88 protein-coding genes and 2 pseudogenes (2 of these 90 running past the window's edge) are annotated in these 115,343 nt (G+C 72.4%); 45 read left to right on the top strand and 45 right to left on the bottom strand.

Features of this window, described 5'->3' with window-relative positions:
- Positions 1 to 271, bottom strand: partial view of an AAA family ATPase gene (locus tag ACRRSS_RS17205; protein ID WP_435972018.1) — the 5' portion only. It extends 266 nt beyond the left edge of the window; only the first 271 of its 537 coding nucleotides appear in the window; its start codon is at positions 269 to 271; the stop codon falls past the left edge of the window.
- Between the two features lie 387 nt (positions 272 to 658).
- Between ACRRSS_RS17205 and ACRRSS_RS17200 the strand changes: the two genes are divergently transcribed.
- The gene (locus ACRRSS_RS17200) at positions 659 to 982 is read left to right on the top strand and encodes a YkvA family protein (RefSeq protein WP_435972017.1); all 324 of its coding nucleotides are present in this window, start codon (positions 659 to 661) and stop codon (positions 980 to 982) included.
- 234 nt (positions 983 to 1,216) lie between these two features.
- On the opposite strand, the pseudogene ACRRSS_RS17195 reads toward ACRRSS_RS17200, so the two are convergent.
- Positions 1,217 to 1,561: pseudogene (locus ACRRSS_RS17195) on the bottom strand (LysR family transcriptional regulator); the annotation flags it as partial.
- Positions 1,562 to 1,778: 217 nt separating this feature from the next.
- On the opposite strand from ACRRSS_RS17195, the gene lanL reads away from it, so the two are divergent.
- From lanL to ACRRSS_RS17170, 5 genes are all read left to right on the top strand, one after another.
- Entirely contained in the window at positions 1,779 to 4,661 is a 2,883-nt protein-coding gene (lanL, locus tag ACRRSS_RS17190; RefSeq protein WP_435972016.1) for a class IV lanthionine synthetase LanL, read from the top strand.
- A gap of 45 nt (positions 4,662 to 4,706) precedes the next feature.
- Complete coding sequence (locus ACRRSS_RS17185; protein ID WP_351896134.1) at positions 4,707 to 4,862, top strand: VenA family class IV lanthipeptide; 156 nt, start codon at positions 4,707 to 4,709, stop codon at positions 4,860 to 4,862.
- Between the two features lie 314 nt (positions 4,863 to 5,176).
- Complete coding sequence (locus ACRRSS_RS17180) at positions 5,177 to 6,367, top strand: ATP-binding cassette domain-containing protein (protein WP_435972015.1); 1,191 nt, start codon at positions 5,177 to 5,179, stop codon at positions 6,365 to 6,367.
- Positions 6,364 to 7,311 (top strand): ABC transporter permease, encoded by a 948-nt coding sequence (locus ACRRSS_RS17175; RefSeq protein ID WP_435972014.1) that lies wholly within the window; start codon positions 6,364 to 6,366, stop codon positions 7,309 to 7,311. The genes ACRRSS_RS17180 and ACRRSS_RS17175 overlap by 4 nt, the downstream gene beginning before the upstream one ends.
- A 168-nt stretch (positions 7,312 to 7,479) precedes the next feature.
- Positions 7,480 to 7,968: a carboxymuconolactone decarboxylase family protein gene (locus ACRRSS_RS17170; RefSeq protein WP_435972013.1), complete on the top strand. Its 489-nt coding sequence runs from the start codon at positions 7,480 to 7,482 to the stop codon at positions 7,966 to 7,968.
- A gap of 101 nt (positions 7,969 to 8,069) precedes the next feature.
- Here the strand turns inward: ACRRSS_RS17170 and ACRRSS_RS17165 are convergent, their stop codons facing one another.
- Positions 8,070 to 8,924 (bottom strand): DMT family transporter, encoded by an 855-nt coding sequence (locus ACRRSS_RS17165; RefSeq protein WP_435972012.1) that lies wholly within the window; start codon positions 8,922 to 8,924, stop codon positions 8,070 to 8,072.
- 726 nt (positions 8,925 to 9,650) lie between these two features.
- Between ACRRSS_RS17165 and ACRRSS_RS17160 the strand changes: the two genes are divergently transcribed.
- Positions 9,651 to 10,640: a transposase gene (locus ACRRSS_RS17160; protein WP_435972011.1), complete on the top strand. Its 990-nt coding sequence runs from the start codon at positions 9,651 to 9,653 to the stop codon at positions 10,638 to 10,640.
- Between the two features lie 61 nt (positions 10,641 to 10,701).
- The gene (locus ACRRSS_RS17155) at positions 10,702 to 11,316 is read left to right on the top strand and encodes a hypothetical protein (RefSeq protein WP_435972010.1); all 615 of its coding nucleotides are present in this window, start codon (positions 10,702 to 10,704) and stop codon (positions 11,314 to 11,316) included.
- A gap of 337 nt (positions 11,317 to 11,653) precedes the next feature.
- On the opposite strand, the pseudogene ACRRSS_RS17150 reads toward ACRRSS_RS17155, so the two are convergent.
- A pseudogene (locus ACRRSS_RS17150) lies at positions 11,654 to 12,144 on the bottom strand (transposase); the annotation flags it as partial.
- 1,062 nt (positions 12,145 to 13,206) lie between these two features.
- Between ACRRSS_RS17150 and ACRRSS_RS17145 the strand changes: the two are divergent.
- Both ACRRSS_RS17145 and ACRRSS_RS17140 read left to right on the top strand, forming a co-directional pair.
- Positions 13,207 to 13,734 carry an NUDIX hydrolase family protein gene (locus ACRRSS_RS17145; protein ID WP_435975355.1) on the top strand — a complete coding sequence of 176 codons (528 nt, stop codon included), beginning with the start codon at positions 13,207 to 13,209 and terminating at the stop codon, positions 13,732 to 13,734.
- Positions 13,735 to 13,963: 229 nt separating this feature from the next.
- A complete protein-coding gene (locus ACRRSS_RS17140) occupies positions 13,964 to 14,566 on the top strand; it encodes a GNAT family N-acetyltransferase (RefSeq protein WP_435972009.1) in 603 nt (200 codons plus the stop codon).
- 571 nt (positions 14,567 to 15,137) lie between these two features.
- Here the strand turns inward: ACRRSS_RS17140 and ACRRSS_RS17135 are convergent.
- The gene (locus tag ACRRSS_RS17135; RefSeq protein WP_435972008.1) at positions 15,138 to 15,764 is read right to left on the bottom strand and encodes a hypothetical protein; all 627 of its coding nucleotides are present in this window, start codon (positions 15,762 to 15,764) and stop codon (positions 15,138 to 15,140) included.
- A gap of 699 nt (positions 15,765 to 16,463) precedes the next feature.
- Here ACRRSS_RS17135 and ACRRSS_RS17130 point away from each other — a divergent pair.
- Both ACRRSS_RS17130 and ACRRSS_RS17125 read left to right on the top strand, forming a co-directional pair.
- Entirely contained in the window at positions 16,464 to 17,363 is a 900-nt protein-coding gene (locus ACRRSS_RS17130; RefSeq protein WP_435972007.1) for an NAD-dependent protein deacetylase, read from the top strand.
- A 313-nt stretch (positions 17,364 to 17,676) separates the two neighbouring features.
- Positions 17,677 to 18,783, top strand: coding sequence for a polyprenyl synthetase family protein (locus ACRRSS_RS17125; RefSeq protein WP_435975354.1), 1,107 nt, complete (start codon positions 17,677 to 17,679; stop codon positions 18,781 to 18,783).
- Here ACRRSS_RS17125 and ACRRSS_RS17120 read toward each other — a convergent pair.
- Together ACRRSS_RS17120 and ACRRSS_RS17115 are read right to left on the bottom strand one after the other, a co-directional pair.
- Positions 18,713 to 20,464, bottom strand: a complete 1,752-nt coding sequence (locus ACRRSS_RS17120; protein ID WP_435972006.1) for a hydroxysqualene dehydroxylase — start codon at positions 20,462 to 20,464, stop codon at positions 18,713 to 18,715. The genes ACRRSS_RS17125 and ACRRSS_RS17120 overlap by 71 nt on opposite strands.
- 313 nt (positions 20,465 to 20,777) lie before the next feature.
- Complete coding sequence (locus ACRRSS_RS17115; RefSeq protein WP_435972005.1) at positions 20,778 to 21,332, bottom strand: EF-hand domain-containing protein; 555 nt, start codon at positions 21,330 to 21,332, stop codon at positions 20,778 to 20,780.
- 415 nt (positions 21,333 to 21,747) lie between these two features.
- Here ACRRSS_RS17115 and ACRRSS_RS17110 point away from each other — a divergent pair, with 415 nt between their 5' ends.
- The 5 genes from ACRRSS_RS17110 (at position 21,748) to ACRRSS_RS17090 (ending at position 28,026) form a co-directional block, all read left to right on the top strand.
- Positions 21,748 to 23,184, top strand: coding sequence for an MBL fold metallo-hydrolase (locus ACRRSS_RS17110; protein ID WP_435975353.1), 1,437 nt, complete (start codon positions 21,748 to 21,750; stop codon positions 23,182 to 23,184).
- Positions 23,185 to 23,327: 143 nt separating this feature from the next.
- Entirely contained in the window at positions 23,328 to 23,912 is a 585-nt protein-coding gene (locus ACRRSS_RS17105; RefSeq protein WP_435972004.1) for a rhodanese-like domain-containing protein, read from the top strand.
- Positions 23,909 to 24,817 (top strand): sulfite exporter TauE/SafE family protein, encoded by a 909-nt coding sequence (locus ACRRSS_RS17100; protein WP_435972003.1) that lies wholly within the window; start codon positions 23,909 to 23,911, stop codon positions 24,815 to 24,817. Before ACRRSS_RS17105 ends, ACRRSS_RS17100 begins: the two co-directional genes overlap by 4 nt.
- A gap of 466 nt (positions 24,818 to 25,283) precedes the next feature.
- Positions 25,284 to 27,173 (top strand): ATP-binding cassette domain-containing protein, encoded by a 1,890-nt coding sequence (locus ACRRSS_RS17095; protein WP_435972002.1) that lies wholly within the window; start codon positions 25,284 to 25,286, stop codon positions 27,171 to 27,173.
- A gap of 151 nt (positions 27,174 to 27,324) precedes the next feature.
- Positions 27,325 to 28,026, top strand: a complete 702-nt coding sequence (locus ACRRSS_RS17090; protein ID WP_435972001.1) for a hypothetical protein — start codon at positions 27,325 to 27,327, stop codon at positions 28,024 to 28,026.
- Here ACRRSS_RS17090 and ACRRSS_RS17085 read toward each other — a convergent pair.
- From ACRRSS_RS17085 to ACRRSS_RS17010, 16 genes are all read right to left on the bottom strand, one after another.
- On the bottom strand, positions 28,023 to 30,173 hold the full coding sequence (locus ACRRSS_RS17085; protein ID WP_435972000.1) for a beta strand repeat-containing protein: 2,151 nt from the start codon (positions 30,171 to 30,173) through the stop codon (positions 28,023 to 28,025). The genes ACRRSS_RS17090 and ACRRSS_RS17085 overlap by 4 nt on opposite strands.
- A 42-nt stretch (positions 30,174 to 30,215) precedes the next feature.
- On the bottom strand, positions 30,216 to 30,803 hold the full coding sequence (locus ACRRSS_RS17080; RefSeq protein ID WP_435971999.1) for a hypothetical protein: 588 nt from the start codon (positions 30,801 to 30,803) through the stop codon (positions 30,216 to 30,218).
- Positions 30,796 to 35,133 (bottom strand): LamG-like jellyroll fold domain-containing protein, encoded by a 4,338-nt coding sequence (locus tag ACRRSS_RS17075; protein ID WP_435971998.1) that lies wholly within the window; start codon positions 35,131 to 35,133, stop codon positions 30,796 to 30,798. Before ACRRSS_RS17075 ends, ACRRSS_RS17080 begins: the two co-directional genes overlap by 8 nt.
- A complete protein-coding gene (locus tag ACRRSS_RS17070) occupies positions 35,130 to 36,455 on the bottom strand; it encodes a baseplate J/gp47 family protein (RefSeq protein WP_435971997.1) in 1,326 nt (441 codons plus the stop codon). The genes ACRRSS_RS17075 and ACRRSS_RS17070 overlap by 4 nt, the downstream gene beginning before the upstream one ends.
- Positions 36,452 to 37,204, bottom strand: a complete 753-nt coding sequence (locus tag ACRRSS_RS17065; RefSeq protein WP_435971996.1) for a hypothetical protein — start codon at positions 37,202 to 37,204, stop codon at positions 36,452 to 36,454. The genes ACRRSS_RS17070 and ACRRSS_RS17065 overlap by 4 nt, the downstream gene beginning before the upstream one ends.
- Entirely contained in the window at positions 37,204 to 37,578 is a 375-nt protein-coding gene (locus ACRRSS_RS17060; RefSeq protein WP_435971995.1) for a hypothetical protein, read from the bottom strand. Before ACRRSS_RS17060 ends, ACRRSS_RS17065 begins: the two co-directional genes overlap by 1 nt.
- A complete protein-coding gene (locus ACRRSS_RS17055; RefSeq protein WP_435971994.1) occupies positions 37,578 to 39,323 on the bottom strand; it encodes a hypothetical protein in 1,746 nt (581 codons plus the stop codon). Before ACRRSS_RS17055 ends, ACRRSS_RS17060 begins: the two co-directional genes overlap by 1 nt.
- Positions 39,314 to 39,739, bottom strand: a complete 426-nt coding sequence (locus ACRRSS_RS17050) for a hypothetical protein (RefSeq protein ID WP_435971993.1) — start codon at positions 39,737 to 39,739, stop codon at positions 39,314 to 39,316. Before ACRRSS_RS17050 ends, ACRRSS_RS17055 begins: the two co-directional genes overlap by 10 nt.
- Entirely contained in the window at positions 39,736 to 40,245 is a 510-nt protein-coding gene (locus tag ACRRSS_RS17045; RefSeq protein WP_435971992.1) for a hypothetical protein, read from the bottom strand. Before ACRRSS_RS17045 ends, ACRRSS_RS17050 begins: the two co-directional genes overlap by 4 nt.
- Positions 40,246 to 40,267: 22 nt before the next feature.
- Positions 40,268 to 44,725, bottom strand: coding sequence for an AHH domain-containing protein (locus tag ACRRSS_RS17040; protein WP_435971991.1), 4,458 nt, complete (start codon positions 44,723 to 44,725; stop codon positions 40,268 to 40,270).
- The gene (locus tag ACRRSS_RS17035; protein ID WP_435971990.1) at positions 44,722 to 44,925 is read right to left on the bottom strand and encodes a hypothetical protein; all 204 of its coding nucleotides are present in this window, start codon (positions 44,923 to 44,925) and stop codon (positions 44,722 to 44,724) included. Before ACRRSS_RS17035 ends, ACRRSS_RS17040 begins: the two co-directional genes overlap by 4 nt.
- 22 nt (positions 44,926 to 44,947) lie before the next feature.
- Positions 44,948 to 45,145 carry a hypothetical protein gene (locus tag ACRRSS_RS17030; protein ID WP_435971989.1) on the bottom strand — a complete coding sequence of 66 codons (198 nt, stop codon included), beginning with the start codon at positions 45,143 to 45,145 and terminating at the stop codon, positions 44,948 to 44,950.
- A 19-nt stretch (positions 45,146 to 45,164) separates the two neighbouring features.
- Entirely contained in the window at positions 45,165 to 45,560 is a 396-nt protein-coding gene (locus ACRRSS_RS17025) for a hypothetical protein (RefSeq protein WP_351896206.1), read from the bottom strand.
- 11 nt (positions 45,561 to 45,571) lie between these two features.
- Positions 45,572 to 46,888, bottom strand: a complete 1,317-nt coding sequence (locus tag ACRRSS_RS17020; RefSeq protein WP_435971988.1) for a hypothetical protein — start codon at positions 46,886 to 46,888, stop codon at positions 45,572 to 45,574.
- Between the two features lie 66 nt (positions 46,889 to 46,954).
- Positions 46,955 to 47,716 (bottom strand): hypothetical protein, encoded by a 762-nt coding sequence (locus ACRRSS_RS17015; RefSeq protein ID WP_435971987.1) that lies wholly within the window; start codon positions 47,714 to 47,716, stop codon positions 46,955 to 46,957.
- A gap of 77 nt (positions 47,717 to 47,793) precedes the next feature.
- The gene (locus tag ACRRSS_RS17010; RefSeq protein WP_435971986.1) at positions 47,794 to 50,562 is read right to left on the bottom strand and encodes a hypothetical protein; all 2,769 of its coding nucleotides are present in this window, start codon (positions 50,560 to 50,562) and stop codon (positions 47,794 to 47,796) included.
- Positions 50,563 to 51,236: 674 nt separating this feature from the next.
- Between ACRRSS_RS17010 and ACRRSS_RS17005 the strand changes: the two genes are divergently transcribed.
- From ACRRSS_RS17005 to ACRRSS_RS16995, 3 genes are all read left to right on the top strand, one after another.
- Positions 51,237 to 52,349 carry an NUDIX domain-containing protein gene (locus ACRRSS_RS17005; protein WP_435971985.1) on the top strand — a complete coding sequence of 371 codons (1,113 nt, stop codon included), beginning with the start codon at positions 51,237 to 51,239 and terminating at the stop codon, positions 52,347 to 52,349.
- A gap of 180 nt (positions 52,350 to 52,529) precedes the next feature.
- Positions 52,530 to 53,117: a TetR/AcrR family transcriptional regulator gene (locus ACRRSS_RS17000; protein WP_435971984.1), complete on the top strand. Its 588-nt coding sequence runs from the start codon at positions 52,530 to 52,532 to the stop codon at positions 53,115 to 53,117.
- Complete coding sequence (locus ACRRSS_RS16995) at positions 53,114 to 53,494, top strand: hypothetical protein (RefSeq protein ID WP_435971983.1); 381 nt, start codon at positions 53,114 to 53,116, stop codon at positions 53,492 to 53,494. The genes ACRRSS_RS17000 and ACRRSS_RS16995 overlap by 4 nt, the downstream gene beginning before the upstream one ends.
- A 189-nt stretch (positions 53,495 to 53,683) precedes the next feature.
- Here the strand turns inward: ACRRSS_RS16995 and ACRRSS_RS16990 are convergent, their stop codons facing one another.
- Entirely contained in the window at positions 53,684 to 55,558 is a 1,875-nt protein-coding gene (locus ACRRSS_RS16990; RefSeq protein ID WP_435971982.1) for a CAP domain-containing protein, read from the bottom strand.
- 153 nt (positions 55,559 to 55,711) lie between these two features.
- Here ACRRSS_RS16990 and ACRRSS_RS16985 point away from each other — a divergent pair, with 153 nt between their 5' ends.
- Positions 55,712 to 56,773: a serine hydrolase domain-containing protein gene (locus ACRRSS_RS16985; protein WP_435971981.1), complete on the top strand. Its 1,062-nt coding sequence runs from the start codon at positions 55,712 to 55,714 to the stop codon at positions 56,771 to 56,773.
- A gap of 118 nt (positions 56,774 to 56,891) precedes the next feature.
- On the opposite strand, the gene ACRRSS_RS16980 is transcribed toward ACRRSS_RS16985, so the two are convergent.
- The 3 genes from ACRRSS_RS16980 to ACRRSS_RS16970 all read right to left on the bottom strand — a co-directional run bounded on the left by ACRRSS_RS16980 (position 56,892) and on the right by ACRRSS_RS16970 (position 58,798).
- A complete protein-coding gene (locus ACRRSS_RS16980) occupies positions 56,892 to 57,275 on the bottom strand; it encodes a VOC family protein (RefSeq protein ID WP_435971980.1) in 384 nt (127 codons plus the stop codon).
- Positions 57,276 to 57,322: 47 nt separating this feature from the next.
- Positions 57,323 to 58,084, bottom strand: coding sequence for a class I SAM-dependent methyltransferase (locus tag ACRRSS_RS16975; protein ID WP_435971979.1), 762 nt, complete (start codon positions 58,082 to 58,084; stop codon positions 57,323 to 57,325).
- A gap of 111 nt (positions 58,085 to 58,195) precedes the next feature.
- The gene (locus ACRRSS_RS16970) at positions 58,196 to 58,798 is read right to left on the bottom strand and encodes a TIGR03086 family metal-binding protein (protein ID WP_435971978.1); all 603 of its coding nucleotides are present in this window, start codon (positions 58,796 to 58,798) and stop codon (positions 58,196 to 58,198) included.
- A gap of 281 nt (positions 58,799 to 59,079) precedes the next feature.
- On the opposite strand from ACRRSS_RS16970, the gene ACRRSS_RS16965 reads away from it, so the two are divergent.
- On the top strand, positions 59,080 to 59,703 hold the full coding sequence (locus ACRRSS_RS16965; RefSeq protein ID WP_435975352.1) for a maleylpyruvate isomerase family mycothiol-dependent enzyme: 624 nt from the start codon (positions 59,080 to 59,082) through the stop codon (positions 59,701 to 59,703).
- Between the two features lie 70 nt (positions 59,704 to 59,773).
- Entirely contained in the window at positions 59,774 to 60,154 is a 381-nt protein-coding gene (locus ACRRSS_RS16960) for a DoxX family protein (RefSeq protein WP_435971977.1), read from the top strand.
- Positions 60,155 to 60,271: 117 nt separating this feature from the next.
- Here the strand turns inward: ACRRSS_RS16960 and ACRRSS_RS16955 are convergent, their stop codons facing one another.
- From ACRRSS_RS16955 to ACRRSS_RS16945, 3 genes are read right to left on the bottom strand one after another with little or no spacing between them, the layout of a single operon-like run.
- Positions 60,272 to 60,487, bottom strand: coding sequence for a hypothetical protein (locus ACRRSS_RS16955; protein WP_435971976.1), 216 nt, complete (start codon positions 60,485 to 60,487; stop codon positions 60,272 to 60,274).
- A gap of 19 nt (positions 60,488 to 60,506) precedes the next feature.
- A complete protein-coding gene (locus tag ACRRSS_RS16950; protein WP_435971975.1) occupies positions 60,507 to 60,641 on the bottom strand; it encodes a hypothetical protein in 135 nt (44 codons plus the stop codon).
- Between the two features lie 40 nt (positions 60,642 to 60,681).
- Complete coding sequence (locus ACRRSS_RS16945; protein WP_435971974.1) at positions 60,682 to 61,701, bottom strand: metallophosphoesterase family protein; 1,020 nt, start codon at positions 61,699 to 61,701, stop codon at positions 60,682 to 60,684.
- 422 nt (positions 61,702 to 62,123) lie between these two features.
- Between ACRRSS_RS16945 and ACRRSS_RS16940 the strand changes: the two genes are divergently transcribed.
- From ACRRSS_RS16940 to ACRRSS_RS16925, 4 genes are all read left to right on the top strand, one after another.
- Positions 62,124 to 63,101: a hypothetical protein gene (locus ACRRSS_RS16940; protein WP_435971973.1), complete on the top strand. Its 978-nt coding sequence runs from the start codon at positions 62,124 to 62,126 to the stop codon at positions 63,099 to 63,101.
- Positions 63,102 to 63,296: 195 nt separating this feature from the next.
- Positions 63,297 to 65,159, top strand: a complete 1,863-nt coding sequence (locus tag ACRRSS_RS16935) for an HSP90 family protein (protein WP_435971972.1) — start codon at positions 63,297 to 63,299, stop codon at positions 65,157 to 65,159.
- Entirely contained in the window at positions 65,160 to 68,333 is a 3,174-nt protein-coding gene (locus ACRRSS_RS16930; RefSeq protein WP_435971971.1) for a hypothetical protein, read from the top strand.
- 296 nt (positions 68,334 to 68,629) lie between these two features.
- Positions 68,630 to 69,487 carry a maleylpyruvate isomerase N-terminal domain-containing protein gene (locus ACRRSS_RS16925; protein WP_435971970.1) on the top strand — a complete coding sequence of 286 codons (858 nt, stop codon included), beginning with the start codon at positions 68,630 to 68,632 and terminating at the stop codon, positions 69,485 to 69,487.
- A gap of 49 nt (positions 69,488 to 69,536) precedes the next feature.
- On the opposite strand, the gene ACRRSS_RS16920 is transcribed toward ACRRSS_RS16925, so the two are convergent.
- Positions 69,537 to 70,463 (bottom strand): ABC transporter permease, encoded by a 927-nt coding sequence (locus ACRRSS_RS16920; protein WP_435971969.1) that lies wholly within the window; start codon positions 70,461 to 70,463, stop codon positions 69,537 to 69,539.
- Complete coding sequence (locus tag ACRRSS_RS16915) at positions 70,460 to 71,452, bottom strand: ABC transporter ATP-binding protein (protein WP_435971968.1); 993 nt, start codon at positions 71,450 to 71,452, stop codon at positions 70,460 to 70,462. Before ACRRSS_RS16915 ends, ACRRSS_RS16920 begins: the two co-directional genes overlap by 4 nt.
- A 370-nt stretch (positions 71,453 to 71,822) precedes the next feature.
- Between ACRRSS_RS16915 and ACRRSS_RS16910 the strand changes: the two genes are divergently transcribed.
- A complete protein-coding gene (locus ACRRSS_RS16910) occupies positions 71,823 to 72,437 on the top strand; it encodes a histidine phosphatase family protein (protein ID WP_435971967.1) in 615 nt (204 codons plus the stop codon).
- Between the two features lie 184 nt (positions 72,438 to 72,621).
- Here the strand turns inward: ACRRSS_RS16910 and ACRRSS_RS16905 are convergent, their stop codons facing one another.
- The gene (locus ACRRSS_RS16905; protein WP_435971966.1) at positions 72,622 to 72,993 is read right to left on the bottom strand and encodes a fic family toxin-antitoxin system, toxin component; all 372 of its coding nucleotides are present in this window, start codon (positions 72,991 to 72,993) and stop codon (positions 72,622 to 72,624) included.
- A 17-nt stretch (positions 72,994 to 73,010) separates the two neighbouring features.
- A complete protein-coding gene (locus tag ACRRSS_RS16900; protein WP_435971965.1) occupies positions 73,011 to 73,238 on the bottom strand; it encodes a hypothetical protein in 228 nt (75 codons plus the stop codon).
- A gap of 181 nt (positions 73,239 to 73,419) precedes the next feature.
- Between ACRRSS_RS16900 and ACRRSS_RS16895 the strand changes: the two genes are divergently transcribed.
- Entirely contained in the window at positions 73,420 to 73,968 is a 549-nt protein-coding gene (locus tag ACRRSS_RS16895) for a flavoprotein (RefSeq protein ID WP_435971964.1), read from the top strand.
- Positions 73,969 to 74,017: 49 nt separating this feature from the next.
- Here ACRRSS_RS16895 and ACRRSS_RS16890 read toward each other — a convergent pair whose 3' ends face one another.
- A complete protein-coding gene (locus ACRRSS_RS16890) occupies positions 74,018 to 74,389 on the bottom strand; it encodes a hypothetical protein (RefSeq protein ID WP_435975523.1) in 372 nt (123 codons plus the stop codon).
- Here ACRRSS_RS16890 and ACRRSS_RS16885 point away from each other — a divergent pair.
- The 3 genes from ACRRSS_RS16885 (at position 74,324) to ACRRSS_RS16875 (ending at position 89,525) form a co-directional block, all read left to right on the top strand.
- A complete protein-coding gene (locus ACRRSS_RS16885; protein WP_435975351.1) occupies positions 74,324 to 87,205 on the top strand; it encodes an amino acid adenylation domain-containing protein in 12,882 nt (4,293 codons plus the stop codon). The two genes, ACRRSS_RS16890 and ACRRSS_RS16885, sit on opposite strands and share 66 nt — an antisense overlap.
- A gap of 186 nt (positions 87,206 to 87,391) precedes the next feature.
- Positions 87,392 to 88,597: a S8 family peptidase gene (locus tag ACRRSS_RS16880; protein ID WP_435971963.1), complete on the top strand. Its 1,206-nt coding sequence runs from the start codon at positions 87,392 to 87,394 to the stop codon at positions 88,595 to 88,597.
- A 121-nt stretch (positions 88,598 to 88,718) separates the two neighbouring features.
- On the top strand, positions 88,719 to 89,525 hold the full coding sequence (locus tag ACRRSS_RS16875; protein ID WP_435971962.1) for a YqjF family protein: 807 nt from the start codon (positions 88,719 to 88,721) through the stop codon (positions 89,523 to 89,525).
- A gap of 56 nt (positions 89,526 to 89,581) precedes the next feature.
- Here the strand turns inward: ACRRSS_RS16875 and ACRRSS_RS16870 are convergent, their stop codons facing one another.
- Complete coding sequence (locus ACRRSS_RS16870) at positions 89,582 to 90,040, bottom strand: SRPBCC family protein (protein ID WP_435971961.1); 459 nt, start codon at positions 90,038 to 90,040, stop codon at positions 89,582 to 89,584.
- 348 nt (positions 90,041 to 90,388) lie between these two features.
- Here ACRRSS_RS16870 and thpR point away from each other — a divergent pair, with 348 nt between their 5' ends.
- From thpR to ACRRSS_RS16830, 8 genes are all read left to right on the top strand, one after another.
- Positions 90,389 to 91,006 carry an RNA 2',3'-cyclic phosphodiesterase gene (thpR, locus tag ACRRSS_RS16865; protein ID WP_435971960.1) on the top strand — a complete coding sequence of 206 codons (618 nt, stop codon included), beginning with the start codon at positions 90,389 to 90,391 and terminating at the stop codon, positions 91,004 to 91,006.
- A 24-nt stretch (positions 91,007 to 91,030) separates the two neighbouring features.
- Positions 91,031 to 91,549: a VOC family protein gene (locus ACRRSS_RS16860; RefSeq protein ID WP_435971959.1), complete on the top strand. Its 519-nt coding sequence runs from the start codon at positions 91,031 to 91,033 to the stop codon at positions 91,547 to 91,549.
- An 88-nt stretch (positions 91,550 to 91,637) separates the two neighbouring features.
- Positions 91,638 to 92,549: a class A beta-lactamase gene (gene bla, locus ACRRSS_RS16855; protein ID WP_435975350.1), complete on the top strand. Its 912-nt coding sequence runs from the start codon at positions 91,638 to 91,640 to the stop codon at positions 92,547 to 92,549.
- 460 nt (positions 92,550 to 93,009) lie between these two features.
- Positions 93,010 to 93,453, top strand: coding sequence for a DUF3995 domain-containing protein (locus ACRRSS_RS16850; protein WP_435971958.1), 444 nt, complete (start codon positions 93,010 to 93,012; stop codon positions 93,451 to 93,453).
- Complete coding sequence (locus ACRRSS_RS16845; RefSeq protein WP_435971957.1) at positions 93,440 to 93,952, top strand: RNA polymerase sigma factor; 513 nt, start codon at positions 93,440 to 93,442, stop codon at positions 93,950 to 93,952. The genes ACRRSS_RS16850 and ACRRSS_RS16845 overlap by 14 nt, the downstream gene beginning before the upstream one ends.
- Before the next feature lie 245 nt (positions 93,953 to 94,197).
- On the top strand, positions 94,198 to 94,629 hold the full coding sequence (locus tag ACRRSS_RS16840; RefSeq protein WP_435971956.1) for a hypothetical protein: 432 nt from the start codon (positions 94,198 to 94,200) through the stop codon (positions 94,627 to 94,629).
- A 182-nt stretch (positions 94,630 to 94,811) separates the two neighbouring features.
- Complete coding sequence (locus tag ACRRSS_RS16835) at positions 94,812 to 96,122, top strand: hypothetical protein (protein WP_435971955.1); 1,311 nt, start codon at positions 94,812 to 94,814, stop codon at positions 96,120 to 96,122.
- 169 nt (positions 96,123 to 96,291) lie between these two features.
- The gene (locus ACRRSS_RS16830; protein ID WP_435971954.1) at positions 96,292 to 97,602 is read left to right on the top strand and encodes a phytase; all 1,311 of its coding nucleotides are present in this window, start codon (positions 96,292 to 96,294) and stop codon (positions 97,600 to 97,602) included.
- Between the two features lie 227 nt (positions 97,603 to 97,829).
- Here the strand turns inward: ACRRSS_RS16830 and ACRRSS_RS16825 are convergent, their stop codons facing one another.
- Positions 97,830 to 98,537, bottom strand: coding sequence for a GAF and ANTAR domain-containing protein (locus ACRRSS_RS16825; protein WP_435971953.1), 708 nt, complete (start codon positions 98,535 to 98,537; stop codon positions 97,830 to 97,832).
- A 280-nt stretch (positions 98,538 to 98,817) separates the two neighbouring features.
- Here ACRRSS_RS16825 and ACRRSS_RS16820 point away from each other — a divergent pair, with 280 nt between their 5' ends.
- On the top strand, positions 98,818 to 99,141 hold the full coding sequence (locus tag ACRRSS_RS16820; RefSeq protein ID WP_435971952.1) for a hypothetical protein: 324 nt from the start codon (positions 98,818 to 98,820) through the stop codon (positions 99,139 to 99,141).
- 64 nt (positions 99,142 to 99,205) lie between these two features.
- Here ACRRSS_RS16820 and ACRRSS_RS16815 read toward each other — a convergent pair whose 3' ends face one another.
- From ACRRSS_RS16815 to ACRRSS_RS16805, 3 genes are all read right to left on the bottom strand, one after another.
- Positions 99,206 to 100,066, bottom strand: a complete 861-nt coding sequence (locus ACRRSS_RS16815) for an RNA polymerase sigma factor SigF (RefSeq protein ID WP_435975349.1) — start codon at positions 100,064 to 100,066, stop codon at positions 99,206 to 99,208.
- Positions 100,067 to 100,194: 128 nt separating this feature from the next.
- A complete protein-coding gene (locus ACRRSS_RS16810) occupies positions 100,195 to 100,632 on the bottom strand; it encodes an ATP-binding protein (protein ID WP_435971951.1) in 438 nt (145 codons plus the stop codon).
- Positions 100,633 to 100,818: 186 nt separating this feature from the next.
- Entirely contained in the window at positions 100,819 to 102,021 is a 1,203-nt protein-coding gene (locus ACRRSS_RS16805) for a PP2C family protein-serine/threonine phosphatase (RefSeq protein ID WP_435971950.1), read from the bottom strand.
- A 107-nt stretch (positions 102,022 to 102,128) separates the two neighbouring features.
- Here ACRRSS_RS16805 and ACRRSS_RS16800 point away from each other — a divergent pair, with 107 nt between their 5' ends.
- On the top strand, positions 102,129 to 102,641 hold the full coding sequence (locus ACRRSS_RS16800; protein WP_435971949.1) for a MarR family winged helix-turn-helix transcriptional regulator: 513 nt from the start codon (positions 102,129 to 102,131) through the stop codon (positions 102,639 to 102,641).
- A gap of 198 nt (positions 102,642 to 102,839) precedes the next feature.
- Here ACRRSS_RS16800 and ACRRSS_RS16795 read toward each other — a convergent pair whose 3' ends face one another.
- The 4 genes from ACRRSS_RS16795 to ACRRSS_RS16780 form a co-directional block, all read right to left on the bottom strand.
- Positions 102,840 to 104,039, bottom strand: a complete 1,200-nt coding sequence (locus ACRRSS_RS16795) for a PP2C family protein-serine/threonine phosphatase (protein WP_435971948.1) — start codon at positions 104,037 to 104,039, stop codon at positions 102,840 to 102,842.
- A 68-nt stretch (positions 104,040 to 104,107) separates the two neighbouring features.
- Entirely contained in the window at positions 104,108 to 104,476 is a 369-nt protein-coding gene (locus ACRRSS_RS16790; protein WP_351896331.1) for an STAS domain-containing protein, read from the bottom strand.
- 47 nt (positions 104,477 to 104,523) lie between these two features.
- Positions 104,524 to 107,037 carry a SpoIIE family protein phosphatase gene (locus ACRRSS_RS16785; protein ID WP_435971947.1) on the bottom strand — a complete coding sequence of 838 codons (2,514 nt, stop codon included), beginning with the start codon at positions 107,035 to 107,037 and terminating at the stop codon, positions 104,524 to 104,526.
- A 145-nt stretch (positions 107,038 to 107,182) separates the two neighbouring features.
- The gene (locus tag ACRRSS_RS16780) at positions 107,183 to 111,217 is read right to left on the bottom strand and encodes a HAMP domain-containing protein (protein ID WP_435971946.1); all 4,035 of its coding nucleotides are present in this window, start codon (positions 111,215 to 111,217) and stop codon (positions 107,183 to 107,185) included.
- Between the two features lie 272 nt (positions 111,218 to 111,489).
- Here ACRRSS_RS16780 and ACRRSS_RS16775 point away from each other — a divergent pair, with 272 nt between their 5' ends.
- The 3 genes from ACRRSS_RS16775 to ACRRSS_RS16765 all read left to right on the top strand — a co-directional run bounded on the left by ACRRSS_RS16775 (position 111,490) and on the right by ACRRSS_RS16765 (position 114,236).
- Positions 111,490 to 111,717, top strand: a complete 228-nt coding sequence (locus tag ACRRSS_RS16775; RefSeq protein ID WP_435971945.1) for a DUF5133 domain-containing protein — start codon at positions 111,490 to 111,492, stop codon at positions 111,715 to 111,717.
- A 369-nt stretch (positions 111,718 to 112,086) separates the two neighbouring features.
- Positions 112,087 to 113,298: an MFS transporter gene (locus ACRRSS_RS16770; RefSeq protein WP_435971944.1), complete on the top strand. Its 1,212-nt coding sequence runs from the start codon at positions 112,087 to 112,089 to the stop codon at positions 113,296 to 113,298.
- A 104-nt stretch (positions 113,299 to 113,402) separates the two neighbouring features.
- Positions 113,403 to 114,236, top strand: a complete 834-nt coding sequence (locus ACRRSS_RS16765; RefSeq protein ID WP_435971943.1) for an aldo/keto reductase — start codon at positions 113,403 to 113,405, stop codon at positions 114,234 to 114,236.
- 5 nt (positions 114,237 to 114,241) lie between these two features.
- Here ACRRSS_RS16765 and ACRRSS_RS16760 read toward each other — a convergent pair whose 3' ends face one another.
- Positions 114,242 to 115,343, bottom strand: the 3' portion of a protein-coding gene (locus ACRRSS_RS16760; RefSeq protein ID WP_435971942.1) for an alpha-hydroxy-acid oxidizing protein. 71 nt of this gene lie beyond the right edge of the window; the window shows 1,102 of its 1,173 coding nt (coding positions 72-1,173); the start codon falls outside the window, past its right edge — the gene reads right to left on this strand; it ends in the stop codon at positions 114,242 to 114,244.

Genomic DNA, 115,343 nt, shown 5'->3' with positions numbered 1-115,343 from the left:
TCTCCCCATAGTGATCGGCGTAGAGAATGCCTTCGACGACGACGTGATATCCGGCATCCAGCGCGTAGCGCGCGGTCAGGTCGATGAGGCCGATGTTCGCCGCACCGGGCCGGTCCCGTTCGCGAAGCACGATCCGGCGGAGGTTGTCCTGGCCCACCAGGGCCAGGCCACGGCCGAACCTCTCGCGCATACCTGCCGCGACGGACGACTTGCCCGAGGCGCTGTTGCCGCGCAGCACGACCAGCCTCGTGTCTTCGGTACCCACCCTCACCTGGTCGAGGCTACCGGGACACACTCCGCGCTAGCCGCGACTCCCCTCCCCCGACTACGCCCCCCTCCGCCCTTCCCCTGCCCTACGCCCCGTGCGGCCGCGACCTTCCTGAGGTGTCGCGGGTGGCCGGGATGGTCGCGTCGTCGTGTGCGCGGCATCCGTACCTTCGGGGCACCACAGCTGTCCGCCGCCCCTGTCCGCGCGAGCGCCCTCGGCGCGGTGCCGTCCTACGGCCTGTGCGGGATTTACTGTCTTTGACAGTTTTTGGCGACAAAGGGAGACTGCGACGCATTGCCGTGGTCCCTCGTACGGGCGCGAGCCTGTCGTCGGGGGCGCTCGGGGCCCAGCATCCGGTGCGGTTGGCGAAGGTGGGGGTAGGAGAGCGGCATGGACAGCTCCCTCTGGTTCGTGGTGGCCGCCGTAGTCGCGCTGGTGATGGCAGCGTGCGCGGCGGTCCTGCTCGTACGCGTCTTCCGAGCGCGCCGGCTGCTGCTGGACGCCGGTATCCCGTTGCGGTCCAAGGCCCTGTTCTGGGCAGCCGTGGTGTATACGGTGTCGCCGGTCGACTTGATCCCCGACCCCGTCTACCTGGACGACATCGGCGTCCTTCTGGTGGCCTTGCGGGCCCTGCATACGGCGGCCGCGCACATCCGGACCGATGAGCCTGAGCACCGGACGAAGCAGCTTCAGCACGAGCGGGACGGCGGGTAGCGCGACCGCGCCGAACCATCCCCCCGCCGACCGTCGACAGCAGCTGAATCCCGCCCGAGGAGCATGCCGGTCACGTCGCGGCGACCCTTCCCCGAGCGGCTGGTGTCGCACGCTTGAAGCGCGGTCGGGCGCCGACGGAAGGCACGGGGTGGGAGCCGGGCCTCGGAGGCCTCTCGCTCCGCCGCCTGCAGCCCGGGAGGCCCTCGGGGGTGGGAACCGGGTGTTCTGGCGGGGTCATTCGGCGAGGGCCGCGCTCAGCCAGTCCCGGTAGCGGGTGGGAGCCAGACGGGCGCCGGGGCCCGGGGTGAGCACGTCGCCGCGGACGGCGGCGAACATGCCCGCCTCGTCGTCGGTGATGACGCCGCGGTCGTCACCGCGGGCGGCCAGGGTGATCCGGCCGATCTCGTCCAGCGAGAGGACATCGGGCCCGGCGACGTCGAGCGACCCGTCGAGAGGCGCCGCAGTGGCGACGTCGGCGAGAGCGGCCACCACGTCCACGGAGGCGATCGGCCACAGTGGCGCGGCGGGCAGGCGCACGACGCCGTCGGCCGAGGACCAGGACATCACGGCGTCCATGAAGTACGTGTTGACCGGCCCGGCGGACCGTCGTGTCGCAAGTGCGCCGGGGCATCGGTGTCCCGCCTCGGTGCCTGCTTCTGCGCCGGGGCGCAATTGCGGATGGGACGAGAGCGCCGTGCGCTCGCCGGATCAAGTGAATACGGGTGCGTGTTGGTTGGTCCTGCTATGTCATCGGGCACCTTCCGACCAGCGGTCCTCACCGTTGAGAGGGACATGAATGACAAGCCAGGTTAAGGAAGTTGAGCTGGAGGACGTCCTCCGCAAGGCGCTGCGCACCACGGGTGAGAGCGCCCGTTGGACGGCCGATTCGGACGAGATGTGGTGTCGCCTCACGCCCGGGTCCGGGACGCGGCGCGAGCAGGGGTGGAAGCTCCACCTGTCGGCGACGGCCGCCTCCGCGCCGGCGGTCCTCGAGAAGGCCCTGGACGTGCTGCTGCGGGAGGAGTCGGCGTTCAAGTTCGCCCGGTCGCTGGACCAGGTGAGCGCGCTCAACTCCCGTGCCACGCCCCGGGGAAGCTCCGGCAAGTTCGTCACCGTCTACCCCCGCTCCGACGCCGAGGCGGCCCTGCTGGCCCAGGAACTGCACCGGGTCACGGCGGGGATGGCCGGCCCTCGGATCCTGTCCGACCAGCCCTACGCCGTGAACTCTCTGGTGCACTACCGGTACGGCTCCTTCGTCGGCCGACGGCGGTTGTCGGACGACGGTCTCCTGGTGTGGTTCATCGAGGATCCCGACGGCAACCCCGTGGAGGACAAGCGCACCGGCCAGTACGCCCCGCCCGCTTGGGCGGTCAGCCCGTTCCCCGCCACGGTGCCCGTCGTCCCACGCACGGCGGAGCGCACGACCGGTCCGGTGGTGCTCGGCGGTCGCTTCGCGGTACGGGAGGCCATCCGGCACACGAACAAGGGCGGCGTCTACCGGGGTAGCGACGTCCACACGGGCGACCTTGTGGTGATCAAGGAGGCACGGCCGCACGTGGAGGCCGACACCTCCGGCTGCGACGTCCGCGACTGGCTGCGGGCCGAGGCCCGGACGCTGGAGAAGCTCAAGGGCACGGGGCTGGCTCCGGACCCGCTGGCAATGTTCGAACACGGTGGGCACCTGTTCCTGGCCCAGGACGAGGTGCCGGGCCTGACCCTGCGGACCTGGGTCGCCGAGCACTTCCGCGACGTCGGAGGGGTGCGCTACCGCGCCGACGCGCTGGCGCAGGTCGGGCGCCTGGTGGAGCTGGTCGCGGCGGCCCATGCCCGTGGCTGCGTCCTCCGGGACTTCACACCGGGCAACGTCATGGTCCGTCCGGACGGCGAGCTGCGCCTCATCGACCTGGAGCTCGCCGTCCTCGACGACGAGGCCGCGCTGCCGACCCGCGTGGGAACCCCCGGCTTCAGTCCTCCCGAACGCCTGGCCGACGCACCAGTCTCTCCGACGGGCGACTACTACAGCCTCGGCGCCACGGCGTGTTTCGTCCTGGCCGGCAAGGTGCCGAATCTGCTGCCCGAGGAACCCGACGCCAGGGCCACTGAACAGCGTCTCGCCTCGTGGCTGGCCGCCTGTACCGGGCCTCTTCACCTGCCGGGCCACCTGGTGGAGATGGTCCTCGGGCTGATGAGGGACGATCCCGCCGAGCGGTGGGACCCGGCCCGGGCGCGCGAGGCGCTCAGGAGGGCGGACTCGGCGGCGCAGGACAACCAGGTCTCCCCCTCGCCGACGCGGGACCCGGTACGGGACCACCACACCTCGCCGACGCCGGACCCGGCAAAAGACCACCACACCTCACCAACGCCGTACCCCGTACCGGACACGCCGGACCCGGTACGAGACCACCACACCTTCCCGACGCCGGACCCGCTGCGAGCCCCCGAAGCCTTCGAAGCTCTCCGTGCGGCGGATGCGGTTCGGCGGGGGAAGCGTGCCGCACCGCGTGCGGCACGCGACGACGGTCGGCCCGACGCGGTCGCCGGGATCGTGAACCACCTCATCGACTCGATGAATCCTGCGGACGACCGGCGGCTGTGGCCCGTCTCCACCTTGGCCGGGGAGACCGACCCGTGCACCGTGCAGCAGGGCGCGGCCGGTGTCCTGGCCGTACTGACGCGGTACTGGGAACTCACCGGTGACGCCCGCCTGCCGGAGCTGATCTCCACCGCGGGCCACTGGATCGCGGACCGCACCGATGCCCGTTCCCCACGCCCCGGTCTGCACTTCGGCGGACGAGGAACGGCCTGGGCGCTGTACGACGCCGGGCGCGCCGTCGAAGACCGCCGACTCACGGACCACGCGCTGACTCTGGCGCTCGCCCCGCAACAGGTGACGCCCCATCACGACATCACGCACGGCGCCGCGGGCAGCGGCCTGGCCGCCGTCCATCTGTGGCAGCGCACCGGTGATCCGCGCTTCGCCGAGCTGGTCGTAGACGCGGCCGACCGACTGGCCGCCGCCGCACAGCGTGATCCGTCCGGCATCGGTTGGCCGGTACCCGCGGAGGCCGACTCCTCGGAGGGTGGCAAGCGCTACCTCGGCTTCGCCCACGGAACGTCCGGCATCGGTTGCTTCCTCCTCGCCGCCGCCACCGTCTCGCAGCGCGAGGAGCACCTGGAGCTCGCGGTCGAGGCGGGCGAACACCTGCTGGCCGCCGCGGTGGTCACCGGCGAGACGGCCCAGTGGCCCTCCCAGGCCTCGGACGTTCCCACGGCCCCGTACTGGTGCCACGGTTCCGCCGGCATCGGTACGTTCCTCGTACGGCTGTGGCAGGCGACCGGGGACGACAGGTTCGGCGACCTCGCCCGCCGCAGCACCCACGCCGTCACCGAGCGCGCCTCCCGCGCCGCCCTCGCCCAGTGTCACGGGCTGGCGGGCAACGGTGACTTCCTCCTCGACATGGCCGACGCGACGGGTGATCCCGTCTACCGCACCATGGCCGAGGACCTGGCCCGCCTCATCCTCTGCGAGAGGGCCCACCGCCACGACCAGGTGGTCTTCCCCAACGAGTACGGGGACGTCTCGACCAGCTGGAGCGACGGATCCGCCGGAATCCTGGCCTTCCTCCTGCGGATTCGCCACACCGACCCCCGGCACTGGATGGTCCAGTTGCCGGTCTGAGCGGCAGGAAGTCTGCCGCCGGCTCACAGAAAGAAGGAAACACCCATGGAGAACAAGGACATCGAACTGCTGGCCCGGCTCCACGCCCTGCCGGAGACCGACCCCGTCGGCGTCGACGGCGCGCCGTTCGCCGCGACGTGCGAGTGCATCGGGCTGCTGACGGTCCTCAACACCGTGTGTATCGGCATCAGCTGCGCCTAGGACAGGCACCACCATCCGGCCGGCGGCTCACCCGGGACGCCGTCGGCCGGACCCACCCACACCCCCTCTCGTCCGACGATGGGGCCGCCACCCCGCGTTCGCGTGCACGGCCCCGTTCACTCGGACCCGTTCACTCGGACCCAGCGACCGCAGGGTGCAGCGACCGCAGGATGCAGCCGACCGCACGGGGGCCGGTCGGGTGACGTGGACCGCTGAGTGGCCCGGTCGACGCGATACGCCGGCGGTGTGCCCCACCCCATGTCACCCGCCTGGGGCCGCAGAGCGCGAACCCGTAGATGAGGACCCGACACCCCATGCAGCGACACGCCAGTGACGACGACCTCGCCCCAGCGGCCTTCATGAAAGCAGCCGCCGTCACCAGCCAGCACGGCGCACACCACGCTCCCGAGCCCGAGCCCGAGATCACGCCTGAGCCCGAGCTTGAGACCGAGGCCGGAGGAGCCGAGCCCGAGCTCGCGCCCTCGCCCGAGTACGCCATCAGCATGCGCGGCCTGGTCAAGAGCTACCCCGGACCTCAGGGAGCCACCATCCACGCCGTACGCGGCCTGGACCTGGATGTGCTGCAAGGCGAGACCTTCGCCTTCCTCGGGCCCAACGGTGCGGGAAAGTCCACCACCATCGCCGTCCTGTGCGCCCTGGCCCGCCCCACCGCCGGTCACGCCACGGTCGTCGGCGCCGACGTACTCACCCAACCCCACGAGGTACGACGACGCGTCGGCATGCTCTTCCAGCACAGCGCTCTGGATGTGGACCTGACAGCCGAACAGAACCTCCACATCCATGCCCGTCTCTACGGAATCCCTCGTCGCCACGCCCGCCGGCGCGCCTCGGAGGTCCTGGAGACGGCTGGGCTGACCGACCGGCGTCGCGCCCCGGTGCGTACCCTCTCGGGCGGCATGCGGCGCCGTCTGGAGATCGCGCGGGCCCTGCTGCACTCCCCCCGCGTGCTGTTCCTGGACGAGCCGACCACCGGCCTCGACCCGCACGCCCGCGCCCAGGTCTGGGAGCACCTGCGCGCGCTGCGCGACCGGCACGGCAGCACGCTCTTCGTCACCACCCACTACCTGGAGGAGGCGGAGAACTGTGATCGCATCGCCATCATCGACCGCGGCCGCGTGGTGGCGCAGGGCACGCCCCTCGCGCTGAAGGCGGCCATCGGAGACGACCAGGTCGTGCTGCACACGAGTGACGACGCGACGGCACGACACGTCGTGCGCGGCGTCGTCCCGTCGGACCGCGCGATCACCGTGGACACCGACGGAATCTCCCTGCGAGTGCCGGACGGCAGCACCTGGATTCCCCGGCTCTGCGCGGCGCTGGAACGTGACGACATCGCCGTCCACGCCGCCTCCGCCACCCCGCCCACGCTTGACGACGTCTTCTTCCACCACACCGGCCGCAGCCTCGACACCGCGAAAACCAGCCGCACGCCGGACGCGCCGGCCTCGTGCGAAACGACGTCAGAAGCCGGTGACGGCCGATGACCGCAGTCACTCCTCAGACCCCCAAGGCCCCGCACCTCCCGGATACCCAGGACCTCACGGGTACCCCGGGCGCCGCTGGTGCCCCTGGTGGCCCTTGCGCCCCGGAGAGCCGTGGCGCCGTCGGCACGGCGGACCTGACCGCCCGGCTTCGGCGCGAACTGCGCGCCGTCCACGCCTTGGTCTACCGCGATCTGCTGCGCCTGGCCGGCCAGCGCTCCCACACCGCGCTGATGCTGCTGCACCCCATGCTCTACCTCCTGATCCTCGGAGGCGGGCTGGCCGCCGTCATCCCCCGCTCTTCCCTGGGCGTCGGCTACCAGACCTACCTCTTCCCCGGCATGCTGATGATGACGGTGCAGACCCCGGCCATCATGGTCGGCATCCGCCTGATCACCGACCGGCAGAGCGGCTACCTGCGTGAACTCCTGATGGCCCCCGTCAGCCGTTCCACCCTCCTCCTGGGGCACTGCGCCGGTGGCACCCTGACCGCCACGGCCCAAGGCGCCGTCCTGCTAAGCCTCGCCGGTACGGTCGGCCTGCCCTACGACCCGCTTCTCCTGGGCCTGCTCCTCGCCGGCATGATCCTGGCCTCTTTCGCCATCACCGCCCTGGCCCTGGCTCTCGCCGTGACCCTGCGCAGAGCGGAGACGTTCCACACGCTTCTCGGCCTGATCATGATGCCGCTGCTGTTTCTCTCCGGAGGCTTCTTCCCTCTGCGATCCCTGCCCGGCTGGGTCCACACCGCCGCCAACTTCAACCCGCTCGCCTACGCGGTGGACCTCCTCCGCCGCTCCATCTCCCAGCGCGTCCCTGATCAGGAAGCCGCTACGAGCATCGAGTGGGCCGGCTGGCAGCCACCCCTCCTCCTCGAAGCAACACTCCTCCTCGCGTGCGGCGCCGTCGCCCTCCTCTGGGCCGCACGACGCTTCAACCGCCCGGAATGACCCACGTGGCTGAGGCACACACGGGAGATCACGTCACGCCAGGCCACGCCGCGTCGATGATCCTCGGCTGGCACCCGGCCTGGTCTTCGGGACTCCGGTCACATCTCCGTACGCAGATCCGTCAGTGCTGTGAAGAGGCCAACAAGGCCGACACGAAGGAGAACAGCCATGACGAACCCCTCGATCTCCCGGATGCCCGACCCCGGCGCGTTCGTGCCGGAGCTGAGCGACGTCAGCGCCGCCCTCTTCCGGGCCACGGGCAACCGCTCGGTGCCGCGCAAGACGATGAGCCTCGTCCACCTGCGTGCCGGGCAGATCGTCGGCAACACCTACCTGACGATCCTGAACACCGGCTTCCTGCGCAAGGCCGGGGAGACCGAGGAGCGCATCACCGCCGTCTCCTCCTGGCAGGACGCCCCCTACTTCACCGACGCCGAGCGCGCCGCGCTCGCCCTGGTGGAGGCCACTCTCCAGCCCGCCCCGCACGGCAGGGAGCGGGTCTCCGACGAGTTGTACGCCGAGGTCGCCGAGCACTACGACGACAAGGCGCTGGCCACCCTCACCGTCGCGATCGGCCAGATCAACTTCTTCATCGCCCTCGCCGTCATCGGCAAGCCCCAGCCGGTCGCGTCCCTCGCCGAGGAGCAGTGGAGCTGACGCCCGTCCGGGTCCTCCGCCCCCTCGCCCCTCCTGGCTCCGGTCCCGGGGGCGGGCCCCCGTCTGGAAGCCGCCTCCTCGGACGCCCCCAAACGGCGGGGTCAGGTCGTGCCGACCCCGCTACGTGCCAGCGCGAACACGCCGAGGACGATCAGCGCGACGCCCGCCAGCTGGGGCAGCAACCACCAACCCGCCCGTACGTGCTCCTCGTACAGCAGGACGCCCAGGGCCAGGCTCACGGTGGCGTCGCCGAGGGTCAGAGCGGGCTGCGAGGCGACGAGCGGCCCGCCCTGCATGGCGTGTTCGAGCAGCAGGAGGGCCGCGATGCCCGCCCCGCAGAAGGCGTAGGTCTGCCAGGCCGTCAAGAAGGCCCCGACGCCGCCGTCACCGAGGATGTGCATGGACGTCTTCATGAGGGCCGCGGTGAGCGCGTAACAGATCGCCGTCGCGGCGCCGAGGCAGCCGGCCCTGGCCCGCCCCGGTGGTCTGCGCAGTCCGGTGGCGGCGAGGACGACCACGGCGACGGCGCACACCACCAGGGCCGGCACCCAACGGTCCAGTTCCACATGGGTGCGGTTGCCGGTGGGTGAGGCGGCGGCGAGCGCCACCCCGAGCCCGGCCACGACCGCTGCCACGGCTGCCCAGAGACGGGCGGGCAGCCGTTCGCGCGTCAGAAGGGAGGCGATCAGCAGGGCAAGGGGCAGTTCGAGCACGAACAGGGGCTGTACGAGAGCCAGTGGCCCGGTCGCGAGGGCCGCCGCCTGGCCCACGCCCGCGGCGATGACGGCAAGGATGCCGGCCAGCCACAGGGGGCGGTGCAGCAGGTCGAGGATCAGCCCGGGCCGGAAGGAGTCGGACTGCTCGACGGTGAGCGCGGCTCGCCGCTGGAGCACCGTGGCCAGCGCGTTGCTGAACGCGGCGAACAGCGAGAAGAGGACCGGCAGGACGACGCCCATGCCCCGATCCTCACCGGGGCGGCTGCCGTACCGGGGGCGACACGGCAGGCGCCTGTGCGGAGGACCCGGTCGGGTCAATGCCCGGTGACGGCACCGCGAACGCGCCCGGACGGCCTTCTCGATCTGCTCGACCCTCTTGATCTACTCCGCCTGCCCGATCTGCCCGATCATGCGTTCCGTGACGTCGGCGGGCGACGCCGCGCTGCCAGCCGCCCTCTGGCCGGTGTCGGCATCCTTCAGGAGGCGGATCAGTACCCGCGCAGGCAGCCTGGGGTGCAAAGCAGCCGCGTGGCGTGGCGTGGCATACATGTTCATGCGGATCGTCAAGCAGGCGCACGGCCGACGCGGGTGTCAGCGGTGGGTCCGACGCGGCCCGGTGCCGTACTACCTCATGGGTGTCCGTGCTGAACCTGAACCGTTCGACCAGTTCGGTCGTCGACTCCTCATCTTTCAGAGCCGGTTGACGCATGCGAGGGTTCGGATCGTCGGCGTATCGGAGGAGAACGCGACAGGGGAAGTGCGGGTGGCCGCGGGGACGGTCGGGGGTACTGAGGCTGCCGGTCCACCACTGCCACACTCTCAGCAGCACATCCGCGGTCTTCGTCACGGGCGAGGCGATCGACGACGTACGGCGGGAGGTACCGGGCCCGGGCGACGCTCCGGAGTACGAGAGGATGGGCGGAGCCGGCCAAGCGGCGCATGGGGTCGGGGTCCTGGTGCAGGGCCGTGACCCAGGCGAGCGGTCTCCTGCCGGACCCGTGCCGACGGGTCCGCGATGAGCTGCTCGTCCGCGGCGTCGGCGAGTTCGGCTCGCCGTTCTGCCGCGAGCATGGTCAGAATCCACCGGTACCTGGCATCCTCTTCGCCCAGGATCAGACGAGCCCATTGCTCCGTGGTGATGTTCAGCTGGGCCTCGGCCGGCGGGTGCCGCAATCTCCGGTCCGGGTGGGCCATGGCCGCCTCGACGACAGCCGTGGGCAGCGGACACCAGAGGAGGAGGTGCGACAGGCCCAGGATTGCGGACGGCTCGTACCTGTCGATGGCGCGACCGGGCCAGGAGGTCCGGCTCCGAGCCGCACGAGAAGCTTGGCCCCTGCCCACGCACACGATCTACCTGTCATCGTCTTCGAGAAGGACGACAAGGTCGCCTATCTGGGCACGACGCTGCTGGACCCCGAGCATTACCCGGCAGCCGAGTTGGTCGCGCTACGCCGGGAACGCTGGGAGATCGAGCTCGCCTTCGACGAGATCAAGAACCACCTCGGCCCCGGTGGGCCGATCAGGTCCCGCACACCGGAGGGCGTCCGGCAGGAACTGTGGCCCTACCTCGCGGTTCACCACGCGTTCCGCCAGTTCGCCCACACAGCGGCGCTCGCCCGCCCGGCAGTGGACACCGACCGTGTCTCCTACCTGAAGTGCGTCCGCATCGTCCGCCACAGCATCCCGTCCCAGCTCGGAGAGACCAGCGCCAAGCTCGCCCGCTTCTTCACCGAGGCCAGGCGGGAGGCACGCGCACGCCTCCTCCCGGCTCGACGCGATCGGGACTGCCCACGCGCGATCAAGAAGGCGAACCGTTGGCCTGTGCTGAGGACCCGCGCCAGACGCGGCACCGTGCAACCTGGCCGCGGGGCCCACAACCCGACCTCGAAACCGAAGAGCACCCGCCGAGCCGGAAGGCCGGCGCTCAAGGGAACGCGAACTCCGCCACCGCCGTAACCGCCTGCGTCGCCCCCGGCCCATCGGCCCTGGCCTCTGCCCCGCCCTCCCCATAGGCTGCGTGACCACATCGTTCTGGGGGATCATGAACTTCACGCGATATCGCAGACCGGCGGCCTTCCTGCTGCTGACGGTGGCAGTCGTCCTCGGCGCCGCGGCCGTGGCCGGGCTCGATTCGGGAGGCGAGGGCGCTCTGGTTCTGCTGCTCGGGCTCCGCGAGTACGTCCTGCTGCTGGGGTGGCTCGCCTTGGCCGCGCTGACCGGCGCGGTCCTATTGGGGCTGCCGAAATCCTCGCTGCGCGTGCCCCTGGGCACCATGGTGCTCGTCGTCGGCGTCCCGACGTTGCTTCTCGGCAGCTTCGCCTCCGCGATGTTCGGTGACTCGGACGAGGACGTGAAAACGGAGGCGGCTCCCGGCCGCGGCGACCGCCGGTTCGTGGTGACGCTGGGCGGCTTCTTCGACCCCGTCTGGTGCGTGTACGTCCACCACGGAAGCCAGCCGCTGGAACGCCGCTGGAGTGTCGGCTGCTTCAACGGCGACTCCGACGACAACGCGCTACGCGAGACCGTGTGGACGGCTCCCGACCGGATTCGCATGACCACCGAGGGTGGCGCGGTCCACGAAGTGACCATCGCCCCAGGCGGTCGGCCCGACCGCGTTGTCTCCGTCGGCTAGTGACCTGAGTCGGAGGAGCAGCATGGTCGTTATGGCAACTGCATCGGCCCGGCCCCGACCCCGACCCACTCCCGCTCGGGGAGGCAGATGTGTCCTTCGAACTGCCCTCGGCAACGATGCATCTGTGGGGCGCCCAGGGCGGGGCGTCGATCGCGAGCGGCCGGTCGGCCTCCCCCGTATCCGGGCTGAGGCTGACAACCGGTCGAAGGCTTCCTCAGCGTCCAACGACGAAGTGCCCTGGCCGTCCTGCCAAGTTGCGAGTCGTTCCCAGCAAGGCCCCCATCGGACCCTTGATCCGATGGCCGCAAGCCATCCATAGGGCGTGCCCGGAAGGCCATGGGAGCCAGAGTCGGAGGCAGGCGAGGGTGATCTTGGAGTGGGAGTGGACGGCGCGTTTGTCGTAGCGGGTGGCCAGGGCCCGGTTCTGCTTGAGTCGACTGAAGCCGGTTCGACGGCGTTGCGCCGTTGGTAGGCGGCTTTGTCGAGGTGGCAGCGGGTCTCGCCGCGGCCGTTGCGTCCGTTGATCTGGTCGATCCGTTCCGGGATCGTGCAGGCGATTCCCCGTCGCCGCAGGGAGGCGCGGATCTTGCGGGCCGAGTAGCCCTTGTCGGTGACGACCCGCCCGGGGCGGGTCCGGGGCCTGCCCGGCCTTGGCCGTCGCAGGCCAGATGGATCTGGCTGGTCAGACCCCCGCGCGACCGGCAGAGCGCTTCGCCTTCCCAGGCCCCCTGTTCGGGCCCCGGCCGCGTGCTGGTGCGCCCGCACCGTCGTCAGGTCCACGCAGACGATCGACCAGTCGACGGCCCCGACAGCGTCGGAGTGCTGCTGGTCGTCCCCGGCCCCCGTACCTGCGCGGACACCGAGGCCGGCACCACGCGCTGAGCCGGTCGAACTGGCGACGTCGACGCCAAGCAGTCGCCCGCCGCTGTCACTACCTGCGGCGTTGTCGCACGATCGAGGGACGGTCTCCATGAGACCGCCCCCCGCACCATCGAAATCTCGCTGCACCCCAGCCGCCCTGAGCGAAACCCGCAGGGTCAGACAGCAAAGTCCTGCTGGAGTACTAGTAAGCCCGGCGTTCTGCTGCGGCGTGCCACCAGCCGGGCGGGGATGTGCCGGTGATCGTGGCGGTGGACTGGTCCGGGTGGAGCCCGAGTCGACGCAGCGCGCTGGTGTGGACGCGGACGTCGAACCAACCATGCCAGTGGCCGTCAGCGCCGACGCCGCAGGCCAAGCCCCACTGCATCTCGTCCGGAGCGAACGGCATCCAGTCGATACCGTGGTCGCGCAGTCAAGCGCGGGCGGCCGCCATCGGGTGGAGACAGCCCGGCAGATTCTCGTAGCCCGCGACGGTGATCCAGTCGGTGGTCGGCGTGGCCATGGAGTCCGTGGAGTTCATGGCCCCATGATGCCGGGGGGCACGCAGGTGTCACAGACATTCGCTGAGTACGGCGTTGAGGGCAGCTGCTCGGTAAGGGCAGGAAGGCTGTTGTGGCGATCATCGCGCGACTGTGCCGCTCGCCTATCGCCAGTTCCCGCAGCCCGCACAGCAGGCTCAGCGGGAGAGCACCGCAGCAGCCCACTCGACGCCACGGCGCACCCAGACGCCTCTCGCCGCCGCGGGTCGCCGGAGATACCCGTAACTTCGCTCGAATTCTCACTGCCACGGGCGATCCGGTGGGCTTGTGGCCCGGCCGGCACGTGTGCCCATCCAAGGCCCAGCACCCAGCCGACCTGCGAGATCTCGCTGGTCCGAGTGCCTCTCCTCCTCCTGTACGCCGGTCGCGTCATCGCCTCGATCGAGGCTTCGCCCGAAACTCCCACCCGCCTGGCAGGCACGCGGCCTGGGCTGAGACCGGGTCCGGTAAGTATGATCAAGCGATGTCTGACATGACCGAGACCACGCCCGGCTGGCTGACCACGGACGAACTGGACGTGGCCAGGGCCCGGATGCCGATCCTGTACGTCGAGGCCGTTCCCGTGCGCGTGGACGACAGCGGCGAAGTCACCAGTATCGGCCTGCTCCTGCGCATCGGCGCGGACGGAACGATCAGCCGCACCCTGGTGTCCGGACGGGTCATGCACCACGAACGGGTCCGTGACGCGCTCCTGCGTCACCTGGAGAAGGACCTCGGTCCCGTGGCCCTCCCCCGGGTCCCCGCGTCCCTGCAGCCCTTCACCGTCGCCGAGTACTTCCCCACCGCAGGCATCACCCCTTTCCACGACCCACGCCAGCACGCGGTCTCCCTGGCGTACATCGTCCCCGTGACCGGCGACTGCCGGCCGCGACAGGACGCGCTGGACCTTGTCTGGGTCAGCCCGCAGGAAGCGGCGTCCCCCTCTGTGCAGACCGAGATGCCGGGCGGCCAGGGGGCCCTGCTGAAGCAAGCCCTCGCGCACGTCGGCCACACCTACTGAGACTCCCCGTACAGCGCTTGACAGGACGTGGCTCGCGGCCGCCTCCGTAGGAGGAGGCCGCCGACGTCACCCGTGAGCAGCGTCAGCGAGGCGGATGCGGCTCTGGGGTTTTCACCGAGGGCGACGGGGTGGAGTTCATCCGAGCGCGAAGACGGTCGACGAGGGCGCCACTCCCCTGGGCGGAGAAATCCGATGGTCCCGACCTTCGAGGCACCCATAGCATCCGCTCATGACCGTGGACAGCAGTGCTGCAGGCGACGAACATGACGCGGAGACAGAAAGGGAGCTTTCCTGGCGGGCCGGGTCCGTCGGACTGGCGGCACTCGACGTAGGCGACGCCGACCTGATGCACGGATGGCGTTCCGACCCCGTGAACGCGCACCAATTGGGCATCTGGCCGCGCTCACTCTCCGCCGTGCGCGAGCGCATCGAGCGCGACATCGACGACGACGATCGCGACGACTTCCTCATTCTCGTCCCCGGTAGCCCCCCTGTGGGCTACGTCGCGCTGTCCGGTCAGAACATCGTCAACGGCACAGCCCAGGTCGAGCTGATGCTCGCTGCTCAGCACCGTCGGCGCGGCTACGGCACTGCCGCTCTAGACGCTCTGGTGGACCTGGCGTTCGGCGAACTCCCCATGTATCGGCTGACGGCAGAGACCCACACCGACAACGGCCCCGCGCTCGCCGTCCTTGCCAAGTCCGGCTTCACCCGGGAAGGCATCAGCCGCGCCGCCTGTCTCCACCGGGGCCGCCGCCACGACCTCGCGGTGTTCTCGCTGCTCCGCCCCGAATGGGAACAGCTGAACCGTCCTCGCGCCTGGGACGCCTGACCAGCCGGGTGGGCCACGAGGTGAAGACAGGATCCATTCCCTGAAGGGTGGCCTTCGAGTGGTACTCCGCCGATCCGACGAGTGCGGTTCGCAGCTCGGGCCAGAAGGGCTGGCTGCCAGCCACGCCAGTGGGGTACGTAGCCGGGTGCACCGGTCGGCCCAGGCCTACCATGACCGACGGCGTCACCACGTTGTCGGCGACCTCCTGTACCCGCACGACCAGACCTAGCCCCTTGGCTCCAGGGTTCCCCGCGGACCGTACGACCCATAGGTCACCCCGCACGCCCACGAAGTAGGCGTACACGGCGGGCGCTGCGGGCCTCGTGCCGAACTCCAGGACCATGGTCTCCGGAATCGAGGGGTCGGCCTGGAACGGACGCAGTTCAGGCATGCCTGGCAGCGCTGCGGCGATTTCGGTGATACTCATGCCGAAACACAGCGGTCCGATGCCCTCCAGCGGCATCAGTTCCCAGTGCACCCGGCCTGCCCCCTCCACAGCGGTCGGAGACTCTTCCGCCACTGCCTCTCCCAACCGTCCCCATCCCCGGCCCGCACCGAGCTGCCCCAGTCGTCAGGCGTGTGGCGATTCGTCGGCTACCGAGCGTCGGCCCCCGAGGGAGGCGACCAGTGCGTCTGCCACGATCGCCGCATCCGCGTCTGCGACATCTGCCGGATACGCGGGGAGCAGGTCGTCCCAGACGGGCATCCATGATCCGTACAGCTGGGTCTGCCCCTCGGGCCGTGCGAAGAACCAGATGTGGAGGTGAGCACCTCCGTCTCCGATGCGGTAGACGTGGGCTCGCGAGATGTGTGACAGGGCCTGCACGTGGCGGACGAGGTGAGTGGTCAGGACCCCCAGCTCGGCTGCCAGCTCATCAGGCAGGTCAGCCATGTCGAAGTGCTCACGCGGATACAGCATCAGCACCAGCGGCACGCCGACTCCCGTGATGCGAGTGAGCCGCCAACGGTCGTTGAACCAGATCCCCTCGCCTCGATCACGGCACGCATCGCAGTTCGACGGGTCCTCGCCGTGTCGCGGAGGCTCGGGCAGAACCGGAGCGCGCAGTGGCGCGACGCGCAGTCCGTCCGGTTCGAAGGGGCTGATGTCCCACCCGGTCATGCGCGCGAGCGGGAGCCGACGCTCACCATCCGCGGCGGCAAGCGCGTGGTCGTAGAACTCGTCAGGTCGCAGGGCCATGGTGCGAAGATTAGTTCGACGTCGGAAGTTGTTGAGGACCGGGTGACGCTCCCCGGTATAGGTCCCTCTACCGGTCGGGCGTGAGTGCGGGCACGTTGCGGGGTGGAGGTCGAGTCCGCAGTGATCACGCCCACCCCGGCCGGGCGGCATGGATCGAATCGTCGGCCCGAACCCCTCCTGCGGGACCGGGACCCGGACCCGCTCCTGTGCTCGCCTCACCCGTCCGCGCTCCCCGGTTCAGAGCGCATTCGGGCCGATCGGGTCCATCATTCGCGCGCTTGCCGCGGCTCGTACCCCGGGTGACTCCATCGATTCGTCGCGCAGTTCCGCGAACCGAGGGACAGTCGTCCCGCGCTCAGTCACGAGCTGCCGGTACGGCGAGGGCGCCCAGGCGTCGGACAGCCCGTCCGACCGGGGGTGGGGGCCGACAGGCCGACAGCGACTCCAGCACGCGCGCCCCGTGCTCACCCTCCCGTCCGTGGGCCCGAATCCCCTCCCGGGAGTCGTCCGCCCCGGGGACCGGCGGCCCGATATCGGTCGGCTCAGCCGAGATCGGCGCCTCCCCGGCACAGGCACTCACGCCAGAGAAACCCCGCCCCAGACGCCCGCAGTCCGTGGTCCGCAGGTCGTAGGCGGTGGTCCGTGGTCCGTAGGCCGTGGTTGAAGCGGATCGTGCGCCCGGTTCCGTACCCTTGCGGCATGCGCATGCGCCCCACTCTGAGCTGGACCCCCGACGAGGACCTGCCGCCGGGCACGAAGGATCTGGAGCCGGTCTTCGACGCGCTGAGCGCCGGCGGTGTGCTGGTCCTCAGTGGGGCGGGCATCTCCACGGAGTCGGGGATCCCCGACTACCGAGGCGAGGGCGGGAGCCTCAGTCGGCACACCCCGATGACCTACCAGGACTTCACCGCCGGTGCCCAGGCCCGGCGCCGGTACTGGGCGCGGAGCCACCTCGGCTGGCGCACCTTCGGTCGCGCCCGGCCCAACGCCGGGCATCGGTCCGTGGCGGCCTTCGAGCGGAACGGGCTGCTCCGGGGTGTCATCACCCAGAACGTCGACGGCCTGCACCAGGCTGCCGGCAGCGAGGGCGTCGTGGAACTCCACGGCGGCCTGGACCGGGTCGTCTGCCTCTCCTGCGGTGCCTTCAGTCCCCGCCGCGAACTCGCCCAGCGGCTGGAGGCGGCCAATCCGGGCTTCGAGCCGGTAGCCGCCGGAGTGAACCCGGACGGTGACGCCGACCTCACCGATGAGCAGATCGGGGACTTCCGCGTGATGCCCTGCGACGTCTGCGACGGGATCCTCAAACCGGACGTGGTGTTCTTCGGCGAAGCGGTCCCGCCGGCACGGGTCGAACACTGCCGCGAGCTGGTACGTGAAGCGTCCTCGCTGCTGGTCCTGGGATCCTCACTGACAGTGATGTCCGGGCTCCGGTTCGTCCGTCAGGCGGCCCAGGCGGGAAAACCGGTCCTGATCGTCAACCAGGATCCGACACGTGGCGACCGGAACGCCGTCGCCCGGGTCGCGCTCCCTCTCGGAGCAGCCCTCACCACCGTGGCCACCCGACTCGGCATCCCGGTCGACGACCCGGCGTCGGCCTGAGTGCCGTTACGTCGGCGCGTCGATGCGACGGCGCATAGCTGCATCGGCGCGTCGATGTGACGGCGCGGCCGGTTCAAGCTTGCCGTCGGCAAGCGCCGAGCCGCCTCGCGGGTGGTGGCGTCTTGCCGGGTCGACAGCGTTTCCCCCGTGCGGTTGACCTCGTTCAGCACCACGTGGGCGGGAGTTCCGCCCGTGGCCGGCTCCCCTCCGTCCACCGCTCCCCGCCGACGGATCTCGAACGGCGCGCGAGGCATCGGTGGAATCGACGGAGCCGGTGGTGGTGGAGCGACGATCGGGGAACGCTGTGGTGACCATGGCCGACGAGGTGCTGCGCAGCGCGGGCGCTGCCTGTGAGAGTCAGTTGCGGCACTGGGTCGGATCCCTCGGGGGCTCCGCCGCGGAGGTGGCCTCCTACCAGTTCGGATGGTCAGGGGACGGTGCGGGGCGGGGCGGCAAGTTCGTACGTGCCGCCCTCACACTCGCGTGTGCCCGCGCTGTCGGGGGTTCGCGTCGGCGCGCGGTGCCGGCGGCCGCGGCGATGGAGATGGTGCACAACCTGTCCCTCCTCTACGACGACGTTCTGGACGGCGACTCCGTGCGGCGCCACCGGGCGGCCGCATGGCAGGTCTTCGGCCCCTCGGCGGCCGCCCGTTCGGCCGATGCCCTGCTGCTGACCGTGTTCGACGTGCTGTCGGAGGCGGAGCGGGCGAACGGCACGGTCGCCGGTGAGACGTCTGCCGCATCCCCGTCCCCGCCCTCATCCGTATCCGCATCCACATCCGTATCGGCAACCACATCCGTATCCGTATCCAGCGACGCGTCCGCCGCATCCATCGCCGGCGCGGCCTCTGCCGCTCTCCTGGACGTGCTGATCCAGTTGGCCGTCGGCGAGGGTTTGGACCTGGTCTTCGAGGGCCGCTCGCAGGTGACCTTGGCGGAGTGCCTGGAGATGGCCTCGGGCAAGACGGCGTCGCTGTTCGCCTGCGCATGTCGACTGGGCGCCCTGTACGGGGGCGCCGACCCGGTCACGACGGACGAGTGGGCGGCGTTCGGTCACGACCTCGGCATGGCCTTCCAGCTCGTGGACGACCTGCTCGGAATCTGGGGCGACCCCGCGGTGACAGGAAAGGCGGTCTTCAACGATCTGCGGCACCGCAAGATGTCGGTCCCCGTCGTGGCCGCACTGGCTTCCGGCAGCTCGTCGGGCGAGGAGTTGACCCGCCTCTACGCCCTGCCGGGGGGCGACCCGGCAGACCTCGCCCGCCTGGTCGAGCAGGCGGGCGGGCGGCGGTGGACCGGTGAGCGCGCCGCCCGGCACGCCGAGGCCGCTCGGGAGCGGCTGCACCGGCTCACCGAGGTGCCCGAGGCCCTCGCGGACCTCCAGGCACTCTGCGCGGTGATCGTCGACCGCGCGCACTGACCGCCCACGGCGGCGGCCCGTCCAGGATGTGGGCGCGGCCCTGGGCGAACAGCTCCCCGTCCACCTCCTTCAGCCGCCGCAGTTCCTCGGGCTGATGCAGGGTATGGACGAGTGCGGGGGCGCCGGGGTGTCCGGAGGCGTCGAGGAGGGCGTTCACCGCGAGCCGCGCGGCCTGGTTCGCCCCCTCCATGGTCGCCAGGTTCACGGGGCAGCGAACGTAGTCCCCGGCCATGAACAGGTTCGGCGCCGCCGTCACCGCGCGCGGACGGGCCGCCCAGGAGTCGGTGGTGTTGATCAGGAGCGGCTCGTCGTTGACGGCGGGCCCGGGGCCGTCCAGGTTCCGTACCGCCGGATCCAGTTCCCAGGAGTGCAGCAGCCCCTCGTGCAGGGTGGTCCGCCCCCGGCCGTTGAGCCCGTCGCACAGCTGCGCCCAGACCTCGGCGGCGACCTCCGTCCGGGTGCACTCACGGGCCGGCTTGCCGTACAGGATGCCCGGGGTGTCCCAGGCGGAGATGTCCACCGACAGGCAGTCGGCCACCGTGCCGTCCCCGTAGGTGGCGCGGAAGTCGCAGTCCCAGAACTGGGCCTGGCTGATCGAGGTGAGCGCCCAGGGGGAGTCCAGGAAGAGGACATGACCGCGGATGACCGGGACCGGTTCGGTCAGGTAGAACTGGATGCCGACCATCCAGTCCGTCCGCAGGTCCGACGTCCTCTTGAGCGCGATGTCGGCCTCCGCCAGTCCCCGGTCGAGGAGCGCGCCGACGCGGTGGACGGGCAGCGCGCAGATGTACGAGTCCGCCGTCAGGTCCCGTCGTTCTCCCCGCGGCCCGCGGAGCTCGGCACCGGTGACGCCGCGAGCCCCGACGGTCAGCCGCTCGACGCGCCAGCCGAGTTCCAGTCGTACTCCGAGCGAGTCCAGGTGCGTGACCCAGGGGTCGATCCAGGCCGTGCTGGTGGGGCCGTTGAGCACTCGGTCCGCGGGGAGCACCTCACCCCGGCCGAGGAAGCCGTAGCCGAAGGCCTCCAGGAATCCGCCGACCGTGTGCGCGCTGCACACCTCGGCCCGTGCCGCGACCACCGTGCGGGTCGCGCCCACCACGCACGCCTTGTGGTACTCGTCCGACGCGCCGTCAGCCGCGCTGAACTCCCACCACGAGGTCGACTCCCACTGCCCCAGCCGTCGTTCGTCACTGCTCGTCATGTAGACGAGCATCCTGTTGGCGAAGTACAGCAGTTCCTCGCTCGTGAGCCCTCTCCCGCCGGTCTCCATCCCGAGAGAGCGCAGGAACTCCGACGGGGTCCGCGCGCCGGCGGCCGTGGACACGTCCGTGAGTCTTTCGCCCACCCGGCCCGAGCGCGCCGAGAGCACGTGCGTCGCCTCCCGCAGGTTCCCCGCCACCCCGTCCGGGCTGCCGTCGAGCGGGATCCTGCGCAAGGTGTCCGGCAGGCTGCGGTAGAACCCCGGGAAGAACCGGAACCCGTGTTCGCTCGGCAGGTCCAGCCGCCCGCCCCTGCCCGTCCCGGGAACCGAGGCGCTGCGGGCCTTGCCTCCCCAGCCGGTCGGCTCCACCACCGTCACGTCGACACCGCGCTCGGCCAGCTCCGTCGCCGCCGTCAGCCCGGCGATCCCACCGCCGAGCACGGCGACTCGTAATCCCTGGCCCTTCAACACCACCGACACGCTTCTCCCTCTCCCGTACGGGCCGGCCACGAGCGTCTGTCACACCCGCCACCCCCCTTGATCACAGGGAGTAGATCACTCCTTCACTTGTGGTCACACCTTGCCCGGCACGGCAGGACGGCAGCGGCAGGTCGGACATCACGGCTGCGGCGGGGCGGTGCGGCACCGGCCTCAGCAGGAGGGCGCGCCCGCGTGGACGACGCTGCACCGCAGTCGAGGTGCGACGGCGGGGCAGGGCGACGCCTCGGACCCAACCGCCTCTCGGACCGGGAGGCGGACCGAGAGGCGGTCCGACAGGCGGGAGGGGCCTCGATCAGCCGGTCGGTCGGACGTGCCCGAAGAAGAGGCTGCCCGGCGCGTCCGGGTCGTTCGAGAGGAAGTGCTCACGGATCGCGCGGATGAACTCGTGGCGCGAGATGGCACCGTCGCCGTCGGTGTCCAGCTTGGCGAAGCTGTCCATCGCGTCGGGCGCGTCGATCTTCCACACGTCCCTCAGGGCGCGGGCGAACTCGTCCTTGCTGATCTCGTTGTCACCGTCGACGTCGATCACGTCGAAGATCGCGTGGCCACCGCCCTCGGTCACGTTGAGGCGACTGGTGTCGACGGCCGCGAGGCGGTTGGCCGTGACGAACTGGTCCTTCGTGAGCCGGTCCCCGTCCACGCCCGCGTGACGCAGCAGCTCCAGCCAGTAGATCTGGCTGAAGGTCTGGAGCGCCCTGCTCCGGCGGTCGTTCTTGTCGAGCTTGTAGGCCTCGATGTAGCGGCCGGCGAGCTTCTGGTAGTCCGTCCAGTCCAGGTAGCCGTCGCTGTTGGCGTCCATGGCGTCGAAGCTGCGCTCGAGCTTGGTGGTGATGACGTCCTGCGGCATGCGCCGAGTCCTTCCGTGATCTTGTTTCGCGGCTTCCACAGCCTGGACCAAGATCGCCCCAAGAAACATCGAACCGCACATGTGACACCCGATCCAGTGATCACTCCCTCGCGGCTTGCCACTGCCGCCGAGCGGTCGCCTGCGGTCGCGCACCCGCCGCGAGCGGGCGACTCCTCCCGCTGCCTCCCCACCTCATTCCGGACGCCTCGACCTGACGGACGCGGCACACGCACAGGTCAGGATACCCCAATGGGTATTTGGATCGACGCGCAGCGAGCCGAATTCCACCCCGCCCGAAAGTACCCCTGGGGGTATTTGACTTCGGTGTGCCACACACCTACCGTCTGGGACGAGATACCCATGGGGGTATTGAGAGTAGAGGGATACCCCCTGCGTGAGCCAGGAAGGGATGGACGTGTTCTTCGCCCAGTACTACCTCGACTGCCTGTCCCAGGCCTCGTACATGATCGGCGACGAGGAATCCGGCCGGGCCGTGGTCGTCGACCCCCGCCGGGACGTCACCGAGTACCTCGCCGACGCCGACGCGCACGGCCTCACCGTGGTCGGCGTCATCAACACCCACTTCCACGCGGACTTCGTCGCCGGCCACCTGGAGCTGGCGGACGAGACCGGCGCCTGGATCGGCTACGGCCGGCGGGCCGAGACCGAGTACCCGATCCGCACGTTCGCCGAGGGCGAGCGGGTCTCCCTCGGCGACGTCACCCTGGAGATCATGGAGACACCCGGGCACACCCCGGAGTCGATCAGCGTCCTGGTGTACGAGCACGCCGACGACACCGTCCCGTACGGCGTGCTGACCGGCGACGCGCTCTTCATCGGCGACGTCGGCCGCCCCGACCTGCTCGCCTCCACCGGCGTCACCGCCGAGCAGCTCGGCGCGATGCTCCACGACAGCGTGCAGAACAGACTGATGGGCCTCGCCGACACCGTACGGGTCTTCCCCGCGCACGGAGCCGGTTCCGCCTGCGGCAGGAACCTGTCGACGGAGAAGCGGTCGACCATCGGCGAGCAGCGTGCCACCAACTACGCCTGTGTCCCCATGAGCCGCGAGGAGTTCGTCGCGCTCGTCACCGCCGGGCAGCCGGCCGCGCCCGGCTACTTCGCCTACGACGCGGAGCTCAACCGCAAGGACCGCGTCCGCTACGACGCCTCGGCGGCCCCCCGCCCGCTGACCTGCGCCGAGTTCACCGGGGTGCGGGCCGCCGGTGCGGTCGTGGTGGACGCGCGCGACCCGCAGGAGTTCGCGGCCGGGCACCTGCTCGGCGCGGTGAACGTGCCCGCGGACGGGCGGTTCGCCGAGCTGGCGGGCACCGTCCTCGATCCGGCCGAGAAGCTGGTGGTCATGGCGCCGCAGAACCGCGAGGAGGAGATCGTCACGCGGCTCGCACGCGTCGGCTTCGACCGGGTCGTCGGCTACCTGCGCAACCCCGAGGACGCCCTGGAGGAACTCGCCGTCGACGTCACCCCGGCGAGCCGGATCACCGCCGCGTACCTGCGCACCGCCCTTGCGGACGACAACCCTCCCCTCGTCGTCGACGTCCGCACCTGCGGCGAACGCGAGGCCAACGGCTTCCTGGAGTCCGCCCTCCACATCCCGCTCGGCGAACTCCCCCGCCGCACGGAGGAACTCCCCGCCGGCCGGCCGCTCGTCGTCCACTGCGCGGGCGGCCACCGCTCCTCGATCGCGGCGAGCCTGCTGCGCCATCGCGGCTTCCCGGACGTCTCCGACATCCTCGGCGGGTACGCGGCCTGGACCCTCTCGGCGATCTCCGCCGACGTCGCCGCGGAGTACACCGGCCCGGCCGACCCGACCGAGCGCGTCGACGCCTGACCGACCGCCCCGTCGCTCCTGCCTTGCGCCTCCCCTTCCGCGCCTCTTCCCCGCTCCTCCCCCCTCGCCCCGTCCACCCGCAAAGCCCTTCACACCCCCCCATATACCCCCCTAGGTATATGGCCACTCTCGAAACGGACCCCATGAGCACCACCCCCGCGCCCGCCCCCTCCCTTTCTCCCGCCGCGCTGCACCGGCTCCTCCAGGAGGGGCGGGCGCCACGTCTGCTCGACGTGCGCACACCCGGCGAGTTCCGTACGGCGCACATCCCCGGCTCGTACAACGTGCCCCTGGACACCCTGCGCGAGCACCGCTCCGAACTCCGGGCCCACCTCGACGAAGAGGTGGTGCTCGTCTGCCGCTCCGGGGGTCGTGCCGCCCAGGCCGAAGGGGCGCTGGCCGAGTCCGGGCTGCCGAACCTCCGCGTCCTGGAGGGCGGCATCGTCGCCTGGGAGGCGGCCGGCGCGCCCGTCGACCGGGGAGCCGAGCGGTGGGACATGGAACGCCAGGTCCGGCTCGTGGCCGGGTCCGTCGTCCTGGCCACCGGCCTCGTAGGGGTGCTCGTGCCGGGAGCTCACCTGGTCGGCACGGCGATAGGCGCCGGTCTGACGTACGCGGCCCTCAGCAACTCCTGCGCCATGGGCGTCCTGCTGTCCAGACTGCCGTACAACCGCGGGCCCCGGCCCGACATCCGCACGGTGATCGCGGAGCTGCGGAGCGCCCCGTGACCGCCCTGGTCGTCGTGGCCTCCCTGCTCGTCGGCGTCAGCCTCGGCGTGCTCGGGGGCGGTGGCTCGATCCTGACCGTGCCGCTGCTGGTCCATCTGGCCGGGCAGGACGCCAAGGAGGCCGTCGCCACCTCGTTGTTCGTCGTCGGTGTGACCAGCCTGGCCGCGCTTGTCCCTCATGCGCGGGCCCGGCGGGTCCGCCCGCGGACGGGGCTGCTCTTCGGCGCTTTCAGCATGGTGGGCGCGTACGGGGGCGGGCGGCTCGCCGCGTACGTCCCGGGGAGGGTGCTGCTCGTCGCCTTCGCCCTGATGATGCTGGCCACGGCGGTCACGATGCTCCGCGGGCCCCGGCGGGACGGGGACGAGGTGCGGCTCGTGCACGACGATCCTCCCCTGAAGCGCATCGCGGTCGTGGGGGTCGTCGTCGGCGCGGTGACGGGCCTGGTCGGTTCGGGCGGCGGATTTCTCGTCGTCCCCGCCCTCGTCGTACTCGGCGGGATGCCGATGGGCGTGGCGGTCGGCACCTCGCTGCTCGTCATCGCGCTGAACTCCTTCGCCGGCCTGGCCGGGCACCTGTCGGGCGTGTCGATCGACTGGGGGCTCGCCCTGGCCGTGACGGCCTCCGCGGTGGTCGGCGGTCTGGTGGGCGGTCGTCCTGCGGGCCGCGTTCCTCAGGACGCGCTGCGCAGGGCGTTCGGCTGGTTCGTGGTCGTCATGGGCGTCTTCGTCCTCGCCAGGCAGTTCGACAGCGCCGCCTGGACCCACCCGGCCACGTGGCTGGGGGTCGGGGCCGTACTGTCCACCGCGGCCGTCGCCCTACGGTGGCGGGCCTCAAGGGCGGCGCGCCGACGGGCGGTTCTCGCGGCGGATCGGCCCGTTCCAGGGGTGCGCTCCACCCCCTCGTGACCGCGTGCGGCCCCTCTTGTGAGAGCGACCCCCGCTCGGGGCAGCCGCATCAGCGCGGCTCGGAGCGCAGGACCGTAGGGAGCACGGCGTGGCGTCATGCGGGACGACCGCCAGGACCGCTACCGCGACCACGGCGGCGGGCAGCCGTTCCACCAGCGTGCGGTACCGGTTCCGGGTGCGGAGCCAGCTCTCGGTTCCCCTTCCCGGGGATGAAGAGCGCCGGGCTCAGCAGGCCCCGGTGGAACCTGCCGGAGACTTGGGTGGCGGGTCGGAGGTGGCATCCTCGGCGTTTCGGCCAACTCGGCTTCGTGGCAACGCCCTTGTGCGGCACGGGTCGATGTACCCGACACTCGCGCCCTGCCGCCTGAAGCGGGGGTTCGCGCACCGTCCGAAACACGTGTGTTCGATATCGCGGCCGGATCGTTGACCCTCACGACCAGCCGGACGACTCCCAAGGGGGCCCCTGTTGACCTCGGCAGACACGCACGAGAAGCAGAACACCGCGCCGCCTCCGCCCCCACCGGCGGAGATCTCCTACAGCGGGCAGTATTCGGTCAATCCGCTCGCCCAGGTCTCCTTCCGGCGGATGTGCGGGCAGATCCCGGCCGTGCTGGGCCGGATCGCCCGGCTGTCGTGGCGGACCGACCGGCACGCCGTACAACTCCTCGTCGGCTGCCAGGTCGCCACGGGCGTCTCGGCCGCCGTGCTGCTGGCCGCCACCGCCCGCGCCATGGGATCCGTCCTCGGCGGGGGCGCCGCCGAGGACCGGCTGCACGGCGCCCTGCCCGCGCTGCTCGTGGTGGCGCTGGCGGCGGCGCTCGGCCGCGGCGCGGGCGCGGTGGCCACGTACGCCGAGCGGCGGATCACGCCGCTCCTCACCACGGAGACGGACAGCGCGCTGGTCGAGGCGGTGTGCCGGGTCGAGGCCGCGGCCTACGCGGAGAACGGCTTCTCGGACCGGCAGGAGGCGGCCGAGATGGGGGTGACGCGGACCCATGTGATGGTCACCGACGCCCAGCGGTTCCTGTCCGCGCTGATCCGTATGGTCACGGCGGGCGGTGTCCTGTCGGTGCTGAACGTGCTGATGCTGCCGCTGCTCCTCCTGGCCGTGCTGCCGGCCGGTGTCGGGGCCGTACTGACCGCCCGGGTCGACTACGAGATCCACTACGCCAACGTCGCCGACCGCAACGTGCGCGGCATGATGCGCTGGTGGGCGACCACGTCGAAGTACGGCGACGAGGTCCGCGCCAACTCGATGACCGACTACCTGGTGTTCTGGTACCGCGCCCTGTCCGACCGGTGTGACCGGCGCACCCTGGCCGCCGCGCCGCGGACCCTGCGGATCGCCGTGCTGGCCTCGTTCGCCGGCGGTGCCTTCCTGGTCGCGACCTGGGGAGCCCTCGCGTGGCTCGCCGTGACCGGCCGGATCGAACTCGCGGTCGCCGCGACGGCGGTCATCGCCGTCCAGACGATGCTCGCCGCCCTGTCCCAGTTCGTCGTCAACGGAGCCGCCGTCTTCCACACCAGCCTCTACCTGAGCGACATGCAGGCCTTCCTCGACGACGCCGCCGCCCGCGCACCCCGGCGCGGCGACCGTGTTATGCGCGCCCCGGTCGAGGAGATCCGGCTCGACGAGGTGGTCTACCAGTACCCGGGCAAGGACAAGCCCGCCGTGGCCGGTGTCTCCCTCAGGCTGGAGCGAGGTCAGATCCTCGCCGTCGTCGGCGCGAACGGCTCGGGGAAGTCCACGCTCACCAGGCTGCTGACCGGCATCTACCTGCCCGACAAGGGCAAGGTCACCTGGAACGGCACCGACCTCGCCGACGCCGACCCCGCCTCCGTCTGGGCCCACACCGGACTGGTGCCGCAGATCTTCGCCCAGTGGCCGCTGCGGGTCCGCGAGAACGTCACGCTCGGCCAGCCCCGTACGCACGACGACGCCCTCGTGTGGGAGGCCGTCGACGCCGTCGGCCTGCGCGAGGCCGTCGAGGACCTGCCCGCCGGCCTCGACACCCTCCTCGCCCGTGACGTCTTCGGCGGCTCCGAGCTGTCGGGCGGCCAGTGGCAGCGGATCGCCTGTTCCAGGGCGCTGTACCGGCGGCCCGGGCTGTTGATCCTCGACGAGCCCACCTCCCAGATGGATCCGCGCGGTGAGCACCAGATCTTCGAGCGCATCAAGGCGATCGCCGCCGACCGCATCACCATCGTGGTCACCCACTGCCTGGAGAACACCAGGGTCGCCGACCACATCGTCGTCATGGAGGACGGCCGCATCACCGAACAGGGCCGCTTCGACGACCTCGTCCACGCGGGCGGAACCTTCGCCGAGCTACTGGAACTGTCGAAGGACCGCTAAGCGTCCCGCACGTTCACCGCGGGCCCGGCCGGAATGCGCTCGCCCTAGGCCGATCAGGTCGAGCCGAGCGAGTCGGGCCGGGTCGGCCCGGCGGCCGGGTTATACGTGGTCCCTGTGCAGGCACACCCCCTCGGCGATACGGAGGTCGATCGTGGCGAACGGCGACAAGTGGACGGCCGTCGGGCCCGCCCAAGTGGGCTTCGAGACCCAAACCGGCACCTTCACCACGGGTGCCCGGATCAGCGGCCGTGAGACCGGACTCGTGGCGGCCTGCGAACAGTCCGGGAGCGGTGTCGTCGGGACGGGCAGGGGCGAGGCCAGGCCGGGGGTGCTCGGCTCGTCGACGAGCAACAACGGCGTCGGTGTGAAGGGCGAAGCCCTCACCGGCCCGACGGCCTTCGGTGTGTGGGGCGTTTCGAACAACGGTCTCGCCGGCTTCTTCGAAGGGGACGTTCGCGTCACCGGCGACTTCGAAGTGGAAGGGAACAAGAGCCTCGCGCTGCGCATGGACGACGGTACGCGCCGGCTCCTCTACGCGGTGGAGGCCCCGGAGAGCTGGTTCGAGGACCTCGGCTTCGGTGAGCTCGTCGACGGCCACGCCCGGGTCACCCTCGACCCGGAGTTCGTCGCGGTCACCGAGGACGCCCCGTACCACGTCTTCCTCACGGAGTACGGGGCGCCGAGCGGTCTGTACGTGACGGACCGGACGACCGCGGGATTCACCGTTCGTTCGACCGCCGGCAGCGACACGCGTGGCGAGTTCGGCTACCGCGTGGCGGCGCTGCGCCGGGGCCCCCGGCCCGAACGGTTCGCGGTCCGTCCCGCTCGTTCGAAGCCTGGGTCGGGCGATTAGCGGGGTGTCCTGTCGATCGTCTGACCGCGCCGCGCGCCGCCCCGGGAGACCTCGCCGGGCGCGGGGTCCGGCGCGGCGGCGGGGGTGACGAGTGCGGAGAGGCCCCGGTCCGCCGGCCGGCCGATCAGGTCGGGGTGCACCAGGAAGCCCTTCTCCTCCGCGGACTTGCTCCGGTCGGCGATCAGCGGGTGGGCACGGGCCCAGTTGTCACAGCGGACGCCGGTGATCTGCCAGCAGACGTCCAACCCCGCTCCCCCGCCCGCTATCTCGAAGGTGTGGTCCGTGAGGGGACGGCTGACGTGCAGGTCGGGGGCCGGGGCGCCGACGGCGGTGAGCTGGTAGCGGAAGGACTCGTTCAACGACTCGAACCACTCGGGAAGTTCGACCGTGGCCCGGCCGTTCTCGTCGAGGACGGCCGAGCCGTCGTAGACGTTCTTCAGCTCGGAGGACTCGACCGCCGCGTGGACGAGGAACCGTTCCTCGGGCTGGACCGGGTGGTCGATCCGCATGAGGCTCGCGCCGTCGAACACCGTCCCGGTGATCACGACATCGCCTTCCAGGAACGCGGCTCGCGACGCCCCCGTCGCATACAGGCCGGTCGCTCCCTCGGCCCTCACTCCGATGCCCTGGACACTCTTGCCGAGGACGCCCGGACCGAAGGTGACCTCGCCCTTGACGCCGGCGTTCCCGCCACCGCCCTTGCCGAGCACCCCGACGTCCTTGGCGCTCGAACCGGACAGACCGGGCCCGCCGTCTCCGGTGCCCCGGACGCCGGGACTCGTGCCGCCCCCCGTGCCGGACACCCCCACGCCCCTGCTGCTGGTACTCGAGACGCCCGTGCCCTCCTTGCTCGACGCCGTCACCCCCGCGCCGGTGGTGCTCTCCGCGAAGACGCCCGCTCCGCTGGTACTGGTGCCCTTGAGGCCGGGGCCACCGTTGCCCTGGCCGAGGACTCCGGGCCTTCCCGCGCCGCCGGTTCCGTGGACACCGATGCCCTGCTCGCTGGTGCCGGAGACGCCGGGACCCGTTTCGCCCGCTCCCTCCACGCCCGCGCTCGTAGGACCGCCCTTCCCGGTGACGCCCACGCCCTCCGTACTGTCGCCGGAGACCCCGGCGCCCCGCGTGCTCGTGCCGTGCACCCCCACACCGGACGAGCCGACGCCCTCCACACCGGCGGAGGCCCCTCCTCCCGTGCCACGGAGGCCGACCCCGCTGGTGCTGGTGCCCGAGACGCCCGGTCCCTCGCCTCCGGTGCCCGAGACGCCCGCGCCCCGGCCCCTCCCTTCGCCGGTGACGCCGTCGCCCTTCGTGCTGACGCCCGAGACGCCGGGGCCGTCGGTGCTGGTGCCGGACACGCCCGGTCCGGCCGCCGCCGTGCCCTCGACGCCCGCCGCGGTGCCGCCGCCCTCCGCGAGGAGGCCCGGACCGGTCTCGCTCTTGCCCGAGAGTCCCGCTCCGGCGGTGGCGGTACCGACGACACCGGCTCCCGTGGCACCGCCCGTGCCCGTGACGCCGTCGCCCTCGGCGCTGTTTCCGTGGACCCCGGGGCCCGTGACACCGGTGCCGGTGACCCCCGGGCCGGAGCCCGTGACCGAGCCGGAGACGCCGGGGCCGTCGGCCGAGGACCCGAGCAGTCCCGCGCCGGATCCGGTAGCCCTGCCGGACACGCCCGCGCCGGATCCGGTGGCGCTGCCGGACACGCCCGCGCCGTCCGTACTCAAGCCCTCCACTCCGGGACCGTCGCCGCCGGTACCGGTCACGCCGGGGCGCCCGGGCCCGCCCTTGCCCGTCACTCCCGCGGCTTCGTCACTCGTGCCTTCCACGCCCGGGCCTTTGCCGCCGGTGCCCACCAACCCGGCGATGGTTCCCTTGCTGCGGCCCGACACACCGGCCCCGGCGGTGCTGAGACCGACGACTCCCGTGCCCCCGAGGGGGTGGGGGGCCTCACCCACGACTCCCACGCCGCCGGACTGCTTGTGGATGCCGAACACACCACCGATCGGGTCCTCCTCCGTGCCGGTCTTCCCGCTGCTGCCGATGACGCCATGCCCCTCTCCGGCCTCTCCCCACACACCGAACTTGCGCGCCTGCGGATCGAAACCACTGGGGTTTCCGTCATGTCCTCTGAGCGGATTCGGCGTGGGCATGGTCGTCTCCTCTCCCGATGAACCGAGGGATGTTGCGGACGCTCACTGGTAGAGGATCCGGATACAGAACACCTGGACCCTCGCGCTCGCCTCCGCCTCCTCCACATCGACCGTCAGGAAGTAGCGGTGCGACGCGTTCTCGACCTCCGCCTCTCCCTCCGGCTCGACAGCGACGTCCAGTGTCGTCGTGCTCACCAGGGTCTTGGCCACATCGCCGTTGTCGATCTTCCGGCCCTTGAGGGCCACCGTCAGCGTCCCCTCGTTGGACAGATTGGCTCCGGTCATCAGCAGGGACCGCACCCGAACACCGTCCGGCAGCAGGACGTTCATGAAGCCGTGCGCCTCCTCCTCGCCCGCCGGCTTCTCCACCATGTCGACGGCCTGCGCCCAAGCGGGCACCTCGACCTCGGCGTCGGTGTAGCCGATGAGGGCGGGGACGAGCGTGAGATGTCTCGTCGCCGTCCCCAACACCGCGAGCATCGGGTTGATCTGGTTCCTGGCCAGCCCGGCGAACTCCTCCTCCAGTCGGTGGAAACGGTGGTTGAGTCCCTCCTCGCCACCCGCCTGGACACGGTCCTGGTTGTCGATCCAGTCCTTGTGGGTGAACTGCGGCCGGTAGATCTCAATCATGGCGGTTGTCCTTGCGAAGGTGGATGAAGGGCGACGAGAACGGATCCGCGACGTGATAGGTGGGGAAGGTGTACAGGCTCTGCCGTTGCGTCTCCTCCGGATCGAGACCGGCCAGCGACCGCAGGCGGTCCGTACGGCACTCCACGCCGACAGGGTGGAACCAGTTGAGGACGTTGAGGATCAGGTCGTACTGCTCCTTGGTGACGACCGCGTCGGGGTTCGACTCCAGGGCCTCCTTGAGCCGGACCTCGCACTGGTAGGGCCGTAGCCCCTCGGCGGGGAGGTAGGTGGCGCGGATCGTGACGTACCCGGGCGTGCGGCCGGCGAACGCGCAGACCGGGGCGTCGGGTGTGGCCGGTTCGGCGGTGCCGTGGCCGTCGGGGGTGGACGACCATGCGAGCAGCTCGCCCGTGCCGGCACCCAGTGGGAGTTCGGTGTCGAGCCGCGGGGGGCCGGGTGGGTTCGCGCGCAGTGGTGCGGGATCGGCGAGGAGCACGGTGCCGCCGTGGCGCGGGGCCATGACCAGGCAGGGCGGGTACGGGGCACCGGAGGGGCTCGCGGCGAGGGCGGTACCGCCTCGGCCCGGGCTGAAGACCTGCGGAAGGAGGACATCGGAGGCGACGTCGACGAGGTGCACCCGGCCGACCGACGTGGGGGAACCCTCGGTCGCCACGTACAGCAGCTTCCCGTCGCCGCTGAGGCTCAGCGCCGTCGGCGCGGCTCCGGCGGGGAATCCGCCGATCTCGACGTCCGGTGTCCCGGCCGGCGGCCGGTAGACCCGGAGGACTCCGGCGCCGTCCGGGCCCGCTCCGGGGCAGATCACGTACAGCTTCTTCCCGTCCGGCGTGACGGCGGCGGAGTGGGCTTCCGGGTCGTGGGTGTCGACGTTCTCGCGCAGGGACAGTGGCGAGCGTTCCACGCGGCACCAGTGGCCGTCGTCCAGGACCGCGTACAGGGAGGGGCTGCCGGCGGCGACCACGAGGGCCCTCGGGGCGGCGGGCAGTTCCAGCGGGATCGAGGGGGCGCCGGTCGTCAGGGCGAAGGCGCGGAGGGTCTGGTCGCCGCAGCCGACGTAGAGCCGGTCGGCGTCCGTCGCGAGGGCTGTCGGGAGGGAGCAGGCGATCTGCGGTGGTGCGGCGGCCGGGGACAGGGTCGACGGGTCGAGGACCGCGACGCGGTCGAGCCGTTCGTGCGCCGCGAAGAGATGTCCGCCGCCGAAGGCGAGGGCTCCGGGGAAGGGGTCCACCCTGCGTACGGTGTCCCGGCGGATCCGGGGGGCGGGACGTGGGGGATCCGCCTCGACGGCGAAGGAGGCGACGCGGTGGGTGCCCGGCTCGGTGAGGTAGACGTGTGAGCCGTCCGTGGCGAAGCAGGCCGCGCCGGGTTCGGCGGCGGGGGTGACCTCGACCACGACGGACTCGCCCTCGTCGACCTCGACCGGGCCGGGCATTCCGGTGTCGGCCTCGCCCGGGCGGGTCACCTGGAGCTGCTCGCCGGCGGCGACCGCGACGCGTACGGTCTCCGGTCCGTCCGGGTCGGTGGGAGGGGGCGGGTCGATCCGGACGTGGTCGAATCCCGCAGCGAAGGCCCGGGCCGCGAGGGCCGGGGCGGTCAGCTCGGAGTGACCGAGTCGCAGGGCCCGGCCCTGGGCATGCAGGGCGGCGTCCGGGTCGGGGGCGGGTTCCGCGGGCTCGTCCGGGGGCGGTTCATCCGGGCGCGGTTCGTCCGGGCGCGGTTCGTCGTCGGGCTCCGGGAGGTACGACCGGAGCACCAGGAGCTTGCCCGGTGTGTCCGCGAGAAGGTCGAGCAGCCGGTCGAGGGCGTCGGACGCGACGCGTTGCATCATCCGGCTCCCGGGCTCGGGGCCGTACGTGACGGGGCTCGGCGGGATGCCGAGGTCGTCGGTGCGTACCCACAGCGTGCCCGGGTCGAAGTCCCGGGTGGGCGGGCCCGCGGCGGCCGTCTCGCCGGCGCCGAGGCGACCGGTGCCGCTGATGCTCTGTCCTGCCCTGAGGGAGTCGTCGGACAGGCCGATCCGGATCCGGCGGGTGCCACTGCCGACGTGGCCGCGGCGCACGACCTCGACGCGGACCGAGATGTCTCCGGCGGCGCGGGCGTGCAGGACTCCTGGCGCGCGCGGCCGGAAGACGGCGTCGCCGGCTCCGGAGCGGAGGATGGACCACCGGATCTCGGCGTCGCCGAACCGGGAGGGGTCGGGCTCCGTGCCGAGGACGAGCTCACCGCCTTCCGTGACGTCCGGTGGGCCGGGGGAATCGTCCGTGGTGGCCGTGGTGACGCGGAAGGCCTCGCCGCGCGGCTGGGCGGCGAGGATGTGGCCGTCCCGGGTGTGGTGGACCCAGCCGAAGCCGGCCGCGTGGGCGAGCGCTCCGAGGCGGTCGGGGCTGACGGACGGCGTGTGGGTGAGGAGCAGGGCGCGCCCGACTCCGTGCGGGCCGGTGGATGAGGCGTCGTACGCCTTGAGTACGTGCAGGGTGCCGGTGGCCGTGCCGCCCGGATCCGCCGGGTCGGCGCCGGCCGGGTGGTCCGGGCCGGCGAGGCGGAGGAGGAGGGCGTCCAGGGCGCGGCTGACGACGAGTTGCATCCGGTGGCTGTCGCCGCCGTCCGCGAACGTCAGGCCGGGCTGGTCCGGCCGGCTGATCAGCCAGGCGGGGTCGAAGTCGGGCTCGTCGCGGGCGGCGGTGCCGACGGCGGCCTCCTCGGACGTGCCGAATTCGCCCTCGGCGGTGACGGACTGGCTCACCAGGAGCGTTTTCGGAAGGACGCGCAGGGTCAGTCGGCCGGTGGCCACGGTCCTGCTCCGTTCACGCACGACGAAGGGCTCGGTGTCCCCCGGGGCGACGGCGAGTGCTCCGGCGGCCGTGTTCACCGCGGCCTGGAGCCGGTCGGGGGTGGGCAGGAGCCAACGGTGGAAGATCCGGAGTCGGCGACGGTACTGCTCGTCGGCCTCGCCGGTCACCGGGTCGAAGGCGTCGCGGGCCGCGCTGGAGACCCGTACCTCCTCGATCAGACCGGTGAACTGCGCGGTGGTGTCCCCGTCGGCCCGGGCCTCCGTTCCCCGTCCGATCAGGAGTGGGGCGGGGGTGGTCAGCGCGCCGAGGGGGGTGGCGGTGACGTGGCGGGCCACCTCGTCTCCGTCGAGGTGGAGCCGGACGGTGGAGGTGTCTCCCGCGCGGGCGAGCGCGCCGGCGATGTGGTGGAAGGCTCCGTCCCCGAGGTCGCGGTCGGCGAACAGTTCGACGTTCACGCTGCCGTCGGAGAGGGAGAAGCGGAGGTTGCGGTCGATGCCGCGGAAGGTGCCCACGGTCAGGGCCCAGCCCTTGTCCTCGCGGGTGTTGAGCTTCTCGCGTTTGGCGACCACCGCTCCGGTCGTGGTGGCCCGGTCCGGCCGCACGATCGCTTCGACGGCGAAGGGGGCGGTGGCCGGGAGGTCGAAGGCCGGAGCGTCGTCGACGCCGATGAAGCTCTCGTCCGTGCCGTAGCCGAAGCCGAAGGCGTGCGCGAAGCGGCCCGTCCGGCCGGCGTCGGCGCCGTTGTTGTGCCCCGGGCGGTCGGGTGCGGCGGCGTCGACGACGGTGCTCACGTCCGCGTGGGGATCCGGTATCCCGTCCTCGTCGGGCGGGGGGACGTCGTCGAGGTGGAAGAGCGCGACCGTGGCGCCGTCCACGGTGTGGGGCCGGGGCGGGAAGCGGGGGGCGCCCAGGTCGAGGCCGAGGAGGTCCAGGCTGACGCCGTGGGCGGTCTCGGTGTTCCGCTGGGCCGTCACGTCCCGCAGGTGTTCGGCGACGAGCTCGTGTTCCGCGCCGATGATCCAGAGCAGTTTGGCCAGGATCCCCAGGAGGGCGGTGACCTCCCACTTCACGGTCCCGAAGCCGCGGGCGGGGGCGACGGGGGCGAGGCTTTCGAGCCGCAGCCGATCGGTGATGTCGGCGGCGTGGCCGGGGATCGGGACCGTCAGGGCGCGTCCGGCCGGATGGCCCGCGGGGAACGACACGTCGACGTGCTCCGCGGGCGCGTCCTCGTGCCGGGTGAACGAGACCCGGACGGTGAGGGGGCTGGTGAGGTCCCGCAGGGGGGCGAGGAGGTACCGGGGGGAGGCGGGCTGCCGGCCGTAGAAGTGCTCGTACCGGTCGAAGTCGTAGAGCGGGACGGGGATGTCCGGGTCGCCGGCACCCGGGGTGCCGAGCGGAACGGTCATGCGCTCCATGCCCCGGTCGTACGGGGCGGGGAGGGCGTCCCGCATGACGGTGAGGGCGCCGCCCGGCAGCGGGTCGGGGAAGCGGGGACGCCCACAGGATCGTGTCGTGTTCATGTGATCACGACCTGGAGGTCGGCCATGGAGGTGTCCACGGAGAAGCGGGCGATCTCGTCGGGGGCGAGGCGCAGGTTCTCGCCCACGGACAGTTCCTGGGAGCCGCCGTAGGTGCCGCCGCCGTAGTAGGTCTGGCCGAAGGCGGGAGCGAAGCGGCGGAGCCGCAGGTTCTGCACGTCCACCACACCCGCGGCGGTGCGGGCGCTGAGGACGATGTCGGAGTGGAGCACGCCGTGGCCGAGCCGGAGGCGGTCGACCGAGGTCCGTACGGCGTCGAGGATCGCGCCTTTGACCGCTTCCTCGTCGTGGCCCGCCTCGATGACGAGGGTGGCGCGCATCCCGACGTCGACCTGGTTGGCCGCCAGGATGTCGGGGAAGATCGACACCGGCCGCCACTGCTTGACGACGTCGAGCACGTCGTCGTACACGCCGGGGACGAGCGACTCGCCGCTGTGCCACGGCCAGCCGGGCTCGGCGGCGACGACGATGTCGAAGAAGTAGGGGGAGCCGGTCCGACGGTCTCCGGAGAAGGCGCGGCTGCCGAAGCGGAAGGTTCCGAAGGTGCGACGGGTGGCCTCGACGCCGCCGAGCGGGTCGAAGATCGCCGCGTCCCGGACACCGTTCACGTCGAGCACCTGGGCGAGGAGCGCTTCCTGGGTCCACACGGTGCGGGGGACGCCGAGCAGACGGGCCCGGTAGACGGCGTCGGACTCGCCGACGTCACCGTCGTGGAAGGTCTGCTGTGCGACGGCCTCGACCTCGGCGGCGCCCATGGTGAGGTTGTGCCGGGCCCATTCGGGGTCGAGTCGCAGCTTCCGGCCGGCCGAGATGTTCCCGGCGTCACCGCGCACGACGGCCTCGACGTCGACGGTGGCGCTCTTCTGCTCCGTGGAGAGGACGGCGGCCCGTGTGCTCCGGAAGGCCAGGACGGACCCGTCGGCCTCGGGTTCCGTCACGAGGACCGTGCCCCGCGGGAGAGCGTATCGGCGACCGGCCTCCTCCTTCGCGATCGCGAGGAAGACGGGGCCGCGGGCGCGCAGTTCGCGGCGGCGCAGGCCGAGGTCGCAGCCCAGCAGGTCGAGACTGGGGCCCTGGGCGGTGGTGATGAAGGTGCCGTAGTACTGGGATTCGAGAGCCCGCCACAGCTCGTGGGTGTCGAAGGCCGCGGCGTCCAGGACCTTGCGCAGGGCGCTGCCCGACGTGAGGTCGACGTCGTCGCCGAACATGGCGCGGGCGCGGGTCTGCTGGTCCGCGACGATCCGGTCGATGCCCTTGACGACGAACCCGTCCGCGGCGACGCCGTACCGTTCCTCGGAGGTCATGGGGTTCCCCTTGCTCGGAGGGAGAGAGTCGTGTTCGCGACGGTTTCGACGATGGCGTAGACCGCGTAGACGCGTGCCGCGTGCGCGGCGGCGACCTCCCGGCGGTGGGTCTCGTCGTCGAGACCGGGCGTCAGCTCCCGATAGCGCGGGTCGTCGTCGAAGAACACTTCGCGCACGTCGGTGACCCGGAGGTCCGAGCTGAGGCAGCGGACGAGTTCCATCGTGAGGAACTGCTTGCGGGTGAGCAGATCGTCGGCGTAGGCGCTGATGGCCAGGCGGTCGAAGCCGAACCGGGTGTTGAGCCGGTCGCTGCCCGTCTGGGTGGCGACGCCGAGCTCCAGCGCCTGGCCCAGGGCCTCGGCGCCGACCACGAGGGCGAGGTCGTGGGAGCGTCCGTCGAGGACGAGGTCGCCCTCGTCCAGGGCGAGGCTGCGGCCGAGGCTCGGGGCGCCTTCGCGCGGGCCGTCGCCGGACAGGTACGGGCGTACGGCGGCGGCCAGTTCCGATCCGCCCGACGTGAAGCGGAAGGCGGGTGCCGGGGCGGCGACGGGAGGTGAGGGCCCGGCCCGCAGGGAGTCTCCTGTCTGGCCCCCGGCCTCAGGACCGGCGGCGGGGTGGCCGTCACGCGGTGGCCGACCCCCGGCCTCGGCACCGGCGACGGAGCGGCCGTCACGCGGTGGTCGACCCCCGGCCTCAGCGCCGGCGACGGGGCGGCCGTCGCGCGGTCCCAGCGGTTCGTTCTCGGTCATCAGAGGGTCTCCAAGACGGCTTGGCCGGGGTCCGCCACCGTCCACCGGCCGGCACCCATTCCGCTCACGGTGACCCCGGAGGCCGTGGCCAGCAGGACCGGGGTGCCGCCGACGGTCAGCTTCCTCGACCATCCGTCGGGGGTCGCCGGGGTGATGGCGCAGGGCTGGGGCGTTCCGGCGGGGGTGGTCGCAGTGCAGGGGGAGAGCATGCCCGGTACGGGGGTGGCGGCCGAGCCGAACACCAGGCCGTTCTCCTTCCCGGCGAGGACGACTCCCCTGCCCTTGACGGTGACCCGGGGGTCGCCCGCCGCGAGGGTGAGCCTGCCCTGGTGGGTGCACTGGATGACCGCGCCCGCGACGAGTACGTGGGACATCAGCTGATCGCCACCTTTCCCTGACCGATCGTGAGGGTCACGTGGCCCGACTTGAGCACCACGTCCTGCGCTCCCCCGTCGACGGTGACCTTCCCCTGGGCGTCGATCGTGACGGTGGTCCCCGACGTGTGGGTGAGCAGGAGGACTTCGGCCGGCCCTTCGGTCGGCCGGGCTCCGACCTCCGAGCACTCCTTCTCGCCGATCGCGATCTTCAGCCCGAGCGCCTCCACGACCCGGAGGCCCTTCGCGGTGATGAGGTCGTTGACACCCTTGCCCGTGGGCTTGGGCGCGTCGCCGACGGTGAGCTCGGTGGGCAGGCAGAGCCACCAGTCGCCCTCAAGGGACTTGGGGCGCTCCGCCTTGGGGTCGTTCGCCCACAGGAAGCCGGTCACCACGGTGTCGTCGGGGTCGTCCCTGACCTGGTTGAGCAGTGCGCGCATCCCGGGGTACACCGGGACCGACAGACCGACGTTGTGCCAGGCGAACGGTGAGGCGACGGGCTTGCCGTACCGCTCGCCGGTCTCGCCGCTGACCGGCACGTCCACGCTGGGCGACGCCTTCGCGTGATCGGGCTGCTGGCCGACGCGCACGCTCGCCGTCCGCAGGTCCGGATCGGCCTTGTCGACCTCGCCCACGTCGACCGAGGGCTTGGCCACGGCACGCTCCTGGGCCTTGCCGGTGATCAGGTCCGCGATCGACTGCGGGGTCGCCTTCCGTGCGAGTTCGCTGCGCCGGTGGTTGCCTCCCACGGCGCTGAACTCCACGGCGCGGCCGGTGCACGTGTATCCGTTCCGCGGGGAGAAGGTGTGGGTCAGCTGGAGAACCCGGAAGGCGACGAGCGGCTTCTCGTATCCCTTCACGCCGGCGGCCACCATCTGCCCGGCTCGCAGGGAGGGGACACCCAGCACCGTGAAGTCGAAGAGCTCCACCTTGTCGGGATCCGCCTTGTCGGTGACCAGGGCCTGTCTGCCGACCGCTTCCAGCTGGGCTGGTTTGAACTCGGCCAGCCGGGCGACGGTCATCGTCTCGTGAGCGACGAGAGTGTCCTCGGCGAGCATCATGGCCGCGAGCACGGCGTCCGGGGGAATGAGGGGGAACCGGCTCTCGGTGGGCGGATGGCTGAGGGTCGACCCGCACTGGACCGTCCCGTCCTGGACGAGGATCTCCTGACCGAAGTCGGAGGCCATTCCCTTGAGCAGCACGAAGGAGTTCTTCTCCCTCCTGTTGATCGGGCGCTCGGGAGCGTCGGGGTCCTCCGGCCCCACCACCTCGACTCCGGCGAGTCCGGCGATGTACTTCGCCGCGTCGTAGGGCGTCGTCTTCTCCCTGGAGAGGGCGGCCCTGGAGGGTTCGCTGCCCGGATCGGTGTGGTTGAGCAGCCGGTACGCCGCCTCCTCGTGCCCGCTGAGTCGCATGCCGAGCGGAGGGAACCGGGTCGCCGACCTGATCTCGTCGACCCTGCCCTTCAGGACCACTTCCCGCCCCGACGGGTCGTCCAGATATCCGAGGTGGATGTCGACGTCGACTCCGCCGTCGGGGCCGGTCTTCTTCGCGAGTTCGGTCGTCAGCGTCTCGTGGACGGGCAGTGGCAGGTCCACGAAGGTGATCGCGAACGTTCCCGGTTCACCGATCGCGTACGTCACCTCGATCTCGGCGTCGGCCAGTACGGACCCGCTGCGGACGTCGTTGGAGATCTTCTGCCGCAGGATCGGGAAGTCGAGCTGGTACCAGAGGATCACGCCCATCGCTGTGCCACCCCGATCACGATCCGGGAGCCGTAGTGGCCGCTTCCGTTGAGGTTGCCGCGGGCCACCGTCGCCTCGACGAGGCGGATGGCCAGCGGGCCCGCCCGGTGGACGAGGTCCGGCTCGGGAACGAGTTTGCGCAGGAGGAGGACACGCGGGCCGTCCGGGCCGGGACCGGCCACCCTGAGCACCAGGTGGCCGGGGGGCAGGGGCTGACGGCCCGGGTCCATCGGCTGGGGCACGCGGCTCCAGACCGCGAGGTCGTACAGGGTCTCGGGAGGGTCGTCCTCGCCCCCGTCGAAGTTGGCGTACAGGGCGAAGTCGTAGGTGGTCCCGCCGACCGCGCAGCGAAAGGCCTGCGGGAGTCCCGCGTCGGGCTCTACGGGCAGCCGGTGGAAGAGTGGTTCGGCGCTCACAGTCCGCCTCCCAACTGGCGCTCCGGCGAACGCGTCCTGCTCACGGTGGGGATCGCGGCGGAGCCGGCCGCGAGCGCGAGGTCCATGGCTTCCCCGAGCATCGCGGTCAGGCTCGAACGGGGGACCTGTTCGAGGCTGATGGTGACGTCCACGGCGTCCCTCTTCTGGTTGGACTGGGTGAAGCGCAGGCTGGTGATCTGCATGTCGAGACTGACGGTCATCCCGCACACGACCGGCAGCCCGGCCACCTTCATCAACGGCGCCGTCGAGCCCGCCAGGGCGCGCGAGGTGAGCGCCATCGCCTCCAGGCCCTTCTTGGACAGCAGCCGGGTCCTGCCGACGAGTACGGCCTCCACGTTGATCGTTCTCGTCGTCGGCGCCACGAGCTGGGTGAGCCGACTGCCGGCGATCCTGGCCACCTGATACCCCTCGCTGAGGGACAGACTGGTGACCGTGAACAGCGGCACCGCGCCGATCATGACGGGAACGTTCACACCGGCGGGCATGATCCGCGCCCACCTTCCCTGCTCATCTCCCGTGGCCTCCTTGCCTGTGCGCGCGCTTCTTCTTCCGTTCCCGCTTCGGAGCGTCCTCGACGTCGTACAGCGGTTCGCCCAGCACGTCTTCGGCGACTTCGGGGGCGACGCGGGTGGGTGGGGTCGGGTCGACGCGGACGCGCGGTCCGCGCTTCGCGCGCCGGGTGGGTGCGGGTTCGAGGCTCACGCGGGGACCGGCCGCCGCGGGTGGCTCCGGCTCGGCCTCGATCGCGATCCGCTGACGCGCCTCCGGCTCGGGGAGGGGCTCGCGCTCGGTGGTCGTGGTCGTGGTCGCGCGCTTGGCCTCGGGCTCGCGTGTGGTGCCGGGTGTGGTCTCGGGTGTGGTCTCGGCCCTGCGCTTCGCCTCAGCCTCGGACTTCGCATCGGTCCTGCGCTTGGACTTCTGCGTGGTCTTGTCCTTGGACTTGCTCTTGCCCTTGGGCTTCACCTTGTCCTTGGTCTTGGCCTTGGTCTCGTCCTTGACCTTGGTCTTGGACGCGGGCTTGACCTTGGTCTTGGTCTTGGACGCGGGCCTGACCTCGGCCTGGGGCTGGACCTCGACCCTGACCTGAACCCTGGTCTCAGCCTTGGGCTCAGCCTTGGACTTTGCTCCGGGTTCTGTCTCGGGCTCTGTCCGGGGCTTCGTCTCCATTCCGGACTCGGGCTTGGGTTTGGCGTCGGGCGTGGCCCTGGCCTTCTCCGGAGGCCGAGGCTTCGGCGCGGACTCGGTGGTCGGCGCCTCCCTCGGACTCGCCTTCCGGGGCACCCTGGGCGCCCTCTTCCCGCGCGGCGCGCCCCTCACTCTCTCCAGCAGTTCGAGCTGCTCCGCGTCGGTCAGCCAGTCCAGTTCGTGCCGGTTCCTGGCGAGCCAGTCGGCGTAGCTCTCATGGGCCACGCCCGTGTCAGGAGGCAGGTGGAACCCGTGGAGGAGTTTCTCCTTGATCTCGGACATCTTGCGGATCACCGCGTCCGCCCCGCCCTCCTTCCTCGCCGCGACCAGTTCCTTCGTCATCCACTTGTAGTAGTTGTCCGTGTGCATCACCTCGTGGCGCGTCCAGCCCTGGGGGATGATCTTCGGATCCATGGAGGTCCGGGGCAGGTACACACCGTTCAGAGGGTCGTCGGCGGGGTTGATGCCCGCCCACTCGAGGATGTCCCTGGGGACCTCGGCACGACGGTCCCCCGCCGCGGCGGGATGGTGCGCCGGGTTCCCGTAGTCCTGGTGCTGGCCGATGGCCTCCATCGACTCCTTCAGCTCGTGCGAGGGCGACCCTGCCTCCCCGAGCTTCGACCTGATCCCGTCGCGGGGGCTGAGCCGCTGCGCCGGCATCTCGTCGGGCTCGTGGTGCAGGGCCCTGGCCTCACGGGGCGCCTTCGCCTCCGCCTCCGCCACGATCTCGGCGACGTGGCCCTCGACCGTTCCCTCGGCCCTGAGCAGGTCCTCGAACTTCTCCAGGTGTTCCATGGCTTTCGCGGGGTCCGTCTCGGACACCCGGGCGATCTGCCGCAGCGCGTTCCGCATCGCCTTCGAGTCCTTCACCGCCTTGTTCGGGAACCGCTTGCGCAGTTCCGCGATCCGGCCGAGGACCGGGGCCCGTTCGGCGGCCGTCGCCGTGACGCGGGGCGGCGTGACCGGGCGGTCGAGCCGCCGCCAGGGCCCCTTCTTCCCCTGGCCGAGCTTGTCGACGAACTCGCTGAACTCCACGGCCTTGTCCTCGGCGACGTGTTGCGCGCGGATCTTCTCGAGTCTCGCGAGCATGGCGTCGAAGGCCTCCGCCTTTCCGGCGGAGCGGGCGTGCATCTGGCCCACCACGGCGATCCCGTACCGGTGCACGGCCTCCATGCGCCGGCTGTCCCCGGCCAGCATGGCCAGCAGGTCCGCTCTGACCTGCGCCTGGGCCCCGATCCGGCAGAAGCCGATCCGCTCCAGCATCGTGGCGAACCGTGTGCCCTCCCCCTCCTGGAGCGCCTCGACGACCTTGGCGACCTCGGCGGTCGTGAAGCCCTCCTTTCCGGTCAGCCGGGCGAAGGTCTGTGCCAGCTCCGGTGTGAGACCACCCGACTTGGCGCCCAGTACATGCAGGACCTCGGCCTTCGGCCTGAGTTCGGCGAGTACGGGGCCGAGCCGCGGATGCTCCATCAGCTCTGTCAGGTGGATGCTCTTGGGAACGTCGACCTCCTGCAGGACGGCGCCGAGGCGGATGCCCTCCTCCTCGGACAACATGAGCAGCAGGTCCACGACCGCGTGCTCGTCCTTGAGCCCGTTCAGGACCGTGCTGCCCACGTGGAGCGCCTCGGCCAGCCGGGTGAAACGCGCGGCGATCCTCTCGCCCTCGAACACCTTGAGCACCTTGAGGAAGCGCAGGACGGCGACGACCTTCTGGATCTTGACCAGTGCCTCGACGGCGGCCTGGATCTCCGAGATCCAGGTGAGCGCCTCGATGATCACCGCCCACTTGACCTTCGTGAGCAGGCGATCGCCGACCCCGAAGACCGCGGCACCGCGCAGACCGTCGCGGAGCGCGGAGCCGACCTTCTCCAGCAGGACCTTCAGGTGCCTGGTCGACACGGGGTCACCGTAGAAGGCCATGTGGCAGGTGACCGTGAGCTTGTTGAGTTCCCAGAGCCCGGAAAGGATCTTCTCGGGCTGGGTCAGCATGACCTTGAGGGATTCGAGCGTCCCCAGGACGAATCCCATGACCGCTCTGATGGCCTCCTCGATCTCGATCATCGCCTTGAGACCGGGCACGGCGGTCTGCTCCTGCCCGACGTTCGTGCTCAGCCCGGCGTCATGCCGCATCGTCAGGTTGAGCGCCTCGGCCACGAGTCCGATGAACTCCCGTACCGTCAGCGGCTTCTGGTCTCCGAACTTCCTGCCGACCGCCGTGAGCAGGTCCCAGAGGTCGCTTCCCATGTCGGCGAAGAGCTGCTCGTACAGGCCGGCCTGGATCAACCGGGCCCGAACCGCCTGCAACTGGGCCAGGCCGTCCAGCGAGATCATGATCTGGATGATGGCGTGCCGCTGCTCCTCGAACGTCCACGCCTTGACGAGGATCTCCAGGTACTTCGCTCTCGTCTCCTCGTCCACCAGGGCGAACGCCTTCGCGTTCATCTCACCCAGCTGGGTGGCGGCCTTCTCCAGACCCTCCTGGTCCCCGGCCAGACCGGCGACCACCAGGCGGTCGAGTCCCTGGAAGGTGAGGACCTTCAGTTCCTCGGCCGAAAGCCAGAACTCCTGGGTGGACCTGCTCGTCTGGATCCAGCGTTTCCCCTCGTCCGCGCTCCCCCACACCCAGCCGCGTTCCTTGGTCCACAGCGTGTTCACCTCGTACCGGTGACCGTCCAGCGTGGTGACGACGGGCAGGATCCGGAAGCCCGTGAAGGTGCTGATCCGCTGGCCCGCGAGCTGCCAGGCCGACACCTCGTGCCCGATGGTCTCGTCGGTGACGGTGGGTGCGGTGGCCACCGCCAGGTAGAAGCTCTCCGACGTGCCGGACGAACCCTGCAGAACGGCGAAGGAGCGGGCGCCGAAGAGGTGGTCGCCGAGTTGGACCGCGTGGATGAGGCTGCGCGAGCGCGCGTAGCGGGTCGCCTCGCCGAGCATCACGAGCTGGGTGGCACCGATGACCATCACGGCGCGTCCGTCGACCGGGCTCGGTCCCTCGACGACCTCGTCCCGTGGATCCGACACCACGGCGACGCTCGTCACCCTCCCGGAGCTCTCCCTCTTGGCAAGCACGCTCGCGTACTCGAGTCCCTCCGTGGCGGCGGTCGCCTCTTCGGCCGCCGCCCAAGAGGTGGGGGCGATACCTGGGGCGGGCGCCTCGGGAAGAGGTGGTGTCTGTTCAGCGGTGGGCGCGGCGGTGGTGTCCGTGGGGGCGCTGCCCGTGGAGGCGGTGTTCTTGGTGCCGGGGCGTGCGGTGACAGCCGAGGCGCTGGTGTCCGTGCCGGTGGAGGCCGGCCCCCCGGTCCGTCGGGTGTCGGCCGATGGCGCGCCCGGTTCCGCGCTCTCCTTCGTTCCGTCCCCTGGGCTCTCGCCCGGGGCGCTGCCGCCCGTCCCGTCTCCGGCGCCGCCGCTCACCTGGTCCCCGGCCGCCTCGCCGTCTCCCGCGGCTTCCTCCCCTCCCTCGTCCGCCGCGGCCAGGGCCATGGCGAAGGTGAGGTGGGCGTGACCGCTCGGAGTGGGCTCCGCCGGCGCGCCGGCCTCCGTACCGTCGCCCGCCGATGGCCACCCCGGCCGGGGGCGGGTGATCCCGGCGCTCCGGTCGTCCTTCTCGATCGCCCGGGCGACGGCACGGAGCAGCAGCGCTTCCAACCGCGCCTCGTGGGTGAGACGTTCACCGCCACCGGTGAAGGTGACCGACGTCGGGAGGTGCAGTCGCCGGTACGCCACGCCGCCTGCCGCCGTCTCCACGGCGGTGACCGGTGTGACCTCGACGGTCGCGTTCACGGCGCCGCCCCCGGGGGGTCAGGGACTTCGGCGGGGACGATCTCGGGGAACCCCGCGGCCGCGACCTTCGCCCGGGCGAAGCCCAGGCGTGCGATCAGCGCCTGCTCGACCACCTCGCCCAGGCGTTCCAGCGCGGCGGGCGAGGGATTCCCCGTGATCCTCACGGTGACGGGGAAGTGACACGTGATCGTGGTGGGCATGGGAACACTCCGGGCCGCGCGGTCAGCTCAGGGCCTCGTGCAAGGCCTCGTAGACCTCCGAGACGAGGTCCTGGCGGATCTCCTCGGCGTTGTCTCCCGCCACCACGACCTCGATCGGGAAGTGGAAGTGGAGTTCCGCCCCCGGACCGGAGACCACGGCGGGCTCCGGTCCCATGGCCTCGGGCAGCGCGCCCCGCTGCTCGACTTCCTGGTGCGACATGGGGTCCTCCGTTCTCCGGTCAGGTGGTGGACGTGACTTCCAGGCAGACGCAGTTGAAGGTGGTGGTGGGTACGCCGTCGATGACGATGGTGCTCGCGGCGGACGTGATGTAGCACTCGCTGAACAGGACCTGCTGGAACGTCCAGTCGGTGCCGGAGGACTCCTGCAACCCGATGTTGAAGCTCTTGTGCGTCAGAGCCATCTCGGTGAGGTTGGCGACCGACGGGCCGATCCCCTTCACCGCCATGGAGAAGGTGAACGCCTTGGGCTGGACGACGTGGGCCACGTTGTCGGCCTCCAACGAGTGCAGGGGCTGCACCGGACTGTTGAACGTGGGATTGAAGGAGTCGATGGGGGTGACCGGCGTGGTGCCGAGCATCACCGTCAACCGGGTGTCCCATTTGACCTCAGCCATCTCCTCGCTCCTTAACCCTTGAGAACCAGCTTGACGGCGATCTGGTGGATCACGCCCGCGTAGACGACCGAGACCTCCATGGCCACGTTCCGTCCGCTCCGCCCCTGACCGATCTGTTCGAGCTCGTCGGCGCTGAGGGTGGCGCGCTCGCGTTCCAGGAGGACCAGCAGGGGGATGTGGATGGCGTAGGACTCGATCACGCCCCGGGTCACCAGCGGTGAGAGCACGCTCTGGACGAGCGTCACGACCGTGCGCAGGCCGGGGCGGTCGATGCGGAGGTCGCCGACGGCCTGGATCAGCGCGGCCTTGACGCGGAAGCTGATGTCGTCGAGCGTCCGCACGACATCGATGTACTTCTTCCCACCGCTCGGGTTGGCGGTGAGTCCCTCACCCAGGTACAGGGCCTGGCCGGGGAGCAGCACGGGGCTCGCCACCCAGTTGATCGACTTGTCGTAGTAGTTCTGGATCTCCGTGGCCGTGAAGAGCCGGGTCATCTTGATGGAGACCGGCTTGAGCAGGAGCGAGATGTGGGGCTCGTGGCCCGCGATGACTCCGGCCACCGCCGCGGCCACGTCGTCCTTCGACCTGTGGGCGACCAGGAACATCCGGCTGCTCTTGATCCCTCCTGTGCACAGCGCGATCTGCTCGGCCTGCGTCAGCGCCGGGTCCAGCATGGCGACCCCGATGCGCTCGTTGCCGTCTCCGCCGGTGTTGGAGACCGCGGTGACGTGGTTCGCCAGGAGTTCGACCGGGTGGTTGCTGGGCGGCTGCTCGTTCAGCGGGGTGTTGGCGAGCACCACGATCTGCACCGGGATGTCCGTCGCCGCCGTGAACGCGTCCGACCAGACGGGGTTGTCGAAGTCCACTGCGAGGCCCCAGACCACGGTCGGCGGCGGGGTCTGCCGGAAGGCCAGCGAGATGGCGGCGGCGAGGTCGCTGTGGCCGAGGCCGACGACGGGGTCCTCCGCCGCGTGGGCCTTGTCCAGCTTCTCGTCGAGGGTGAGGGTGAACGTGGCACCCGTGGCGTCGGCGACCTCGGTGACGTTACGGACCTCGACCTCTCCCTCCTTCCCGATCGCGACGCCGGAGCCGACCGGGAACTTCGCTGCGGTGACGGCGCTCTGCGCGGCGGCTGCGGCCGCTTCCGTCAGCTTCGTCCTTCCCTGGGGGTAGGCCTCTGCGGCATCGCCCGGGTAGGTGAACGGCCGAGGGTCCGACTTCTCGCTGCCGATGGCTCCCTTGCCGATGACGAGGATGTCCCCGAAGGCTCTGGTGGCGGGCGCGAAGAGATCACTGCTCGCTGTGACGGTGACGTAGTTGAACGGCATCGCATGCTCCTCACCGTGTGCGCGCCCGGTCTCCGGGGCTGGGCGCGGCCGGTGCCGGCCGGGACTTCAGGGGGCCGTCTCGAAGGCGGCGACGAATCCCTGGGTCGCCAGCAGATCGCCGACCAGTTGCTCGGTCGTCTGTGACGGTTCGTCGGTCGCGACGGCGGGGAAGACCGCCAGCCACGCGCTGGAAGCGAGCAGGGCGCCGCCGTCGTGGACCTCGGGCTGCGGGCTCGCCGCGTCGACCGCTCGCTTGGCCTGGCTGAGCCGACGCAGCGCGTGGACGAGGTCGAGGCGGTCGAAGAAGAGCGTCGACACCCGCAAGGGCAGGTTGCGGCTCGGCGCTGTCGGATCGAAGGGGGGTGGATCGGCGTACTGGAGTGTGTAGGGGCGTTCGAACTCGTCCTGTGGTGCCCCGGCGCCGGCGCCCGCCGCCCAGGCCGCCTCGGCTTCCACGGAGGAGAGGAGGCTGCCGGCCGGTGCCGCCCTCACCGCGATCACGGTCTCCAGGGACATGTCGATCCAGTGCACCGGTGGCGTCGCCGGGATCTCGACGGTGGCGCGGGCCTGTTCGGTGGTGGGGATCGACTTGTCCCATGATCCGTGGACGGCGACCGAGGCGTGGACGGCGGTCTGGAACTCCGTGAGGTCGACACGGACGGCATCCACCGATGTGATGTCGAGGTGGGCGGGGTCGTATACGGAGGCCAGCAGCGACCGCACGCGCTTGCGTTCCGGGTCGGTGGCAGGGGTCAGCAGCGCCTCCACGTTCTCCGGCCGTAGGTACCGGAGCATCAGACCGTCCGTGAAGGGACTCGTCGCTGCCATCTCGCCGTCACCCTTTCCAGCGTGCGTCGGGGAGTTGACCGGATGCTCTAGCGTCGGGCTGCTCGATCTCCGGCGCGTCAGCCGTCGTCGAAGGTCGGGAGGCAGTACGCGCAGCCGTTGTAGCCGTAGGCCGTGGCCAGGTCTATGCGCGGGAACGGCACCAGGCTCGTCTGGTTGATCTGCTCCCAGAACGGACAGGTCGCGATGTGCACCTCGTGGGTGTGCTTGTTGCCGAAGAACCACTCGTGCATGTCCTTGACCGCGGTGATCTCGATCGTCAGGCGTCCGGCGACCTGGTGGTCCTGGAGCTGGGTGGTGACGAGGTCGTAGTGCTGCATGTGCACGGCTTCGTGGGCGAAGTCGATGGTGACCTCGGCCGCCACCTTCTCTTCGGCGTCGAGCCGGAACCCGTCGACGACCGCTGTGTCGCCGCCCTTCATCACCAGCGTGGAACGGACCTCCCCGGTCTCGGTCACCTCGATGTGGCTGAGGGTGGAGGGGTCGATGATGCGGCGCAGGGTCCGGATGGTGATCTGCGTGTCCGGCGGCATGGCGGTGGCGTCCAGCTCCCACGAACCGTCTGTCGCCGCCGGCCCGCCGTTGAGCTTGATCGTCATCGTCGTCTGTCCGCCGAGGACGGAGGGTCTGGGGTACACGTTGCGCTGGCCCACGTTGTTGTCCAGGCGGACGAGTCTGTCGTGCGCCACCGGCGGACCCGTGGTGGCGTTGACGGCGGGGTCGTCCGCGCCGTGCACGATGGCGATCAGGCATTCGTGGTCGGGGATGACCGGAGTCCAGGCGAAGGGCCCGACGCGTACCGATCCGCCGGCCGGGATCGGTTCGTGGATCGTCTCCGTGCTGATCTCCTTGAAATGAGTGGGCCACGTCATGCCGGTGCCCGGGTCGCAGCGGTGCGTCTGGACCGTGAAACTGTCCGGCAGCGCGTCGTCGGTACCGCGGTTGTGCACCCGTACGTACAGGTTGTTCGGCCGATTCATGATCGGTTCCTGGTGTTCCTCCTCACCGTCGCTCTGGTGGCGGACCCAGATGTCGGGCGACGTCCAGAAGGGGTCGCTGTCACCGCCGCTCGGCACGGCGCCGGTGTCGCCCACCCGGTCCGCGATGAACACGTCGATGTTGGGCTTGGCGAAGAGGCCCTGCCGGACGAAGGCGTTGCGCATCACGTTCTTGTGCAGACCGCCGTGGACCTCGGCGTCCGCCGCGACGCAGATGTCGGCCATGTGGACGGCGTTGTCCTTGCTCTGGGGCGTGTCCGTCCCCAGGCGGGGCACCATCGCGAGAAGCACCTGGATCAGCTTGTCGGCGGCCTTGTCCCGTACGGTCGCGTTCTTCGACGACCCGCCCATGCCGAGATAGCACTGCCACAGCGCCGAGGCCAGCATGGAGGTGCGCACGTCGGGCCCGTAGGTGGCGAATCCCGGGTCGTCGAAGCGCTGCGTCAGGTCGAGCCGCCGGTCCTTGCTCCACGAGTCCCGAAGGTTGTTGTCGAAGGGGAACGGCTCGGTCCGCCGGTTTCCCTGCTGGTTGAAACGGTCCCGGTAGATGCCCGCCATGACGTCGCAGACGCTGTGCTCGTACTCCAGGGGGGTCGTCGCGCCGGGCCGGAGCCACTGCACGACTCCGTGCGTGTATTCGTGCACGATGATGCCGAGGTCGGCGGCTCCGGGCACGAGCTTCATGTCGAAGCGCATCCGCGGGGGATCCGTCGTACCGATCCACTCGCTCTTGTCGGCGGCAGGGGCTCCCTGGGGGTCCACGTCGACCCGGACCATGCGGGCGTTGAGCGTCGGGTTGGCCAGGCCACGGAGATAGCGTGCGAAGGAGTCGACCCAGTAGTAGGCGTTCGCGCTCAGGAACGCCTTGTCCTTGGGGTGGGTGTCGAACACGAAGGAGGGCTCGGACGGCTCCGGCTGGGCGAACCCCGAGGCGTCCCAGTCCACGCAGCGGCACCAGTCCCCGTCGAGGTGGAACCTCCCGGCTTCGTCGGCCTCCTTGATCTCCGCCTGGACCTCGTGGGCGTGCGGCTTCAGGTCGTCGTCGCTCGACAGGGAACTCAGTGTGTCGTCGTCCGACGCCGTCACGGGGTCGGGAACGAAGACCTTGAGCGTCGCCGTCACGTACCGGCCTGCCACCTCGATCCAGAGGAGCTTCCCGCCGACGGCGTCGACGACGACACGGAAGTGTTCGAACGGACCGGAGGTCTCGACGACGAGGTCGTGGACGAGGTGCAGCTTGCCGTCGGGGCGCCTCTTCCCCTTCTTCAACAACGCGACCGAGGCGGTGGGGCGGTCCGTCTCCGGCAGCGGGGGCCTGGTCGTGTCGCGCAGGTAGAAGAGGGCGTCGCGGACCACCACAGCGGCTTCGTACCCCTCCTCGAAGGGCGAGAGCGCGGCTTTCTCGACGACGTCGGGCGCCAGGGCCTCGCTCACGTCGGGGGCGTCGGAGACGTCGATCTCCGTCGTGTTCTCGACCTGTACGACGGCCGCCTGCCCGGTGTCGGCCACCATCCGGAGCGTGGCTCCGAGGATCGGCACGTTCTGGTGGAACTGCTGGTACCGGACGTTGAGCGTCGCCGGCCCTTCCTCCTTGCCGACCTCACGGAGGTCCGCACCGTCCGTCCCGAGGTCCTGTGCACGCTCTCGTACGAAGGTGTTGACGGCCCTGCGGGCGGTCGGCGCGCGGAAGAGCGTCGCACCGGGGTCCAGGTACCTGCGGAGGACGCCGTCCGCGCCCCTGTGTTCACCGACCCCGGGGGACATCTTCAGCGGCCGGCCGGGCAGCGGGCCCGGGTCGTTCCTGTGCCTGCGTTCCTCGTTCCGGCCCATGACGTGCTCCTCTGCGCACACGGTTCCCCCTGGCATCCCGCCCTCAGGTGCTGTGCTCCGTCGACGGACACGCCCGTCGGCCGTCCTCGACGGCGCGGATGACAACGGGGTACGTCAAGGGGCCTCCGCGGGACCGTCGATCCGGAAGAGCGAGGAGGGGCGAAAGATGTCCGCCGCGCTAACTCCGCCGGCGACCGCCGTGCGCGTCGCGAAGGTGCTGTGGTCCTGCCTGCCGCCCATGGCTCCTGCTCCCGTCGCCTGCGGCCTCGTCCCCCTTACCAGCTTAGACACGTGGGCGCCGGTCGACCACGCGACGGGACGGACGGGATGCGCCCGTGGGACAGCGATGCTGACTCAGCGTCATGACGTTGACTTTCCGTCACCGCGCTGACTCACGGTTGCCATGTTGACGCAGCGTCGCCGTGCTGACTCACCGTCACCGAACCGGGCGTCGCCTCGCCACCGCCGGAGCCGGGGTCACGCCCCGTGACCCGTCGAAGGTGGTCTCCGCGTCGATCTCGCGGTTCCTGCTCATCGGGCGGGTTCGGCGGGCGCCCCCTGAGACCGTCCACCCCGCCTGTCGCGGAAGGGGATCGGGCGGGGAGCCGGGGCCCGCCGGGCTTCGGCGTGACCGGGCCCGGTTCCGAAGCGACCGGTCTGGGCACATCGTCACGATGGAGAGAGCGAACGAGACGAACACGACCACGCAGCCCGACGAGTCACCGGGCACGTCGATGACGGACGCGGAATACGGGGCCCTGCGCGCCTCGGCCGCCCTGTGGGCCGGGACCTCCGTGCTGATCACCGACCGGTGGGGGAAGGTCCTGGTCCAGCACGTCGACTACCTCGACACCTGCCTCCTTCCGGGCGGCGCCGTCGACAAGGGCGAGTCCCCCGCCCACGCCGCCGTCCGCGAACTGCAGGAGGAACTCGGCGTCACCACCCGGGTCGACCGGGGGCTCGCCGTCGACTGGGTCTCCACCGAGAGCGTCAACGCGCCCCCGGACATGCGGTTTCCCGGCGAGATCCTGCACGTCTTCGACGGTGGCACGTGGAGCGACGAACGGATCGCCGCCATCCGGCTGCCCGAGCGCGAGATCACGAGCATCGAGTTCATCGAGCCCGCGCACCTGCCCGATCTGCTCGCCCCGCGCGACTCCCGCCGCGCCCTCTCGGCGCTCCGCGCCCGCGTCAACGCCGCCGGCGCCGTGCTCCTGGAGAACGGCCTCCCGATCGCCCCCGGTGTCCTCGACACCGTCGGCGTCCTGCGGACGCCCCGGGCCAGGCACCACTACCCCTTCCATCCCGGCCCGGCGCCCCGGGGGCTGACGGTCCGCCAGTCCTGCGTCTGGGCCTTCGCCCCGGACGGACGCGTCCTGGTGCTCCTTGAACCCGACACCGGCGCGGCCTGCCTGCCGGGCGGGACGCCCGAACCCGACGACCACGACGATCCCGAAGCCACACTGCGCCGCGAGGCGGCCGAGGAAGCCGCGGCCGGGCTCGCCGACGCGGTGTACATCGGACACCTCACCGACCCCGAGAAGCCGGGTGCCCGCGTCCGCTACGCCGCCGCCCTGACCGGCCTCGGCCCGCCGCCCGTCGATCCCGCCACCGGTCGCGCCCACATCCGGATTTTGGCGGCCCCGGAACAGGCCCTGGAACTCTTCGACTGGGGCCCGTCGGCCACCGAGCAGCTGGCCGCCGTCCACCGGGCCCGCGTCCGCCTCGGCATCCGCGCGGCGGTGCCCGGGCCCGTCACCGAACTCCCCGGGCCCGTCGCCTGGTGACCGTGACCGCGACCGGGCCCACCACCTCATGGCCGGGTGTGTCAGCCGGTGGCAGGGTCCTTCAGCCGGCGGCCGGGCCGGCGGCCGGGCCGGCGGCCTGAAGAGGCTTCGCCGGATCCGGTCCTGACGGGCAGGCCAGGATCTTGTTTACCTTACGGGTCGACCCGTAAGGTAAATGCCATGAACTCCTCTCCGCCCTCCAGAGGGCGTCCCAGGGATCCCCGATCGCACGAGGCGATCATCGGCGCGACAGCAGAGCTGGTGGCGGAGGTCGGCTACGCCGCGACGTCGATCGGGGCGGTGGCCACGCGAGCCGGTGTCGGCAAGGACACCATCTACCGACGGTGGCCCGGCAAGCCGGAGTTGGTCTTCGAGGCCGTCTTCACGACCACCGATGACGCTCCGCCCCCGGACACCGGCACGCTGACCGGGGATCTGACCGTGCTGCTCCAGGGCCTGGTCGACGAGTTCCGCGCGCCCGCCGCAGCAGCGGCGCTCCCGGGGCTGCTCGCCGACTTCGCCGCCGATCCGGAGCTGAGGGCGCGCATCCGCGGCGACTTCCTGGGCCCGTCGAAGGAACGGCTCCTTGTCGTCTTCGAACGCGCCGTGCTGCGCGGGGAGATCGCGGCCGGGACGCCCGTGGACCTGGTCCTGGACACGCTGGCAGGAGCCGTGTTCTTCCACGTGGGGCTGGTCGGGGAGAGCCCCGGCCCGCAGCTGGCCGCATTGCTGGCCGGCGTCGTGGCGAGAGGAATCGAGGTCCGGTGAACGGCTGGCTTCTCGCGGCAGGGATCACTGCGCTCGGCGTGGCCGCCGTGCACATCGTCGGCGGGCACCGTGATGTGGTGCGCCCGCTGCTGTCCTGCGGCCTCGCGGACGAACCCAAGCGTGTCCTGCACGCCGTGTGGCACATGGTGAGCGGTGACCTGGTGCTCTCCGGCCTCGCTCTGCTCTGGCTCTCCCTGGCGGAGGGTACGTCGGGTGCCGGTCTGGTGGCGTGGTTCGTGGCCGCGCACTTCGTCGCGTACGCGGCGGTCTTCCTGGTCGTCACGCTGTCCGTCGGCTGGCCCCGACCGCTGCTCCGCCTGCCGCAGTGGATCCTGCTCCTGCCGGTCGCGGTGCTGGCGGCGGCGGGCGCCGCTTAGCCGCACCCCGTGGAACTCTCCCCGCTCGCCGCCCAGCCGCCCCTGGACTCTCCCCCGGTCGCCGCGTCGAGCCGGGCCCGACCGGAGCGATCGGCCCGACCGGGGCGATCGGGGCGCCGCGACGCGGCGGAGGCGCTGCCCCTGCGGTGGGGGCAGCGCCTCGGTGGACCGTGTCCGGTGGCCGTGAGGTCAGCGGGCGCCGAAGACCTGGGTCCAGTAGGGGCCGCCGGAGGAGTGGATGCCGACGCCGATCTCCTTGAAGTCGCAGTTGAGGATGTTCGCGCGGTGGCCCGGGCTGTTCATCCAGGAGTCCATGACCTGCTCCGGGGTGCTCTGGCCCATGGCGATGTTCTCGCCGTACGTCGACCAGGGGTACCCGGCGGCCGTCACCCGCTCCCCCGGGCCGGCGCCGTCGGGGTTGGTGTGGTCGAAGAAGTCGCGGGCCGCCATGTCCTCGGAGTGCCCCTGAGCGGCCCTGGTCAGGGTCGCGTTGGCCGTCAACGGGCCACAACCCGCCTTGGCGCGCTCCGCGTTGACCAGGGCGACGACCTGGTCGGCGGCCGAGGTCTGGCCCTGGTCGTTCTGCGGACCGGCGCCCGTACCGCCGGTCCCCGTCCCTCCGTTGGTGCCGTTGTCCGTGCCGCCGCCCGTGCCCGGGCCGGTCGACTCGGAACTTCGCGTGGGCGCCGGGGTGCGGGGCGGGGTCGTCTTCACCTTGGCGGGCGCGGTGGTACGGGGCGGACGGGTCGGCGCGGCGGTGGTGGTCCGCGCGCTGGGCGACGCCGACGTGGAGGGGCGTGCGGTGGCGGACGTGGAGGTGGAGGGCGAGGCGGAGGGGCTCGCCGACGTCTCCAACGCGTCCCCGGTCCGGGCGGACGGGTCGTGGGCGAGGGGCAGGTCGAGGCCGGGGGCCGAGAGCCGGCTCGCTTCGAGGTTGTCGTCGTCGCCTCCACGGCCCCCGTAGAGCGAGAACGCCCCACCCGTGACCGCCATGACCACGACTCCAGCGGCGATGACGGCCCGGCGCCGGCTGCGCTCCTGCGTCCGGCGACGGCGCCGGAGGGCCGCACGGGAGCCGTGTCGGCTCGGGGTCGAGGAGGAGGTGCCGGGAGCATGGCGGGGTATGTGGGGGCGGGCGTGCTCTGCGGATCCGGCCAGGAGGTACGCCTCCGTGAGGTCGGCTGCGTCGTCCGGTTCGCCCAGGTCGCTCGTACCGTACGAGTCGACCGGCGATGCGGTGGTGGCGTACGCGGCGGACGTGCCGTATCCGTCGGCTATGTGGGTGGGTGCCGGCGGCGGTGTCACGCGCCCCTGCGTGGCTTCGCCCGCCCGGGGCGCCGACGGCGTGGCCGTCAGAAGGATCTCCGCCGGGGCCAGGCCGTTCCAGCGCGTGACGCAGTGCGCGCAGGCGAGCGTGTGGTGGGCCAGGTGGTCGCGCCACGGCGCGGACGGGCGGCCGTCCCAGCTCGCCGCCTCCCGGCTCAGAGCGGGGCAGTGCGCGTTCCCGGCCAGGGCGCCCACGACGACCCGGGCCGCGTCGAGCCGGGCACGTACCGCGTCGACCCGGGCCGCCGTGTCCTCGACCGACCACCGCAGCGCGGCCGCCGTCTCGTAGCGGGTCAGCTCGCCCGTGCACTCCAGCCGCCACAGGGCCAGCAGCTCGCCGTCGTCCGGGTCCAGCCAGCGGGCCGCCTCGGTGATCTCGGACCCGCCCCCCGTCGGGTGCGGCCCCTCGGCGGTCGGGGTCCCGGCCTCCGCGTACCCGAAGCCGGCCGGCTGCGCGTGACGGTGCCTGCGGATGCCGTCGACGGCGATCGCGACCAGCCAGGGCCGGAAGGCACCGGGGTCGGTCAGGGCGTCCAGACCGCCGAGGGCGCGCACCATCGTCTCCCGTACGAGGTGCTCGACGTGCTCGACGCCGTGGCGGCCGCTCAACGCGAGCGCCACGGTGCTGTGGATCAGGGGCAGGTGGGCGGTGACCAGCTGCTCCCGCGCCCAGGGGTCGCCGTTCCGCGCCGCCAGGACCAGCTCCGTGTCCCGCTCGATTCCTGTGCTCTGCCGCACGCCGACTGTCCCGTCTGTTGGAGATGTTTGCGCAGAGGAGAGCCTGGGGCCCGGCCCGGGATAACGGAAAGTGGAGAAGCCCGAAAGTGATGTGGGTCACGTGGGGCCGTGGGGCGCGCCGTCGCGTCCGGGGCCGCCGCCTATCGTGAGCGCATGGACGAAGATCACGGAGACCCGCGACTCGCTGACAGGATCCGGGCGTTGACGGGGACCCGGCACCCTGTCGCGGCAGCTGTGGTCTCGCCTGGCGGGACGAGGATCGCCTGCGTCGGCGCCCGTCCGGCCGGTCTCGGCACCACGGTCGACTCCACAGGCGACGGCACGGCCCGGTCCGCGACCGGCAGTGCACCCGACGCCGGACTCGACGCCGATTTCGAGATCGGGTCGATCTCGAAGGGCGTCACGGGACTGCTGTACGCCGAGGCGCTCGCGCGGGGAGAGATAGGTGCCCGTACGACGCTCGGTGAACTCCTGCCGCTCGGGGACGCTCCCGCCGGGCGGGTCACCCTGGAGTCGCTGAGCATCCACCGGTCCGGGCTCCCCCGGATACCGCCCGCCGCCGACACGTGGCGTCGTACGTTCGCGCTCTGGCGGCACGGGACCAATCCGTACGGGGAGGACCTCGGCCGACTGCTCGACCAGACCCGGGGCGTACGCGTGGGCAGGCCCAAGCCCCGCTACTCGAATCTGGGGTTCGAGTTGCTGGGGCACGCGCTCGCGCGGGCCGCCGGGACGACGTACGGGGAGCTGGTGCGCCTGCGGGTCACCGACCCGCTGGGGCTCGGCTGCTTCTACCTGCCCGCCTCGGCGGAACAGCTGCGGCCCGGGGCCGTGAGGGGCACGAACCGGAAGGGGCGGCCGCAGGAGCCCTGGACCGGCGAGGCGCTCGGGCCGGCCGGCGGGATCCGCGCCGACATCCGCAGCATGGCCCGGCTCACCGAGGCCCTGCTGGACGGCAGCGCGCCAGGGCTCGCCGCGCTCGATCCGGTCGCTCCCCTCGGCACGGGGGCCCGCATCGGAGCGGCGTGGATCACCATCCGGGTCAAGGGCCTGACGGTGACCTGGCACAACGGCGGTACGGGCGGCTTCCGGTCCTGGCTCGGACTCGACCGCGCCACGGGAACCGGAGTGGTCGTCCTCTCGGCCACGACCGCGTCCGTGGACCGCCACGGTTTCGCCCTGCTGACCGGACGGGACGACGACCTCCGCGCATGAAGCCGTCCATCCCGCTGTCCGCGCGCGTCGGCCGGGGTCGGGGCGACCGCCCTGGCGAGGGCTCGTCAGGTCGTCGAAGCCCTGGCCGTGCGGGTGCGGGCCTCGGGTGCGCGCGGGGTCAGAGGGGCCTGAGCCGGGCATGCAGGAGGCAGAACTCGTTGCCTTCCGGGTCGGCCAGGACATGCCAGCTCTCGGCGCCGCTCTGGCCCACGTCGGCGGGCCTGGCGCCTAGGGCGAGGAGCCGCTCCAGTTCGGCGCCCTGGTCGCGGTCGGTGGCACTGACGTCGAAGTGCAGTCGGTACTTCCCGGTCCGCGGGGCGCTGCTGGGGCTGAGGACGAGGGTGGGCCGCTGGCCGCCGAAGCCGACGTCGGGCGGCCCGATCTCGATGCTTCCGTCGTCCTCGCGGTTGAGTTCGACGTAGCCGAGGACCTCGTTCCAGAAGGCCGCGAGCCTCTCGGGGTCGGCACATTCGAGGACCAGCTCACTGATTCGGCATGCCATGACGGGCATTGTACGGAGAGGCCTCGGTGACGCCCGCGATTCCGCTGTCAGGCGGGCTTGCGCGCCTCGATCAGGAACCGCGCGGTCCGGGCGACGAACGGGCCCTCGCTCTCGATCCGGTCGTGCAGTTGCCGCAAGCGGTCCCGGTACCGGTCGACGGTGAAGCCGGGCACCATCCAGATCACCTTCCGCAGGAAGTAGACCACCGCGCCGATGTCGAGGAACTCGGTGCGCAGGTACTCCGCGCGCAGGTCCACGACCTCCAGCCCGGCCGCCTCGGCCGCTCGGCGGGCGTCGTCGGGGTGTCGCCGGCGGCGCACCTCCTCGGGCTGCGGGCCGAGGAAGTACTCGACCAGCTCGAAGACGCTGGCCGGGCCGACCTGCTGGGAGAGGTACGTGCCGCCCGGCTGGAGCACGCGCGCGATCTCCTCCCACCACACCGTCACCGGGTGCCGGCTCACGACCAGGTCGAAGGCCCCGTCGGCGAACGGCAGCGGCGGCTCGTCCTCGTCCGCGACGACGACCGCCCCCAGCGGATGCAGCAGCGCGGTGGCCTTGGCCACGTTCGGAGGCCAGGACTCCGTGGCCACCGCCAGCGGTGGGAGCTTCGGCACCCCCGCCAGGACCTCCCCGCCGCCGGTCTGGATGTCCAGCGCCGCGAGGGCCCGCGCCATGCGCTCGCCCATCACGCGCTGGTAGCCCCAGGACGGTCGCTGCTCGTGGGCCCGTCCTTCCAGCCAGGAGAAGTCCCAGCCCTCCACCGGGGTCGCCTCCGCCTCGGCGATCAGTTCCTCAAACGTTCGCACCATGCCCTGATCGTCCCATCGTCCCAGCTCCACCCGCGCATCGGATCGCGGGGCACACCTCCAGGGCGTGCAGGGCGCCCGTACCGGAGACCCCCCTCCCTTGCCCGGCCTCCGTCACGAGGCCGTCCGTGGCGTCCAGCGCGGATCGCGCCCGCTCAGGCCGACCGCCCGGTCCAGCAGCGGGGCGTCCTCCGCGACGGGCACGACGGCTCCGAAGACGCCGTCACCGCGGTCGTCCTCCTCGGCGGCGGCCAGGAGGAAGCCGTGCGACGCGTGGAGCGCGGCCCGATCGGGGGCGTACTCCTGGCCGGTGGCCCGGGCCAGGTCCCAGCCGTGGACCACCAGCTCGTCGAGAGCGATGACGGCCGCGAGGTCGCCGGGAAGGTCCACGCCACCCGCACGGGTCATCCCGGTCCAGGCGGCCGGGTCGCTCCAGGCCTCGGCCAGTTCGTCGAGGACGCGCGGCAGTTCTTCGCGCCAGCCGGTGGGGAGGACGAACGACGCCGGGTCGGGGGCCGTGTCCGTCGTGGGTCCGAGGTTCTTGCGGGCGGCGTCGCGGAAGGCGACGGCGAGTCCGGTGAGGTGGCCCAGCAGGTCGCTGACCGCGTAGTCGGGGCAGGGGGTTCGGTCGGCGAGCCGCGCGTCGGGGATGTCCGCCGCGAGACGGGCCACGATCCGTGCCTGTGGTCCGAGGTCGATGGTCGTCGTGCCGGTCATCTGTCGCTCCTTCGACGAGGGCGCCGGAGAGGGACGGCGCTGAAGGGTAGACCGGCGGGAGTGCCCGTACTCATCGGCCGTCGCTCGACGCACTCACCGGAGACCCGCCGTTCGTCGGAGGCCGCCTCACGGGGCCCGCGGTGCGCTTCCGGGCCCAGGGGGCCGGCCGTCGATCGGAAGCCCGGGACTCGCCCGGCGATGAGTTCCCGCCGCTTCCCGAGTCCTCCCTGGCACACACTGTGGTCGACGAAGGGGAAGCCGTGAACGACGACGTCTGGACGATGGTGCACGCCGAGCGCGGGGCGCTGATCGACGACCTGGCGGATCTCGATGACGAGCAGTGGCGCAGACCGTCGCTGTGTGACGGGTGGACCGTGCACGACGTCCTCGCCCATCTGGTCGACACCGCTCGCACGACCCGCCTCGGTTTCATGATCGGCCTCGCCCGGGCGAGGTTCGACTTCGACCGCCAGAACGCCGTCGGCGTGGAGCGTGAGCGCGGGGTCACGCCGCAGGAGACCCTGGAGCGGTTCCGGCTGGTGGCGTCGCGGCGGTCGACGCCTCCGGCGCCCCTCGACAGCCGGCTCGTCGAGGAGGTCGTGCACGGCGAGGACATCCGTCGGCCCCTGGGACTCACCCGCTCCTACCCGGAACAGGCCGTCGTCAGGTCGCTCCGGCTGCAGACGCGCACCCCGGCGTCGTTCGGCGGGGCCAAGGAGCTGATGGGCCGCGTCCGGCTCACGGCCACGGACGCCGACCTGACGATCGGAACGGGGCCGGAGGCGAACGGGCCCGCGCTCTCCCTGCTTCTGGCCGTCACGGGCCGGAAGGTGGCGCTGGACGATCTGCGCGGGCCCGGCGTCACCGCGCTGGGGCGGGACGGAGAAAACGGGTCCACCACGTGATTACTGGCGGGTAAGGTGCGGGCTGCCGTCTCGCCCTACCGCCCGTTCGCCCTCAGCCCGAAGGAATCCGATGTCCCGGTCCATACGTTCCGCACGCTCCGCCTTCCTGCTCGCCGGCCTGATGGCCTCCGCCGGCGTCGCCCACTTCGTCGCCCCGAAGCAGTTCGACGCCACCGTGCCGCGGACCCTTCCGGGCGGCCCCCGCGCCTGGACCCAGGCCAGCGGCGTGGTGGAACTGGCCCTGGCCGCCGGCCTCGCCCTCCCGGCGACGCGCAGGACGAGCGCCCGCGCCACGGCCCTGTTCTTCGCGGGCGTCTTCCCGGCCAACGTCAAGATGGCCTACGACTGGCGTGACCGCTCGACGCCGCAGAAGGCCCTCGCGTACGGCCGGCTCCCCCTTCAGATCCCGCTGATCCTGTGGGCCCGTAGCGTCGGCCGCCACGACGGGTGACGGAGCGCGACCGGCGGACCTTCCCGCCGGCCGCCCGCGTGGGCGGGAAGCGCTGCCGGACCCGGTCGAGGACGCCGGAGGGCTCCCCGACCCCGACGGCGGGGAGACGGCTTCGCGTCAGGCCGCCTCGTACTCGCGCGCACGGCCGCCGCGCCACTTCACCCACGCCGGATCGTCGAGGAGGGCGTCGGCGTCTTCGAGACCGGCTCGCCGCAGGAACTCCACGACGTCGGCGTCGCTGTGCGCGAGGCCGAGGATGCCGTGGTCACGGACGGTGACTCTGCGGCCGCCGCTCGGCGACGGCGGGTTGACGACTATCGGGGCGGTGCTCATCCCTCCAGGGTGCTCCTGGTCAGCCGAGGATGCCGAGCTCGGCGTCCCGGCGGCAGACCGCGCGGGCCGAGACCCCGTCGACCGTGATGGCGCGGCGGGCCCGGACCTCGACCGGCGGGCGGCGTCGCCTGCCCGCCGGGGCGCGGTTGGCCACGTGGACGGTGTCCGGTCCGGAGCGACGGTGGCTCAGTGGTTCAGATCCGTGTCGACAGCGGGACCGTGATCTGCTTCAGCCACGTTCCGGCGGCGAAGTCGCGCGCCTTCACGACGACGCGGTCGCGGTGGACCTCGATCTGGAGGCCCTGGTTGAACGTACCGGGGACGGAGATCTCTCCCCCCTTGCCGTCGTCCGTGTAGCCCGTCTGCACGGCGCCCGTGTTGATGACGGAGAAGCCGTCGAGGTTGGCGGTGCCGGGGACGACCCTGCGGACGTACCAGTCCGACAGGGCGAGGTCCCAGTGGGTGTGGCCGCAGAAGAGGAAGACGTCGCGGTGGCGGCCGAGGATCCCCAGCAGCCGGTCCGCCTGGAGGTAGTCGCGCGAGTACAGCTGGTTGTGGCTGCCGGAGACGGTGTTGGGCAGGGGGTGGTGCGTGACCACCATGACGGGCTTGCGTCGGCGCGCCCAGTGCGCGAGGCGCTGTTCGAGCCAGGTCAACTGCGCCTCGCTGAGCCACACTTCGTCCCAGAGCTTCGGGTCGTGGTAGTGCATGTACTTCTCGGTGCCGAGGCTCAGCACGGGGATGCCGCCGAACGAGTGCTCGGCGTACACCGTGTTGCGCCCGGCGAAGTGGTAGAAGCCGCGGAACAGGGAGTCCTCGGTGGTGCCGTTGGGCCAGGTGGCCTGCGCGAGGGTCGACGGGTCGCGCCACTTGGGGACGTAGAACTCGTGGTTGCCGATGGCCCAGGCGACCGTGCTCGCGTGGGTGTGGCGCGTGAGCTCCGACCGCACCGCCGCGTACTCGGCGTCGTACCCGCGCGGTGTGATGTCGCCCGCGACGGCGAGGCCCGCGCTCGCGGGGTTGGTCCGGTGCATGTCGTCGAGGGCCACACCGAGGTCCCGGAGGTCGCCCTGGATGTCGCTGATGACGTTGAACGTGGCGACCGGGCGCCCTGCGCCGGGGTGGGCGGGGAGCGCCGCGCCCGCCGGTATCTGGGAGGCGGCGACGGCGCCCGCCGCCCCTGTCGCGACGGTGAGCAAAGACCTGCGATCCACGGAGAGTTCCTCTCGGGCGGGCGGTGAACCGGGGGGCACGCGACCTGACGCTCCCCCTGTTCAGGGCCGCGCGCCTGTCCCGGACACCGTTCTTCGAACCAGACCCGTTATGCATACGCAACCATCCCGGCCCGTTGTCCGGCCGCCGGATGTCTGGCGTATGAACGTATTCCGACGGGAGGGCCGGGGCGCCGGGCCGGGCGGCCCTCCCGGGTGTCACGCCGTCGCGGTGTCCGGGGTGCGGCTCGGCCGGGTCGGCCCGGCACCAAGGCCAGCCCGGTCGCCGAGGCCGCCAAGGCCGCCAAGGTCTGCCAGATCGACCGGAGAAACAGATGTGCGATTGTCGGTCACGCGTGATAGTCACTACCTCCACGGGAGGGTGATCACTGGCCTCCCCGTTCGGACACGCAAGGGGTGGGGACATGGCGTTGCTCGATGACTGGGGGCTCACGCTGGGGAAATGGGCCGGTCGGCCCGGCGCTCGGGTGCAGAAGGACTCCGGCGATCCCGCGGTCGGTCGCGTACGGGAGGCCGCCGCGGCCGGGAACTGGGCCGCGGTGCGCGAGGTGCTCGAAGCGCGTCCCGAGAGCGAGGACCGGGTCGAGCTCCTGTGGGCCGTCGGCGACACCGCCGGCGTGGAACGGTGGATCTCGCCGGTCCTCGAAGCGGAGCCGGAGGCAGCGCTCCCCCGGCTCGTGGCGGGGATCCGTCACATCAGCTGGGGCTGGGAGGCGCGCACCGGAGCCCGCGCCTCCCAGGTCTCGCGCGAGCAGTTCGACCTCTTCCACGCGCGCCTGCGCACGGCCGAGACGTGGCTGTACGAGGCGGCCGAGCGCGAGCCGCTGTGGGTCTCCCCGTGGTACGGCCTCCAGGTGTCCGGCCGAGGCCTCGAAGTGGGTCAGGTCACGGCGCGGCGCCGGTTCGAGGCGACGGTACGGCGGGACCCGCGCCACCTCCAGGCGCACCAGCAGCAGTTGCAGCAGGTCTGCGACAAGTGGGGCGGCTCGCACGAGGAGATGCACGCCTTCGCGCGCGCGTCCGCGTTCGGTGCCCCCGGGGGCACCCTGCTCGGCCAGCTCGTCGCGGTCGGCCACATCGAGGAGTGGCTCTCCCTCGACTCGGGGCCGGACGCGGCGTACATGGGCCGTCCCGAGGTGAAGGCCTCCCTCCACGAGGCCGCCGACCACTCCTTCCGCCACCCGGACTTCGTCCGCGAGGGCGGCTGGCTCCAGGTCCTCAACACCTTCGCCATGGCCTTCTCCCTCGCCGGGGACCGGGGCGCCGCGCGGGAGTGCTTCCGGGCGACCGAGGGGCGCGTCACCGAGTTCCCCTGGTACTACCTGGACGGATCCGACCCGGCGGCGGCGTACCGGAAACGCCGCTCGGCGGCCGGACGCTGACGCGCCCGAGACCCGGCGGCAGCCCACGTACCCCTTCCTCCGGTTCCACGGCCCGACGCCGACGCGTCCGTGACACCGGCGCCGAACCCCGTACTCCGCCCTCCGTCTCCGTCGCCACGCGACCTCCCGCTCCCGCCCGCACCGTCGCCGCGCCGCCCTCGTGGCGTCGGCGCGTCCACCGAAAGACTCCGTCAGGTGCCCCAGTCCTCATCCGCACACACCTTCCAGGTCGACCTGCGCGGCCTCGTCGACCTGCTCTCCCACCACCTCTACTCAAGCCCCCGGGTCTACCTGCGCGAACTCCTGCAGAACGCCGTGGACGCCATCACCGCGCGGCAGGCCGTCGACCCCGGCGCGCCCGCGTCCATCACCGTGCGCACCGGTGACACCCTCACCGTCACGGACACCGGTATCGGTCTGACCGAGGCCGACGTCCACCGTTTCCTCGCCACGATCGGGCGCAGCTCCAAGCGGACCGCCGACGGCGCCCTCGACGGGGCCGGACTGGACGCCGCCCGTGGGGACTTCATCGGCCAGTTCGGCATCGGGCTGCTCGCCTGTTTCGTCGTGGCCGACGAGATCACGGTGGTCAGCCGGTCCGCGACGGACCCCTCGGCCCCCGCCGTCGAATGGCGCGGTCACTCCGACGGCCGGTACACGATCCACACACTGCCCGCGTCGGCCGTGCCCGAGCCGGGGACGACGGTGCGGCTCACCCCGCGCGCCGACAACGCGGAGTGGACGAGCCCGCATCAGGTCGTGGCCCTGGCCCGGCACTACGGCGGTCTCCTGCGGCACGAGGTCACGGTCGTCGGGCCGCGCGGCGAGAGCCACCAGGTCAACGAGGCGCCCCCGTGGGAGCGGGACCACCGCTCCCCGCTGGCCCGGCGCGAGGCCTTCACCACGTACTGCCGGGGCCTCTTCGACTTCACCCCGCTCGACACGATCGAGCTGGACCTTCCGGCGGCCGGTCTGCGCGGCGTCGCCTACGTCCTGCCCACGCCCGTGAGCCCGGCGCAGCGGGCGGGACACCGCGTCCACCTCAAGGGGATGCTGCTCACCGACCAGGCGCCCGAACTGCTTCCGGAGTGGGCCTTCTTCGTGCGCTGCGTGGTCGACACCACCAGTCTGCGGCCGACGGCGTCCCGGGAGGCGTTGTACGAGGACGGCACCCTGTCCGCCGTACGGGACGCCCTGGGCGAGCGGATCCGCGACTGGCTCACCGGGCTCGCCGCCAGCGACCCGTCGCTGCTGCACCGCTTCATCGACACCCACCACCTCGCGGTGAAGGCGCTCGCGCGGCACGACGACGAGCTGCTGCGGATCGTGCTGCCGTGGCTGCCGTTCGAGACCACCGACGGGAACGTGACCCTGGAGGAGTTCTCCCGGACGCACCGGACGCTCCTCGTCACCCGGAGCGTCGAGGAGTTCCGCCAGGTCGCCCCGATCGCCGCCGCGGCCGGCCTGGGCGTGGTCAACGGCGGCTACACCTACGACCGTGACCTCGTGCACCGGCTTCCCGAGATCCGTCCGGGCACGTCCGTCACGGACCTCGACCCCGCCACCGTCACCGCCCACCTCGACGCCGTCGACCCGACCGCCGAACTCCGGGCGGCGGCCTTCCTGTCCATCGCCCGCGAGACGATCGGCGTCCACGACTGCAACGTGGTCCTGCGGGACTTCCAGCCGGTCACCGCGCCGGCGCTGCTCCTCGACAACAGGGACGCGCGGCACGAGCGGACCCGGTCGAGCCTCGCCGCCGAGAGCGACGGCCTCTGGGCCGACATCCTGGGCTCCCTGCGGCACGAGACCCCGCGCGCCCAGCTCGTCCTGAACCACCTCAACCCGCTGGTCCGCCAGGCGATCACGATCACCGAGCGGGGCCTCGCCGTCACGGCCGCCGAGGCCCTCTACGGCCAGGCGCTGCTGCTCAGCCGCCGCCCGCTGAGGGCGAGCGAGAGCGCCCTGCTCAACCGGGCCTTCATCGGCCTGCTCACCCACGCCATGCACCAGCCCGGCACGGCGGCACCCGGCTCCGAGCCCCGGAAGGAACTGTAGATGCTGGACACGCCCGAGGCCGTCGTCGAGGCGCTGCGCGAGAACCACGAGCGCCCCCACGGTCTGCCGCGCACCGTGACCGCCGAGGAGCTCGTCGAGGCCGCCGAGCCCTTCGACAAGCCCGACGTCCTGGTCACGGCCCTGCTGGAGCTGATGTCGGCGTACGAGTTCACCGGCGAGCACCGCAAGTCGCCGGTGGTCTTCGCCCGGCTGCTCAAGCTGTGGGACACCGCTCCCGAGTCGTTCAGCCAGTGGGAGGCCCACCAGGTCTGCTGGCGGTTCAAGTGGGTGACGACGTCCCTGTTGCAGGTGCCCGAGATGCCACTGGCCTCCGTACGGAGCTGGATCGAGCAGATGCGCGGCCGGTACGAGGCGGCCGGGCACGGCATGCAGCCGGTGGCGGCGATGCGCTATCACGTGGCGCACCACACCGGCGAGGGTGTCGCCGACGCCTACGACCTCTGGGCCACCCGGCCCCGTACCGAGCTGAGCGACTGCGAGGCCTGCGAGACCCGGCACTTCGCCTGGCACCAGGTGGTGGCGGGCGACGACGCCGGTGCGCTGGACACCTGGCGGCCGGTCTTCGACGGGGCCCAGGCCTGCACCAAGGAACCGCAGGTGAGCCAGGCGCGCGCGTTGCTGCCGTTGCTGCGCCTCGGGCGTACGGACGAGGCGCGCTCGCACCATCTCACCGGCTACCGGCGGGTCCGCGGTCACACCGGCATGCAGGAGGAGGTCGGTCTGCACCTGGAGTTCTGCGCCCTCTCGCGCAACGAGGGCCGCGGTCTGGAGATCCTGGCGGAGAACCGCCCCCTCTTCGAGGCGACGGGCGCGCCGCTGGCCCATCTGGAGTTCCTCACCGGCGTCGAGGTGCTGCTCGCCCGGCTCGTCGAGGACGGCCACGCGGACACCCCCGTCGCCGGGCCGCCCGGACGGAACTGGACGGCGGGCGGACTCTCCGCCCACGTCCGCTCCGAGGCGGACCGGCTCTCCGTCGCGTTCGACGCGCGCAACGGCACCACAGCCGTCGGAGACCGCCGCCGCTCGCGTCTCGCGCGCGGGCCCCTGCTCGACGAGCCGCTGCCGCTCGGACTCCGGACGTCCGCAACCCGCTCCCCCACACCGGCGGGTACGGCGGCGAGGGCGGGGGCGGCCGGGTCCCTCGGCGCGGCCACGGCGGGGCCGGAGGTTCCCGACGACTTCTTCTCCCTGGTGACCGAGGCACGGCGGATGGCGCGCCTCGGACACCCCGGGGACACCCGCCTCTGGACCCGTATCGCCGAGCGCGTGGCGGACGGGCGCACCGCGCACGACGACCGGCTCGGCCCGGAGGAGCTGCTGCGGGCGGAGCTGGCCGAGCAGCGCGCGTACCTGCTCCTGCAGGAGGACCGTCACGCGGAGAGCATCGCCGAGTTGGAGCTGGCCGCCGGCCTGTTCGAGCGGCTCACGATGCCGTGGCAGGCGCTCTCCACGCGGACGCGTGCGCTCGCGTGGGCGACGACGTCCGATGCCGCCGCGGACCTGGGCCGTGCGGCGGGGGACGACGACCACGCGGACGGCGGCACCCTTCGGGCGGGCGCGGACGCGGACACGGACGGCGGCACCGCTCGGGTGGGCACGGACACGGACACGGACGGCGGCACCCCGCTGACGTCCGCGGACGCGGTCGTCCTTACCCCGCCGGTGGGCACGGACGCTGACGCCGACACCGTGCGGGGCGCTCTCGACGCCTGCCTGCGCGAGGCCGAGCGGCTCAGCGCCGAGGCCCCCTTCACCGGTGAGCCGCAGCCGCTGGGCGAGGCCGAGGCCGCCGCCTGCGCCGACCTGGCGTCGGAGCGCGCGCTGGAGTACCTCACCGTGCTGTACTCCTCCCTCTTCGCCGCCTACCAGGACCTCCAGCGACACCTGCCGGAGGCCCCCGAAGCCGTGCGGGAGCGGTTCGAGCAGTCGGCCCAGAGGCTGCGGTCCGAGGCGGAGCGCCTGTCCGTGCCCCACCACGTGGCCAACGCACGCCAGTTCGTCGCCGACATCGCCGCCCAGCTCGGCGACGCGGTCCTCGCCGAGTCGGAACTGCGCGCGGCCCTGGAGGACGTCGACGCCTCCGGGCGGCCCTGGCGGGGTTCGCGCCCGCGTGCGCTGCTGGCCCAGATCCTCCTCGCCCGGCAGGAGCCGGCGGAGGCGACGGAGCTGCTGCACCGGGCGATCGCCGACGCGGTCCGGTACGACGACACGGACTTCCCGCTGGCCCCTACGTACGCACTGCTCGGCCACGCCTCCTCGCACCTCGGGGACTCCGCCGGCGCCGTGCGTCATCTCTCCGAGGCGGCCGCGCGGTTCGACCAGGACGGGACGCACGACGAGGCCGCGCAGGCGCGTCTCCAGCTCGCCGACGTCCTGGCGAACACGGGACAGCAGGCGGACGCCGTCGCCGTACTGGAGTCCGTCCTGGCCGACGAGGCGGCCTCGTCGCTCGACGAACGCCTCGTCTGCCAGGCCCGGCTCACGCTGGCGCGCGGGATGCGGGAGCTGGAGGAGTTCCTCGCCTCGGCGGAGGAGTTCCTGCGTCTCGCGGACACCGTCGCGGCCTGGGAGGACGATCGCGCGATCCACACCCTGGTGGCCGCGGAGGCCGCGACGACGCTGGCGCTGGCCGAACGCTGGGAGGCGGCGGGCACGGCGTACGAACGGGCGATGGCGGCGCACGCCGAGGCGCCGCACCCACCGCTGATCATCCACATGATGCGCGAGTTCGCCCGTCTCACCGTGTCCGCGCGGGAGGAGGACGGCGTCGATGTCGCGCTGCGGCACCTGGCGGACGCCGACGCGGTCCTCGCCGCGGTCCCGGACGGTACCGAGGGCTTCCACCCCTGGTACGAGAGCGGTGAGATCCACTACCGCCGTGCCCGTGTCCTCGCCCAGGCGGAACGCTTCGCGGAGGCCCTCACCGAGGCGGAGGCCGCGATCGCCGCGCACGAACAGGGCGGGCCGCAGGGCGAGATACCGCGCGCGGAGGCGGTCAGGTTCGCGGCCCTCGTCGAGGGCAACGGTCTGGGACGCTTCACGGAGGCCGTCGCCCGCCTCACGACGGCGGCGGCCCGCTGCCGGGCGTCGGACCTCACGGAGGCCGCCGACATCCTGGACGCACTGCGCAAGGAGTACGCGACGCGGCCGTAGGGGCGTGACGCTCGCGGGGCCGTCGGGGGACGCGGGCGTCGGCGGCCGTCGCGGGGGCCGGACTTCTTCGGTGCGGCCGCTCCCCCAGCGCCGAGGTCGGCGAGGTGGTCACTCGTTCGTGCCGGGCCTTTTCGGGGGCACGCGGCGCACCGGGCAAGGCCGACGCCGGCGACCCGCCCGGCCGCCCGCGCCCGTCGCCGGTCCGCGCCCGCCGCCGTCTCCTGGTGAACGGACCTGTCGCGACCGCCCTACCAGGCGGTAACCTTCGGGCCCGTTCGCAGCCCTGGGGGAGTTGTATGGGTACCGTCACGCGGTTCGATCCCGTCGCCGAGCACGAGAGGACCCGCGCCGCGTTGCGGGCCGTGGTCCCGCGGCTGGTCCGGCTGTTGCGCGAGGCTCCCGACCCGGACGCGGCCTCCGGTGTCCCCCTCTGGACCGTGGCTGACGTCGCCGCGCATCTCGCGGGCGTGTACTTCGCCTACTCCGCCGACCTGACGGGCGAGTCCGTGGAGTGGGACGGCCTCCTGCCGTCGGGCGAGGGACCGCTCGGCGAGCGGATCGCGGCCGTGAACGCCACGTCCGTCGACCTCTTCCGGGGTGGGGAGCACGCCCGCCCGGGCGACTTCGTCGCCGAGCGGAGCGGGATGTTCCTGCGGGCCACCGAGGGCCTCGCCCCGGACACCCCCGTCTCCGCGCCCTGGCTCGGGAAGGGCGTGACGGTCTCGCTGGCGGCGGCGACCGGTCTGATGCTCAGCGAGAGCCTCGTCCACGGTCTGGACATCGCACGTGGCGCCGGACTTCCGTGGCCGATCGGCCCGGCCGAGGCGAGCCTGGTGCTCGGACAGTCGATGCCGACGATGATGCCGCTGGCTCTGGACCCGGTGAGGGCGCGCGGTGTCCGCATCGCGTTCGACCTCGCGATCAGGGGCGGCCCCCGGCTGGCGGTCGTCGTCGACGACGGGACGCTGACCGTGACCCGTGACGCCCCGCCGCGCGCGTACGACTGCAGGATCACGGCGGCGCCGGCCGCGTTCCTCCTGGTCTCCTTCCGCCGCACGCCGGTCTGGAAGGCGATCGCGCGCGGGCAGATGCGGGCCGGTGGCCGCAGGCCGTGGCTCGCCACGCGCCTGGGCGAACTCGTCGCCAATCCCTGAGGCGGCGGAAGCGGACGGCCCCGCGGTACCCGCGAGACCCCGAGGGGTCTCACAGGTCGCGCCGCCGCAGACCGACGATCGCCACCGCTGCCGCCGCCACCGCCCACACCGCGTAGACCGTCCAGGCTCCGCCGGTGGTCCAGGGAAAGGGTGTCGGAGCGGGGCCGGACTCCGCGAGCCGCACCCAGGCGCGGAAGGGCAGGGTGTGTCCGGCCACCGCCGACCAGTGCCGGCCGTCCGTGAGGGCGACGGGCAGGACGAGGACGACGGCGACCGTGACGATCATCGTGGCCGCCGTGTGGCGGAGGAGGGTCCCGATCGCCATGCCGACGAGCGCGCACACCGGGGCGAGCAGCGCGGAGGCGAGGACGAGGCGCACGGCGCCGGGGTCGCCGAGCGAGACCCCCAGCCGCTTGCCGTCGAGGATCGCCTGGGTGAGACCGAACGAGGCGCCCGCGACGAGCGTCCCGAAGGCGGTCGCGACCGCCGCGGTGACGACGGCCTTGGCCGCCATCAGCGCACGGCGGTCCGGGACGGCCGCGAACGTCGCACGGAGGGTGCCCGTGCTGTACTCCCCCACGATCGCGAGGGCACCGATGGCCCCGAGGGCCAGCATCATGACCGTGGCCGCGTTCCCCGTGAACGCCAGCTGCAGAGGGATCCCATCGCGGATGAAGTCGGCCCGGTCGCTCGCGCTCTCCTCGGTCCAGTACTTGTACGTGTCCCACGCCGTGCCCACGTTGAAGGCGATCACGGCCGCCACCGTGGCCCCGTAGGCGATCCAGGTCGAGCGCAGCGAACGGAGCTTGACCCACTCGGAGGCGACCAGATCACGGAAGCGGGGGCGGGGCTCCGGGATGGACGGGCGGGGTTCGACGACGGGGCGGCGGTCGACGGAGCCGTGGGTCGCCCTCATCCTCATGTCTGCGTCCGGGCCGGCAGTCGTGGCGGGGGGCGTCGCGCTGGTCGGGTTCATCGGGATTCTCCTGCGAGGTACTGGACACTGTCGGCGGTGAGTTCCATGAACACGTCCTCCAGGGACGCGGAACGGGTGGTGAGCCCGCGCAGCGGGACGGAGTTCTCCAGGGCGATCTCGCCGATCCGTTCCGCGGTCAGGCCCGTGACGGTCAGCCGGCCCCCGTGTCCGCTCCGGTCCCCGTGTCCGCTCCGGTCCCCGTGTCCGCTCCGGCCCGCGTGACCGTCTCCGGCCTGGTCCGCGCCCCGGCCCCCTTCCACCGTCGCGCCCTCGGCCACCAGCAGGTCCCTCAGGGCAGCCGCCGCCCGTGTGCTCACCTCGACGCTCCCTCGCGAGCCGCGGGCCGAGAACTCCCCGAGGCTCTCCGCCGCGATCAGCTCACCCCGGCCGATGACGACCAACTGATCGGCCGTGTGCTCCATCTCGGACATCAGATGGCTCGACACGAACACGGTGCGGCCCTCGGCGGCGAGCCGCCGGAACAGGCCGCGGACCCATGTGACGCCCTCGGGGTCCAGGCCGTTGAGCGGCTCGTCGAAGAGCAGCACCGGCGGATCGCCGAGCAGGGCCGACGCGATGCCGAGCCGCTGCTTCATGCCGAGCGAGAATCCGCCGACACGGCGCCCCGCGACTTCGGCGAGGCCGACCTCCCGCAGCACCTCCTCGACCCGCCGGCGCGGGATGCGGTTGCCGCGCGCCAGTGCCGTCAGCTGCGCCCTCGCGCTGCGACCGCCGTGCACGTCGTGCGCGTCGAGCAGGGCGCCGACGTGGCGCAGGCCGCGCGGCCGATCGCGGAAGGGACGGCCGTCCACGGTGACGGTGCCACCGCTGGGCTCGTGCAACCCGAGAATCATGCGCAGCGTCGTACTCTTGCCCGCGCCGTTCGGGCCGATGAACCCGGTCACCCGACCCGGCCGCACGGTGAAGGACAGGTCCTTGACGGCGGTCGTGCCGCCGTATCGCTTCGTGAGCTCGTTGACTTCGATCACAGGAACAAGGTGCCTTCGCGGTGCCCCTCCCGTCGTCCGACCGGTGCTGACAATCCCGGGGCTCCGTTGTCGACCCCGGTCGTACAGCCACGGGTTGACGACAGCTCACGTGTGGACCGATCCTGGGCGTCCGCGCCGCCACCCGTCCCGCGGCTCCCGGTGGGACCGCCCCGTCGCGTGGGGCCGCACCACATCGAGGATCAGCCGTGACTCCGCACACCGGACGACCTGCGGGTCGGCGCGTGTACGGCGTGCACGCCCCGCTGGCCGTCGAGGAAGTGGAGTGGCGGAGGGCGCGCGTTGTGCCGAGGAGCTACGGTGGGGCCTGACCTCCAGGAGTGACGCACGGCACGAAGGGAGGAGTGCGGTCATGGGTGACCTCCTCCTGATCCGCCACGGTGAGACGCGGTGGAGTGCCACGGGCCGGCACACCGGCCGTACCGATCTCCCCCTCACGCCGGACGGCGAGGCCGAGGCCCGCACGCTGGCCCCGTTCTTCGCGGGCCGTTCGTTCGCCTTCGTTCTGACCAGCCCGTCGAGCCGGGCCCGGCGCACCGCGGAGTTGGCCGGTCTGGGCGACGCCGTGGACGACGACGACCTGTGCGAGTGGGACTACGGCGGTTACGAAGGGCTGACCACCCCGCAGATCCACGAGGACCGGCCGGACTGGTCGCTGTGGCGCGACGGCGTGCCCGCGCACGCGGACGGGCGGCCCGGGGAGTCGGCCGCGGACGTGGGACGGCGCGCCGACCGTGTCCTGGCCCGGGTCGCACCCGCGCTCGCGGACACCGACGAGGACGGTGTGGTGGTGGCCCACGCTCATCTGCTGCGGGTGCTCACCGCCCGCTATCTGGACCTTCCGCCGTCCGAGGGGCGTCTGTTCCTCCTCACGACGGCGACCGTGGGGCGGCTGTCGAAGGAGCACGGCCTGCCGGTGATCGCGGGCTGGAACCAGCGTCCGCGCCGCGTCGGGGCCGGTACGTGAGGTGCCGTCGGCGCCGCCGCGGCGGGCGAGCCGCCGAGGGCCGGAGCCGGGCTGCGACGGACGCGTGAACGGGCACGGCACCACCCCGCGCGGCGGCGGGTTGGCCCCGCTCCCTCCGGCCGCCGGCGCCACGGTCATGGCGACCGCTCCCCCACCGTTGCCCCGCGTGAGCGGGTCCCCTCCGTCAGCGGGTCCACTCCAGCAGGACGGCCGCGACCTCCCGGACGTCGACGCGTCCCTCGGCCACCCGCTCCACGAGGTCGATGGCCTCCTCCGCCGACACACCGACCGGGTACCCGGAGGCGTGCAGGTAGGCCGCCGCGACGACCACCCCGTACAGCTCGTTGGAGTGTTCGAGGGCCGGGACACGCACGAGTTGTTCCAGGAGCGCGGCGGCACGGTGGTGCGGCTGGTCGTAGACCGGCATGTCCATCACGCGGAAGACGTGGCGGGCGCGGGCCGCTTCGAGCGATCCCCAGTCGGATATCTCGGGGTCGCCGGGGATCTCCTGCTGCGCGACGTCAAGCAGCCAGGACAGGTCGATCTGGAGGAGCACGGTGGGTCCCGCCCCGCTCAGACGGCGTCGGCGCTGTGTTTCGTGGGGCGATCGAATCGCTCCGCGAAGGCGTGGCCGTGCTCGGCGACGAAGGAACGGGCGCCTTCGAGGAACCGCGTGCGCGTCAGGTCGGCGTCGAGCACCCGGCCCGCGTAGTCCTCGGCGGGCACGTGCTTCTCGGCCGCGACACGCTCCAGCGCCTCGTACGCCTCGTCGCTGATCTCGATCCTGATTTCCCGTGCCATGGCATCACGGTAGCGGCCCGCCGCCGGGCGCGGCAGGGGACGGACCTGACGGACGTTCCGGCGTTCCGAGTCCGGCGGTGGTCGCGTCAGGGCGCCGTGGCGGCCCGGGCCGCGGGTGTCGTGGCGCCGTCGCCCCCGACTCCCGGCGGGGCCCGGTACCTCCCTGTGATCGGATGGGGCCATGGATTCTCGGACCCTGTACCTGTTCAGCAGCGCCGCCTCGCCCGTCTTCGACGTCGCCCGCGTCATCGAGGCGGCACAAGCCGACGGCTGGGACGTGTGCCTCGGTCTCACCCCGACGGCGGCTCGCTGGCTCGCGCACTCCCTCGACGGGCTCGCCGCGCTCACCGGCCACCCCGTGCGCTGGGACCACCGGCTTCCCGGCGAGCCCGACCTCTGGCCGCGGGCGGACGCGATCGTCGTGGCGCCCGCCACCTTCAACACGGTGAACCAGTCGGCTCTGGGCATCACGGACAAGTGGCTCGTCGGCGTGGTGGCCGAGGCCATCGGCAGGGGCGTGCCCATGGCGATGATGCCGTGTGTGAACTCCGCCCTCGTCGCCCATCCCCAGTTCGCGCGCTCGGTCGAGACGCTCCGGGGCGCCGGGGTCAGGGTCGTGTACGGCGAGGGCGGCTTCGTCCCCCATGAGCCCGGGCAGGGAGACCCGGCGACGTATCCGTGGCGCGCCGCCCTCGACGCCGTGGCGGACTTCCTCCGGATCGCCGCCTGACAGGGCGCATCGGAGGGGGCGTCGGCCCCTGCCGTCCGTGGGATGAAGATCAGTCATCATTACCGCAGACCAGACCGGGCCGGAATCGACCGGTACCTGATCCACGGGGGCGCAGATGCGGGGCGACGGCGAGACGGTGTTGTGGCATGTCCTGGCGGGTGCGGCGGAGGCCGCGCCCGGCCGGGGCATCGTCCATGCGCGCGGAGACGGGGCCGGGGACGGTGTCGGTCACGGAGCCGGGGGCGGGGCCGGGGCAGGGGATGGCGTCGGCGGTGCCGGTGACGGGGACGGACGCGGGAACGTCGCACGGGATGGCGGCGGTGATGGGGGCGAACGGACCGTCACCTACCGTGCGCTGCTCGACGACGCGCTGCGCGTCGCCGGCGGGTTCCTCCACGCCGGGCTGACGCCGGGGAGTCACGTGGTCCTGCCGGCCGACCGGGGCGAGGAGTTCCTGCCGCTCTTCTGGGGCGCCCTCGCCGCCGGACTCGTACCGGTGCCGCTCGCCCCGGACGTACGGCGGGTGCTGCCCGTCTGGGAGTTCCTCGACGGGCCGCCGGTCGCCGTCGGCGCGTCCACCGCGCCGCTGCTCGGCGCCCTGCCCGGCTCCGTACGCTCCCTGACCCTCGACGGGTTGCGGGAACACCCCGCGCCGCGGACGCTCCCGGAGCGGGCACCCGACGACGTGGCGTTCCTTCAGTTCTCCTCCGGCAGTACGGGAGCGCCCAAGGGGGTCGAACTCACGCACGCGGCCGTGCTGGCCAATCTGGCCCAGATACGCGCCGCGGCCGGCATCACCTCCACGGACGTCCTGGCCACCTGGATGCCGTACTTCCACGACATGGGCCTGATCGGCACCCACCTCGTCCCGCTGTCCGCGCGGATCCAGCAGGTCCGCGTGGAGCCCCTGACCTTCGCCAAGCGGCCCGCGCGGTGGCTGGAGGCGGCGGCGCGGCACCGGGCGACCCTGCTCTCGGCGGCCAACTTCGCCCTGGCGCTCGTCGAGCGGCGCGTACCGGAGGACGCGCTCGCCCGCCTCGACCTCACGTGTGTACGGATGATCCTGGTGGGCGCGGAACCGATCTCCCCGGCGGTGTGGGGGGCCTTCGTCCGGCGCATGCGGCCCACGGGGCTCGCGGCGGAAGCGCCACAGCCGGTGTACGGCCTCGCCGAGGCGACCCTCGCCGTCACCTTCCCCCCGCCCGGCGAGGTGGCCCGGCCGCTCGCCCTGGACCGGGCCGCGCTCGGTCGCGGGTGGGCCGTGGACACCTCTCCCGGTCCGGAAGCGGTGGAGTTGATGGACGTGGGCAGGCCCGTGCCCGGGTGCGTCGTGCGGATCACCGACGACGCGGGTGCCCGCGTGGAGGAACGCCGCGTCGGCCACATCGAGGTCCGCGGGCCGCAGCTGGCCCGTGGCTACCACCGCGCCCCGCAGGCCACGGCGGACGCGTTCGTCGACGGCTGGCTGCGCACGGGTGATGTGGGTTTCCTGCGCGAGGGACGGCTCTGTGTGACCGGACGGTCCAAGGACGTCGTCTTCGTCGACGGCCGGACGTTCCACGCGGCGGATCTCGAGGAGGTGGCCGGGGGCACGCCGGGGCTCGGTCGCGGCCCGGTCGCCGTGGTCGGCTCCACCGATCCGGCGGACGGGGGCGAGCGGGTGGTGGTCTTCGTCGCGCCCGCGCCCGCGACGCTGTCGTCCGCCACGCTCCCGGGCCTGCTGCGGGCGGTCGCGGGGCGGGTCCGTGAGGCGTTGGGCCACGACGACGTCAGGGTGTTGGCCGTTCCCGTACGGGCGTTCCCGCGTACGACCAGCGGGAAGATACGGCGCGGGGTGCTGCGCGAACGCTTCGAGGGCGGGGAGTATCCGGAGATCGCCGGGCGGGGGGCGACGGGGGTGGTCGCTCGGGGCGGCGGCTCGTTGCCGGGACAGCGGGGCGACGGCACCCTGCCCGGACAGCGGCGGGGCGGCGGCTCGCTGCCGGGACAGGGGGACGGCGACTCCTCGCGGGGACAGGGGGACGGCGACTCCTCGCGGGGACAGCGGGGTGGGGCTCCGGCGGGGGCACGGGACGGGTTCCCCGCGGTGCGGCGCCGGGACGACGCGTCGTCGGCCGCGCCCCGGGCACGTCAGGACGTCGAGGCGGTCGTGGTCCGCGTCTGGGGGCGCGTACTCGCGCTGCCGGTCGAGGCGATAGGGCCGGACGACGACTTCCGCGCGCTCGGCGGGTCGTCCCTCAAGGCGATGGAGGTACTGGCCGGCCTGGAGGACGAGTTCGGGGTGACGCTGCGCCCGTCCGAGATACGCGACCACACGACGGTGGCGGCGCTCGCCGGGCTCCTTCTCGCCGCCGAGACCGCCGAGACCGCCGAGTCCGCCGAGAACGCGGGGCACACGGGGAGCACCCGGAACACCGGGAACACCGGGAGCTTCGTCGGCGCTGCCGGCTCCGGCCGTCACGATGCGCGGGCGCACGTTTCCGCGCCGGAGCCGGCCCGGGCCGACGCCGCGCCCGTCGTCGCCGTCTCCGCCCTCGCCTGTCGTTTTCCGGGGGCCGATACCCCCGAGGCGTTCTGGGAGCGGCTTCTCGAAGGCTACGACGCCGTCACCGGCGTGCCCGACGGACGGTGGGCGGACCCGGCGGACGGTGACGGTCGCCGGGGCGCGTTCCTGGATGACCCGGCCGGTTTCGACGCGGGGTTCTTCGGTATCGGCGAGGAGGAGGCCCGGTCGGCCGACCCCCAGGCGCGCATCCTCCTGGAACTCGTGCACGAGGCCCTGGAACGGGCCGGTCACGCGGGCCCACGCCGGCGGGGACGGCGGGTGGGCGTCTTCGTCGCCGCCGGTGACAGCGGCTATCGCCGCGTCCTCGAACAGGCCTATGACGGCCAGGAGTTGCCCGCTTCGGCACTGACCGGGAACCTGCCGAACATGCTCGCCGCCCGCGTCGCGCACTGTCTGGACCTGACCGGTCCCGCGCTCGCGGTCGACACCGCGTGTTCGTCGGCGCTGGTCGCGCTGCACCTGGCACGGCGCAGCCTCCAGGCCGGTGAGTGCGACATCGCGGTCGTCGGCGGCGTACACCTGAATCTGACGCCGACGGGGTACGCGCTCCTGGAGAAGGCGAAGGCGCTGTCCCCCACCGGGCGCTGTCACGCCTTCGGAGCGGCGGCCGACGGTTTCGTTCCCGGGGAGGGCGGCGCGGCGATCGTCCTGACCCGTCTGGAGGAGGCGGAGCGGGCGGGGGATCCGGTGCTCGCGGTGCTCCGGGGCACGGCCGTGAACAACGACGGCCGCTCACTGAGCCTGATGGCACCCAATCCCCTGACGCAGCGTGAGGTCATCACGCGGGCGTACCGCGACGCGGGCGTCGACCCCGACAGCGTGTCGTACGTCGAGGCGCACGGCACGGGTACGCCGGTCGGCGACCCCGTCGAGGTCCGTTCGCTCGCGCACGCCTTTCCGCCACGCTCCGACGGGCACCCGCGGCTGCTCGGTTCGGTCAAGACCAACGTCGGACATCTGCTCAACGCCGCCGGAATGCCGAGCCTGGTGAAGGTGGTCCTCGCGCTCGGTCACCGGCGGCTGCCACCGTCGCCGCTCCGGGCCGTCCCCGGGCAGGGCCCGGGGATCGGGCCCGCACCGGGTGCCGCTCCCGCGCTCGACCTGGCGGGTCGCGGCTTCGCCCTGGTGGACGAGGTACGGGAGTGGGCGGCACCCGGCCCACTGGTCGCGGGGGTCAACGCGTTCGGCTTCGGCGGCACCAACGCCCATGCCGTACTGGAGGAGGCGCCGGCGCGGACCGAGCCGCGTCGGGCCCGGTCGAGCGGCCCCCGTCTGCTCACCCTGTCGGCGCGAGGCACGGGGACGGACGGGGCGGACGGGCTGCGCGCCGCCGCCGCGGCGCTCGCGGACCATCTGCGGGACCATCCCGGTCTCGACGTGGGCGATGTGTGCGCCGCCGTGGCCGGGGCGCGTGACGAGGGACCCCATCGCCTCGCCCTCGCCGTCGACGGCGACGATCTCCTCGACGACGAGAGCGGCCTCGCCGATGGCGGCCCCCTGCACAGCCCCCTCGTCCGCAGCGGACTCGCCCGTCTCGTCGAGCGGCTCGACGCCGTGCGCGACCGGAAGGCTCCTGCGCCAGCGGCCCCCGTGGTGTCTCGGGCGCGTCTGGTCTTCCTGCTTCCCGGGCAGGGTGTACTGCCCGACGGACAGGCCCGCGCGCTCCACGCCCACGCGCCCGCGTTCCGGGAGGCGCTCGAAGAGGCGTCCGGTCACGCGGGGGTCATCGGCGGGCGCACCCTCGCCGCCTGGTGCCTCGACCCCGACGTGTCGCCCGACATGCGCGCCGGGACCGATCTCGCCCAGCCTCTCCTCGTCGCGTACGGGGTCGCGCTCGCCCGCCAGTTGCGGGCGTGGGGGGTCACGCCGGACGCGGTCGCCGGTCACAGCGTGGGCGAGATCGCCGCCGCGTGCGTCGCGGGGACGCTCTCGCTCGGCGACGCCGTGCGGTTCGCCGCCGAGCGTGGCCGGCTGATGGCGGAACTGTGCGCCCCGGGTGCCATGGCGGCCGTGCGCGGCGCCGAGGAGACGGTGGCCGCCCTGGTGGCCGAAGCCCGGGGCGCGCTGAGCGTGGCCGCGGTCAACGGTCCCGAGCAGGTCGTCCTGGCGGGTACGGAGTCGGCTGTCGGGCGCGCCGTCGCCGAGCTCACCGCCCGGGGCATCGCCGCCCGCCGCCTCGGAGTGTCCCGGGCCTTCCACTCGCCCCTGGTGGAACCGGCCCTCGGTCCGCTCGCCGACGCCGCGGGGGCGCTCGTGCTCCGGCCGTCGTCGACGCCGCTGATCAGTACGGTCACCGCCGCGTGGCGACCGGACCTCGACCCCGCCTATCTGCGGGACCACGCGCGGCGGCCCGTACGGTTCGGCGCGGCCGTGGACCGGCTGATCGGCGAGGGGTTCGACACGTTCGTCGAGCTGGGCTCCACCTCCCTGCGCGGCCCCGTGCGCTCCGTCGTGGCGGCGCACGCGCGCGGAGCGGGCGCGGTCGCGCTCGCGGCCGGCCACCGGGACGGCGCGCGGGGTCTGATGGAGACCGTGGGCGCGCTCTGGCAGCGGGGCGTGCCCCTGGACCGGACGTCGTTGGATGCCGGGCGATCCCGGGTCGCCGTACCGACGTACCCCTTCCAGCGGCGTCGCTACTGGCCCGCCGCCGCTCCCCGGCCCCGGCCGCTGCTGCACCGGTTCGGGTGGGACGACGCCCCGCTGACCGTCGGCTCCGGGCCGCGTTCCGTCCTGCTGGCGGGGCCCGACTCGCCGCTGGGCCGCGCGTTCGCGGCGCGGCTGACGGAGCGGGGGGTCACGGTCGGGCGGGTCGGGGCCGTGCCGGACCGCGGGACGACGGCGGACCGTGGGGCCCTCGCCGGGACCCACGACATGTCCGGCTCCGAGACCGGAGTGCTGCCCGACGGCGCACCCGGCCCCGACGGCACACCCTGTTCCGACGCCGCCGCCCTGCCCGACGCCACACCCGGCCCCGACGCCGCCGCCCTGCCCGCCGCCCTGCCCGGCCCCGACGCCGCCGCCCTGCCCGCCGCCCTGCCCGGCCCCGGTGCCCTCGCTCCGTCCTCCGCCATGTCCGGCCCCGACGTCGTCGTGCTGCTCGCCGGTCCGACCGTGGAGACGGACAGCGCCGCCGCGCTCGACACGGCGCACCGGGCCCTCGTGGCCCACCTCCAGGACCTGCTGCCGCACCTCGTCAGCCACCGGCCCCGCGTGCTCGTCGTCACCGAGGACGTCCATGTCACCGGCGCCGGACCCGAGCGGCCCTGCCCCACCCAGGCGGTCCTGACCGGGCTGGCCCTGGCGCTGCCCGAGGAGGTGCCCGGAGTCGCGGCCCACAGCGTCGACCTGTCCTCCTTGGACGGGGTCGACACGAGGCTCGACGCGCTCCACCACGAACTCGCCGCCCGTCCGGTTACGGCGCCGGCGGACGGGGGCGCGGTCCGGCCCGCGACCGCCATCGCCTGGCGGGCCGGGCGACGTCTGGGCCGGACCGTCGAGCCGGTCGCCACGGAGCCCGGGCCCCGGGGGGCGCTGCCGGGCGACGGCGTGTATCTGATCACCGGCGGCGCCGGCGGGGTGGGCGCGGCGCTGGCCCGCGTTCTCGCGGGACGGGGCCGGCCGACCCTGGTGCTGACGGGTCGTTCGGCCGAGCCCCCCGCCGGGCTGCTCCCCGAGCTCCGCTCGCTCGGCGCCACCGTGGAGTACCGCTCCGCCGACGTGGCGCGCGCGGGCGACGTGGACGCGCTGCTGGCGGGTCTTCCCCGGCTCGACGTGCTGATCCACGCGGCCGGGGTGGTCCGGCCCGGCACCCTGCGGGCCAAGACGCCCGGGGAGGTGGCCGAGGTCCTGGCGGCCAAGACGCGGGGCACCCATCTGCTCGCGCGCGGGCTCCACCGGCACGGCCTGCGCCCCGCCCTCTGCCTGGCGTTCTCCTCCGTCGCCTCCGTGCTCCCGGGGCTGGCCGGGGCCGTCGGCGACTACGCCGCCGCCAACGCCTACCTCGACGCCTTCGCCGCCGCCGAGCGCGCGGCCGGACGGCCGTGGCAGGCGGTGAACTTCGCCGCGTTCGCGGAGACGGGGCTCCTCGCCTCGACGGGTGCGCCCGCCCTGGGCCTCGGTGCCGCCCGCGGGCCCGCGCCGCTGGCGACCGCCGAGGCGCTGGAGGCTCTGCACGCCGCCTGTGGGACCGACGCCGCCCATCTGATGGTCGCCGATCCGCGGCCGGCCGCCACCGGTCGTACACCCGCCGGCGTCGTCGTACCGACCACTGATCCGTACACCGAGCCCGTGCGTCGTACCGACGGGCCGCGTCCACCCGCAGCGTCCTCCGACCCCCACGGCGCACCCGTCGGGGAAGTGGGTGGTGTGCGCGCCGAGGGCACACCCGCTCTGGCGGAGGTCCTGCGGCGGCTGCTGTCCGAGACGCTCGGCGTGTCCCCGGAGGACCTCGGTGACGACGTGCCGCTGCTGGGCCTGGGGCTGGACTCGCTCATGGCCGTCGATCTCGTCAAGCGGCTGGAGAAGGAGCTCGATCGCGACCTTCCCATCACCCTGTTCTTCGAGCACCGGACCCTGGGGGAACTCGCCCGTCAGCTGGGCGGCTCCGAGGACCGTGCCGTCGCCGTCACCACCCACGTCCCCGGTGCGGAACGGGCGACCGACGACGGTGTTCACTTCGCCCTGACGCCGGTCCAGCTCGCCTTCCACGCCCAGGGCGGGCTGCACCCGGACGTCGCGGCCTACGGGTACGTGACGCAGGACGTCCGAGGCCCGCTCGACCCCGACCTGCTCGGGAGGGCGCTGGGCCTGCTGGCCGACCGCCACGCGATGCTCCGCATCCGGTTCCTGACCCGCCCGGGGCAAGCGGAGCCCACGCAGGCCTCGGTCCCGCCCGGCGGCCACGACGCGCTTCCCGACTGGTACGAGGTCCACGACCTGGCCGGTGCGCGCCGTACCGATCCCGCTGACCCGGCCGGCGCACGCGACACCGTCGGCCGCGCCGACCCCGCCGATGACCTCGGCGGGGAGACGGCGCGGCTCGAAGAGGCCCTGTGCAACCGTCCGTTCGACCTCACCTCCGAGGCCCCGATCCGAGCGGTGCTGGTCCGTTCCGCGGTCGCGGGCGTCGCCCGACTCGTGCTCGTCGTGCATCACGCCGTCGCCGACGGCTACAGCCTGAACGTGCTCGGCGAGGAACTCTGGGCCCTCTACACGGCCCTGTCGCAGGGGCGCTCCCCGGAACTGCCGCCACCCCCTGCCCACTTCGCCACGTACGCGGCGCACGAACGGACCGAGCGGTCCGAGGCGGTGCTCGCCGAGGACCGGGCGTACTGGCGCGAGGTGCTCGCCCGGAGGGGCGAACCGCTCCCGCTGCCGTACGACGGTGATCCGCTGAGCCTGCCCGAACCCCCGCTCCTCTCCCACCAGGTGAGCCCCGATCCCGAACTGTCGGCCGCGCTGCGCGAGGTGGCCGCGGCACACGGCGTGTCGCTGTTCCACCTGCTCCTCGCGGCGTACGCGCGCTGCCTGTCCCGGTGGAGCGGAGGCCGGGAGGAGGTGTCCGTCAACGTGGCTCGGGCCCGCCGCGAGACCCGGCTGCCCGGCATCGACCGGCTGGTGGGGCCGCTCGCCGACACCCTGCCGGTCCCCGTCCACGTCGGCCCCGACGACTCGGTGTACACCCTCGCGGCACGGCTGCGCGACGCGTGGCCCGAGAGCGAGCGCCACGGGCGGATCACTAGTCCGGATCTCGCCCGGCTCCTTCCTCCGGACGGGGCGGGACCGCGTACGGCCTCACCGGCGTCGTTCAGCTTCGCCCGGTTCCCGGTCTCCCTCGCCTCCGACTGCCCGGTGGGGGTCCGTCCCATCTCGGCGGGGACGGCCTCGGCGGCCACCCGGCTGAGCCTGCTCTGCTGGGAGTCCGAGGGGGCCCTGGCCTTCTCGTGGAACTTCCCCGCCCGGTTGTTCCACCGGACCACGATCGCGCGGCTCGCGCGCGAGCACCTCACCGAACTCGTCGCCGCCGCGGGGCTCTCGGAGGCCGCCGCCGGACTCGGCGAAGCCGCCGCCTCCGTACCCACCGGACTCCCAGAGGCCGCCGCCTCCCCCGTACCCGCCGGACTCACGGAAGCCGCCGCCTCCCCCGTACCCGCCGGGCGGTCGACCGTCCCGGTCCCCCTCGGCGGTCCCTCGGGCGTCCGCCCCGACATCGTCGACCGCCTCCGCGCCCAGTTCCGGGCGACGCCGGACGTGGTGGCCGTCGACACGGGGGACGGCGTCCTCACCTACGCCGACCTGGATCGGGCGTCGGGCGCGCTGGCCGCCCGACTGCGGACCCGGGGCGTGGTGCCGGGCGACCTGGTGGGGCTGCTGACGGCACCGGGCGCCGACACCGTGGTGGGTGTGGTCGGCATCCTGCGGGCCGGTGCGGGCTGGGTGCCGCTGGACGCCGCCCATCCCCCGGCGCGCCTGGCCGACCAGCTGGAGCGGTCCCGCGCCCGTGCTCTCGTCTGCCATGCGGCGACCCGGGAGGCGGCGACGAGACTCGCCACGGCCGCGGACCTCACGCTCGTCGCGGCCGACGTCCCCTCGCCCGAGCCGTGGTCCGCGGGGAAATCCGAGCCCGGATCCGCGTCGCCGTCCGCACCGTGGCCGGAGCCGCCGGGCCTGCCGTCCTCCGGCCGTGCCGAGGTGGCGATACCCGGCGCCGGACCCGACTCCCTCGCGTACGTGATCTTCACCTCCGGCTCCACCGGGCGCCCCAAGGCGGTGCCGATCACGCGTCGTTCGATGACCAACTACCTCGACTGGGCGCTGGCCACGTTCCGTTACGGCGAAGGCGACCGGCTCGCCCAGACGGCGTCGGTGTGCTTCGACGCGTCGGTACGCCAGATCCTGGCGCCCCTGCTCGTCGGCGCCACGGTGGTCACCCTGCCGCGGCGGCTGCTCCGTGACCCCGACGCGCTGCTCGACCGGGTCGAGCAGGCGCGCGTCTCGGTGTGGAGTTCGGTCCCGAGCCTGTGGTCCCGGCTCCTGGAGGCCGCGGAGACCCGGGTGCGGGACGGCGGGCCCACGCCGGACCTGTCGGCCCTGCGCTGGATCCACGTCGGCGGCGAGGCGCTGCCGCCCGCCCATGTACGCCGCTGGTACGACCTGTTCGGGCCCGGACACCGGATCGCGAACCTGTACGGGCCGACCGAGGCCACCATCAACGCCACGTTCCACATCGTCGACAGCCGCCCCGCCGACGACGTACGGGCCCTGCCCATCGGCACTCCGCTCACCGGCACGGAGGTCGACGTGGTGGCGGCGGACGGGAGGAGTTGCCCGCCGGGAGAGCCGGGCGAACTCCTCATCTCCGGCGTGGGACTCACCCCCGGCTATCTGCACGCGCCCGAGCTGACCGCCGCCGCGTTCACCGTGCGGGAGGGGCGCCGCTGGTACCGCAGCGGCGACCGGGTCCGGCGTGACGCCGACGGCGTGCTGGAGTTCCTCGGGCGCCTCGACGACCAGGTGAAGATCCGCGGGCACCGGGTGGAGCCCGGCGAGATCGAGTCGGCGCTCCTGACGCATCCGGCGGTCGCGCGGGCCGCCGTGGTGCACCGTGACGAACGGCTGAGCGCCTTCGTCGAGTGCCGGCCGGGAGTCGCGGCGCCGGACTCCACGGCTCTGCGGGCCCATCTGGCGCGGTCGCTCCCGGAGTACATGCTCCCCGCGCGGATCCGCCTCGTCGACGAACTCCCCCTGACCGGGACGGGGAAGATCGACCGTGCCCGGCTCACCGCGCCCGCGCCCGCCTCCGTGTCCGCCCCCGTCTCCGGCCCCCCGTCCGGTCCCGGTCCCAGCCGCGTGGCCGCTTCCGAGCCGGCCTCTCCGGGAACGCGTCCGGTGACACCGACCGAGCTCCTGCTCGCCCGCGTCTGGTCCGAGCTCCTCGACACGGAGCAGGTCCGGCGCGAGGACGACTTCTTCGCGCTCGGCGGCGACTCCCTGCTCGTCCTCCAGGTGTTCGCCCGCCTGCGGGAGGAGATCCCCGCCCTGTCGCTGCCGAGGCCCACGGCCGTCTACAGCCATCGCACCCTGGGCGCCCTCGCCGCGGCCATCGACCGCGCGGGCACGGACGAGGAGCCTCTCGACACCCGGTCCACGCCCCGTGAAGGCGAGGGCATCCACGGGCCCGCCCCCTTCCCCCTCACGCCCTCCCAGCGCGGCTTCCTGCTCGCGGAGGCCATGGCCCCCGGTTCGGACACGGCGTGGCTCGCGTGTCTGCGGGTGGACGGGCCCCTGCGGCCCGAGGCGTTCCAGCGGGCCGTCGACGCCTGCGTCGTACGCCATCCGATGCTGCGGACCGTCTTCCCCGCCGGGATGCGGCCGCCGGTGCAGCAGGAGCTTCCGCCGTCCCTGCGTCTCCCGGTCGATTTCGAGACCCTCGCCGATCCCGGCCTTCTCGCGTCCCGGGTCGCCGAGGAACGGGAGCGGCGCTTCGAGCCGTGGGCGTGGCCGCTGCTCCGTCTGCGGCTGCTCACCCTGGGACCCGACGAGCACGCGCTCCTCGTGCACGCCCACCATCTGATCGGCGACGGTTACAGCGTGGCGCTGCTCGGCCGGGAGCTCCTCTCCGCCTACGACCGTGTCGTACGGGGCGAGCCGGCCGAACTCCCGCCGCTGAGAGGCACGTTCCGCGATCACGTGGCCCTTCAGGAGCGCGTGGCGTGCGAGAGCGGCGCCCGGGCGCGGATCGACGCGCCCTATCGCCGCCCCGTCCTCGGGCCCCCGTCCGGCGCCCGGGCGTCCGGCACGGACCCGGCGGCGCCTCCGTACCACTCCGCCGGGTTCACCCTGGAGGAGAACCAGGTCGCGGCCCTGCGCAGGATCGCCACGGTGGCGGGCTCGACACTCTTCGCCCCGGTCCTCACGGCGTACTACCGGGCGCTGGCCGCGACGACGGAGCAGCGGGATCTGATCATCGGTCTCGCCGTCTCCGGCCGGGACGACGCCCAGCCCGACACCCACCGGGTGTTCGGCCCGTACGCCGCCGCCGTACCGCTTCGGCCCGGTCCGCCGCCCGGCGGGGACCCGACGGTCCGTACGTTCGCCGAGGACCTGCGCGCGGTGGTCGACGAGGTCGAGGCGGCCCGTACGCACGGGGTGCGGGCACCGTCGGGGGAGCTCGGGCTGCCGGTGGCCGCCCAGTTCTTCTTCACCTTCCTGGACTTCTCGGCCCTCGGTCCGATGAGCGGCGAGACGCTGAGCGTGCGGTGGGACGACGGCGACGCCGTCCTCGCGCCGCCTCCGGTGGGTACGGACACGTTCCTCGCGGTGCGGCCGGTCGGCGCGGGAGAGGTGAGGGTGACCCTGCGCGCGTCCATCGCCGCCTTCCCCGACGCGGCGGCCTTCGACGCGTTCGCCGACGCCTTGCGGAAGGAGCTGGCCGGGGCGGCGGACGGGGGCGTCCTGGACTCCGCGCTCGTGGGGTACCTGCCGCCGCCCGGTCAACTCGTCCCGCTCGGGGGGCCGGTGGCCGAGGCGGCCTCTCGCGAGCACCTCCGGCGGCTGCTCTTCCCGGACGGGCGCCCCCGCCTCGTGGAGGAGATCAGCACCCCGCTCGGCCGGTCCGGGTTCGTCTGCCTTCCCCTGTTCGCCGACGAGCTCGCGTCGACGCCCGACCTGGCCGACCGGACGGCCGGAGCCGTCGCCTACGCGTCGGCCCTGGGTGCGCGCTGCGTCTCGCTCGCGGGCATGATCCCCTCCCTCACGGCGTACGGCTTCGGCGTCCTGCGCGAGATGGACGCCGGCGCCTCCGCCGGCATCACCGCAGATCCGCCCGCCGACACGGACACCGGTACCGGTACCGCGACGGCGCTCACGACCGGGCACGCGGCGACGGCGGTGTCCGTCGTCAAGACCGTCCACGCCGCGCTCACCCGGACCGGCCGGGAACTCGGCGGCCTCGTCGTGGCCGTGGCCGGCCTGGGATCCATCGGCAGTTCCTCCCTCGAACTGCTCCTGACGACGGCGGACGAGCCGCCCGCCCGGCTGCTCCTCTGCGACGTTGCGGGGAGTGCGGCACGGCTGCGGAGTCTGGGCGAGGACCTGGTGGCCCGAGGCCTGGCCCGGAACGTGGAGGTCCACGCCTCGGGTCCGGCCCTGCCCGCCGCCGCGTACGAGGCGGGTCTCATCGTCACGGCCGTCAGCGGGGGCGGTGCGGTGCTCGACGTGGCGGGGCTCCGGCCGGGCACGATCGTCGTCGACGACTCGTTCCCGCACTGCTTCGACACCACCGAGGCCCTGACCCGGATGCGGGAGCGGCGTGACGTCCTGCTCGTCGGGGGCGGCCTGCTGTCCGTCGGGGCGGTGGAACGCCGGACGGCTCCCGGCCTCCCGCCGGCCGCCGCCGCGGGGTACGCGGCGCGCTCGTGGCTCCCCGGCACGGTCGCGTCGTGCCGTCTGGAGTCCCTGCTCCGCGCCGCCCGCCCGGAACTCCCCCTGGTCCACGGACTGGTGGACGCGGGGATCGCGCTGGCGCACTGGCGGGTGATGGAGGCGGCGGGCATCGAAGCGGGCCCGCTGCACCTCCTGGGTCACGCCCTGGCGACGGAGGAGGGCGATCTCGACGGGTTTCCCCCGCCCGGGCCCACCGAGGGCGGTGACGGCGCGAACGCCGGAACGTGACCATTTCCCGCAGGACTTGGCGAGAAGACGTGTGCGGCGTGGAGACGATGCGGAGAGGACTTTAAGAAACCTTGTTGAATAAGCCCTTACCCCTGGTTCCCTATTGATTTGCTCCTGCCAACCCGCACAGGGTTTGTCTCGAACGTTTGACGCCCCACACGTCAACACGAGGAGAGAACCACCTTCATGGCAACTCACAAGCGATCCCACGGACTTCGGAACGCGGCCATAGCCACTGGTACCGCAGCCGCGGCCGCGGCCGTACTGCTGGCGGGCAACCTCGCCGGCGCGGCCGCCCCCGCCGAAGGCACCGTGCACGGACTGGGCGCCCCGGGCGCCGTGTCCGGCAGCTTCGTCGTCATCCTCGACGCATCCGCGAACAAGGCGGACCTCGCGAAGAAGTACGGCGGCACCCTCGAGCGCGCCTACGGCTCGAAGGTCAACGGGTTCTCCGCGTCCGGCCTGTCCGTCGAGGAGGCCAAGCGGCTCGCGGCCGACCCCGCCGTCGGGACGGTCGTACAGAACAAGCGCTTCCGCATCAACGAGACGCAGGAGCAGCCCCCGTCCTGGGGTCTGGACCGGATCGACCAGGCCGTGACGGCGGGCGACCAGAAGTACACCTACCCGGACAACGGCGGTGAGGGCGTGACCGCGTACGTCATCGACACCGGCGTCCGGATCTCGCACCAGGACTTCGGCGGCCGCGCGGCCCACGGCTTCGACGCCGTGGACAACGACGACACCGCCGACGACGGCAACGGCCACGGCACCCACGTGGCCGGCACCATCGCCGGCACGGCCCACGGAGTCGCCAAGAAGGCCAAGGTCGTCGCCGTACGCGTCCTCGACGACAACGGCTCCGGCACCACCGAACAGGTCGTGGCGGGCATCGACTGGGTCACCCAGAACCACTCCGGGCCCTCCGTGGCGAACATGAGCCTCGGCGGCGGCGCCGACGAGGCGCTGGACGCGGCGGTCAAGCGGGCGATCTCCTCCGGCGTGACCTTCGCGGTGGCGGCCGGCAACGAGTCCTCCGACGCCGGCCAGGGCTCGCCGTCCCGGGTGCCCGAGGCGCTCACCGTGGCGTCCAGCACCAAGGACGACGAGCAGTCGAGCTTCTCGAACTTCGGCGCGGTGGTCGACCTGTACGCCCCCGGCTCGGACATCACCTCGGCCTGGAACGACAGCGACACCGGGGTCAAGACGATCTCCGGTACGTCGATGGCCAGCCCGCACGTGGCGGGGGCCGCGGTCCTGTACCTGTCCGCCAATCCGGCGGCGACACCGGCCGCCACGGCCGCCGCGCTGACGGGGGCGGCCACCGCGGACGCCATCAAGAACCCCGCGTCCGGCACCGCGAACAAGCTGCTCAAGGTGGGCGTGACCCCGTAGTCGCACGGCACCTCCGTCCGACCCGGCATCCGTGCCGTCGGGCGGCCCGGTGAGCAACGCAACGAGTGGCCCCCACAGCCGTGGGGGCCACTCGCGCGTCCCGATGCCGGATAATGCAGAGATGTCGCAGACGCCGCCCGCTGTGCAGCCCGAACCGGTATCGGCCGACCCACCGCACCGCACGGACCGCACCCTGCTCACCCAGTCGTGGCTCGACCTCGCGTTCGTCCACTGGGCCGTGGATCCCGCCGCCGTGGCCCCGCTCCTGCCCACCGGCACCGTCCCCGACCTCCACGAGGGGGTCACGTACGTGGGTCTCGTCGCCTTCCGGATGCACCGGGTCGGCTGGTTCCGTCTTCCCGGCCTGCCCTACCTCGGCACCTTCCCCGAGACCAACGTCCGGCTCTACTCCGTGGACGCCCACGGGCGCCGCGGTGTCGTCTTCCGCTCCCTCGACGCGTCCCGCCTGATCCCCGTGACCGTGGGCCGGTGGGCGTTCGGGCTGCCCTACGTCTGGTCGCGGATGAGCATCCGGAGCGACGGCTCCACCGTGACGTACGCCAGCAGACGGCGGTGGCCCGGCCCCCGGGGGGCACACAGCGCGCTCAGCGTCGAGGTCGGCGAGCGGATCGAGGAGCCGACGGCGCTGGAACACTTCCTGACCGCCCGCTGGGGCATGCACAGCTCGTTCCTCGGGCGATCGCTGTACCTTCCGAACACCCACCCCCGCTGGCCACTGCACCGCGCCCGGCTCCTCGCCTGCGACGAGTCCCTCCTGGCCGCCGCCGGCCTGGACGGGCCCCTCGGCCCGCCCGTGAGCGTGCTCTACTCCCCCGGCGTCCCGGTCCGCTTCAGCGGCCCGCCGCCACGACCGCGCATCGAGCCCGTACGACACCCGCCCGACGGTGACGGCTCCAACGGCGCGTAGCGCCGCTCGGCCTCAGCGGGGGCGACCGGGCTCACGGAGGAGGCGACCGGCCGGCCTCAGCGGGCGGCGATCGCCGTCTCGGCCGCCGCCTTGATGCGGGAGCCGAAACCCTCGGCGTCCTTGCGGGCGGCCGAGAGCGCCAGGCCGACGAGGAGCTTGCCGACGCCGTGGCCCTCCAGCGTGTTGTGGAAGCGGACCCTGGTCCTGCCGTCGGCGAGCGGCTCCAGGTCGTAGCCGCCCTCGCGGGCCGTCACGAGGTTCTTGGACACCTCGGCCCACCGGAGCTTCACCGGCGCCTGCAGCGCCGTGACGCGGATCTCCCTGCCGGTCTTCATCCCGGCGTCCTTGACGGTGCTCCGGAAGACGGTGCCCACGGCGGTCGGGGTGTCGGGGACCCGCTCGATCCCGAGCACCCGGGGGCTGAACTGGGGGTCGTTGCGCCCGTCGGCGAGGTAGGCGAACACGTCCTCGACCGGCCTGTCGATCTCGAACGTCGTCTCGAACTGTCCTGTCATCGCGCACCTCTGATCGGTCGATCCGCGTAGCGGCACCACGACCCTACGTGACCGCCCCGGGCAGCGCCCGCCGAGCATCGCCCTCGGCCCGGTGAGGCGGGTGTCCCCCGGCCGTGGGAACGGCTCGGATGCCGCGTACCCTCACAGCGGAACCGGGAGCCACGGGAAAAGCCCAGGTCGGCGGACGCGGGCGCCGGTGTCGGGATGGGCGCGGGCGCCGGTGCGCATGCGGGTATCGGTGTCGGTGTCGGTATGGGAGCTGACGCGGGCGCGCGTACCCGAGACGGTGCGGCCGCGCGCGTGCGGGTGGGACGGTGTGACGGTGTGACGGCGAGCGAGGAACGGGACATGACTCAGGCGCGCGGGCAGCGGACGGAGCCCGGTGGGGACGACCGGGACCGGGCGGCGACCGTCCGCGTGTTCATCGCGCTCGCCCCGCCCGACGACGCGAAGCACGAACTGGAGCGGGCACTGGGCCCCGCGTACGACGCGTACCCCCGCATGCGCTGGAACCGCATCGAGGACTGGCACATCACCCTGGCGTTCCTCGGAGAGCTCCCGGTGGGCACCGTGCCACTCCTCCGGCCGCCGCTCGCGGATCTCTCGGCCTCGCGCCGCCCCGTCGAGCTGGCGCTACGGGGCGGCGGGCACTTCGACGGGCGGGTGCTGTGGAGCGGGATCGACGGGGACCTCGAAGGACTGCACGCGCTCGCCGCCGGTGTCCGCGCCGTGGTCCAGGAGTGCGGTGTCCCCTTCGAGGACCGGCCGCTGCGCCCCCATCTGACCCTGGCCCGCGCCCGCCGCGACGATCCGTCCAGCGTGGTGGAGGTGGCGGCGGGACTCGCCGGGTTCTCCGGAAGCCACTGGCGGGCCGGGCGGCTCCATCTGGTCGGCAGCGACTTCGGCCGTGGCCCCGGACCGATCCGGTACCGCGACATCGAGTCCTGGACGTTCGGCGGGCGCTGACGACCTCTCGCCCTCGATGGTCCGGTGCCGGGCCGTCCCGGGCGTCGAGGCTGCGAGGTTGCAGTCCTGAGCGCACGCGGGGTCACCACCCGGGACGTCGACCTCGCGCACCGGGTCTCCACCGCCGTGCGCGGCCTCGGGCTGCGGGCCGAGCCCGAGATCTCCACGGGGGCTCCGCGCTCGGTCCAGCTCCTGGAGCTGGCGATCGACGCGCTCGACATCGCCGCGATCCGGCCGTTCTGGAAAGCGGTCCTCGGGTACGCGGACGAGGCGGGCGCCGAGGGCCCCTGCGATCCGCTCGTCGATCCGCTCGGGCAGGGCCCGGCGATCTGGTTCCAGCGGATGGACGCCCCGCGTCCGCAGCGCAATCGCATCCACGTCGACCTCAGCCTTCCGCACGACGAGGCGCCGCGGCGGATCGGCGAGGCCCTGGCCGCCGGCGGCCGGCTCGTGTCCGAGGAGCGGGCACCGGCCTTCTGGGTACTCGCCGACCGGGAGGACGACGAAGTCTGTGTCACCACCTGGCAGGGGCGGGACGGCTGATACGAAAGGGTCCTCGGTGAAACCGGGCAGGTGTCGCGGCGCGTGTTTCCCGGTGCAGGGATCGCTTCGGAAGGGAACAGTCTTGTCCATCGCAGATATCGCCCCGTCCCGTCGTACCGCACTCACGCTCGGCGCCGCCGCCGCGCTCTCCTTCGCCTCGCCCCTCGGCGGTACGGCGTACGCCGCCGGGCCGGGTGGCGAGGGTCTCGTCGTTCGGCTGCGGGAGCTGGAGCGGCGGCACTCCGCACGGCTGGGTGTCTTCGCCCACGACGTGCGGACCGGGCGCTCGGTGGCGTACCGCGCCGACGAGCGCTTCCCGATGTGTTCGGTGTTCAAGACCCTCGCCGTCGCGGCCGTACTGCGCGACCTCGACCACGACGGCACGTCCCTGGCCCGGCGCATCCGTTACACGGCGGCGGACGTCGCCCGTTCGGGGTACTCCCCCAGGACGGAGCTGCCCGAGAACCTCGCCCACGGGATGACCGTCGCCGAGCTCTGCGAAGCGACCCTCCGCTACAGCGACAACACCGCCGCGAACCTGCTCCTCCGGGAGCTGGGCGGGCCGACCGCGATCACCCGGTTCGCCCGGTCGATCGGCGACCGGACGACCCGGCTCGACCGCTGGGAGCCCGAGCTGAACTCGGCCGAGCCGTGGCGCGAGACGGACACCAGCACGCCCCGCGCCATCGGACGGACCTACGGGCGGCTCCTGCTCGGTGGCGCGCTCCCGCGTCCGGACCGGGAGCGGCTCACCACCTGGATGCTCGCCAACACCACGAGCGGCGAGCGGTTCCGCAAGGGGCTGCCCGCCGACTGGCTCCTCGCCGACAAGACCGGCGGCGGACGGTACGGCGGCAACAACGACGCGGGCGTCACCTGGCCGCCGGACGGGGGCCCGATCGTGCTCACCGTGATGACCACGCGGTTCACGGAGGACGCGGCACCGGTCGACCCGCTGGTGGCCGGGGCGGCCGCTCTGGTGGCCGCCGAACTCGGCTGAACGACGGGTCGCCGAACCCCGGGACGGAATCCGCTCGGATAAATGGGTTGAGCGGCGCGCCGGGCCTTCCTAGGCTGTGGGCACACGCTGAAAGGAGGTGATCCGAGAACATGGTTTCTTTTCGGATTCGTGAGGTGACTGCGGGCTAACGGCCTGCCGTCGCACACTCTGTGCACCTCGGCAGGCCACCTGCCGAAAACCACGCAGTCACCCGACCCGTGGGCCGCCGGCACATCCGGTCGGCTCCCGTCCGAACTCGAGCGGACGGGACCAAGGCCCACGGGTCGTCCGCGTTCCCGGCCACCGCCGCACCGGCCGATGTGAGGCTCCCGTCGAGGTCGGTGGAGGGCTCCCGCCGAGGTCGATGTGAGGCGGGTCACAGGGAACCTTCGGGCGGTACGACTCCTCCTTGGGATGTCGGCGCGCAGCGGCGCCGACCTCGGAACGGAGGGGGATCCCCATGGCGGTCGTCGACATCGAGCGGCCTCGCACGATCACGGGCGGGCGCGCCGTCGCCGCGCTGCTCGCCGTCCTCGCGCTGGCGCACCTCTACTGGGCCACGGGGCTGACCTGGCCCGCCGCCGACGAGCGGACGTTGTCGCTGGCCGTCCTCGGCGGTGTCGTCTCCTTCGGGCCCGCTGTCGTCCTGCCGCTCGCGGCCGTCGAGGGCTGCGCCTCGCTCGCCGTCGCGGTCCACGCGCGTGGGGGCGGTCGGCGGCGCGGCCTCCCGCGCCTCGTCACGGCCGTCGTCGCCGTCGGAATGCTGCTTCGCGGGGCGGTCGGCCTGGTGTGGATCGTCGTCGGCAGGGACGGCTCGGGGACGGCCTTCCCCTGGCTGAACGCCCTGGTCTACACACCCCTGTGCCTGGTCTTCGGAGTGGCGGCCCTGCGTGCCGCCCGCTGACCCCCTCGACCGGGGGGTCGCGCTCGTCCGGGCCGCCCGGCGCGGCGACACCCTGGCCCTGCACGACCTGCTCGACCACCTCACCCCGTACATCGCCCGGATCTGCCGGCCGATCGCGCTGGACGACGGCCCGGACGCCACGCAGGAGGCGCTGGTCGCCGTCTTCACCTCGCTGGGCTCGCTCCGGGAGCCGCGGACGCTCTACGCGTGGGTGCGCGCGATCTCCGTACGGGAGGCGGTGCGGGTGGCGAAGCGGGCGGGGCGGGCCCGGCCGGCCGAGCTCGCCGACGTACCCGAGCGGGGTGATCCACAGCTGGCCGCGGACATCGGCGACGTCCTGGCACGGCTGTCGCCCGCGCACCGGGCCGTCCTCGTGCTGCGGGACGTCGAGGGGATGGACGAGGAGTCCGCGGCGGCGCTGCTCGGCGTACCGCCCGGCACGGCGAAGTCCCGGCTGCACCGGGCCCGGCAGAGCTTCCGAAAGGCGTGGTCGGCGTGAACGAGGACAGGGCCGGGCGACCGGCGGAGGGGTTTCCGGCGGGCGTCGGTCCGGCGGATGCCGATACGGCGGGTCCAGCGGATGCCGATATGGCGGGCGACGGGGCGGTCGCCGACTCGGGCACGGCTGCCGGTGCGGACGCTGCGGCTGACGCGGGCCCTGCGGATGGCTCCATCACCGCTGCCTGCACCGGAACCGCGGATGACGCGGCCACCGCTGCCGGCCCGGGCGCTGCGGACGGTGTCGTGCTCGACGACGTGCGGCGGCTGCGTGTCATGGTCGCCGGTGTCCGGGGCGCCGCTCTCGTCGAGCGGGTGCTCCCCGCGCCGCTCCCCCGGGTCTGGCAGGTGATGGGGGACCTGGAGGGCGGCTTCGGGGAGTTCCAGCCGGACATGCGGTCGGTCCGGGTCCTGCGGCGCGAGGGTGAGCGGGTGGAGGCCCTCGCCCGCAGCCGCTTCGGGCTGCGGGCGCACTTCCACGGCGTGCTGCGCCCCGGCTGGTGCTGGTTGCAGAGCCGGTTCCTGGTCATCGGGATGGCGGCGGTCGACGAGGGCGGGCACACCCGGGTCGCGCTGACCGGTGGCGTACGGGTCCCCGGGCGCGCCGCACTCGTCCCGTTCGGCGCGCGGCGCGAGCTGGAGGAGGCCATGGCGCGCCTCGCCGCACGGGTCTCCTGACGGCCGCCCACCTCTCGGCGGGGACGATCGCTCGCGCACCGCTTCACCGCCGAACTCGCCCAGGTGTACCGGCGGAACGTGGTCCTCGTCGCGTAAATCGATCTTGCGTTCGCACTCCAGTCGTGGTCGTATGTCATGTCTTTCTCATGATCATTGCTTTGGGGGTAGAAATGACCAGAGGCATGGACCGTCGTTCCATCATCCGCGGAATGGCGACGGCCGGGGTGGGCGCCGCCGCGGGCGCCGTGGCGATGGGGAGCAGCCCGGCGTACGCGGCGGGTTCCGGGGACGACCCGTACAGCGTCGACGTCATCAGCAAGGGTGCCGACCCGACGGGTGCCACCGCGAGTGACGCCGCCTTCCGCGCGGCCGCCGCCGAGGTGCTGGCCTCGTTCCAGCCCGGGCCGATCTCGGGGGCCATCCCGAAGAAGGTTCTGGTCATCCCGCCCGGCACCTATCTCCTGACGCAGCCGGACTCGCTCCTGCCGAACGTCAACGGCGAGGGGAACGGCGGCATCGTCGACGGTGTGACCATCACCGGATACGGCAAGCGGCTGTCGCGGATCGTGTACTCGCCCGCGGCGAACGACACCACGCTGTGGACAAACTACCAGCGCTACAAGAACATCCGGATCTCCGGCCTGACGTTCACCAGCACCAACGCCACGTCCAGCTTCAACTACGCCTACTCGTCGGCCGACTACGGCGTCCAGGACACCTGGTACACCGACGTCGAGTGGCGCGGCAGCTGGAAGCGCGGCATCGGCCTGGACGGGCCGGCCACCACGTCCAACCTGAACAGCGAGATGGGCTGGGACCACTGTCAGGTCGGCGGCTCGTACTCCGACGCGTTCCTCGTCATGGGGATGACCCCGGCCGCGACGCAGCAGGACCAGTTCCTCAACTACTGGTTCCGCGACTGCAAGGTGGAGTACCAGTCCGGGGTGTTCGTGAAGAACAACCGGGGCGGCTCGATGAACTTCGTCGGCGGCTCCTACATCCTCACCGACGCCGCGTCGACCGGTACGTTCTTCCAGCTCACCGCCGACGCCACCACCCGCGCGGACTCCGTCGCGCGGCTGTACGCGCAGGGCATCCGGTTCGAGCTGCGCGGTGTCGGCCACAAGGTGATCGACTCGCAGTGGTACAAGGGCAGCATCACCTTCGTGTCGTGCGACGACACCGCTCTGAGCTTCAAGTCCTGGGCCCCGGACGCGGTGACGCACGTGTACGACTTCAACGCCAACGGCGCCCGGGGTCCGATGGTGCGTTACGAGGACTGCGGCCTCATGGGCTCCCACAAGGTGACGACGGGGTCCACCGCCACCACGAACGGCAAGGTGCTGTACGACGGTTGCCGGTTCATCGACATGTCGACCGCGACCGGGACGACCGGGTTCCTCCGCTGGACCGGTTCCGCCGCGCCCCGGTACGAGATGCGCGACTGCCTCATCGGCGCGAACTACCTCGCGGACGTGAAGAACCCCGCCTGATCACGGACGGGTAGGCAGGGGCGCGGGCCGCGACACCAGTCGCGGCCCGCGCCGTCGTTCACCGTGCGTACATCTGGACTTCGGGTCTCCGGTCGGGCGGCGGCGCCCTGCCGACACGGAGGGGCACCACGCTCACGCAGGACGTACAAACCCTGCTGAGGAGACCTGCGTGACGCGACCCACCACCGCCCGCTCTCTCGTGCTCGTCGTGACCACGGCGCTCGCGGCCGCGGCCCTGGCCGTACCGGCCCAGGCCCACCACCGTGGCTCCGGCGCCTCGCTGCCCGCCGTGACGCCCCGTGCCGAGACGCCGGTGCTGCACGACGACGACGAGGGCGGCAACGCCGACGCGGACGACCCGGCGATCTGGCGCAACGCCGCCGCCCCCGGCCGCAGCCTCGTCATAGCGACCGCCAAGGAGGGCGGGCTGCGCGTCTACGACCTGGACGCGCGACCGGTCCAGTCGATCGCCGCGCCGCCGGCCGAGGCTCCGGACGACGCCCCGGGCCGGTTCAACAACGTGGACCTCGTCCACGGCCTGCGCCTCTCCTCGGGCCGCGCCGACCTGGCCGTGACCAGCGACCGGGGCCACGACCGGCTGCGGTTCTACCGCATCGACCGCGACCGCGCGGGCGGCCCGCTCACCGACGTCACCGACCCCGCCGCGCCGGCCGTCTTCTCCCGCGACCAGGCCGAGGTCAACGACCAGCGGACCGCGTACGGCCTCGCGACCTGGACGGACCCGGCGTCCGGGAAGTCCTTCGCCCTGGTCAGTCGCCGTGAGCGGACCAGCATCGCCCTGCTGGAACTGCTCCCGGCGGCGGGCGGCAAGGTCACGTACCGCACGGTCCGCACCCTGGACCTGCCCTCCACCTTCCGGCTGCCCGACGGCACGTCGTGGGCTCCCTGCGCCGAGCCCGGCGAGCTGCCGCAGGTCGAGGGCATGGTCGTCGACCCCGCCAACGGCACCCTCTACGCCGGTCAGGAGGACATCGGCATCTGGCGCCTGCGCGCCGACCTCACCGGCACGCCGAAACTGCTCGACAAGGTCCGTGAGTTCGGCGTCCCCGGGACCTACGACGAGGAGACCGAGGAGTGCGCCCCCGGCGCCGATCCCGGCTACGGCGGGACCCGGATCTCCGCGGACGTCGAAGGCCTGACGCTGGTCACCGAGTCCGGGGGCGACGGGTACCTGCTCGCCTCCAGCCAGGGTGACAACACGTTCGCCGCCTACGACCGGGAGCTCGCGGACCGCAACGAGTACGAGGGCGGCTTCCGGGTCGCGCCCGCGGGCGGGTCCCTCGACGGGTCCGAGGAGTGCGACGGCGCGGCGGCGCTGAACGCGCCGCTCGGCTCCCTGTACCCGCGCGGGCTCCTCGTCGTCCAGGACGGGCACGACGCCCCCGGCGACGGCGACCGTCCCGCGACCGACTTCAAGTTCGTCGACCTCGGCACCGTCCTGGACGCCCTCGACGACTGATCATCGCCTCGGTCGCGACACCCCACCGGCCGCCGGGTCCTCGGATCCGGCGGCCGGTGGACTGTACGGGCCGTCCGGGCTGCCGTCGGTTCCGGGGGTCCCCCGGTGATGAGGAGCGCCGCCACCGCCTCGGCGGTCGCCGGGTGGCGCACCGTCAGGGCTTGGCCGCCGGGCGGCCGGCGCCCAGGCGTGCCCGCAGCCCAGGATCTCCGCCCGCGCGTCGCAGGTCACCCGGTGGGCGGAGTGTGCGACGGCTGCAGGACGCTGTCGGCCACGTCGAGGAGCGACTGGCCGTCCCGGGAGCTCACCTCCTGGAGCCGGGCCAGCCCCTCGGAGGCGGCGCAGTCCTCCTGAGCGGCGACGTAGCCGGCGGCCTGATGGATGCGCTCCCAGCGCGCCGCACGCGTGTCCGTGGCCCAGAGCGGGCGTCGGCTGTCGGCGCCAGCGTGCACGGGCCGCCAGCGGAGCAGGGCCTCCAGGGCGAGCCCGGCCGCGCTCTGCGCCTGGGTGATGTGGGTGTCCGTCACACGAGCGGACTCGGTGAAGTACAGACAGATCACGCCGATCGGGGTGTGCGGGGTATGCAGCGGGAGCGCCAGTACAGGCCGCGTCCCCGGGAACTCCTCGGACGGGCCGGGGCCCCAGCCGCGCGGAGGGTCGAGCAGGTCGGGGACGTATACGGGCCGCATCTCCAGGGCGGCGCTGACCGAGGGCCCCTGGGCGCGGGCGAACTGCGCGGCCTCCGCCTGCAGTGCCGACTCGTCGGTTGCGTGCAGGAGCTGCCAGTGCTCGACGCGTGGCAGCAGCGAGAGCGTCGCCCCCTGGGCGCCCAGTGATCGGGTGAAGGCGGCGCAGAGCCGGTTGGGCAGCGCGCGCCGCCCCACGGCCGCGGCGATCGAGATGTCCGGCACGATCGACAGTGGTTCGTCCAGCATGTCCTCATCCCTTTCGGTCACGCTCGGTGTCAGCGCGGCGGGCGCACCGGGCGGCGGGAGCCGGCGGCACCGGCGGCCCGGAGGGCAGAGGGATCGTCTACCACGGAAGAGCCATCTCATTCGTGGCGGGTACAACCGATTTCCGGTGGACCTCGGTGACACCGCGCCGCCGGGGTGGTGGCGGTCGTCGTCCGTCGGTACCGGACATCAGCGGCCGGGCGGGGGGTAGTCGTGGGGTATGAGCCTTCACGAAGAGAGACGAGTGGGCGAGGAGCCCTTGGTGGGTACGCGGGCCCGTGCGGACGTCGAGCTGGCCCGGAAGCGGCTGGGTGCGGGGGCGGCGGGTCCCGAGGGAGCGTCGCCCCAGTTCTCCAGCGGGGCGACGGCGGCCTTGAGTTGGGCGCTCGGCGGTGCGGAACGCTCGCCCGTCACCGGGTGCGACACCGCCCAGGAGGTCCCCGGCCTGGAGACGCTCACCGCCGAGGTGGACGCGGCCGTGGTGCAGGCCGAGGATCCCACCAGCCGTCCCGGCCCCAGGGAGTACAACCGCGGCGTGCATGCCGCGCTCGCCTGGGTGTGCGGACACAGCGAAGACGCGCCGTGACCTCCGCCGGTCGGCGGAGGTCACGGGTTCCGCCCGGACGACGGGTCCGGGCTTTCCTGGAGGGTCAGGCCTCCAGGGGGTCGAGCATGCCCTTCCGCAGACGCGCGATGGTGCGCGAGAGCAGGCGTGACACCTGCATCTGGGAGACACCGAGCCTCTGGCCGATCTCCGCCTGCGTCAGCTCCTCGACGAACCGCAGGTGGAGCAGGAGCCGGTCGCGTTCGGCGAGCCCGCCCAGCAGGGGGGCGAGGTCGTGGACGTCCTCGAAGAGTTCGAGCGCGGGATCCTCCGCTCCGAGGATGTCGGAGAGCGTGGCCCCGCCGTCCTCCTCCTCGCCGGCGACCGCCGCGTCGAGCGAGGTGGAGTTGTACGCGTTGGAGGCGACCCTGGCCTCGATGACCTCGTCCTCCGAGAGGTTCATCAGCGCGGACAGCTCCGCGACGCTCGGTGCCCTGCCGAGGCGGGAACTCAGCTCGTCGGTGGCCTTGGCCAGCTCCACCCGGGCTTCCTGCAACCGGCGCGGTACGTGGACCGCCCAGGAGGTGTCCCGGAAGAACCGCTTGATCTCCCCGACGATGTACGGGACGGCGAAGGTGGTGAACTCGACCTCGCGCGAGAGGTCGAACCGGTCGATGGCCTTGATCAGACCGATGGTGCCGACCTGGACGATGTCCTCCATCTCGTGGGCGCGGGAGGCCCGGAACCGGCCGGCCGCGTAGCGCACGAGCGACATGTTCATCTCGATCAGCGTGTTGCGCGCGTACTGGTACTCGGTGGTGCCCTCCTCCAGTACCGCCATCCTGTCGAAGAACACCCGCGACAGCTCCCGCGCGTCCTTCGGCGCGACCTTCCGTGGAGCTTCGACGACGGGCAGAACCACCGTCTCCTCGGTCCGGTCCTTGATCTCCGTCGGCACTGGAGCCAGCACTCCGACCACCCCTCCTACAGTGACAACCTGTCTTCCTCCGAGCGGCCGCGTACCCCGACTCCCGGAGCCCATGCCTGCGTGATCCAGAAAATTTCCGTCGAGCGGCGGCACGCGGAGGGGCGGGCTCAGGTGAGGCGCAGGCGGGCCTTGACCCGCTTGCCCGACGGGAGCGGCTCCACGCTCACGCTCTCGCACACGGCGACGAGGATCTCGACCCCGTGCTGGCCGATGCGGCCGGGGTCGTGGCCCCGGGGAACCGGCGAGGTCTCCGCTCGGTCGTACACGGAGATCTCCAGGGCGTCCTCGAACAGTTCGAGCAGCAGGCCGCAGGGCCCCGGCGCGTGGCGCACCACGTTGGTCACCAGTTCGCTGACCACCAGCCGTGCCACGTCGACGCATGCGCGGCTCACCGGCGGCCCCTGTGCCGCCGCCGAGGCGGTGAGGAAGTCCGCGGTGACATCACGGGCTGAGCCGATCATGCCGTGGTCGGCTCCGTCGTAGTCGACAGCCACGGACCGCACCGGCCCCCGGGTCGCCCGTTCTTCAGTGATCGCGTCCGTCATAGACCCTTCCTCCCCCCCCTCACACGGCTGCGTGCCATGCTTCCCTCTCGTAACGCGCTCTTCCCTGCTTCGCGCGTTCCATTCTTCCGTGGCAGAGAGTAAAGCGTACGTACCGGACCGCCTTCCTGGCGGGGGGATGACGGAATCGTTTCCTCGCGTCTCTCCGAGGGGTCCTCCCGTGCCGCGTCAGATCGTCCGCGCGTCCTCGTCCGCCGGCTCCCGCCGCTCGGCGCCGGGGCCGCGGCCGTGCCAGTCGAGACAGAGCACGAGGACGTGGTCGGGCATGGTGCCGGGTGCCTCCCGCAGCGCCCGCACGACGGTCTGGGGCGCGTCCCGGCCGGGGACGTTCCGGGTCCGGTCGACCGCCGGGCCGACGGAGCGGTCGAGCGCATCGTCGTCGCCGTCAGGGGTGTCCTCGCCCTGGTCGCACGCCACGAAGACCAGCCGGTCGCCGGGGAGGACGCTCAGGCGCTGGGTGGCGTAGACGGTGTCCTCGAACATCCCGAGGGGCAGTTGGCGCTCCAGCTCGATCCGCTCGGTCACGCCCCCGCGCAGCCGCCAGACGGTCGGCGAGCCCGCGTCGACGACCCGCACCTCGCCGGTGGGACGGGCGAAGCTCAGCAGAAGGGCGGAGAGCGATCTCTCCCCCCGGTGCTGCCCGTACAGCGCCTGGTCGGTGAGGCTCGCCTGGCCGACCAGATCGAGTCCGGCACGGCGGGCGTTGCGGAGCGCGTTCAGGGCGAGGTTGCTCACGAGGGCGGACCGCGTGCCGGGGCCGGTGCCGTTGGCGACGACCAGCGTGAGCTCCTCCTCCGTCACGCACCAGTCCAGTACGTGCCCGCCCGAGGTGTACGAGGGCTCCCAGTAGGCGTGCAGGTCGAACTCGGCGCCTGTGCACGACCGTCCGGGGAGGACGCCCCACTGCATCTCCGCGGCGACGCTGAGGGGGCGGGTCCGGCGCGTCCGGCGGTACAGATCGGTGTGCCGGTCGGCGACCCGCAGCGCGTGTCCCAGCGTCTCGGCGATGTGCACGAGATCCTCGATCGACCCTGGTGTGGTGGCCCGGTCCGAGGGCAGGACGACCACGAGGACGCCACACCGTTCGCCACGAACCGTCACAGGAAGGAACGCGGTCGCCGTAGGCCCGTCACCACCGGAAAGATATGGTTGCTGTGTGGCGAAGGCGCGACCCGCGGGCCCTGACCCCAGGGCCACGTGCTGCACCCCGGTCCGAGCCTGCACGGGTTCGACGGGGCGCAGTGACGTCAGCCCGTAGTCGACGAGCAGCAGGTCGACGGAGAGTGCGGCGACGTGCCGCGCCAGATTGACACGGAGGGAGTCCAGAAGCCGGTGTGGCGGCGCCCCGCGCAGCGCGCGTTCCGTGGTCACGCGTCGATCCACCGTATCCGTACCGCCTTCTGGAGAGATGTGGAGATGACCGGCGAGTCGCAAGGCCGAAGTCCTCGGCCCCGGACGTCTGAGGAGTGTCGGTAGCGATGCCCATGAACCCCGCCCCGTCCCCGGGGGAACCGCAGGAGACGACACAGGCCGCCCGCGAGCTCATCGAGCTTCTCGAGGTGCTGTGGGAGCGCGGCCGGGACATGGTGTCGTCGACACCGGTCTCGGCCACTCAACTGCGCGTGCTGTACAGCCTCGATCGCGAGGAGGGCATCAGCCTGCGCACCCTGGGCGACCTGCTGGGCTCCGCGCCGCCGTCGGTGAGCCGGATGTGCGATCGCCTGGAGGCGCTGGGATACGTGCAACGACTGCCCAGCTCCGTCAGCCGCCGGCAGCTCGAACTGCACCTGACCGCGCGCGGCAAGGCGTACCTCCGCGACCTCCGGGTCCAGCGGGAGGAGGCCCTGCTGACCGTCATCTCCGCGATGTCCCCGGCGAGCCGCAAGGCGCTGCTGCGCGGGCTGAGCGGGTTCCAGGACGCCTTGGGCGAGGATTCCGCCTCACCTGGCAGACGCTCGGACGCGCCGCTGAAGGACATCCGGACCGCCTGACGTCTGCGCGCCGTCCGCTCCGGCCGGCCGCGTGCCCCATGTCCCACTCGCCACCCTCTGGTCACCTGCTACGTGTCTCCCCCGGGCACGAGCCAGGTGTTGCCTCAAGGATACAGTTGCCACACGGCAACTGTGGACACGGGTGGTCCACCGTCACGGCCCCGGACGGGACACGGGGACGCGAGGGGACGGACGGGGTCAGGAGCCGGCGGACTCCGGGGTGACGGAGCCGGTCGAGCCCTCCCGCCCCCGCCAGTCGAGACAGACGACGAGCGCGTCGTCCTCCAGCGGATTGGCGCCGTGATACGCGGCGAGTTCTCGCAGGACCGCGCCCGGTACCTGGGTGGGCGGCAGCAGCCTCGTCGCGGTGAGCGCGCGGGCCAGCGCCCGGTCTCCGTAGCTCTCCCCGTCGGGTGAGGAAGCGTCGTACACACCGTCGCTGCCGAAGAGCAGCCGGTCCCCCGGACGCACCGTGAAGCGCTGGGGGACGTAGACGGATTCCTCGAACATGCCCAGGGGCAGCTGGGCCTCGAAGGAGACGGGCTCGACGGAGCGGTCCCGCAGTCGCCACAGGCGGGGCGAGCCCGCGTCCACGGCCTCCACCTCCCCCGTGGCGAGGTGGAAGCGCAGCAGGAGGACGGAGACGAACGCTCCGCCGCGGTACTGCGCGTACACGGCCTGGTCCGCCAGGGCCGCCTGGTCCGCGAGGCCGAGGCCGGCCCGACGGGCGTTACGGAGCGCGTTGATGGCGAGGCTCGTCAGGAGCGCGGCCTCGATGCCCTCCCCCATGCCGTTGGTGACCGTCAGGGTCAGATGGTCGGCCGAGGCCGACCAGTCGTAGTTGTCCCCGAAGATCGCGTAGGCGGGCTCCAGGTGCGCGCCGAGGGCGAACTCGGCCCGGGCGCACGAGCGCCCCGGGAGGAGTTGCCACTGCATCTCGGCCGCCAGGGTCAGGCGCGCGGCCCGCCGTGCCAGGTCGTACAGATCCGTGTCGCGCTCCGCCACGAGGATCTCGTGGCCCAGGGCCTCGCAGATCTGCCACAGGTCGGGCAGCAGCCGCGCGAGATCGCTCCCCGTCGACAGGGCCACGGTGAGGACGCCCATCCGCTCGCCCCTGACGGTGACCGGCAGGTGCGCCTCCACGGCGTCGACCTCATGGGTGACGTACGGCTCCTGGGCACCGAAGGCACGCCCCTGGGGACTGTCGTGGATCAGGACCGCCCGTGCCGCGTGGGGCGTGTCCCCGACGAGCTGGAGCGAGCGCAGTCCGTAGTCGGCCAGCCGGAGCTCCACGCGCCGCGCCCCGCAGTGCTCCCGCAGAGCCTCCTCCACGACGCTCACCAGCAGGTGCGGAGCGGCGAGCCGCAGCGCCCGCTCGACGTCGGCGATCTCTTCCACGTGCTCCCGTTCCTCCTCGTGCCTTCGGTGCGGTCCTCTCCCCGGGCGGGACCGCACCGGCCCTTCGTCTACGCGGCCCGGTCCACCGCGACCAGCGCCTCCGCCACGTCGGCGTGCAGAGGCGTGGTCATCGTCAGACCGGTGATCTCCAGGATGCGCCGCACGGCGGGGGCGGGCGCGGCGAGATGCAGGTCACCCCCGGCTTCCCGGGCCTCCCGCGCCGCCCGGATGAGGACGTTCAGTCCGGACGAGTCCATGAAGTTCAGAGCGGTGAGGTCGAGGACGAGGTGGCGTCGGCCGTGCAGGAACTGGTTGGCCAGGTGGTGATGGAGCAGTGTGGCCGTGTCCAGGTCGAGTTCGCCGCCGACGGTGAGCACCGCCGTGCCGGCGTCGCGGGTCTCCACCTCGACGTCGAGGTTCACTTCTCGCTCGGTCATGTTTCCCTGCTTTCCACGGTGGGGGAATGGTCGGTGGTGCCGTGCGGTCAGGAGACCCGCACGCCGATCAGGCACGTGTCGTCGTCGGTGTCGGACTTGCTGTGCGTCAGCAGCAGGTCGAGCCGCCGTTCGAGGTTCTCGGCGGGTGCCTGCGCCATGGTCAGGAGCTGGGCGACGGAGTCGTGCACGGAGGTGTCCCGCCGTTCGACGAGTCCGTCGGTGTACATCAGCAGCGTGTCGTCCGGCTCCAGCTGGATCTCCGCCTCCTCGTACTCGGCCTCGGCGAGCGCCCCGAGCAGCATTCCCTGCAGCATCGGCAGGGCGGTGGCCCGTGGGCCCCGCACGAGGACCGGCGGCAGGTGTCCGGCTCTGGCCCAGCGCAGCGTGCGGGTCTCGGGGTCGAAGACGCCGCAGACGGCGGTGGCCGTGACCTGCGCCGTGAGGTGGTGCGCCACGTTGTTCAGCCAGGACAGCAGCTGCCCGGGGCCCGCGCCGGTCACGGCGAGGCCGCGCAGGGCGTTGCGCAGGACCACCATGCCGGTGGCTGCTCCTATGCCGTGACCGGCGATGTCCCCGACGCACAGCAGGATCTTCTTCGACGGCAGCACGACGGCGTCGTACCAGTCGCCGCCGACCAGGGACTCGGTCTCGGCCGGCCGGTAGCGCACGGCGACGTCGAGGCCGGGGGCGGCGAGCGGAGCCCGGGTCGGCGGCATGATGGCGTGCTGCAGCTCAAGGGTAAGGCGGTTGCGTTCCGCCGATTCCTGCTCCGTGACGGCGAGTTGGTCACGGGTGGCGGCCAGGGCGACCTCCGTCCAGTGCTGCGCGGAGATGTCCTGGTAGGCGCCCCGCACGGCGAGGAGCCGCCGGTCCGGATCGAGGGCGGGTTCGGCGATCACCCGGATGTGGCGGGTCACTCCGTCCCGGCGCAGCATGCGGAAGGCGGTCGAGCTCGGTCGTCTCTGGTGCAGCACCGCCCGCAGGAAGCGGCCGATGGCGACGGCGTCGTCGGGATGGGCGTGGGAGGCGAGGTCGCGCACGGAGACCGGTGCCTCGCCGGTGTCCCGGCCGAAGAGGTCGTGGAGCTGCCCGCTCCAGGTGATCTCTCCGGTGAGGACGTCCTCCTCGAAGCCGCCGATACGGCCGAGCCGCTGCGCGTGCTGCAGCAGGCTGGCGAGCCGGGCGGCCTCGTCCTCGATGCGCCAGACGAGCACCACGCTGTCGCCGTGCCGACTGATGCTGATGTCGGCGGCGGAGGCGAGCGGCACCTCGTCCACGAGGGCGGTCAGCCGGGTCCCGCGGGAGCGGAACGGCTCCCCGGTGGCGTAGACGCGCTCGATCCGTTCGAAGAGTTCGCTCTCGCCCGCCGTCGTGGGATACGCCTCAAGGAGCAGGGCTCCGTCCACGGCGCTCCGGGGCCGGCCCGCGGGGTCCTGGAAGTGCGCGTTGGCGTGGCGGATGCGGAAGTCCCGCAGATGGCCGTCCGTGTCCAGGTGCGGGGTCAGGATCAGGACGGGGTCGTAGAGCCCGTCGACGAGCTCGACGACTTCCGAGAGCTCGTCGGGCGGGGCCGCGCGTACCGGCACGGGCTGCGCGGACGGTGCCTCGAGCGTGTGGGCGCACAGTTCGGCCAGGGCCTCGATCTGGCGCTCCACGGCCTGGGGCTGGGGATCCAGCGGTCGGGGCCAGCAGATCTCCAGGACGCCGTGGATCCGGCCGGCGGTTCCGGCGGGTACGACCACCCGGCCGCCGTCGGGGTGGCGTGCGTGGCCGATCGAGGGGATGCCGGTGGCTCCGAGCGAGGGGAACCAGACCGTTCGACGGCCGGTGAGCGCCTGCCGGGCCGCGGTGGCCACCCCCGGCGGTACGTACCGCCAGCGGGCGGGCTCGTCCGCGCCGAAGCCCGCGTGACCGCGCAGGGTGAGGGAGGAGTCGGTGCCGGTGGTCCAGATGGCGACGGCGCTCGCTCCCAGGGGCGCGAGCGCGTGCGCGAGCAGGGACTCGGCGACGACCTGGCTGTCCCCCGCGTTGAGTGCGGCGCTCTCGGCCGTGCGCAGGCGGACGGCGACCGACGCGTCGGCGACCGTGGCCGGCCCGCCCGCCTCGGCCGCGGTCCGTCTGACGAAGTCGTCGGCGACCTCGGAGACCCGGTCGCGGGAGGCCTGGTTGATGATGTCCGCGGCCAGCTCCAGCTGCGAGAGCCCGGCCTGCTCGGCCAGCACGGCGAGTTGCCGCGCCGCCTGCGTGGGGCCGCACCCGAGCCGCTCGACGATGACGCCCTTGGCCAGTTCGATCAGGGCACGGCCCTCGGCCGCGGCGTGTGCGGCGCGTACTTCTCCGCGGAGTCGTTCCACCGTCGCGGCCAGCCGGCCGACGGCGGAGCGGTCCTCCGCGGCGGGATCGGCCAGCGGGCCGACGGCGGAGCGGTCCTCCGGGGCGCGGCGCTCCGTGTCCGGCTGGGCGGTCGCCGTGGCGGCCCCGGCCGGATCGGTCGGCGGCGGAGCGACGTCCCCCTGGGGGCCGACGGCGGGGTCGCCGCCGTGGCGGTGGGGAGCACTCAAGACGGGGACTCCTCGGATACGGCGGCTCCGGGCCGCGGGACGGTGGGGGACACGGTGCGGAGCCGAGGGGGCGGGGCCCTCCGGGCGGCGCTGTCACGGGATCCGCCGGGTGGCTCCGTACGGGCCGGCGGGACGAGGGGCGGGGTCATCCGTCGTGCAGCCACCGCCGGATGCAGTCGATGAGGTCGTCGGCGTCGACGGGCTTGGTGACGTAGTCGCTGGCGCCCGAGGCGAGGCTCTTCTCGCGGTCGCCCGGCATGGCCTTGGCGGTGACCGCGATGACGGGCAGTCCGGCGTGGGCCGGCATCTGCCTGATCCTGGAGGTGGCGGTGTAGCCGTCCATCTCGGGCATCATGACGTCCATCAGGACCAGGTCGATCTCGGGGTGCGCGGTGAGGGCCTCGATCCCCTCGCGCCCGTTCTCGGCGTGCAGGACGTTGACGCCGTGCAGCTCCAGGATGCCGCTGAGGGCGTAGAGGTTGCGGGCGTCGTCGTCGACCACGAGCACCGTGCGGCCGTGCAGGGCGGAGTCGATGGCCTGGGGCACCGGCGGCCGGTGCTCGCCGCGCACCAGGGGCACGACCTCGCCCGGCTCGTCGGCGGACAGGTGCAGGGCGATCCGCTCTCGCAGTTCGTCCAGGCTGGAGATCAGCTCCAGCGGTCGTCGGCCCGCGAGTGCCTGAAGGGCCCGCTCGTGTTCGTCGGTGAGTCGGCGGTTGTTGTGGGCGAGGACGGGGACGGTACGCAGGGCCGCGTCCCCGTCCATGGCGTCCAGGAACCGCAGCGCCTCACCGTCGGCCATGTCGACCTCGATCACGACGCAGTGGAACGGCTGGGTGGCGAGGGCGGAGGCGGCCTCCTGCGGCCCCACGGCCGCGATCAGCTCCAGGTCCTCGCGGCCCTCGCGGTCACGGCCGGCGGACAGCTCCGCGACGGCGTTCTCGGCGACGAGCGAGAGCAGCCCGCGCGGGCGTTCCTCGATCACGAGCAGGCGCCGGGTCTGCCGTGCCTGCCGGCCCTGCGTGGGGCCCGCCGGTGCCGGACTGGCGGTGGGGGCTCCGTCGTCGGAGGTCGTGGTCCGCGGCTCCGTGTCGGGGTCGGCGGCCTGGACGAGGGCGGGCTGCTCCTTGAAGTCGGCTCGGGCGACGGGCAGATAGAGGGTGAAGGTACTGCCCTGACCGGGCTCGCTGGCGGCGGTGAGGCCGCCGCCGAGCAGGTACGCGATCTCCCGGCTGATGGAGAGACCGAGGCCGGTACCGCCGTACTTCCGGTTGGTCGTTCCGTCCGCCTGCTGGAAGGCCCCGAAGATGGCCTCCAGGTGCTGGGATTCGATGCCGATGCCGGTGTCCGTGACCCGGAAGGCGACCACGGCGCCCCCGCGGTGGACCGTCGCGGGCAGTTCGTCGTCCGACGCGGGCTCGATGCGCAGTTCGACGCTGCCGCGCTCGGTGAACTTGACGGCGTTGGAGAGCAGGTTGCGCAGCACCTGCCGCAGCCGGGAGTCGTCGGTGACCAGGTCGACGGGCACGCCGGCGGCGGTGGAGACGGTGAAGGCGAGGCTCTTCTGCGTGACGAGCGGACGGAACGTCGCCTCGACGTAGTCGAGGAGCCGGCGCAGCTGTACCCGTTCCGGGTTGAGGTCCATCTTCCCGGCCTCCACCTTGGACAGGTCGAGGATGTCGTTGATCAGCTGGAGCAGATCGGATCCGGCCGAGTGGATGATGCCGGCGTACTCGACCTGCTTGGCGGTGAGGTTGCGGGTCGGGTTCTGGGCGAGCAGCTGGGCGAGGATCAGGAGACTGTTGAGCGGGGTGCGCAGTTCGTGGCTCATGTTGGCCAGGAACTCGGACTTGTACTTGGAGGCGAGGGAGAGCTGCTGGGCCCGGTCCTCGAGTTCCTGCCGGGCCTGCTCGATCTCCAGGTTCTTGGCCTCGATGTCGCGGTTCTGTGAGGCGAGCAGGGCCGCCTTCTCCTCGAGTTCGGCGTTGGAACGCTGCAGCTCGTCCTGCTGTACCTGCAACTGCTCGGAACGCGCCCGCAGCTCGTCGGCCAGCCGCTGGGACTCGTCCAGCAGCTCGTCGGTGCGGGCGTTGGCGACGATGGTGCTGACGTTGACGCCCACCGTCTCCATGAGCTGTTCCAGGAAGTCCCGGTGCACGGAGGTGAAGGGGGAGAAGGAGGCCAGCTCGATGACGCCGAGCACCTGGTCCTCGACGACGATCGGCAGCACGATCAGGCTGGCCCGTGCCGTGCTGCCGAGTCCCGAGGAGATGTAGACGTAGTCGCCGGGCACGTTCTCGGCGGCGATGGTGCGGCGGCTGCCGGCGGCCTGCCCGACGAGGGACTCGCCCAGCCGGAACCGGCCGCGGCGGGGGCCGTCCGTGGGGAGGCCGTAGGACCCGACGAGGCCGAGTTCGACGCCGTCGGAACCGTCCTCCGCCAGGTAGAACGCGCCGTACTGGGCGGAGACGAGCGGGGTCAGCTCGTCCATGACGAGCTCGGCGACCACGGCCAGGTCGCGGTGGCCCTGCATGAGCTCCGAGATCCGGGCGAGGCTGGACTTGAGCCAGTCCTGCTCCTGGTTGGCCCGTGTCGTCTCGCGCAGGGAGCCGACCATCGCGTTGATGTTGTCCTTGAGCTCGGCCACCTCACCCGAGGCGTCTACGGTGATCGAGCGGGTGAGGTCTCCCTCGGCGACCGCGCTCGCGACCTCGGCGATGGCGCGGACCTGGCGGGTCAGGTTCCCGGCGAGTTCGTTGACGTTCTCCGTCAGCCGCTTCCACGTGCCGGAGACGCCCTCGACCTCGGCCTGACCGCCGAGGCGGCCCTCGCTGCCGACCTCCCTCGCCACGCGGGTCACCTCGGCCGCGAACGAGGAGAGCTGGTCGACCATCGTGTTGATGGTGGTCTTCAGTTCCAGGATCTCGCCGCGGGCGTCGACGTCGATCTTCTTCGAGAGGTCGCCGTTGGCGACGGCGGTGGTGACCTGGGCGATGTTGCGGACCTGGCCGGTGAGGTTGTTCGCCATCGAGTTGACGTTGTCGGTGAGGTCCTTCCAGGTGCCGGCCACGTTCGGCACCCTCGCCTGTCCGCCGAGGCGGCCCTCGGTGCCGACCTCCCGGGCGACCCGGGTCACCTCGTCCGCGAACGCCGACAGGGTGTCCACCATCGTGTTGATGGTGTCGGCGAGCGCGGCGACCTCGCCCTTCGCCTCCACGGTGATCCTTCGGGAGAGGTCACCGCGGGCCACGGCGGTCGCGACCTGGGCGATCGAGCGCACCTGACCGGTGAGGTTGGACGCCATCACGTTGACGTTGTCGGTGAGGTCCTTCCAGGTGCCAGAGGCTCCCCGTACGGTGGCCTGGCCGCCCAGGTTGCCCTCGGTGCCGACCTCCCGGGCGACCCGGGTCACCTCGTCCGCGAAGGCCGAGAGCTGGTCGACCATCGTGTTGATGGTGTTCTTCAGCTCCCGGATCTCGCCGCGGGCGTCCACGTCGACCTTCTGCGAGAGGTCGCCCTTGGCCACGGCGGTGGCGACGTGTGCGATGGAGCGCACCTGGGCGGTGAGGTTGCCGGCCATGGAGTTGACGGAGTCGGTGAGGTCGCGCCACGTGCCGGAGACGCCCTTCACGTCCGCCTGGCCGCCGAGGATGCCCTCGGTACCGACGTCACGGGCCATGCGGGTGACCTCGTCGGCGAAGGACGAGAGCTGGTCGACCATCGTGTTGATGGTGTTCTTGAGCTCCAGGATCTCGCCGCGGGCGTCCACGTCGATCTTCTGCGAGAGGTCGCCCTTGGCGACGGCGGTGGCGACCTGGGCGATGTCACGGACCTGGGTGGTGAGGTTGCCGGCCATGGCGTTGACCGACTCGGTGAGGTCCGCCCAGGTTCCGGAGACTCCGGGGACCTTCGCCTGACCGCCCAGGGTCCCCTCCGTACCCACTTCCCGGGCGACCCGGGTCACCTCGGAGGTGAAGAGGGAGAGCTGGTCGACCATCCCGTTGAACACACTGGAGATCTCGCCCATCAGCCCGTCGGCCGTGTCGGGCAGCCGGGTCCCGAAGTCCCCGTCCCGTACGGCGGTGAGGCCTGCCAGGAACTGCCGCAGCTCCTGCTCACCCACCGCCGCCGGTCCCGACCGCGGCGCGGCCGAGGGACCCTCGATCGTCGTCTCAGACATGCCTCAACCTCGTTCGCTCGCCGGACACCCGAAGGGACCGCCCATGGTCACGGGCCCGGTCGGACCGCACCCCTCCCGTACGACCCCGGCCTCGACCGTTGCCGTACGGCAATTAAGACGACCCTACTCCCCCCGTGATCGTCACGAGGAGGGCGGAGGGAAGTCAAGCGGCTGGAACGGGCCGATGACGGGACCGCATACAACCGGGGACCCGGGGTACGCGCCCGTTCGAGCCGGGCGGCAGGCGCCCTGGCGGCGAGGGGAGACGTACTGTGCTGATGGCCCATCCCGCGGTGTTGAGCAATCTGATCGAGCAGTACGAGACACTCATCACGCTGCACGCGGAGAACGGGAGCGCCGAGGTGCGGCGGCGGCTCGACGATGTCGCGTACACGCTGTGCGTCTCCACCGGCACGCGTGACGTGGACGCGGCGCTGATCGCCGCGCGGCACCGGCTGCCCGGCGCGCGCGCCCTGGACGACTCGGTCCTGATGGCCTGATTCGGCGCGACCGGACCCTCGGGGCCCGGCTCGAACCCTGAGGGGGTTCCGAGCCGGGCCCCGCCGCTGTGACGGCGGGCCCCCGTCACCGCCGGAGATCGGCACGTGACCCGATCGGGCGATCACTCACACCTCCCGACACCAGCACCGCCGACCGGCCCCGACATCGCGCCGGGGTCGGTTTCGCATGCCCGCACCCCACCCCGGCTGCCGCGGGACGACCCGGCGCCCGAGGGCGCCGGATCCCCGCGTATGCACCCATCGCCATCCCGAGCGCACCGAATACCCGCTGTTGCACTTATAGCGCGTATGCAACTATTGTGGAGGCACGTAAACAGCTCCCTCAAGAAATCATGGAAGGGCTGAGCCATGCCGCTCGCACTCCTCGCCCTGGCAATAGGGGCCTTCGGGATCGGCACCACCGAATTCGTGATCATGGGTGTCCTGCCCCAGGTCGCGGGCGACTACCACGTCACGATCCCCACAGCGGGCTGGCTGGTGACCGGCTACGCCCTCGGCGTCGTGTTCGGCGCCCCGCTCCTGACCGTGCTGGGCACCAAGGTGTCCCGGAAGAAGATGCTCCTCTTCCTGATGGCACTCTTCGTGGCCGGAAACCTGCTCTCCGCGATCGCCCCGTCCTTCGGGGTCATGCTCATCGGCCGGATCGTCGCCTCCCTCGCCCACGGCGCCTTCTTCGGCATCGGCTCCGTCGTCGCCGCCGACCTCGTCGCTCCCGAGAAGAAGGCCTCGGCCATCTCCCTGATGTTCATGGGACTGACCGTCGCCAACATCGTCGGCGTCCCGCTGGGCACCTACATCGGTCAGGCCGCCGGGTGGCGCGTCACCTTCGCGATCGTCGCGTCCCTCGGCGTCGTCGGCTTCCTCGGCGTCGCCAAGCTGATCCCCGAGGAGGGCCGTCCCGAGTCGCAGGACGTCCGCGCGGAGTTCGCCGCCTTCAAGAACGTGCAGGTCTGGCTCGCGATGGCGATGACCGTGCTCGGTTTCGGCGGAGTCTTCGCGGCCATCACCTACATCACCCCGATGATGACCGAGGTCGCCGGCTACTCCGAGAGCGCCGTCACCGGGCTGCTCGTCCTCGTCGGCATCGGCATGTTCCTCGGCAACCTCATCGGCGGCAGGTTCGCCGACCGACGACTGATGCCCATGCTGCTCCTCACCCTCGGTGCGCTCTCCCTCACCCTGCTCGCCTTCACCGCCACCGCGCACGACAAGGTGCTCGCCGCGGTCACCCTCACCCTCATCGGCGCACTCGGCTTCGCCACCGTCCCGCCGCTGCAGAAGTGGGTCCTCGACCAGGCCTCGGCCGCCCCCACCCTCGCCTCCGCCGCCAACATCGGCGCCTTCAACCTCGGCAACGCCCTGGCCGCCTGGCTCGGCGGCGCCGTCATCGCCGGGGGCCTCGGCTGGACCGCCCCCAACTGGGTCGGCGCCCTCCTCTCCGGCGGCGCCCTGCTCCTGGCCGTGCTCGCCGCACGCCTCGACAAGCGCCGCCGCACCGGGGACCCGGCCGCCGTGGCGCCGACCGGGCAGCGGGTCCCCGTCGCCGCCGGCCCCCACTGACGCCAGGCCGCACCCGGCACGCCCCGGCGCCCCGCGACCGCGACCGCGACCGCCACGGCCACGGCCACGGCCTGAAGCACACCCACCCCCACAAGGAGTACCGCATGACCCCCACGACCCCTCTCCCCACCGTCACGCTCAACAACGGCGTGGAGATCCCGCAGCTCGGCTTCGGTGTCTTCCAGGTGCCCGACGACGAGACCACCACCGCCGTCGGCCACGCTCTCCGGGCCGGCTACCGCTCGATCGACACGGCCTCGGTCTACGGCAACGAGGCCGGCGTCGGACGGGCCCTCGCCGACTCCGGCATCGCCCGCGACGAGCTCTTCGTCACCACCAAGCTCTGGAACGCCGACCAGGGGTACGACTCCACCCTGCGAGCCTTCGACGACAGCCTCGCCAAGCTGGGTCTCGACCACGTCGACCTGTACCTGATCCACTGGCCGACCCCGGCGCGCGACCTGTACGTCGACACCTGGCGCGCGCTGGAGAAGCTGGTCGCCGACGGGCGCGTCCGCGCCGCCGGCGTCTCCAACTTCCAGCCCGCGCACCTCCGTCGGCTGCTCGACAGCAGCGACCTCGTGCCGGCCGTCAACCAGATCGAGCTCCATCCCGGGCTCCAGCAGCGGGAACTCCGCGAACTGCACGCCGCGCACGCCGTCGCCACCGAGGCGTGGAGCCCGCTCGCCCAGGGCACCGTCCTCGCCGACCCGGCGATCGTCGGCATCGCGGCCCGGCACGGGAAGTCCCCCGCCCAGGTCGTGCTGCGCTGGCATCTCCAGCTCGGGAACGTCGTCATCCCGAAGTCCGTCACCCCCGCGCGCATCCGGGAGAACCTCGACGTCTTCGACTTCGCCCTCTCCGACGAGGAGTTGAGCACCCTCGCCGGCCTGGACCGCGGGCTGCGCACCGGGCCCGACCCCGACACCCTCGACTGACGCGGCTAGGTGCGGACGGCGCGCAGGGCGCCCTCCTCGCGGAGGTCGGCGAGGGTGGGGTAGCCGTCGACGGCCATGATCAGGTCGGCCTCGGCGAGGAGGGAGCGCAGCACGTGGACGACGCCGTCCGTGCCCCCGAGGGCCAGCCCGTACGCGTACGGGCGGCCGACGCCCACCGCCGTCGCGCCCAGGGCGAGCGCCTTGACGACATCGGCCCCGGAGCGGACCCCCGAGTCGAAGAGGACCGGGAGACCGTCGGCGGCGGCGACCACGCCGGGCAGCGCGTCGAGGGCGGGCAGCCCGCCGTTGGCCTGACGGCCGCCGTGGTTGGAGCAGTAGACGCCGTCGACCCCGCCGTCCCTGGCCCGGCGGACGTCCTCGGGGTGGCAGATGCCCTTGAGGACGATCGGCAGGTCGGTGAGCGAGCGGAGCCAGGCCAGGTCGTCCCAGACGAGCGGCTTGCCGAAGACACCGGCCCACTCCAGGACGGCCGCGCGCGGATCCTCCTCGGGGGCCTTGGCGAGGCGGGCGCGGAAGACGGGGTCGGAGGTGTAGTTCGCGAGCGCGTGGCCGCGCAGCTGGGGGAAGTTGCTGGTGGCGAGGTCGCGCGGTCGCCAGCCGGTGATCCAGGTGTCGAGCGTGACGACGATGCCCCGGAACCCGGCCGCCTCGGCCCGGTGCACGAGGCTCTCCGCGAGGTCGCGGTCGGTGGGGGTGTAGAGCTGGAAGAAGCCCGGCGTGTCTCCGAACTCGGCGGCGACCTGCTCCATCGGGTCGACGGTGAGCGTGGAGGCGATCATGGGCACGCCGGTGCGGGCGGCGGCGCGGGCGGTCGCCAGGTCGCCGTGCCCGTCCTGGGCGCAGAGCCCGATGACCCCGACGGGCGCCATGAACAGCGGGGACGGCAGCTTCAGTCCGAACAGGTCGACCGACAGGTCACGCCGGTCGGCGCCGACCATCATGCGCGGTACGAGTCCCCAGGAGCGGAAGGCCGTGGCGTTGGCCTCCTGGGTGTGCTCGTCACCCGCGCCGCCCGCCACGTACGACCACAGCGAGGGCGGGAGCGCCGCCCTCGCCTTCGTCTCCAGTTCGGCGAAGGTCATCGGC

Origin of the sequence: Streptomyces sp. Qhu_M48, from assembly GCF_051305195.1 — a bacterium.
GTDB lineage: Bacteria > Actinomycetota > Actinomycetes > Streptomycetales > Streptomycetaceae > Streptomyces.
This window is presented reverse-complemented; position numbering and strand designations above follow the sequence as displayed.

Coding starts and splice junctions, on each gene's coding strand:
- ACRRSS_RS17200 (WP_435972017.1), top strand. CDS start 659: ATGGACAGCTCCCTCTGGTTCGTGGTGGCCGCCGTAGTCGCGCTGGTG.
- lanL (WP_435972016.1), top strand. CDS start 1,779: ATGACAAGCCAGGTTAAGGAAGTTGAGCTGGAGGACGTCCTCCGCAAG.
- ACRRSS_RS17185 (WP_351896134.1), top strand. CDS start 4,707: ATGGAGAACAAGGACATCGAACTGCTGGCCCGGCTCCACGCCCTGCCG.
- ACRRSS_RS17180 (WP_435972015.1), top strand. CDS start 5,177: ATGCAGCGACACGCCAGTGACGACGACCTCGCCCCAGCGGCCTTCATG.
- ACRRSS_RS17175 (WP_435972014.1), top strand. CDS start 6,364: ATGACCGCAGTCACTCCTCAGACCCCCAAGGCCCCGCACCTCCCGGAT.
- ACRRSS_RS17170 (WP_435972013.1), top strand. CDS start 7,480: ATGACGAACCCCTCGATCTCCCGGATGCCCGACCCCGGCGCGTTCGTG.
- ACRRSS_RS17165 (WP_435972012.1), bottom strand. CDS start 8,924: ATGGGCGTCGTCCTGCCGGTCCTCTTCTCGCTGTTCGCCGCGTTCAGC.
- ACRRSS_RS17145 (WP_435975355.1), top strand. CDS start 13,207: ATGACCGAGACCACGCCCGGCTGGCTGACCACGGACGAACTGGACGTG.
- ACRRSS_RS17140 (WP_435972009.1), top strand. CDS start 13,964: ATGACCGTGGACAGCAGTGCTGCAGGCGACGAACATGACGCGGAGACA.
- ACRRSS_RS17135 (WP_435972008.1), bottom strand. CDS start 15,764: ATGGCCCTGCGACCTGACGAGTTCTACGACCACGCGCTTGCCGCCGCG.
- ACRRSS_RS17130 (WP_435972007.1), top strand. CDS start 16,464: ATGCGCATGCGCCCCACTCTGAGCTGGACCCCCGACGAGGACCTGCCG.
- ACRRSS_RS17125 (WP_435975354.1), top strand. CDS start 17,677: ATGGCCGACGAGGTGCTGCGCAGCGCGGGCGCTGCCTGTGAGAGTCAG.
- ACRRSS_RS17115 (WP_435972005.1), bottom strand. CDS start 21,332: ATGCCGCAGGACGTCATCACCACCAAGCTCGAGCGCAGCTTCGACGCC.
- ACRRSS_RS17105 (WP_435972004.1), top strand. CDS start 23,328: ATGAGCACCACCCCCGCGCCCGCCCCCTCCCTTTCTCCCGCCGCGCTG.
- ACRRSS_RS17085 (WP_435972000.1), bottom strand. CDS start 30,173: ATGCCCACGCCGAATCCGCTCAGAGGACATGACGGAAACCCCAGTGGT.
- ACRRSS_RS17080 (WP_435971999.1), bottom strand. CDS start 30,803: ATGATTGAGATCTACCGGCCGCAGTTCACCCACAAGGACTGGATCGAC.
- ACRRSS_RS17075 (WP_435971998.1), bottom strand. CDS start 35,133: ATGAACACGACACGATCCTGTGGGCGTCCCCGCTTCCCCGACCCGCTG.
- ACRRSS_RS17070 (WP_435971997.1), bottom strand. CDS start 36,455: ATGACCTCCGAGGAACGGTACGGCGTCGCCGCGGACGGGTTCGTCGTC.
- ACRRSS_RS17065 (WP_435971996.1), bottom strand. CDS start 37,204: ATGACCGAGAACGAACCGCTGGGACCGCGCGACGGCCGCCCCGTCGCC.
- ACRRSS_RS17060 (WP_435971995.1), bottom strand. CDS start 37,578: ATGTCCCACGTACTCGTCGCGGGCGCGGTCATCCAGTGCACCCACCAG.
- ACRRSS_RS17055 (WP_435971994.1), bottom strand. CDS start 39,323: ATGGGCGTGATCCTCTGGTACCAGCTCGACTTCCCGATCCTGCGGCAG.
- ACRRSS_RS17045 (WP_435971992.1), bottom strand. CDS start 40,245: ATGCCCGCCGGTGTGAACGTTCCCGTCATGATCGGCGCGGTGCCGCTG.
- ACRRSS_RS17035 (WP_435971990.1), bottom strand. CDS start 44,925: ATGCCCACCACGATCACGTGTCACTTCCCCGTCACCGTGAGGATCACG.
- ACRRSS_RS17030 (WP_435971989.1), bottom strand. CDS start 45,145: ATGTCGCACCAGGAAGTCGAGCAGCGGGGCGCGCTGCCCGAGGCCATG.
- ACRRSS_RS17025 (WP_351896206.1), bottom strand. CDS start 45,560: ATGGCTGAGGTCAAATGGGACACCCGGTTGACGGTGATGCTCGGCACC.
- ACRRSS_RS17020 (WP_435971988.1), bottom strand. CDS start 46,888: ATGCCGTTCAACTACGTCACCGTCACAGCGAGCAGTGATCTCTTCGCG.
- ACRRSS_RS17015 (WP_435971987.1), bottom strand. CDS start 47,716: ATGGCAGCGACGAGTCCCTTCACGGACGGTCTGATGCTCCGGTACCTA.
- ACRRSS_RS17010 (WP_435971986.1), bottom strand. CDS start 50,562: ATGGGCCGGAACGAGGAACGCAGGCACAGGAACGACCCGGGCCCGCTG.
- ACRRSS_RS17005 (WP_435971985.1), top strand. CDS start 51,237: ATGGAGAGAGCGAACGAGACGAACACGACCACGCAGCCCGACGAGTCA.
- ACRRSS_RS17000 (WP_435971984.1), top strand. CDS start 52,530: ATGAACTCCTCTCCGCCCTCCAGAGGGCGTCCCAGGGATCCCCGATCG.
- ACRRSS_RS16985 (WP_435971981.1), top strand. CDS start 55,712: ATGGACGAAGATCACGGAGACCCGCGACTCGCTGACAGGATCCGGGCG.
- ACRRSS_RS16980 (WP_435971980.1), bottom strand. CDS start 57,275: ATGGCATGCCGAATCAGTGAGCTGGTCCTCGAATGTGCCGACCCCGAG.
- ACRRSS_RS16975 (WP_435971979.1), bottom strand. CDS start 58,084: ATGGTGCGAACGTTTGAGGAACTGATCGCCGAGGCGGAGGCGACCCCG.
- ACRRSS_RS16970 (WP_435971978.1), bottom strand. CDS start 58,798: ATGACCGGCACGACGACCATCGACCTCGGACCACAGGCACGGATCGTG.
- ACRRSS_RS16965 (WP_435975352.1), top strand. CDS start 59,080: ATGGTGCACGCCGAGCGCGGGGCGCTGATCGACGACCTGGCGGATCTC.
- ACRRSS_RS16960 (WP_435971977.1), top strand. CDS start 59,774: ATGTCCCGGTCCATACGTTCCGCACGCTCCGCCTTCCTGCTCGCCGGC.
- ACRRSS_RS16955 (WP_435971976.1), bottom strand. CDS start 60,487: ATGAGCACCGCCCCGATAGTCGTCAACCCGCCGTCGCCGAGCGGCGGC.
- ACRRSS_RS16940 (WP_435971973.1), top strand. CDS start 62,124: ATGGCGTTGCTCGATGACTGGGGGCTCACGCTGGGGAAATGGGCCGGT.
- ACRRSS_RS16930 (WP_435971971.1), top strand. CDS start 65,160: ATGCTGGACACGCCCGAGGCCGTCGTCGAGGCGCTGCGCGAGAACCAC.
- ACRRSS_RS16925 (WP_435971970.1), top strand. CDS start 68,630: ATGGGTACCGTCACGCGGTTCGATCCCGTCGCCGAGCACGAGAGGACC.
- ACRRSS_RS16920 (WP_435971969.1), bottom strand. CDS start 70,463: ATGAACCCGACCAGCGCGACGCCCCCCGCCACGACTGCCGGCCCGGAC.
- ACRRSS_RS16910 (WP_435971967.1), top strand. CDS start 71,823: ATGGGTGACCTCCTCCTGATCCGCCACGGTGAGACGCGGTGGAGTGCC.
- ACRRSS_RS16900 (WP_435971965.1), bottom strand. CDS start 73,238: ATGGCACGGGAAATCAGGATCGAGATCAGCGACGAGGCGTACGAGGCG.
- ACRRSS_RS16895 (WP_435971964.1), top strand. CDS start 73,420: ATGGATTCTCGGACCCTGTACCTGTTCAGCAGCGCCGCCTCGCCCGTC.
- ACRRSS_RS16880 (WP_435971963.1), top strand. CDS start 87,392: ATGGCAACTCACAAGCGATCCCACGGACTTCGGAACGCGGCCATAGCC.
- ACRRSS_RS16875 (WP_435971962.1), top strand. CDS start 88,719: ATGTCGCAGACGCCGCCCGCTGTGCAGCCCGAACCGGTATCGGCCGAC.
- ACRRSS_RS16870 (WP_435971961.1), bottom strand. CDS start 90,040: ATGACAGGACAGTTCGAGACGACGTTCGAGATCGACAGGCCGGTCGAG.
- thpR (WP_435971960.1), top strand. CDS start 90,389: ATGACTCAGGCGCGCGGGCAGCGGACGGAGCCCGGTGGGGACGACCGG.
- ACRRSS_RS16850 (WP_435971958.1), top strand. CDS start 93,010: ATGGCGGTCGTCGACATCGAGCGGCCTCGCACGATCACGGGCGGGCGC.
- ACRRSS_RS16835 (WP_435971955.1), top strand. CDS start 94,812: ATGGACCGTCGTTCCATCATCCGCGGAATGGCGACGGCCGGGGTGGGC.
- ACRRSS_RS16825 (WP_435971953.1), bottom strand. CDS start 98,537: ATGCTGGACGAACCACTGTCGATCGTGCCGGACATCTCGATCGCCGCG.
- ACRRSS_RS16810 (WP_435971951.1), bottom strand. CDS start 100,632: ATGACGGACGCGATCACTGAAGAACGGGCGACCCGGGGGCCGGTGCGG.
- ACRRSS_RS16800 (WP_435971949.1), top strand. CDS start 102,129: ATGCCCATGAACCCCGCCCCGTCCCCGGGGGAACCGCAGGAGACGACA.
- ACRRSS_RS16790 (WP_351896331.1), bottom strand. CDS start 104,476: ATGACCGAGCGAGAAGTGAACCTCGACGTCGAGGTGGAGACCCGCGAC.
- ACRRSS_RS16780 (WP_435971946.1), bottom strand. CDS start 111,217: ATGTCTGAGACGACGATCGAGGGTCCCTCGGCCGCGCCGCGGTCGGGA.
- ACRRSS_RS16770 (WP_435971944.1), top strand. CDS start 112,087: ATGCCGCTCGCACTCCTCGCCCTGGCAATAGGGGCCTTCGGGATCGGC.
- ACRRSS_RS16765 (WP_435971943.1), top strand. CDS start 113,403: ATGACCCCCACGACCCCTCTCCCCACCGTCACGCTCAACAACGGCGTG.